Annotated in this window: 114 protein-coding genes and 4 pseudogenes (2 of these 118 cut by a window edge); 42 read left to right on the forward strand and 76 right to left on the reverse strand. The window is 63.0% G+C overall.

Annotated elements, in window-relative coordinates:
- Positions 1-159 carry the start of a histidine phosphatase family protein gene (locus AC0ZT5_RS07655; protein WP_488495925.1) on the reverse strand. It extends 423 nt beyond the left edge of the window, so the window shows 159 of its 582 coding nt (coding positions 1-159); the start codon lies at positions 157-159; its stop codon lies off the left edge, out of view.
- A 206-nt stretch (positions 160-365) separates the two neighbouring features.
- Between AC0ZT5_RS07655 and AC0ZT5_RS07660 the strand changes: the two genes are divergently transcribed.
- Positions 366-815, forward strand: a complete 450-nt coding sequence (locus tag AC0ZT5_RS07660; RefSeq protein WP_488495926.1) for a universal stress protein — start codon at positions 366-368, stop codon at positions 813-815.
- Positions 816-825: 10 nt separating this feature from the next.
- Here AC0ZT5_RS07660 and AC0ZT5_RS07665 read toward each other — a convergent pair whose 3' ends face one another.
- Positions 826-1,575 (reverse strand): sulfite exporter TauE/SafE family protein, encoded by a 750-nt coding sequence (locus AC0ZT5_RS07665; RefSeq protein WP_488495927.1) that lies wholly within the window; start codon positions 1,573-1,575, stop codon positions 826-828.
- Positions 1,576-1,596: 21 nt separating this feature from the next.
- Positions 1,597-1,794: a hypothetical protein gene (locus AC0ZT5_RS07670; RefSeq protein WP_477282984.1), complete on the reverse strand. Its 198-nt coding sequence runs from the start codon at positions 1,792-1,794 to the stop codon at positions 1,597-1,599.
- Between the two features lie 149 nt (positions 1,795-1,943).
- Between AC0ZT5_RS07670 and AC0ZT5_RS07675 the strand changes: the two genes are divergently transcribed.
- The 7 genes from AC0ZT5_RS07675 (at position 1,944) to AC0ZT5_RS07705 (ending at position 7,758) form a co-directional block, all read left to right on the forward strand.
- The gene (locus AC0ZT5_RS07675; RefSeq protein ID WP_488496105.1) at positions 1,944-2,816 is read left to right on the forward strand and encodes a LysR substrate-binding domain-containing protein; all 873 of its coding nucleotides are present in this window, start codon (positions 1,944-1,946) and stop codon (positions 2,814-2,816) included.
- 162 nt (positions 2,817-2,978) lie between these two features.
- Complete coding sequence (locus AC0ZT5_RS07680; protein ID WP_184875465.1) at positions 2,979-3,485, forward strand: Lrp/AsnC family transcriptional regulator; 507 nt, start codon at positions 2,979-2,981, stop codon at positions 3,483-3,485.
- On the forward strand, positions 3,482-4,642 hold the full coding sequence (locus AC0ZT5_RS07685; RefSeq protein ID WP_488495928.1) for a saccharopine dehydrogenase family protein: 1,161 nt from the start codon (positions 3,482-3,484) through the stop codon (positions 4,640-4,642). The genes AC0ZT5_RS07680 and AC0ZT5_RS07685 overlap by 4 nt, the downstream gene beginning before the upstream one ends.
- A 105-nt stretch (positions 4,643-4,747) precedes the next feature.
- Positions 4,748-5,536, forward strand: a complete 789-nt coding sequence (locus tag AC0ZT5_RS07690; protein ID WP_477282980.1) for an ABC transporter substrate-binding protein — start codon at positions 4,748-4,750, stop codon at positions 5,534-5,536.
- Between the two features lie 94 nt (positions 5,537-5,630).
- On the forward strand, positions 5,631-6,302 hold the full coding sequence (locus tag AC0ZT5_RS07695; RefSeq protein WP_488495929.1) for an amino acid ABC transporter permease: 672 nt from the start codon (positions 5,631-5,633) through the stop codon (positions 6,300-6,302).
- On the forward strand, positions 6,299-6,973 hold the full coding sequence (locus AC0ZT5_RS07700) for an amino acid ABC transporter permease (protein WP_488495930.1): 675 nt from the start codon (positions 6,299-6,301) through the stop codon (positions 6,971-6,973). Before AC0ZT5_RS07695 ends, AC0ZT5_RS07700 begins: the two co-directional genes overlap by 4 nt.
- Positions 6,974-7,014: 41 nt before the next feature.
- Positions 7,015-7,758, forward strand: coding sequence for an amino acid ABC transporter ATP-binding protein (locus AC0ZT5_RS07705; protein WP_488495931.1), 744 nt, complete (start codon positions 7,015-7,017; stop codon positions 7,756-7,758).
- Positions 7,759-7,767: 9 nt separating this feature from the next.
- On the opposite strand, the gene arsK is transcribed toward AC0ZT5_RS07705, so the two are convergent.
- From arsK to AC0ZT5_RS07760, 11 genes are all read right to left on the reverse strand, one after another.
- Positions 7,768-9,009: an arsenite efflux MFS transporter ArsK gene (gene arsK, locus AC0ZT5_RS07710; RefSeq protein ID WP_488495932.1), complete on the reverse strand. Its 1,242-nt coding sequence runs from the start codon at positions 9,007-9,009 to the stop codon at positions 7,768-7,770.
- A complete protein-coding gene (locus tag AC0ZT5_RS07715; protein ID WP_488495933.1) occupies positions 9,002-10,426 on the reverse strand; it encodes an NAD(P)-binding domain-containing protein in 1,425 nt (474 codons plus the stop codon). Before AC0ZT5_RS07715 ends, arsK begins: the two co-directional genes overlap by 8 nt.
- A 44-nt stretch (positions 10,427-10,470) precedes the next feature.
- Positions 10,471-10,791, reverse strand: a complete 321-nt coding sequence (locus tag AC0ZT5_RS07720) for an ArsR/SmtB family transcription factor (protein ID WP_095091165.1) — start codon at positions 10,789-10,791, stop codon at positions 10,471-10,473.
- A 63-nt stretch (positions 10,792-10,854) separates the two neighbouring features.
- Positions 10,855-11,277 (reverse strand): arsenate reductase (glutaredoxin), encoded by a 423-nt coding sequence (arsC, locus tag AC0ZT5_RS07725; protein WP_488495934.1) that lies wholly within the window; start codon positions 11,275-11,277, stop codon positions 10,855-10,857.
- Complete coding sequence (locus tag AC0ZT5_RS07730; RefSeq protein WP_488496106.1) at positions 11,274-11,963, reverse strand: aquaporin; 690 nt, start codon at positions 11,961-11,963, stop codon at positions 11,274-11,276. Before AC0ZT5_RS07730 ends, arsC begins: the two co-directional genes overlap by 4 nt.
- Positions 11,964-12,030: 67 nt before the next feature.
- Complete coding sequence (locus AC0ZT5_RS07735) at positions 12,031-12,363, reverse strand: ArsR/SmtB family transcription factor (RefSeq protein WP_488495935.1); 333 nt, start codon at positions 12,361-12,363, stop codon at positions 12,031-12,033.
- A 115-nt stretch (positions 12,364-12,478) separates the two neighbouring features.
- Positions 12,479-13,177, reverse strand: coding sequence for an RES family NAD+ phosphorylase (locus AC0ZT5_RS07740; RefSeq protein ID WP_488495936.1), 699 nt, complete (start codon positions 13,175-13,177; stop codon positions 12,479-12,481).
- Positions 13,171-13,599 carry an antitoxin Xre/MbcA/ParS toxin-binding domain-containing protein gene (locus tag AC0ZT5_RS07745; protein ID WP_488495937.1) on the reverse strand — a complete coding sequence of 143 codons (429 nt, stop codon included), beginning with the start codon at positions 13,597-13,599 and terminating at the stop codon, positions 13,171-13,173. Before AC0ZT5_RS07745 ends, AC0ZT5_RS07740 begins: the two co-directional genes overlap by 7 nt.
- Before the next feature lie 100 nt (positions 13,600-13,699).
- Positions 13,700-15,133 carry an aldehyde dehydrogenase family protein gene (locus AC0ZT5_RS07750; protein WP_488495938.1) on the reverse strand — a complete coding sequence of 478 codons (1,434 nt, stop codon included), beginning with the start codon at positions 15,131-15,133 and terminating at the stop codon, positions 13,700-13,702.
- A gap of 156 nt (positions 15,134-15,289) precedes the next feature.
- Positions 15,290-15,583: a hypothetical protein gene (locus AC0ZT5_RS07755; protein WP_488495939.1), complete on the reverse strand. Its 294-nt coding sequence runs from the start codon at positions 15,581-15,583 to the stop codon at positions 15,290-15,292.
- A 41-nt stretch (positions 15,584-15,624) separates the two neighbouring features.
- Positions 15,625-16,089: a GNAT family N-acetyltransferase gene (locus AC0ZT5_RS07760; protein WP_488495940.1), complete on the reverse strand. Its 465-nt coding sequence runs from the start codon at positions 16,087-16,089 to the stop codon at positions 15,625-15,627.
- A gap of 286 nt (positions 16,090-16,375) precedes the next feature.
- Here AC0ZT5_RS07760 and AC0ZT5_RS07765 point away from each other — a divergent pair, with 286 nt between their 5' ends.
- The gene (locus AC0ZT5_RS07765) at positions 16,376-16,966 is read left to right on the forward strand and encodes a cation efflux transmembrane domain-containing protein (protein ID WP_488495941.1); all 591 of its coding nucleotides are present in this window, start codon (positions 16,376-16,378) and stop codon (positions 16,964-16,966) included.
- Between the two features lie 12 nt (positions 16,967-16,978).
- Here the strand turns inward: AC0ZT5_RS07765 and AC0ZT5_RS07770 are convergent, their stop codons facing one another.
- From AC0ZT5_RS07770 to AC0ZT5_RS07785, 4 genes are all read right to left on the reverse strand, one after another.
- Positions 16,979-17,719 carry an SDR family oxidoreductase gene (locus tag AC0ZT5_RS07770; RefSeq protein WP_488495942.1) on the reverse strand — a complete coding sequence of 247 codons (741 nt, stop codon included), beginning with the start codon at positions 17,717-17,719 and terminating at the stop codon, positions 16,979-16,981.
- A gap of 63 nt (positions 17,720-17,782) precedes the next feature.
- Positions 17,783-18,385 carry a flavodoxin gene (locus AC0ZT5_RS07775; RefSeq protein WP_488495943.1) on the reverse strand — a complete coding sequence of 201 codons (603 nt, stop codon included), beginning with the start codon at positions 18,383-18,385 and terminating at the stop codon, positions 17,783-17,785.
- Between the two features lie 15 nt (positions 18,386-18,400).
- A complete protein-coding gene (locus tag AC0ZT5_RS07780) occupies positions 18,401-19,384 on the reverse strand; it encodes an aldo/keto reductase (protein WP_488495944.1) in 984 nt (327 codons plus the stop codon).
- 16 nt (positions 19,385-19,400) lie between these two features.
- Positions 19,401-19,796, reverse strand: a complete 396-nt coding sequence (locus AC0ZT5_RS07785; protein WP_488495945.1) for a (R)-mandelonitrile lyase — start codon at positions 19,794-19,796, stop codon at positions 19,401-19,403.
- Positions 19,797-19,951: 155 nt separating this feature from the next.
- Here AC0ZT5_RS07785 and AC0ZT5_RS07790 point away from each other — a divergent pair, with 155 nt between their 5' ends.
- The 3 genes and pseudogenes from AC0ZT5_RS07790 to AC0ZT5_RS07800 all read left to right on the forward strand — a co-directional run bounded on the left by AC0ZT5_RS07790 (position 19,952) and on the right by AC0ZT5_RS07800 (position 22,707).
- A complete protein-coding gene (locus tag AC0ZT5_RS07790; protein WP_488495946.1) occupies positions 19,952-20,845 on the forward strand; it encodes a LysR family transcriptional regulator in 894 nt (297 codons plus the stop codon).
- 18 nt (positions 20,846-20,863) lie between these two features.
- Positions 20,864-21,151 (forward strand): annotated as a pseudogene (locus AC0ZT5_RS07795) (IS1 family transposase); the annotation flags it as partial.
- A 563-nt stretch (positions 21,152-21,714) separates the two neighbouring features.
- A complete protein-coding gene (locus tag AC0ZT5_RS07800) occupies positions 21,715-22,707 on the forward strand; it encodes a carbon-nitrogen hydrolase family protein (protein ID WP_488495947.1) in 993 nt (330 codons plus the stop codon).
- 195 nt (positions 22,708-22,902) lie between these two features.
- On the opposite strand, the gene AC0ZT5_RS07805 is transcribed toward AC0ZT5_RS07800, so the two are convergent.
- The 8 genes from AC0ZT5_RS07805 to AC0ZT5_RS07840 form a co-directional block, all read right to left on the reverse strand.
- Complete coding sequence (locus AC0ZT5_RS07805) at positions 22,903-23,658, reverse strand: ATP-dependent DNA ligase (protein ID WP_488495948.1); 756 nt, start codon at positions 23,656-23,658, stop codon at positions 22,903-22,905.
- Positions 23,659-23,779: 121 nt separating this feature from the next.
- A complete protein-coding gene (locus tag AC0ZT5_RS07810; protein WP_457153585.1) occupies positions 23,780-24,118 on the reverse strand; it encodes a slr1659 superfamily regulator in 339 nt (112 codons plus the stop codon).
- A gap of 16 nt (positions 24,119-24,134) precedes the next feature.
- Positions 24,135-24,695: a slr1658 superfamily regulator gene (locus AC0ZT5_RS07815; protein WP_477282943.1), complete on the reverse strand. Its 561-nt coding sequence runs from the start codon at positions 24,693-24,695 to the stop codon at positions 24,135-24,137.
- A 1-nt stretch (position 24,696) separates the two neighbouring features.
- Entirely contained in the window at positions 24,697-27,063 is a 2,367-nt protein-coding gene (locus AC0ZT5_RS07820; RefSeq protein ID WP_488495949.1) for a SpoIIE family protein phosphatase, read from the reverse strand.
- Complete coding sequence (locus tag AC0ZT5_RS07825; protein WP_488495950.1) at positions 27,060-28,238, reverse strand: methyltransferase domain-containing protein; 1,179 nt, start codon at positions 28,236-28,238, stop codon at positions 27,060-27,062. The genes AC0ZT5_RS07820 and AC0ZT5_RS07825 overlap by 4 nt, the downstream gene beginning before the upstream one ends.
- Positions 28,235-28,708, reverse strand: coding sequence for a ubiquinone biosynthesis methyltransferase UbiE (locus tag AC0ZT5_RS07830; protein ID WP_488495951.1), 474 nt, complete (start codon positions 28,706-28,708; stop codon positions 28,235-28,237). Before AC0ZT5_RS07830 ends, AC0ZT5_RS07825 begins: the two co-directional genes overlap by 4 nt.
- Before the next feature lie 209 nt (positions 28,709-28,917).
- The gene (locus AC0ZT5_RS07835; RefSeq protein ID WP_488496107.1) at positions 28,918-30,609 is read right to left on the reverse strand and encodes a putative bifunctional diguanylate cyclase/phosphodiesterase; all 1,692 of its coding nucleotides are present in this window, start codon (positions 30,607-30,609) and stop codon (positions 28,918-28,920) included.
- Positions 30,610-31,004: 395 nt separating this feature from the next.
- The gene (locus AC0ZT5_RS07840; protein ID WP_488495952.1) at positions 31,005-32,144 is read right to left on the reverse strand and encodes a helix-turn-helix domain-containing protein; all 1,140 of its coding nucleotides are present in this window, start codon (positions 32,142-32,144) and stop codon (positions 31,005-31,007) included.
- Positions 32,145-32,377: 233 nt separating this feature from the next.
- On the opposite strand from AC0ZT5_RS07840, the gene AC0ZT5_RS07845 reads away from it, so the two are divergent.
- From AC0ZT5_RS07845 to AC0ZT5_RS07860, 4 genes are all read left to right on the forward strand, one after another.
- Positions 32,378-32,680 carry a hypothetical protein gene (locus tag AC0ZT5_RS07845; RefSeq protein WP_488495953.1) on the forward strand — a complete coding sequence of 101 codons (303 nt, stop codon included), beginning with the start codon at positions 32,378-32,380 and terminating at the stop codon, positions 32,678-32,680.
- Positions 32,681-32,796: 116 nt separating this feature from the next.
- On the forward strand, positions 32,797-33,027 hold the full coding sequence (locus AC0ZT5_RS07850) for a hypothetical protein (RefSeq protein ID WP_488495954.1): 231 nt from the start codon (positions 32,797-32,799) through the stop codon (positions 33,025-33,027).
- Positions 33,028-33,170: 143 nt separating this feature from the next.
- Positions 33,171-33,557, forward strand: coding sequence for an ester cyclase (locus tag AC0ZT5_RS07855; RefSeq protein WP_488495955.1), 387 nt, complete (start codon positions 33,171-33,173; stop codon positions 33,555-33,557).
- A gap of 137 nt (positions 33,558-33,694) precedes the next feature.
- A complete protein-coding gene (locus AC0ZT5_RS07860) occupies positions 33,695-34,756 on the forward strand; it encodes a YeiH family protein (protein WP_488495956.1) in 1,062 nt (353 codons plus the stop codon).
- 60 nt (positions 34,757-34,816) lie between these two features.
- Here AC0ZT5_RS07860 and AC0ZT5_RS07865 read toward each other — a convergent pair whose 3' ends face one another.
- The 5 genes from AC0ZT5_RS07865 to AC0ZT5_RS07885 all read right to left on the reverse strand — a co-directional run bounded on the left by AC0ZT5_RS07865 (position 34,817) and on the right by AC0ZT5_RS07885 (position 38,497).
- A complete protein-coding gene (locus AC0ZT5_RS07865) occupies positions 34,817-35,314 on the reverse strand; it encodes a GAF domain-containing protein (RefSeq protein ID WP_488495957.1) in 498 nt (165 codons plus the stop codon).
- Positions 35,315-35,497: 183 nt separating this feature from the next.
- Positions 35,498-35,812, reverse strand: coding sequence for a GYD domain-containing protein (locus AC0ZT5_RS07870; RefSeq protein ID WP_488495958.1), 315 nt, complete (start codon positions 35,810-35,812; stop codon positions 35,498-35,500).
- A 275-nt stretch (positions 35,813-36,087) separates the two neighbouring features.
- Positions 36,088-36,246 carry a hypothetical protein gene (locus tag AC0ZT5_RS07875; protein ID WP_167458376.1) on the reverse strand — a complete coding sequence of 53 codons (159 nt, stop codon included), beginning with the start codon at positions 36,244-36,246 and terminating at the stop codon, positions 36,088-36,090.
- 203 nt (positions 36,247-36,449) lie between these two features.
- The gene (gene groL, locus AC0ZT5_RS07880; protein WP_488495959.1) at positions 36,450-38,084 is read right to left on the reverse strand and encodes a chaperonin GroEL; all 1,635 of its coding nucleotides are present in this window, start codon (positions 38,082-38,084) and stop codon (positions 36,450-36,452) included.
- Between the two features lie 98 nt (positions 38,085-38,182).
- The gene (locus AC0ZT5_RS07885; protein WP_488495960.1) at positions 38,183-38,497 is read right to left on the reverse strand and encodes a co-chaperone GroES; all 315 of its coding nucleotides are present in this window, start codon (positions 38,495-38,497) and stop codon (positions 38,183-38,185) included.
- Positions 38,498-38,746: 249 nt separating this feature from the next.
- On the opposite strand from AC0ZT5_RS07885, the gene AC0ZT5_RS07890 reads away from it, so the two are divergent.
- Together AC0ZT5_RS07890 and AC0ZT5_RS07895 are read left to right on the forward strand one after the other, a co-directional pair.
- Positions 38,747-39,001 (forward strand): hypothetical protein, encoded by a 255-nt coding sequence (locus AC0ZT5_RS07890; protein WP_184875526.1) that lies wholly within the window; start codon positions 38,747-38,749, stop codon positions 38,999-39,001.
- Entirely contained in the window at positions 38,998-39,264 is a 267-nt protein-coding gene (locus AC0ZT5_RS07895) for a DUF1488 family protein (RefSeq protein ID WP_027059776.1), read from the forward strand. Before AC0ZT5_RS07890 ends, AC0ZT5_RS07895 begins: the two co-directional genes overlap by 4 nt.
- Positions 39,265-39,280: 16 nt before the next feature.
- Here AC0ZT5_RS07895 and AC0ZT5_RS07900 read toward each other — a convergent pair whose 3' ends face one another.
- The 3 genes from AC0ZT5_RS07900 to AC0ZT5_RS07910 form a co-directional block, all read right to left on the reverse strand.
- Positions 39,281-39,472: a hypothetical protein gene (locus AC0ZT5_RS07900; RefSeq protein ID WP_258595293.1), complete on the reverse strand. Its 192-nt coding sequence runs from the start codon at positions 39,470-39,472 to the stop codon at positions 39,281-39,283.
- 5 nt (positions 39,473-39,477) lie between these two features.
- A complete protein-coding gene (locus AC0ZT5_RS07905; protein WP_477282919.1) occupies positions 39,478-39,684 on the reverse strand; it encodes a hypothetical protein in 207 nt (68 codons plus the stop codon).
- A gap of 175 nt (positions 39,685-39,859) precedes the next feature.
- Complete coding sequence (locus tag AC0ZT5_RS07910; RefSeq protein ID WP_488495961.1) at positions 39,860-40,936, reverse strand: diguanylate cyclase domain-containing protein; 1,077 nt, start codon at positions 40,934-40,936, stop codon at positions 39,860-39,862.
- A 267-nt stretch (positions 40,937-41,203) separates the two neighbouring features.
- On the opposite strand from AC0ZT5_RS07910, the gene AC0ZT5_RS07915 reads away from it, so the two are divergent.
- From AC0ZT5_RS07915 to AC0ZT5_RS07935, 5 genes are all read left to right on the forward strand, one after another.
- Positions 41,204-42,241, forward strand: a complete 1,038-nt coding sequence (locus AC0ZT5_RS07915; protein WP_488495962.1) for a LacI family DNA-binding transcriptional regulator — start codon at positions 41,204-41,206, stop codon at positions 42,239-42,241.
- A gap of 64 nt (positions 42,242-42,305) precedes the next feature.
- Entirely contained in the window at positions 42,306-43,553 is a 1,248-nt protein-coding gene (locus tag AC0ZT5_RS07920) for an ABC transporter substrate-binding protein (RefSeq protein ID WP_488495963.1), read from the forward strand.
- 199 nt (positions 43,554-43,752) lie between these two features.
- Positions 43,753-44,682, forward strand: coding sequence for a carbohydrate ABC transporter permease (locus tag AC0ZT5_RS07925; RefSeq protein ID WP_111543229.1), 930 nt, complete (start codon positions 43,753-43,755; stop codon positions 44,680-44,682).
- On the forward strand, positions 44,682-45,539 hold the full coding sequence (locus AC0ZT5_RS07930; RefSeq protein ID WP_488495964.1) for a carbohydrate ABC transporter permease: 858 nt from the start codon (positions 44,682-44,684) through the stop codon (positions 45,537-45,539). Before AC0ZT5_RS07925 ends, AC0ZT5_RS07930 begins: the two co-directional genes overlap by 1 nt.
- A gap of 22 nt (positions 45,540-45,561) precedes the next feature.
- Complete coding sequence (locus AC0ZT5_RS07935) at positions 45,562-47,532, forward strand: glycoside hydrolase family 127 protein (RefSeq protein ID WP_488495965.1); 1,971 nt, start codon at positions 45,562-45,564, stop codon at positions 47,530-47,532.
- 36 nt (positions 47,533-47,568) lie between these two features.
- On the opposite strand, the gene AC0ZT5_RS07940 is transcribed toward AC0ZT5_RS07935, so the two are convergent.
- From AC0ZT5_RS07940 to AC0ZT5_RS07970, 7 genes are all read right to left on the reverse strand, one after another.
- On the reverse strand, positions 47,569-48,144 hold the full coding sequence (locus AC0ZT5_RS07940) for a dihydrofolate reductase family protein (protein ID WP_488495966.1): 576 nt from the start codon (positions 48,142-48,144) through the stop codon (positions 47,569-47,571).
- Between the two features lie 199 nt (positions 48,145-48,343).
- The gene (locus AC0ZT5_RS07945; RefSeq protein WP_488495967.1) at positions 48,344-48,877 is read right to left on the reverse strand and encodes an SRPBCC family protein; all 534 of its coding nucleotides are present in this window, start codon (positions 48,875-48,877) and stop codon (positions 48,344-48,346) included.
- Entirely contained in the window at positions 48,874-49,242 is a 369-nt protein-coding gene (locus tag AC0ZT5_RS07950) for an ArsR/SmtB family transcription factor (RefSeq protein WP_488495968.1), read from the reverse strand. Before AC0ZT5_RS07950 ends, AC0ZT5_RS07945 begins: the two co-directional genes overlap by 4 nt.
- Before the next feature lie 89 nt (positions 49,243-49,331).
- Entirely contained in the window at positions 49,332-50,048 is a 717-nt protein-coding gene (locus AC0ZT5_RS07955; protein WP_488495969.1) for a gamma-glutamylcyclotransferase, read from the reverse strand.
- Between the two features lie 214 nt (positions 50,049-50,262).
- Positions 50,263-51,297 (reverse strand): hypothetical protein, encoded by a 1,035-nt coding sequence (locus AC0ZT5_RS07960; RefSeq protein WP_488495970.1) that lies wholly within the window; start codon positions 51,295-51,297, stop codon positions 50,263-50,265.
- Positions 51,297-52,277, reverse strand: a complete 981-nt coding sequence (locus tag AC0ZT5_RS07965; RefSeq protein WP_488495971.1) for a hypothetical protein — start codon at positions 52,275-52,277, stop codon at positions 51,297-51,299. Before AC0ZT5_RS07965 ends, AC0ZT5_RS07960 begins: the two co-directional genes overlap by 1 nt.
- A gap of 144 nt (positions 52,278-52,421) precedes the next feature.
- A complete protein-coding gene (locus AC0ZT5_RS07970; protein WP_488495972.1) occupies positions 52,422-52,574 on the reverse strand; it encodes a hypothetical protein in 153 nt (50 codons plus the stop codon).
- A gap of 415 nt (positions 52,575-52,989) precedes the next feature.
- On the opposite strand from AC0ZT5_RS07970, the gene AC0ZT5_RS07975 reads away from it, so the two are divergent.
- Positions 52,990-53,682 carry a DUF2270 domain-containing protein gene (locus AC0ZT5_RS07975; RefSeq protein WP_488495973.1) on the forward strand — a complete coding sequence of 231 codons (693 nt, stop codon included), beginning with the start codon at positions 52,990-52,992 and terminating at the stop codon, positions 53,680-53,682.
- 208 nt (positions 53,683-53,890) lie between these two features.
- On the opposite strand, the gene AC0ZT5_RS07980 is transcribed toward AC0ZT5_RS07975, so the two are convergent.
- From AC0ZT5_RS07980 to AC0ZT5_RS08000, 5 genes and pseudogenes are all read right to left on the reverse strand, one after another.
- Positions 53,891-54,034, reverse strand: a complete 144-nt coding sequence (locus AC0ZT5_RS07980) for a hypothetical protein (protein WP_184875556.1) — start codon at positions 54,032-54,034, stop codon at positions 53,891-53,893.
- A gap of 219 nt (positions 54,035-54,253) precedes the next feature.
- Positions 54,254-54,577 (reverse strand): annotated as a pseudogene (locus tag AC0ZT5_RS07985) (alpha/beta fold hydrolase); the annotation flags it as partial.
- Between the two features lie 128 nt (positions 54,578-54,705).
- Positions 54,706-57,789 (reverse strand): ATP-binding protein, encoded by a 3,084-nt coding sequence (locus tag AC0ZT5_RS07990; RefSeq protein ID WP_488495974.1) that lies wholly within the window; start codon positions 57,787-57,789, stop codon positions 54,706-54,708.
- Positions 57,790-57,886: 97 nt separating this feature from the next.
- Positions 57,887-59,851 (reverse strand): hypothetical protein, encoded by a 1,965-nt coding sequence (locus AC0ZT5_RS07995; RefSeq protein WP_488495975.1) that lies wholly within the window; start codon positions 59,849-59,851, stop codon positions 57,887-57,889.
- Positions 59,852-59,899: 48 nt separating this feature from the next.
- A complete protein-coding gene (locus tag AC0ZT5_RS08000) occupies positions 59,900-60,523 on the reverse strand; it encodes a nuclear transport factor 2 family protein (RefSeq protein ID WP_457153842.1) in 624 nt (207 codons plus the stop codon).
- A 275-nt stretch (positions 60,524-60,798) separates the two neighbouring features.
- Here AC0ZT5_RS08000 and AC0ZT5_RS08005 point away from each other — a divergent pair, with 275 nt between their 5' ends.
- Both AC0ZT5_RS08005 and AC0ZT5_RS08010 read left to right on the forward strand, forming a co-directional pair.
- Positions 60,799-61,863 (forward strand): M35 family metallo-endopeptidase, encoded by a 1,065-nt coding sequence (locus AC0ZT5_RS08005; protein ID WP_488495976.1) that lies wholly within the window; start codon positions 60,799-60,801, stop codon positions 61,861-61,863.
- 119 nt (positions 61,864-61,982) lie between these two features.
- Positions 61,983-62,060 (forward strand): annotated as a pseudogene (locus AC0ZT5_RS08010) (IS5/IS1182 family transposase); the annotation flags it as partial.
- Positions 62,061-62,072: 12 nt separating this feature from the next.
- On the opposite strand, the gene AC0ZT5_RS08015 reads toward AC0ZT5_RS08010, so the two are convergent.
- Positions 62,073-62,354 (reverse strand): hypothetical protein, encoded by a 282-nt coding sequence (locus AC0ZT5_RS08015; RefSeq protein ID WP_488495977.1) that lies wholly within the window; start codon positions 62,352-62,354, stop codon positions 62,073-62,075.
- A gap of 545 nt (positions 62,355-62,899) precedes the next feature.
- Between AC0ZT5_RS08015 and AC0ZT5_RS08020 the strand changes: the two genes are divergently transcribed.
- Positions 62,900-63,187 carry a hypothetical protein gene (locus tag AC0ZT5_RS08020; protein ID WP_095091117.1) on the forward strand — a complete coding sequence of 96 codons (288 nt, stop codon included), beginning with the start codon at positions 62,900-62,902 and terminating at the stop codon, positions 63,185-63,187.
- Positions 63,188-63,280: 93 nt separating this feature from the next.
- Here AC0ZT5_RS08020 and AC0ZT5_RS08025 read toward each other — a convergent pair whose 3' ends face one another.
- From AC0ZT5_RS08025 to AC0ZT5_RS08040, 4 genes are read right to left on the reverse strand one after another with little or no spacing between them, the layout of a single operon-like run.
- Complete coding sequence (locus AC0ZT5_RS08025) at positions 63,281-63,526, reverse strand: MoaD/ThiS family protein (protein WP_488495978.1); 246 nt, start codon at positions 63,524-63,526, stop codon at positions 63,281-63,283.
- A complete protein-coding gene (locus AC0ZT5_RS08030) occupies positions 63,514-65,790 on the reverse strand; it encodes a xanthine dehydrogenase family protein molybdopterin-binding subunit (protein ID WP_488496108.1) in 2,277 nt (758 codons plus the stop codon). The genes AC0ZT5_RS08025 and AC0ZT5_RS08030 overlap by 13 nt, the downstream gene beginning before the upstream one ends.
- 2 nt (positions 65,791-65,792) lie before the next feature.
- A complete protein-coding gene (locus tag AC0ZT5_RS08035; protein ID WP_477282878.1) occupies positions 65,793-66,269 on the reverse strand; it encodes a (2Fe-2S)-binding protein in 477 nt (158 codons plus the stop codon).
- Positions 66,269-67,129 (reverse strand): FAD binding domain-containing protein, encoded by an 861-nt coding sequence (locus AC0ZT5_RS08040; RefSeq protein ID WP_488495979.1) that lies wholly within the window; start codon positions 67,127-67,129, stop codon positions 66,269-66,271. The genes AC0ZT5_RS08035 and AC0ZT5_RS08040 overlap by 1 nt, the downstream gene beginning before the upstream one ends.
- Positions 67,130-67,388: 259 nt before the next feature.
- Between AC0ZT5_RS08040 and AC0ZT5_RS08045 the strand changes: the two genes are divergently transcribed.
- A complete protein-coding gene (locus tag AC0ZT5_RS08045; RefSeq protein WP_488495980.1) occupies positions 67,389-67,832 on the forward strand; it encodes an SRPBCC family protein in 444 nt (147 codons plus the stop codon).
- Between the two features lie 204 nt (positions 67,833-68,036).
- On the opposite strand, the gene AC0ZT5_RS08050 is transcribed toward AC0ZT5_RS08045, so the two are convergent.
- Together AC0ZT5_RS08050 and AC0ZT5_RS08055 are read right to left on the reverse strand one after the other, a co-directional pair.
- Positions 68,037-69,038, reverse strand: coding sequence for an NADP-dependent oxidoreductase (locus AC0ZT5_RS08050; RefSeq protein WP_488496109.1), 1,002 nt, complete (start codon positions 69,036-69,038; stop codon positions 68,037-68,039).
- A 67-nt stretch (positions 69,039-69,105) separates the two neighbouring features.
- Positions 69,106-69,921 carry an oxidoreductase gene (locus tag AC0ZT5_RS08055; RefSeq protein ID WP_488495981.1) on the reverse strand — a complete coding sequence of 272 codons (816 nt, stop codon included), beginning with the start codon at positions 69,919-69,921 and terminating at the stop codon, positions 69,106-69,108.
- A 102-nt stretch (positions 69,922-70,023) separates the two neighbouring features.
- Between AC0ZT5_RS08055 and AC0ZT5_RS08060 the strand changes: the two genes are divergently transcribed.
- Positions 70,024-70,590: a TetR/AcrR family transcriptional regulator gene (locus AC0ZT5_RS08060; RefSeq protein ID WP_488495982.1), complete on the forward strand. Its 567-nt coding sequence runs from the start codon at positions 70,024-70,026 to the stop codon at positions 70,588-70,590.
- A gap of 33 nt (positions 70,591-70,623) precedes the next feature.
- Here AC0ZT5_RS08060 and AC0ZT5_RS08065 read toward each other — a convergent pair whose 3' ends face one another.
- The 4 genes from AC0ZT5_RS08065 to AC0ZT5_RS08080 all read right to left on the reverse strand — a co-directional run bounded on the left by AC0ZT5_RS08065 (position 70,624) and on the right by AC0ZT5_RS08080 (position 73,334).
- Positions 70,624-71,568, reverse strand: coding sequence for a sigma-70 family RNA polymerase sigma factor (locus AC0ZT5_RS08065; protein WP_488495983.1), 945 nt, complete (start codon positions 71,566-71,568; stop codon positions 70,624-70,626).
- Positions 71,565-72,323, reverse strand: a complete 759-nt coding sequence (locus AC0ZT5_RS08070; protein WP_488495984.1) for an SDR family NAD(P)-dependent oxidoreductase — start codon at positions 72,321-72,323, stop codon at positions 71,565-71,567. Before AC0ZT5_RS08070 ends, AC0ZT5_RS08065 begins: the two co-directional genes overlap by 4 nt.
- A 256-nt stretch (positions 72,324-72,579) precedes the next feature.
- Positions 72,580-72,777 (reverse strand): hypothetical protein, encoded by a 198-nt coding sequence (locus AC0ZT5_RS08075; RefSeq protein ID WP_488495985.1) that lies wholly within the window; start codon positions 72,775-72,777, stop codon positions 72,580-72,582.
- 281 nt (positions 72,778-73,058) lie between these two features.
- Positions 73,059-73,334, reverse strand: a complete 276-nt coding sequence (locus tag AC0ZT5_RS08080; protein WP_488495986.1) for a hypothetical protein — start codon at positions 73,332-73,334, stop codon at positions 73,059-73,061.
- Between the two features lie 209 nt (positions 73,335-73,543).
- Between AC0ZT5_RS08080 and AC0ZT5_RS08085 the strand changes: the two genes are divergently transcribed.
- Complete coding sequence (locus AC0ZT5_RS08085) at positions 73,544-75,565, forward strand: amidase (RefSeq protein ID WP_488495987.1); 2,022 nt, start codon at positions 73,544-73,546, stop codon at positions 75,563-75,565.
- 175 nt (positions 75,566-75,740) lie between these two features.
- Here AC0ZT5_RS08085 and AC0ZT5_RS08090 read toward each other — a convergent pair.
- From AC0ZT5_RS08090 to AC0ZT5_RS08100, 3 genes and pseudogenes are all read right to left on the reverse strand, one after another.
- A pseudogene (locus tag AC0ZT5_RS08090) lies at positions 75,741-77,218 on the reverse strand (aldehyde dehydrogenase family protein).
- 25 nt (positions 77,219-77,243) lie between these two features.
- Positions 77,244-77,888: a ThuA domain-containing protein gene (locus tag AC0ZT5_RS08095; protein ID WP_488495988.1), complete on the reverse strand. Its 645-nt coding sequence runs from the start codon at positions 77,886-77,888 to the stop codon at positions 77,244-77,246.
- A gap of 41 nt (positions 77,889-77,929) precedes the next feature.
- Positions 77,930-78,952 (reverse strand): LLM class flavin-dependent oxidoreductase, encoded by a 1,023-nt coding sequence (locus tag AC0ZT5_RS08100; RefSeq protein ID WP_488495989.1) that lies wholly within the window; start codon positions 78,950-78,952, stop codon positions 77,930-77,932.
- 213 nt (positions 78,953-79,165) lie between these two features.
- Here AC0ZT5_RS08100 and AC0ZT5_RS08105 point away from each other — a divergent pair, with 213 nt between their 5' ends.
- Positions 79,166-80,371: an ROK family transcriptional regulator gene (locus tag AC0ZT5_RS08105; protein WP_488495990.1), complete on the forward strand. Its 1,206-nt coding sequence runs from the start codon at positions 79,166-79,168 to the stop codon at positions 80,369-80,371.
- A 13-nt stretch (positions 80,372-80,384) separates the two neighbouring features.
- Here AC0ZT5_RS08105 and AC0ZT5_RS08110 read toward each other — a convergent pair whose 3' ends face one another.
- From AC0ZT5_RS08110 to AC0ZT5_RS08165, 12 genes are all read right to left on the reverse strand, one after another.
- Positions 80,385-82,400 (reverse strand): beta-N-acetylhexosaminidase, encoded by a 2,016-nt coding sequence (locus AC0ZT5_RS08110; RefSeq protein ID WP_488495991.1) that lies wholly within the window; start codon positions 82,398-82,400, stop codon positions 80,385-80,387.
- Positions 82,401-82,421: 21 nt separating this feature from the next.
- Positions 82,422-82,898, reverse strand: coding sequence for a GNAT family N-acetyltransferase (locus AC0ZT5_RS08115; protein WP_488495992.1), 477 nt, complete (start codon positions 82,896-82,898; stop codon positions 82,422-82,424).
- 21 nt (positions 82,899-82,919) lie between these two features.
- Complete coding sequence (locus tag AC0ZT5_RS08120; protein WP_488495993.1) at positions 82,920-83,846, reverse strand: ABC transporter ATP-binding protein; 927 nt, start codon at positions 83,844-83,846, stop codon at positions 82,920-82,922.
- An 8-nt stretch (positions 83,847-83,854) separates the two neighbouring features.
- Positions 83,855-84,670, reverse strand: coding sequence for an ABC transporter ATP-binding protein (locus tag AC0ZT5_RS08125; protein WP_488495994.1), 816 nt, complete (start codon positions 84,668-84,670; stop codon positions 83,855-83,857).
- Complete coding sequence (locus AC0ZT5_RS08130) at positions 84,667-85,569, reverse strand: ABC transporter permease (RefSeq protein WP_488495995.1); 903 nt, start codon at positions 85,567-85,569, stop codon at positions 84,667-84,669. Before AC0ZT5_RS08130 ends, AC0ZT5_RS08125 begins: the two co-directional genes overlap by 4 nt.
- Complete coding sequence (locus AC0ZT5_RS08135) at positions 85,566-86,549, reverse strand: ABC transporter permease (protein ID WP_488495996.1); 984 nt, start codon at positions 86,547-86,549, stop codon at positions 85,566-85,568. Before AC0ZT5_RS08135 ends, AC0ZT5_RS08130 begins: the two co-directional genes overlap by 4 nt.
- A gap of 181 nt (positions 86,550-86,730) precedes the next feature.
- Complete coding sequence (locus AC0ZT5_RS08140; protein WP_488495997.1) at positions 86,731-88,461, reverse strand: ABC transporter substrate-binding protein; 1,731 nt, start codon at positions 88,459-88,461, stop codon at positions 86,731-86,733.
- Between the two features lie 298 nt (positions 88,462-88,759).
- Positions 88,760-89,647, reverse strand: a complete 888-nt coding sequence (locus tag AC0ZT5_RS08145) for an ABC transporter permease (RefSeq protein WP_488495998.1) — start codon at positions 89,645-89,647, stop codon at positions 88,760-88,762.
- Positions 89,644-90,603: an ABC transporter permease gene (locus AC0ZT5_RS08150; protein WP_488495999.1), complete on the reverse strand. Its 960-nt coding sequence runs from the start codon at positions 90,601-90,603 to the stop codon at positions 89,644-89,646. Before AC0ZT5_RS08150 ends, AC0ZT5_RS08145 begins: the two co-directional genes overlap by 4 nt.
- A 76-nt stretch (positions 90,604-90,679) precedes the next feature.
- Complete coding sequence (locus AC0ZT5_RS08155) at positions 90,680-92,317, reverse strand: ABC transporter substrate-binding protein (RefSeq protein ID WP_488496000.1); 1,638 nt, start codon at positions 92,315-92,317, stop codon at positions 90,680-90,682.
- 39 nt (positions 92,318-92,356) lie between these two features.
- Positions 92,357-92,941, reverse strand: a complete 585-nt coding sequence (locus AC0ZT5_RS08160) for a DUF427 domain-containing protein (RefSeq protein ID WP_488496001.1) — start codon at positions 92,939-92,941, stop codon at positions 92,357-92,359.
- 206 nt (positions 92,942-93,147) lie between these two features.
- The gene (locus tag AC0ZT5_RS08165) at positions 93,148-94,506 is read right to left on the reverse strand and encodes an LLM class flavin-dependent oxidoreductase (RefSeq protein WP_488496002.1); all 1,359 of its coding nucleotides are present in this window, start codon (positions 94,504-94,506) and stop codon (positions 93,148-93,150) included.
- Positions 94,507-94,662: 156 nt separating this feature from the next.
- Here AC0ZT5_RS08165 and AC0ZT5_RS08170 point away from each other — a divergent pair, with 156 nt between their 5' ends.
- From AC0ZT5_RS08170 to AC0ZT5_RS08220, 11 genes are all read left to right on the forward strand, one after another.
- Positions 94,663-96,582 carry a dipeptide ABC transporter ATP-binding protein gene (locus AC0ZT5_RS08170; RefSeq protein WP_488496003.1) on the forward strand — a complete coding sequence of 640 codons (1,920 nt, stop codon included), beginning with the start codon at positions 94,663-94,665 and terminating at the stop codon, positions 96,580-96,582.
- 94 nt (positions 96,583-96,676) lie between these two features.
- Positions 96,677-98,539 carry an ABC transporter ATP-binding protein gene (locus AC0ZT5_RS08175; protein ID WP_488496004.1) on the forward strand — a complete coding sequence of 621 codons (1,863 nt, stop codon included), beginning with the start codon at positions 96,677-96,679 and terminating at the stop codon, positions 98,537-98,539.
- The gene (locus AC0ZT5_RS08180) at positions 98,539-100,431 is read left to right on the forward strand and encodes an ABC transporter ATP-binding protein (protein WP_488496005.1); all 1,893 of its coding nucleotides are present in this window, start codon (positions 98,539-98,541) and stop codon (positions 100,429-100,431) included. The genes AC0ZT5_RS08175 and AC0ZT5_RS08180 overlap by 1 nt, the downstream gene beginning before the upstream one ends.
- A 111-nt stretch (positions 100,432-100,542) precedes the next feature.
- Positions 100,543-100,803, forward strand: coding sequence for a hypothetical protein (locus tag AC0ZT5_RS08185; RefSeq protein ID WP_488496006.1), 261 nt, complete (start codon positions 100,543-100,545; stop codon positions 100,801-100,803).
- A gap of 95 nt (positions 100,804-100,898) precedes the next feature.
- The gene (locus AC0ZT5_RS08190) at positions 100,899-101,591 is read left to right on the forward strand and encodes a helix-turn-helix domain-containing protein (protein ID WP_488496007.1); all 693 of its coding nucleotides are present in this window, start codon (positions 100,899-100,901) and stop codon (positions 101,589-101,591) included.
- A 4-nt stretch (positions 101,592-101,595) separates the two neighbouring features.
- Positions 101,596-102,678: an extracellular solute-binding protein gene (locus AC0ZT5_RS08195; RefSeq protein WP_488496008.1), complete on the forward strand. Its 1,083-nt coding sequence runs from the start codon at positions 101,596-101,598 to the stop codon at positions 102,676-102,678.
- A 25-nt stretch (positions 102,679-102,703) separates the two neighbouring features.
- Positions 102,704-103,612: an ABC transporter permease gene (locus AC0ZT5_RS08200; protein WP_488496009.1), complete on the forward strand. Its 909-nt coding sequence runs from the start codon at positions 102,704-102,706 to the stop codon at positions 103,610-103,612.
- Positions 103,609-104,397, forward strand: coding sequence for an ABC transporter permease (locus tag AC0ZT5_RS08205; RefSeq protein ID WP_488496010.1), 789 nt, complete (start codon positions 103,609-103,611; stop codon positions 104,395-104,397). Before AC0ZT5_RS08200 ends, AC0ZT5_RS08205 begins: the two co-directional genes overlap by 4 nt.
- 1 nt (position 104,398) lies before the next feature.
- Complete coding sequence (locus AC0ZT5_RS08210) at positions 104,399-105,517, forward strand: ABC transporter ATP-binding protein (protein WP_488496011.1); 1,119 nt, start codon at positions 104,399-104,401, stop codon at positions 105,515-105,517.
- A gap of 30 nt (positions 105,518-105,547) precedes the next feature.
- Positions 105,548-106,933, forward strand: coding sequence for an NAD(P)/FAD-dependent oxidoreductase (locus AC0ZT5_RS08215; protein ID WP_488496012.1), 1,386 nt, complete (start codon positions 105,548-105,550; stop codon positions 106,931-106,933).
- 60 nt (positions 106,934-106,993) lie between these two features.
- Positions 106,994-107,353 carry a cupin domain-containing protein gene (locus tag AC0ZT5_RS08220; protein ID WP_488496013.1) on the forward strand — a complete coding sequence of 120 codons (360 nt, stop codon included), beginning with the start codon at positions 106,994-106,996 and terminating at the stop codon, positions 107,351-107,353.
- Position 107,354: 1 nt separating this feature from the next.
- Here the strand turns inward: AC0ZT5_RS08220 and AC0ZT5_RS08225 are convergent, their stop codons facing one another.
- The 4 genes from AC0ZT5_RS08225 to nirB form a co-directional block, all read right to left on the reverse strand.
- The gene (locus tag AC0ZT5_RS08225) at positions 107,355-107,612 is read right to left on the reverse strand and encodes a BrnA antitoxin family protein (protein WP_488496014.1); all 258 of its coding nucleotides are present in this window, start codon (positions 107,610-107,612) and stop codon (positions 107,355-107,357) included.
- A 164-nt stretch (positions 107,613-107,776) separates the two neighbouring features.
- Entirely contained in the window at positions 107,777-110,647 is a 2,871-nt protein-coding gene (locus AC0ZT5_RS08230) for a nitrate reductase (RefSeq protein WP_488496015.1), read from the reverse strand.
- A 3-nt stretch (positions 110,648-110,650) separates the two neighbouring features.
- A complete protein-coding gene (gene nirD, locus AC0ZT5_RS08235; RefSeq protein WP_488496016.1) occupies positions 110,651-110,980 on the reverse strand; it encodes a nitrite reductase small subunit NirD in 330 nt (109 codons plus the stop codon).
- A 5-nt stretch (positions 110,981-110,985) separates the two neighbouring features.
- A protein-coding gene (nirB, locus tag AC0ZT5_RS08240) for a nitrite reductase large subunit NirB (RefSeq protein ID WP_488496017.1) crosses the window boundary here: on the reverse strand, positions 110,986-111,046 show its end. 2,390 nt of this gene lie beyond the right edge of the window; the window shows 61 of its 2,451 coding nt (coding positions 2,391-2,451); the start codon falls outside the window, past its right edge; the stop codon is at positions 110,986-110,988.

Consider the following 111,046-nt stretch of genomic DNA (forward strand, 5'->3'; position numbering starts at 1 on the left):
TGAAAACGACAGGTCCTTAAGCCGTTCGGCAACGCCGCGTGCGGCAGCCTCGCCGGCCGGCGTCAGCGGCATGTCGGTGCGGCCGGTGTGCTGCCCCGAAAGGCTCCACGCCGTCTCGCCATGCCGGACCAGATGGATCTGTGGGAACGCGCTGCTCATATGGATGCCCCTCAAAGTCGCCGGCACCTTAGAGGAGGACGCGGCAAAGGGGAATCCGGCTGACGCGAAAGTGTGTGGTTGCCTGGCCCTGTTCCGCATCAAGCTGGCCCCTGTGACGAGCCCGGTGGCGCAACTATATCAGGGTAGCCCTACAGGCTCTCACCACCACAAGGGGCATCGGCCCTTGCACGACAGGTCACATCATCATGTACACACATTTGCTGATCGCCACCGACGGATCGGAACTGGCCGACAAGGGCGTTGCCCACGGCCTGGCGCTGGCCAGCCGCCTCGGCGCCACTGTTACCTTTGTCCACGTCACCGAACCATTCCCGATCTTCGCCTGGGGCGGCACCATGGCCGGCTATGCCGCCGGCGATGAATTCGTCGCCTATCAGGAAGGCGGTCGCCGATACGCCAAGGACGTGCTCGACAAATGCAAGGCGTCGGCGGACCTCGCCAATGTGCGCGCTGAGGTGGTGCATATCGAGGACAAGAAGCCCGCCGAGGCGATCCTGGAACTGTCGCGGGCTGAGGGCTGCGACCTGATCGTGATGGCCTCGCATGGCCGCCGGGGACTGGGCAGGCTGCTGTTGGGGAGCCAGACGGCGGAGGTGCTGTCCTTAACCGAAATCCCGGTCCTGGTGGTGCGCTAAGCCTGCGCGGCTACAGCACCACCTCTCCCGCGAGATAGACCCCCAGCGCCAGCAGCCCGACGAAGAACGCCATGTGGAAGGTCTCGACGCTCATCCTCTGGCGCAGCACCTGGCCGACGACCATGCCGGCCAGCGCCGGCACAAGGGCGGCGACCGATCCCACCAGTTGCGCCGTCGGCGATGCGAAAGCGCCCGTTCTGAACAATCCGAGGGCCAGCGCTGCCGTCGAGACGGTGAAGGACAGGCCGAGCGCCTGGATCAGGTGTTCCCTGTCCAGCCGCAGCGATTGCAGATAGGGCACGGCCGGGATGACGAAGACGCCAGTGGCGCCGGTGACCAGCCCGGTCGCCACGCCGACCAGCGGCGACGCCCACGCCTCGTGGCGCGCCGGCGTGGTGAAGCCGGCACTGGCGAGGCCGACAAGCCCATAAAGCACCAGCGCCGCGCCCAGCCCCGCCGAGGCAAATGCCGTGTGCGTGCCGGTCAAAAGACCGGCGCCGGCGACAGTGCCGAGCACGACGCCGGCCATCATCGTCCACAGCCGCTTGCACAGACCGCCGAAGGACGGGCCGGTCAACAACTGCCAAAGGTTGGTGACCAGCGACGGGATCAGCAGTAAGGCGGCGGCCTGCGCCGGCGGCATCGTCACCGCCAGCAGTCCCATCGCCACCGTCGGCAAGCCCATGCCGATGACGCCCTTGACCAGGCCGGCGGCGAGAAAGACCGCACCGATCCAGGCGACGACGCCGGCGCTCAGCACGATCGCACCTTCAGGGTAGGATCAGTCATGCAGCAGCATGTCCGTGGCATCGGCCTCAGGGCTGGACATTGCCGGCGCGGCATCGCGGCTGACGGGGGTCGCGGTGCATCCCCGCAGGCCGGGCTCCGCCCGCACCATCGCAAGGCACGCCACAGCGACGGCCAGCACGATTGCCGTGCTTTCAAGAATGCCGGGCCGGCCCGATATTCGTTCGCTCATCACACATCTCCACCCGAAACTGTTTGACGCAGATGCGGGCCGGTCACAATGTGGAAGTTGCGTTGTCAGCCTTCGGCTAGAACGAAGGCTGACCTATGGAAGAAGCCACTGGCTTTGCCTGGCTGCCGAACCGTTTGCAGGAGCAGAAAATGCGCTTCGATCTGGTCGATCTCCGGCTGTTCCTGCTGGTGGCCGAGCGCGGCAGCATCACCCATGGCGCCGAACTCGCCGGCCTTGCCCTGGCCTCGGCCAGCGCCCGCATCAAGGGCATGGAGGATCGGCTCGGCGCGCCGCTGCTGGAACGTCGCCGCCGTGGTGTGGTGCCGACAGCGGCCGGACAGGCCCTGCTGCATCATGCGCGCGCCGTGCAGAACCAGATCGAGGCGATGGCCGGCGACCTCGGCGCCTACGCCACCGGTCTTCGCGCCCGCGTCCGGCTGCTCGCCAACACCGCCGCCACCGGCGAGCTGCTGCGTGGTGTCCTGCCGGCTTTCCTTGTCACGCATCCCCAGATCGACATCGATCTCGACGAGCGCCCCAGCCATGAGATCGCCGAGGCGGTGGCCAGCGGTGCGGCCGATCTCGGCATCGCCGCGACATGGGCCGGCCTGTCGCATCTCGAGCAGAAACCGTTCTTCATCGACCGCCTGGTGGTGATCGCCGCGCGGAACTGGCCCGGCCTCGAAGGCCGCACCACCATGCTCGCCGACATTCTCGATCAACCCTTCGTCGGGCTCGGCACCGGCCATGCGCTGCAGGAGCACGTCACACGCCAGGCCGCCCGCCTTGGCGGACATCTGCATGTCCGCATCCGCGTGCCCGGCCTCGACAATGTCTGCCGGCTGGTCGCGCAAGGCGCGGGCATCGCCATCGTGCCGGAAAGTGCGGCGCGCCGCTCGGCCCGCACGCTGCGCAGCCTGCGGCTGACCGACGACTGGGCAACGCGCCAGCTCAATCTGTGCGCCCGCCGCTTCGACGAGTTGACGCCGCAAGCGAAATTGCTGGCCGCCGCGCTGGTCTGAACCCGACAGCCCAATGGCGAGCAACCGCGACCGCGCAAGACGGCGCACCATGCCGCTTGGTGCGAAAACTACACCTTGCTTTTCAAAAATTCGTGACATAGCTTGTTTTCATATAGGCAAACAATTTGCCAATCTTTTTTCTTTTTATGAAAGACAGAGCTTTTGCGGGAACATCTCGATCTGACCGATCGGCGGCTGGTCAAACAGCTGTCGCAGGACGCGCAGCCGGGCATCAACCGCCTCGCCGAGATGTTGGCGATTTCGGTGCCGACGGTGCGGACGCGGCTGCGCAACCTGCTCGACCGCAACCTGCTGAAGATCGTCGGGCTCTTGAACCTGACCGAGCGTCCGGAGCTGATCTCGGCCATTGTCGGTATCAATGCGCAAGGACGCGGCCGGGCCCGCGAACTGGCGCAGCGCATTTCCGAACTGCCCTTCGTCAACTCGGCTTCGGTGGTCACCGGGCGCTTCGACATCATCGTCGATGTGACCGTGGCCGGTGACGTCGCCGATCTCTACCGCGTCACAAGCGAACTGATCCCTGGTGCCGGCGAGCCGGGCGAAGTCGTGCGCAGCGAGACCTTTGTCGTCATGGCGTCCTGCAACAAATGGGTCAGCCTGCCGGAAGGCTGCTGGTCGGACGACAGCGTCCGTAAGGAGCCGGCATGAAGATCGCGGTTCTCGGCGGCCTCGGCCTGCAAGGCCGGGCGGCCATCGCCGATCTCGTTGCCAGCGGTGTCGAGGAGGTGGTCTGCATCGACACGGCACCGGACGGTGCGGCTCGCCTTGACGGCCTGACCAACCTTGCCCGCGTGCGCTTCGTGGTACCGCAGGGCGCGATCGGGCCGGCGCTGGCCGGCGTACTGGCGGATGTCGACGCCGTCATCGACCTGCTGCCGCAGCCGCTGATGCGCGAGGCGGTCCAGGCCGCGATCGCAACGCGCACCCCGCTGGTCACCACCAATTACGGCAAGGCCATTGCCGACCTGGCGCCGGCCGCCGAACAGGCCGGCGTCCCCATCGTGACCGAATGCGGGCTCGACCCCGGCATCGACCTGGTGCTCTACGCGCGCGCCGCAAGGCAGTTCGATACCATCGCCGCGATCGATTCCTATTGCGGCGGCATCCCCGAGCCGACGGCGATGGCGAAGCCCCTTTGCTACAAGGTGAGCTGGAACTTCGACATGGTTCTGGTCAGCCAGAACCGTGACAGCGTGATGATCGAGGACGGCGAGCGCGTCGCGGTGCCGGCCGGCCGGCAGCACGACAATCCTTTCATCCACGAGATCGAGGTTGCGGGTCTGGGCACGCTTGAAGCCTTCCCCAATGGCGATGCGCTGCACTATGTCGAGATGCTGGACGCGGCAAAAGGGCTGAGCCGCTCGGGCCGCTATACGCTGCGCTGGCCGGGATGGTCGGCCTTCTGGGCGCCGCTTAAAGAACTCGGCTTCCTTTCCGAAGACAAGGTGCCCGGCACCGGCTCCAGCCCGCGCGAATTCCTAGGCCGGCTGCTCGGGCCGCAACTGCAGTACGGCCCCGGCGAAAAGGACCTTTGCGTGATGCGCAATGTCTTTTCTGGCCTCGAAGGCGGCCGCCGCAAGACGGTGACCTCGGACCTGATCATCGAGCGCGACCTGGCCTCCGGCCTGTTCGGCATGAGCCTCGGCGTCGGCTATCCCGCCAGCATCGTGGCGCAGATGCTGGCGCGGCGCGAGATCACCAAACCAGGCCTGCTCAACCCGCTGCTCGATGTGCCCGATGGTCGCTTCTTCGACGAGTTGGCCAGGCGCGGCATCACTGTGACCGAGACGATGGCCTGGGACTGAGGGTTTTCGAACGGTGGCTGCCGCCGGCAACGGCGCTGCCGCTCAAAAAAGCACCCCGAAGGGTGAAACAACAACGTGGAACAATAAAACAAGGAGGAATGCCAAATGAAGATTGCCAGACTTTTCATCGCTGGACTTGCGCTCGCCGGCCTCACCGCGGCGGCCAGTGCCGGAACGCTCGACGACATCACCAAGCGTGGCGAGTTGCGCGTCGCCGTGCAGACACAGGGACCGCCCTTCTCGCTGGTCGGCGCCAATGGCGAACGCACCGGCAGTTCGGTTGAACTGGCCGAACTGATGGCCAAGGAAATGGGCGTCAAGATCACCTTCCTCGACTTCGACTGGGACGGCCTGATCCCGGCGCTGCTGTCGGGCAAGGCCGACCTTCTGGTCGCCGACATGACGCCGACGCTGGCGCGCGGTATGAAGGTCGCCTTCACCAAACCTTACATGTATACGGGCAGCACCGTGTTCACCAAGGCAGACAGCAAGTTCAAGACCACCGAGGACTGCAAGGCCAAGGGCACCAAGATCGCCGTGCTGCTCGGCGCCACCGGCGAAAAGGAGGCCAAGGCCGTCTTCACCGATGCCGACATCAAGAGCTACAAGGGCGGCGGTCCGCTGCTGCTCGACGCCGTCAACAACGGCCAGGCCGATTGCGGCGTCAACGACGTCTCGGCGGTGACAGGCCAGTCGACCGCCTATCCTGCCGGCACCTTCACCATCATGCCGGAGCTTTTGTCGAAGGAACCCCTTGCCTTCGCCACCCGCTATGACGAGCCGGACCTGCTGGTCTGGATGAACCTGTTCCTCGACCAGGTCAGCATCGACGGCCGCCTGCAGAAGAACCTCGACTACTGGGTCAATTCCGACGCCTGGAAGAAGGACCACTAACCAGCCTTGGAATCCGGGCGGTTTTGCGCGCGTCTTGAGCGCCGCGAAGCCGCCTGGCTTTTTCACTTCGCCCGCTTTGGGGAACCACCCAGCGATGCTCGAGAATTTCAGTTTCCGCACCATCGTCGAGTACCTGCCCCTGTTCGGGCAGGGCCTTGTCACGACCGTGTGGCTGTCGGCGCTGTCCTTTCTCGGCGCGCTCGCTGTCGGCATCGTGCTGTGCGCCATGAATCTGCAGCGCGGCTGGCTGTTTCGTGCCCCGGCCAAGGCCTATATCGACGCCGTACGCGCCACGCCCTTGCTGGCGCAGCTCTATTTCCTCTACTTCGGCCTACCCCGACTCGGCTTCGTCCTGCCCGAATTGGTCGTCGGCATCCTCGCGCTGTCGCTCAACAGCGGCGCCTATGTCGCTGAAATCATTCGTGCCGGTATCCTGTCGATTCCGCATGGCCAGGTCGAAGCCAGCGTCGCCTCTGGCATGACCTATGTCCAGCGCATGCGCCTGGTCATCCTGCCGCAAGCCTTCAAGGTGACGATCCCGCCGCTGCTCGGCCAGGCGATCGTACTGGTCAAGGATTCCGCATTGCTGTCGCTGATCTCGGTTGCCGAGCTGACCCGCGCCGGCCAGTTGCTCGCCTCCGACCGCTTCATGCCGGCGGAAGGTTTCCTCACCATCGCCGCCTTCTACCTGCTGCTCTACTACTGCCTGAAGGGGCTGGCTGCTCTCTCCGGTCGCTGGCTCGGCACAGCGGGGGCGCGGACATGATCTGGCAACAGCTGCAAAGCCTCGCCGGCAGCTATCCGCTGGCGCTGCGCGGCCTCGGCATGACGGTGGTGCTGTCGCTGATCAGCCTGGTGCTCGGCACGCTGCTCGGCTTCGGCCTCGGCATCCTGCGCACCGGCGGCAGCCGGCTGATCGGCAGCCTCATCGGCGCCTGGGTCGACCTGATCCGCGGCACGCCGTTCCTGGTGCAGATCTTCCTGATCTTCTTCATCCTGCCGGAGTTCGGCATCGAGCTCGACGCCTTCACCGCCGGCATCATCGCGCTGACCAACCTTGCCGCCTGCTTCATCTGCGAGATCGTCGCCGCCGGCATTCGTTCGGTGCCGACCGGCCAGGTCGAGGCAGCGCTGGCATCCGGCCTATCGCGCTGGCAGCGCATGCGCCAGGTGGTGCTGCCGCAGGCGATGCGCATCGTGCTGCCGCCGCTGGTCGGGCAATATGTGCTGCTGATCAAAGACTCTTCGGTGGTCTCGGCGATCGGGCTGACCGACCTCACCCGCGTCGGCTGGCTGGTGGTGCAGCGTGTGCCCAACGGCCTGCTGGTCTTCTTCCTCGTCGGCGTCGGTTATTTCATCGTCTGCTATCCCCTGATCATGCTCGCCCGCCGGCTCGAGCGCCGCATGGGCGCGGCGCATGGCGAGGTGCAGCTGTGACATCGAACTCCAAAGGTCCGGCAACTATGAGCAAAACGGGCATGACCAAAACCGGTATGATCGACTTTCGAGGCGTCAACAAATGGTTCGGCGCGCTCAACGTGCTGAAGGACATCACGCTCAGCGTCGAGCCGCGCGAGGTGGTCGTCGTCTGCGGCCCGAGCGGCTCGGGCAAGAGCACGCTGATCCGCTGCGTCAATGGCCTTGAGGGGATCAAGGACGGCGACCTCGTCGTCGACGGCCAGCGCCTCGGCGATCCCGCCACCAACATGACGCAGTTGCGCACCGAGATCGGCTTCGTCTTCCAGTCGTTCAACCTCTATCCGCACAAGACAGCGCTCGAGAACGTGACGCTGGCGCCCATCCATGTCCGCAAGATCCCGCGCACTGAAGCCGAAAAGGCCGGGCGCGAATTGCTGGCCAAGGTCGGCCTCGCCGACAAGGTCAACGCCTATCCGGCGCAGCTCTCCGGCGGCCAGCAGCAACGCGTCGCGATCGCGCGCTGCCTCGGCATGCGGCCCAAGATCATGCTGTTCGACGAGCCGACCTCGGCGCTCGACCCCGAGATGATCTCGGAAGTGCTCGACGTCATGGTGGCGGTCGCCGAGGAAGGCATGACCATGATGGTGGTGACGCATGAGATGGGCTTTGCCCGCAAGGTCGCCCAGCGCGTGGTGTTCATGGATGCCGGCGCCATTGTCGAAAGCGGTACGCCGGACGAGTTCTTCTCGCACCCCAGGACCGACCGCAGCCGCGCCTTCCTGAGCAAGATTTTGCGGCACTAAGTATCCGGGCTAGCTCGCCTCACCCGGGCTGCCGCCAATCGCAAACGCAACCCGGCTTTCGCCCCGTCTCAGCAGCGCGATGGCGGAGAAGGCGATGACGCCGGTCGCGGCGACGATCACCAGCACCCACAGCGAATTGGCGACGGATGTCCGCGCCATCATGAAGGCGAGCGCGAACGGCGCGAAGGCCGAGGTGAACTGGCGGGCGGCACTCGCCCATCCCAGCCGCGCACCATAGCCTTGGCGGCCGAAGAGTTCGAGCGGCAAAGTCCCGCCGACGATGCTGGTGAGACCGGAACCGAGGCCGAACAGCAGCACGAACAGAAAGGCGCCCGGCAGCCATGGCGTGGCCAACAGCAGCGTGCACAGCCCGGCCGTGAGCAGCGACGCGGCAATGACGGCGAGCTGCGTCTGCTGAAGGCGCCCGCCGAACAGCATGTTGATCAGTCGGCTGGCGACCTGCGCCGGCCCGAACAGGGCCGAAACGAAGAGGCCGGCCGTGCCGAGCCCAAGTGCCGCCGTCAGCGGCACCATGTGGATGAGGATCGCCGACAGCACAAAGCCCTCGGAGGCGAAGCCCGCCAGCATCAGCAGGAACACGGCCTGCCCGCGTCGCGGATCGAGTGCCGCGCCCGCTTCATGGGCCGGCCCGCGCTCTGGCGGCGCGGCCGTCGCGTGGCGGCGCGACAGGCGCATCAGCCAGGCGTGGATCGGCAGGCAGAGCCCGAGATTGAGCGCCGCGAACAGCAGATAGACCTCGCGCCATGTCAAATGCGCATGCAGCGCCGAGGTCAGCGGCCAGAACAGCGTCGAGGCGAACCCTGCGATGAGTGTCAGGTGGGTGATGCTGCGTTGCGGCCGGGGAACCCCGATCTGCACGATCGCCACGAAGGCGGCGCTGTAGAGGACGAAACTGGAGGCCAGCTCCATCGCCAGCAAGGCCAGAACAAAGGTCACGCGGCCGGGCGAGACGGCGCACAGCGCCAGCGCGACGGCTGCCGCGACCGAGCCGATGGTCATGATGCGCCCGGCGCCGAAGCGGTCGGCCCAGCGCCCAGCCGTGGGCGCGAACAGGCTGCCGGCAAACAGCGAGGCGGACAGCGCGCCGAACACCCACCCTTCCGTGAGACCGAACTCCCTGGCCATCGCCAGCGCCAGGATCGAAAAGCTGTAATAGAGCGTGCCGTAGCCGATGATCTGCGTCAGCCCGAGCGCCCATATCGCCTTGCGCAGGACAGACCGGTCAGGCATCGACGCCCACGGCTTCCGTCGCCTTGGCGCCAAACGATGGGCCCGTTGCGCAGCCGCAGCCCGACGCGCCCTTTGCCTTGGCGTCCGCGTCCTCGACGCAGCAGGCATCGACACCGGCGGGCGCGGGCCCGCCGCAACAACCGGCACTGTCCGATCCCGTCACGACATCGGCGCTACAGACGCCGGTTTCCGGCAGCACCAGCCGCACCTCGCGGGCCGCGACATGGTCTCCGGCAATGTCGGCGACCACCGAGCGGACCTGCTCGTAGCCGGTCGCCATAAGGAAGGTTGGGGCGCGGCCGTAGGATTTCGAGCCGACGATGGTGAAGCCGGGTTCGGGATGGGCAAGTTCCCGGATGCCATGCGCGGGAACCGTGCCGCACGAGTGGAAATTTGGATCGATCAGCGGCGCCAGCGCCGGCGGCGCTTCGACGGCGGGATCGAGCGCGAGGCGGATTTCGCCGAGGAACGACAGGTCGGGCCTGAAGCCCGTAGTGACGACGATGCGATCGACGGAAAGGCTGAATGGCTTGCCGGCCAGGCTGGCGTCGACGGCAAGCCCCTCGCCTTGCATTTCGATGCGGTTGACGGCGAAGGCCGCCAGCATGTTCAGCCCTCCATCCGCCATCGCCTGCTTGGCGGCGAGGCCAAGCGCGCCACGTTCCGGCAACTGGTCGTTCAGCCCGCCGCCAAGCAGCCGGTCGACGCTGGCGTGACGCAGCGCCCAGAAAATCTCGGTGCCAGGTGCTGCGTCCTGCAGCTCCATGAGCGCCAGGGCGACGTTGATCGCCGAATGACCGCCACCGATGACGAGGACACGCTTGCCCGCATAGCTGTCCCTGGCATTGCCGACCACGTCGGGAATGCCATAGGCAATGCGTCCGCAAGCCGCGCCTTCGCCGGCAACCGGCAACCCGTCGACGCCGATGGGGTTGGGCCGCGACCATGTTCCGGACGCGTCGATCACGGCGCGCGCGAGAACGCGGTGCTCGCCGCCCGCATCGCTGTAGCGGATGACGAAGGGGGCGTCCCTGCGACCGTCGTTGGCGACCTTGTCATGTCCCTGACGGGTGATCGCGGTGACCTCGGCGCCGAGCTTCAAATTGGCTGCGATGCCGGCAAGTGCGGCAAGCGGCGCCAGATAGTCGCGCACGATCTCGCCGCCGGTCGGCAGGCCTCGCATGTCCGGCGCCGTCCAGCCGGAGCGGTCCAGCAGCGCCCGCGCCGCCGCGTCGATATTGTATTGCCATGGCGAGAACACCCGCACATGGCCCCATTCGAGCAGTGCGGCCCCAACGCTTTCGCCGCGTTCGAGGATCAGCGGGCGGATGCCGCGCTCGACCAGATGCGCGGCGGCGGCGAGGCCGACCGGACCTGCGCCGATCACCGCGACGGGAAGGTTTGCCATCATGTCCATATGTTCGATCCTTCCGGTATCTTCGAATCACAAAGCGAAAAAAATCAGGCCAGCGCTTTGCCGACGGCAGGCGCGCAGGCGGCATCCGCGCAGCACTCGTCGGCGAGATAGCCGATCAGCGCGTTCATGCCCGGATAGTTGGCACGGCAGATCAGTGTCGTCGCTTGCCGTTCCTGCGTCACAAGGCCGGTATCGACCAGCCGCTTGAGGTGATGCGACAGCGTCGAGGACGGAATATCGAGCTTACCCTGGACGCTGCCGACGGCAAGCCCATCGTCACCGGCGCGCACGAGAATGCGGTAAAGCTGAAGCCGCGTCGGATTGCCGAGCGCTTCGAGCTGGGCGGCTGCTTTTTCGAGTTTCATGGAAATAAGCTACGCGGCGTCTGTCGAGTCGTCAACCCAATTTCGATAAATATGGAAATAGCATCAGCCGACCCGTTTGCCAGAGGCGTCGATGACCACCTCGCCATCCTCCTTGGTGAACGCGCCGATGTCCCGGTTGGGCAGGATGTCCAGCACCTTTTCCGACGGCCTGGCCAGCACCACGCCGAGCGGGCTCACCACGATCGGCCGGTTGATCAGGATCGGATGCGCCAGCATGAAATCGAGGATCTCGCCGTCGGACCATTTCGGGTCGGCAAGGCCGAGTTCGGCGTAGGGCGTCCCCTTCTCGCGCAGCAGCTCGCGCGGTGTCATGCCCATGGCAGCGATCAACTCGACCAGCCTTTGCCGTGACGGCGGCGTCTTAAGATACTCGACCACCTCCGGTTCCTCGCCCGACTGCCGGACAATCGCCAGCGTGTTACGCGAGGTGCCGCAATCGGGATTGTGATAGATGGTGATGGTCATTTCGCGGCCTGCATCTGTCTGGTTGGTTTCGGTTCGGCAAGCAGCCAGCCCGCCAGGGCCATGGCCAGCAGCGCGCCCAGCAATTCGGCTGAGATGAAACCCGGCAGGTCGACCGGGCGGATGCCGGAAAACGTGTCCGACAACGCACGGGCGATGGCGACGGCCGGATTGGCGAACGAGGTCGAGGCCGTGAACCAGTAGGCGGCCGTTATGTAAAGCCCGACCAGCCAGGGGATCGCGTCGGAACGGAAGCGCAGGCCTGCCAGGATGGTGAAGACGAGGCCGAAGGCGGCGACTGTCTCCGCGAGCCATTGCCCGGCTCCGGTCCGCACCGTCACCGAGGCCTGCAGGATAGGCAGTTCGAACATGGCGTGCGCCAGGAATGTCCCGGCGATGCCGCCGACGATTTGCGCGACGACATAGGCGATCGCCGCCCTCGTGTCGATTTCGCGGCGGAGCGCGAACACCAGCGTGACCGCCGGATTGAAATGCGCGCCTGAAACCGGCCCGAGTATCGTGATCAGCACGACAAGGATCGCTCCCGTCGGCAACGTGTTGCCGAGCAGCGAAATGGCAATGTCGTGCGTCAGCCGGGATGCCATGATGCCGGAGCCGACCACGGCCGCGACCAGCAGCGCGGTTCCCAGCGCTTCGGCAACGCAGCGGCGTGGCAGGTCGCTCGCCACGGCGCTTAGCCGGCCTTCGGCAGGGTGCGGGCGATCTCGTCCAGCCACGTCGCTCATTGGCGTGCTCCTAGCAGTCACAGGTCACCGCATTGATGACGGGACGGCAGAGTTCCGGCGCGCCGTTGCAGCAATCTTCCATCAGATAGGCCAGCAGGTCCCGAAACCCGGTCATGTCGGCGACGTAGCGCACGATCCGGCCATCGCGTTCAGGGCGGATCAGCCCGGCATGGGCGAGCACCTTCAGATGCGCCGACATGGTGTTCTGGACCGTATCCAGCCTTGTGGCGATCTCGCCCGCCGGAATGCCTTCCGGACCGGCGCGGACAAGCAGCCGGAAAACATCCAGCCGCGTCTCCTGGCCAAGGGCCGCCAGCGCGTTCAACGTGCCTTTTTTATCCATATATCCGAATCCTTGGATTTATGGATATCGACTCTCCCGCGACCTGTAAAGCGGGATTCGGACGGCTGCAACCAAGCGGGTCTTCACCTCGGATGCAATCCGCCCTCGCCAGCCATCAGGTGACGGCCAGAACCTTGCCCGTATCGTGCTCGCGCACGAAATCCACGCGGGCGCCGTCCCAGTGATAGCTGTAATGCCGGCCCTGCACCGGAATGGTGATGGCGTCCGGCCAGAAGATGCCGATGCAGCCGCCGCCCGGCATGCGCACGCTGTTCCACACCAGCCCGTCGCTGCCGGTTTCCCGCAGCGCCCGCCCCTCCGCCTGCGAGGCGATGTAGTCGTCGGGATCGAGCACGCCGGGCACCGCGTTCACGTCGTCGAGGTCGCGGTCGACGCTGCCGACCAGCACGCGGAAATCCGCCGTCCAGCCCGGATCCTCGTTGGTGGCGCGCATGAATTTCTGATGGTGGTGGATGGTCTCCGCGAGCGCCACCTCCTCGCTGTCGCCGGCATAATAGATCCCGTAGCTGCCATCCGAGAACCGACCGGGCCGCAGGGTCGAACAATGCACGAAGGGCGCCATCACGAAGCTGGCGCCAGGGCCGGAGACCCGCCTTGGGGCCGCCACCTTGCCAAGGTCGCCGATCTCGAGCCTGATGCGCGGATTGGTCTTCTCCTCGACCGCGGCCAGCGCCTCCCAGTCACGCGGATCGGCAATGTCCTCGAAGAGGTCGATCGGGGGATGGATGGAGCGGATGATGCGGAAGGTCTGGTGCCAGTGGACGCGGCGACGGACCGCGAGCCCACTCACCATGCACCACGCTCCGCATCAAGCCATTCGCGCATTGCGGCAAGGTCGGAGATTTCGCCGCGCAGCATCAGGTCGAGCGCCGACTGGCCGCCGAAAGCGGCATTGGGCTTGCGGATCCAGGCATAGCCGCGCGCCGGCTCCGTAAAGAGATAGCGCAGCCCTTTGTGGATGCCCATCAGGTGCGCCATGCGGGTGCGCAGGTCGCGGTCGATCCTGCCGACGCCGCCCTCCTTCCAGCGTGCCCCAGTCTTCCAACGTGCCCAGGTGCGCGCCGACATGCCGCCGAGCAGGATGCAGGCCTCCAGGTCGGTGAGGCCCCAGGCCTTGAACAGGTTGACGGTGGTGCGCGCCAGCGCACCCGCCTCTTCATCCGAAATGGGGCTTCCAACCGTGGCCGGCGTGGTGACTATGGGCTGAAGCTGCATTTGCGTCCTCGCTATTGGCAGATATATAGCACGTATCTGCCAATTGGCAAGGATGGGCAGAACGGGCCGGCATTGCCGCCGGCCCGGAACTGCGTAGTGCCTACTCCGCCGCCTCGTAGCCGGCGATGCCCTTGATCTCGAGGAAATCCTCAAGACCGTATTCGGCATATTCGCGGCCGTTGCCCGACTGCTTGTAGCCGCCGAACGGCAGGCCGGCGTCCCAGGTCGGATAGTTGATGTATACATTGCCGGTTCGCATGCGCGCCGCCACTTCGCGCGCCTTCTGCATATCCTTGGCCTGGATGTAGGAGGCAAGGCCGTAGACCGTGTCGTTGGCGGTTTCGATCACCTCCTCGACGCTGTCATAGGGCATGATCGCCAGCACCGGTCCGAAGACCTCCTCGCGCGCGATGCGCATGTCGTGGGTGACGTCGGCGAACACGGTCGGCCTGACATAATAGCCGCGGTTGAGTTCGGCCGGACGACCCGGGCCGCCGGCGACCAGCGTCGCACCTTCTTCGATGCCGCTCTGGATCAGCTCCTGGATCTTGTCGAACTGGACCTGGCTGACGACCGGCCCAAGCTTGGTGCCGGCAGCATCTGCCGGACCGACAGTGAACTTTTCAGCCGCAGCCTTGGCATAGCCGGCGGCCTCGTCATGGCGGTCTCGCGGCACGAACATGCGCGTCGGCGCATTGCAGGACTGGCCGCTGTTGCCGAAGCAGCCGGCGACACCCTTGGTGACGGCCTTCGCGAGGTCGACATCGCCAAACAGGATGTTGGCCGACTTGCCACCGAGTTCCTGATGCACGCGCTTGACTGTGTCGGCGGCTGCCTTGGCCACCAGGATGCCGGCGCGGGTCGAACCGGTGAACGACATCATGTCGATGTCGGGGTGGCTGGACAGCGCCTGGCCAACGCCCGGTCCTTCGCCATTGACGAGGTTGAAGACGCCCTTCGGCACGCCGGCCTCGTCCAGGATTTCGGCGAAGATGATGCCGTCGAGCGGCGCGATCTCGGACGGCTTCAGCACCATGGTGCAGCCGGCGGCAAGGGCGGGACCGACCTTGCAGGTGATCTGGTTCAGCGGCCAGTTCCACGGCGTGATCAGGCCGACGACGCCGATCGGCTCCTTGACCACCAGCGAGCTGCCCTTGACATGGCGGAACTCGAAGCTCTTCAGCACGTCGGCCATCTTCTGCAGATGCGCGAGGCCGACGCCGACCTGGCTGTCGAGCGCAAACTGCCGCGGCGCGCCCATCTCGCGCGACACGGCAAGCGCCAGATCGGCGCTGCGTTTCTTGTAGACCTCGATGATGCGGTTCAAGAGTTCGAGCCGCTCGCCGACCCCGGTGAAGCCAAAGGTGTTGAAGGCGCGCTTGGCGGCGGCCACCGCCTTGTCGACATCGGCCTTGGAGCCGAGCGAGATCTGCGCGAAGGCATCCTCGTTCGAGGGGTCGATGACGTCGAATGTATTGGGCACAACAGGATCGACCCACGCGCCATCGATATAGAACTGCAGATTGTGTGACATGGTTTTCTCCTTGGGGTGCGCCGCATGGCTTTGCCGGCCGTCATATGTGGCTGGAGATAACGATGCACAAACGGCGCTGTCAAACGCAACCCCCGAAGTCGTTGAGCCAGAGTGGCAGTCATTGATCCAGAGCGATTGGGCCAGTGGGCAATGTGATCAGTTGGGTTTTGAACCGAGATCCCGTGGGGCCTCAACACCCCCATTGGCAAGCCTTTGGCGCAAGCTGATAACCCATTCATTTTCCTTGTCGCGAAGCATGTCCCAGAGAGGCCAATCAGGAGCCGCTTCGATCATGTGCAAGATGGACCAATTGAGCCCGTACGCAGTGTCGCCTGCGACGGGCAACATCGATATCAGGGCGCTGATGTCATCCCCAGACAATGGAGGGACCAGGGCCTCAAGACACGTTTGCGCAGCAGCAATTTGCTCGGCAGTGAGATCGTCCGTCAACTTGGGAGCAATCCTGCAAAGGTCACGGACAGCGTCCTGCATTACGCAAGCCTCTTGCTCATATGGACCGTCCTCCCGTTCATGAACGGCTCTTCCCGATCGATCGTGTAGCCGTGCCTCTTATAGAGCGACACATTGGCCTCGAAGGCGCCATTGGTCAGCAGGCGAAGCTCGCGGCGGCCTGCCTCAAGCGCCTGGTGTTCGGCCCGCTCCAGCAACAGCCGGCCGATGCCCCTGCCCTGCGCCCGCGGTGCGACGCAGACATTCTCGATCCAGAGGTGATCGTCGGCCAGCATGGTTTCGATCATGCCGACAATGCCGCCGTTCGCGATGGCGAGATCGAACTGATGCTCGGCAACGGCCTTGTCGTAATCGGCGCGCATTGGCAGCGGCTCGCGGCCGATCACTGGCACCCATTTGGCATAGGCGGCGCGAACGATATCCCTGATCGCGGCGGCGTCCGCCGGCGCGGCCGGCCGAAGCCGGATGGAAGGAGTGATGGTCATGAAATTGCTCCAGGCATGAAAACCCCGCCGGCGGATGTCGCGGGCGGGGCTGGAAACGAACGAACCGGGTCTATCGTGCCGGTCTTTGTCGTCGCGCAATCAGCTTGCCGCTCCGCACTGTGCAGGGGCGGCGTCGCTTGGTGTCGGGGGGCGCAAAGACGATCATGGGGATCAAGCTGGAGCAGGGAGCGCGCCGCTGTCAAGCCGGCCGCTCAATCGGCCATGTCTCACGTCATGGAATCCCTATATGCCTTGCGGCAATAACAATTTGGCCGATGGACACGATATGACCGGGACGCTGAGAAATGCGGTGCGGATGGTCGCCATCCTGAACCTTGGCTATTTCGGCATCGAGTTTGCCGTGGCCGTTTGGATCAGATCGGTATCGCTGTTCGCGGACAGCATCGATTTTCTGGAGGACGCATCCGTCAACCTCCTGATCATGGTCGCGCTAGGCTGGACCATCCGCAATCGAGCGCGGCTCGGGATGGCGCTGGCGGGCGTCCTTCTGATCCCGGCTTTGGCGACCCTTTGGACCGCCTGGGAGAAATTCAACGTTCCAATCCCGCCAGCGCCCGTTCCGCTGACGCTTACCGCGGCCGGCGCGATCCTCGTCAACCTGACATGCGCGCTCTTGCTCGCTCGCTATCGCCATCACAGCGGCAGTCTTACCCATGCGGCCTTCCTGTCGGCCCGCAACGATGTCCTGGCGAATGTCTCGATCATTGCCGCCGGCCTGGTCACGGCCTTCGTGTGGAACTCAGCCTGGCCAGATATCATCGTTGGCCTTGCAATCGTCGTCATGAATGCGGATGCCGCCCGCGAGGTCTTCACGGCCGCAAGACGCGAGTTCGCGCAAAGCCATATTTCAAGCTGAGGCACTGCGCCTTCAATACTCCTGCGCCGTTGGCCGAAACAGGATCTCGTTGATGTCGACCTCGTCCGGCTGGCTCATGGCAAACACCACTGTCCTGGCGAAGGAATCGGCAGCGATGGCCACCCGGTCGTAGAGCGCGCGCACGCCTTCGGCGACATCGGGCTCGGTGACGCTGTCGGGCAATTCGGTCGCCACGGCGCCGGGCGAGATGATGGTGGTGCGGATGTTGTAGGGTTTTACCTCCTGGCGCAGGCCCTCCGAGATGACGCGCACCGCGTGCTTGGTCGCGGCATAGACGGCGCCGCCCGGCCCCACCTTGTGGCCGGCGACCGACGAGACGTTGATGATATGGCCGCTCTTCTGCGTCTTCATGTGCGGCAGTACGGCGGCAATGCCGTAGAGCACCCCCTTGATGTTGACGTCGATCATCCGGTCCCAGTCCTCGACCTTGCCGCGTTCCAGCGGCGAGTGCGGCATCAGCCCGGCATTGTTGATGATGACGTTGACGCGGCCATGTATCTCGACGGCATGATCGACCAGACGCCGGACCTGGCCGACATCGGTCACGTCGGTTGCAAGGATGGCGTCCTGGCCGAGCGATAGCTCATCGGCGAGTGCCTGCAGCCGGTCGAGGCGGCGCGCGCCCAGCACCAGCTTCGCGCCCTCTTTCGCCAGGAGCCGCGCGGCCGCCTCACCCAACCCGCTGCTTGCGCCGGTGATGACGACCACCTTGTCCTTGATGTTCTCGGTCATGATCTCTTCCTTCTGATTTTTGGCGTTGCTGTCCCCGGCAGCTTGCGCGTTCGAATTCGCGGCTCAGCCGGGCACGTCGACCCTGCCGAGCCAGCCTATGACCTGCTCGAGCGTCTCGCGTTCCTGGTCGCACTGCTTGGAAAATCCTTCGATGAGCCGCGCCCCTGGCGCGTGGTCGCCGAGGACTTTCAGGCTCTGCCCGAGGCCGTAGCCTCCATGGGTGATGAACGGCACCAAGGTCTTGCCGGACAGGTCGTGCCGCGACAGGAAGGAGCGGATCACCGAAGGCGCGGTCATGCCCCAGATCGGAAATCCCAGGAAGACTGTCTCATAGGATGCGATGCCCGGCACGGTGGCGGCGAGCGGCGGTTCAAAGCCTGAGTCTCGCTGCTGTTGCGCGACAGTGACCTGTTGCTCGTAGTCTTCCGGGTAGGGATCGACGGTCTGGATCTCGAAAATGTCAGCTCCGAGAGCGCGACCGATCTGGCGGGCGATGACACGCGTATTGCCAGTACGGGTGTAGTAGGCCACAAGAATCTTGGCGCCGCCCGCCGGCCGCGCGTTCGACGCGCTGGCCGGCTGGCTCAATCCGGCACTCAATCCAGTGCCCAGTGGCAATGCAAGCGCGGTCATGAGCGCACCTCGTCTTGAGACCGACTGGCTCATCCCGCTCTCCTTGCGCTAACGCCCAACGCGTGCCTGTAGATGCGCCGGATAGCGGTCGCCCTGCACGTTGATGGCGGACACTGCGTTCTCGATGTCGCTGAGGTCGTCGGCGGTCAGTACGACACTGGCCGTGCCGATGTTTTCCTGGAGCCGGCTGAGCTTGGTGGTGCCGGGGATCGGCACGATCCACGGCTTCTGCGCCAAGAGCCAGGCCAGCGCAATCTGGGCCGGCGTCGCCTGCTTGGCCGTTGCAATGGTGCCGAGCACATTGACCAGCGCCTGGTTGGCCTTGCGCGCCTCGGGCGAAAAACGCGGCACGATGTTGCGGAAGTCGTCGCTGGCGAAGGTGGTGGTCTCGCTGATCGCGCCGGTCAGAAACCCCTTGCCGAGCGGGCTGAACGGCACGAAGCCGATGCCGAGTTCTTCAAGCGTCGGAATGATCTCCTTCTCGGGCTCGCGCCACCACAGCGAATACTCGCTCTGCAAAGCGGCCACTGGCTGCACGGCATGCGCGCGGCGGATGGTCTGCGCGCCCGCTTCCGACATGCCGAAATGCCCGACCTTGCCTTCGGCGATGAGTTCCTTCACCGCTCCGGCGACATCCTCGATCGGCACGTTGGGGTCGACGCGATGCTGGTAGAAGAGTTCGATGTGGTCGGTCCTCAGCCGCTTCAGCGCCGCCTCGGCGACCTCGCGGATATTTTCCGGCCGGCTGTCCATGCCGCGCGACACCTCGCCGCCGGCAAAGCCGAACTTGGTCGCGATGACCACTTTGTCGCGGACCGGCGCCAGCGCCTCGCCCAGCAGTTCCTCATTGACGAACGGGCCATAGGCCTCCGCCGTATCGAACAAGGTGACGCCGTTGTCGACGGCCGAGCGGATGAGCTCGATAGCCTGCCCCTTGTCCGTCGCCGGGCCGTACCCATAGCTCAGCCCCATGCAGCCCAGCCCGATGGCCGAGACTTCGAGACCGTTTGTTCCAAGTGTGCGCTTTTGCATTGTTTTGCTCCTTTGTTCAGGCCTGGTATTGCGCGTCGGTGACCTGCTCCATCCAGTCGACGGCCTTGCCGTCGAGCGCTTCCTGGATGGCGATGTGCGTCATGGCGGTGGTCGGTGCGGCGCCATGCCAGTGCTTCTCGCCGGGCTCGAAGCGAACCACGTCGCCGGGCCGGATTTCTTCGACCGGGCCGCCCTCGCGCTGCACGCGGCCACAACCGGCGGTGACGATCAGCGTCTGGCCGAGCGGATGGGTGTGCCAGGCGGTGCGCGCGCCGGGCTCGAAGGTGACCGCGTTGCCGGCCGCGCGCGCCGGCGCTATGGCTTGGAACAGCGGATCGATGCGCACAGTGCCGGTGAACCAGTCGCCCGGACCCTTGCCGGAAGGCTGCGAACCGCTTCGCTTGATATCCATGGTTTCATCCCTTCTCGAAGCGGGGGCCAGACGCGGCCGCCGGCCTCGGAGCCGCCGCCTTTGGGCCGCCCGATTGCGATGATGCTTATTTAGGGCCTGCGATTGATCGCGATTAGCTGCTATATGCGGCATGTACTTATGAGAAGGGCTCATGAATGCCGCGAGACAATCTGAACGAACTGACCGCCTTCCTCGCCGTCGCGCGTGAGCAGAGCTTCACCAGGGCGGCAGCCAGGCTGGGCGTCTCGCAATCGGCGCTCAGCCACACATTGCGGGCGCTGGAGGAGCGGCTGGGCGTGCGGCTTCTGACCCGCACCACACGCAGCGTCTCGCCGACCGAGGCGGGCGAGCGCCTGGCTCGCAGCATTGGGCCGAGGCTCGACGAGATCGAGATGGAACTCGCCGCCTTGAGCGCATTGCGCGAAAAACCCTCCGGCACCATCCGCATCACCGCCGGCGAACACGCCGCCGATGCGATCCTGTGGCCGGCGATCGCCGGGCTGCTGCCCGATTATCCCGACATCAGGATCGAGGTCATCGTCGATTACGGCCTGACCGACATCGTCGCCGAGCGCTACGACGCCGGCGTGCGGCTGGGCGAACAGGTAGCGCGCGACATGATCGCGGTGCGCATCGGCCCGGACATGCGCATGGCGATCGTCGGCGCTCCGGCCTACTTCGCCACCCGGCCAAAGCCGCGCGTGCCGCAGGACCTGACCACCCACAATTGCATCAATCTGCGGCTACCGACCTATGGCGGGCTCTATGCCTGGGAATTCGAGAAGGCGGATCGCGAACTAAAGGTGCGGGTCGAGGGTCAGCTGGTGTTCAACACTGCCGCGCTGCGGTTGAATGCCGTGCTTGCCGGCTTGGGTCTTGCCTACCTACCCGAGGACCAGGTGACGACCTATCTGGCCGACGGCCGGCTGGTGCGGGTGCTGGCCGATTGGTGCCCGCCCTTCCCCGGCTACCACCTCTACTACCCCAGCCGGCGACAGGCGACGCCGGCCTTCTCGCTGCTGGTCGATGCCTTGCGCTACCGCGGCTAGGTAGTGGGTCAGTTTGAAACGTCGTTTGCAGAGCGCCAGAACCTTACCATGCGGATGCACATGCGCCGCTTCACCCGCCTGAGCAATGGCTTCTCAAAGAAGGTGGAAGCCCACGCCAACGCCGTAGCCCTGCACTTCATGTACTATAATTTTGTGCGCATTCATAAGACGCTGCGCGTCACGCCTGCCATGGCGGCTGGCGTGACTGACAAGCTTTGGGAAATCGCGGACATCATTGCGTTAATCGAGGCAAAGGAAGCCGAAAAGCCGGTAGTGCGCGGCCCCTACAAGAAACGCATTGGCTAGAGCGGTCATTTCCGCGATGTGGATGGCCCATGGGTAGGAAAGCGAAGTGGGGTTGCCGGATCAAGCCCAACCTCGGAAACCCGAAGCGGTACAACTGTATCGTGCGGATGAGCGCGACCAACCCAATTTCCCCATACCACTTCAGCCATAAACCTGCGGCCGCGACATTCGACCTCAATCAAGTCACCGACCACCGGAGCCGTTCCAGCAAATACGTTTTCGTCTGCGCGAAGCTCACGTTCCGTGACTACTTCGCCATCCTTCAGTGCAATACGCCTTACCCAATAGGCCATAGCGACGGTATAATTCCTGCGTCTGTCAGGGTCCAGTCGGTTTTTCAAATTTCAAACTGACCCACTACCCGCGGCTAGATGGAGTTGACGAAGCAGGACCGCATCGGCATCATCTGCGCGGCGTGGCCTGCGCCGAACCTCCAAGGGCTGTCCCCAGCACGGTCTTGAACGGAGGCAAAGGGACTTCGAGTCTCAGGCCGCTGTCTTTGGTCCGATCGTTTCGAATGTGGTTGCTGGGGAACTCCGTCCGGAACGTGAAAGGCCATGACAATGACCCAAAACGCAAATTTCAAACGTCGCGTGCGGGCTCGCGCTGCCAAGACAGGCGAGTCCTACACGGCCGCTCTCAGGCATTTTCACCGCGACGCGCCGGATGATCCCGCGCCCGAAGCCAGGTCGCTGCGATTGGCCGTGGCGCAAACCACTGTCCATGATGACCCTCTCAACATCGCCAAGCTGCGCGACAGCGGGATGGAGATGCGACGCCTGATGCGAGAGGCGCGGCAGGCGGGAGCGAGGCTGCTGCACTTTCCCGAAGGCGCGACCTGCTCCCCCAACAAGCGCATCATGTCGGCCAATGGTCCCGCAACAATCGGGCCGGCCGATTGGGACCGCTTCGAATGGACCGTCCTGCGCGAGGAACTGGAGGCGACGCGCGCACTTGCGCGCGAGCTAGGGTTGTGGGCGGTCTTCGGTTCGGTGCATCAACTCAGCCAACCGCACCGGCCCCACAACAGCCTGTACGTCGTCTCCGATCGTGGCGAGCTGGTAACGCGCTACGACGAGCGCATGCTTTCGAACACCAAGATCTCGTTCATGTACACGCCAGGTTCGATCCCGGTGACGTTCGAGTTCGATGGGCTCCGCTTCGGTTGCACGCTCGGCATGGAATCGCACTTTCCCGAGATTTTCGTCGAGTATGAGAGGCTCGATGTCGACTGTGTCCTGTTCTCGACAATCTCTCCCACCGATGGCCCGGCTTTCGCCATCGAGATGCAGGGACACGCGGCAAGCAACAACTATTGGGCCAGCTTCTCGGTCGCTGCGCAACACGGACTGATCGCCCCTTCGGGCATCGTTGCTCCAGGCGGCCGGTGGGCGGTGCAATGCCCAGCCGATGGAACGCCCTCGATCGCCGTCGTCGATATCGACAACAATCCGGGAGACCCGGCCAGGCCGTGGCGGCGAACGGCACGAGCCGGAATTTATCAGCCGCATCTGGTGGAAGACGACCGGCGGAGCAACGACCGCGGCATGTTCTAATGCATGTCGGCCAAAAGTGCGCCGCGGTTTTGGGTGACATGCGTGGAAGCAAAAACTTAAAGCGCGTCGCATGGATCCGTTTCGACTCGACGCACTTTAGGGTCAAAGCTCAATCAGCAGGTTGCCGCAGAGGGCCCGTCAGGAATTGACTGGATCAAGGCGATGACAGTGCCGCCGGCATACCGTCTTTCGCCCTCATGCGTGGCCATCAGGGCCGAAATACTTGGCCTTCAGCCATGTGTTCGACGGTCCGCTTCTGTAGCGGCTGTCGGCGCGCTTTGAGATGATGATCTCGAGCTTCTCGATAGTGCGGAAGATCGCCAGCGCACGGCCCTCGAAATGCTCGCTGTACTGGATCTTGCCGAGGCCGTGCTCAACCAGTTGCCACAGCGCCTGCTTGCGCCGCAGCAGGGGCAAGGGGGTTAGATTGCGACCGTCGAGATGGAGGATGTCGAACGCGACGAACACCAGCCGGCTCGGTTCGTTCCAGATCGCGGCTTCCAGCGCAGGGCAATCGGGAGCGCCCTGCTCGCCCGGCACAATGACTTCGCCGTCGATAATGGCCGACCGGCATGGCAGTTCGACAGCCAGCGCGATGGGCCAATATTTCGTGGTCCAGTCTCGGCCGTTCTTGCTATAGAGACGCACGCCGCCTTTATCGATGATGATCTGCGTTCGGTACCCGTCAAGCTTGACCTCGTGAACCCATCCCTCACCTTCGGGCGGCCGCTCGACCAGAGTCGGGATCTGCGGCGGAATAAATTCCAGCCGGCCGCCGATGACCTTGGCACGCTTACTCAATGACGCCACCTTTGACCGAGCAGCGGCGGCTGATCGGCACAGGCAGCCCGACATCCTCCCAACCTGGACGCCTGCCGCCTGTGCCGAGCCCCCGCCGAGCATTGCCAGCATCTGCGCACGGGGCCGGATTGTCGTTAGCTTCGCATCCAAAAATTTATCCTGGCGTACATATCGCACTCGGTGCGGCGCTCTTGCACCATCACCGACTGGCCTGTCCTATCCAGGAATGCCGCCGGCCCACGCAGTCCCTGTCAAATTTCGGGCGACCTGGTTAGTCCATCAAAAGCACCAGGGCGGGATGCAGCTTCTTCAGGTTCGGCAATGATTTCGATTGCCAGGGTATGTCGGGCGTTCCACGCACGACGAGCCGAACTTCGGGATGCTTGCGCACCTCGATGGTAAATTTCGCCAGCAGGTTGATGCCGGAAGAGTTGAGAAAGTGGAGGTCCTTCAAGTTGAGCGTAATGGAAGGGGGATTTGCGGCAAGAACACTGGTCGCCAAGGCCGTGACAGGGGCACCGGCTTCGGAACTTGCAAGCCGCATGGCGCCGTCGAAGAAAATTTCACTTCCTTCGATCCACACACGATAGTCGTCTGTCTTGATTTCCATGGCCTTGCTTCGTGACCTAGTTGTGAGTTTGCGAGATCGGAATGGAGGCATATGTCTCCAGGCAAATCCGATCGGTTTCGTCGGCGGGGCTGAATATCCAGGCCAGGCGTGCGCCATAGTCGCTCATCAACGTCAGCAATCCGAGTCCGGAGCCTGTCACGTCGGGGTTGGCAGCATTCGCTTCAATTCGCTGTATCAGCAAGTCTCTGGGGTCCCCAACAGTGATGTCCGCCAGGAGACTTTGGAACTCGGACGCGTCTTCACCATCGAGGTCATTCGACACCTTGAGCTTGAAGCACTCCGAATCCATCGACGCCTCGATCACGATTTCACCCGGTGCGCGAAACTTGACAGCATTTTCGATGAGCTCGTTGGCCAGGTATCCGATGCTGTGCCGCACTTCCCTGTAGTCATTGCGGGACGACTGAAAGCGCAATGCGAAAAGATCGGCGATGAAGTCCGAAGTCGTCGCGCAATGACGCCAACTCAAGTCGAGAGGTCCGTCGAACAGCCGCACCCGGCTGACGCTTTCCATCATTCCGATTGCAAGGTCAGGGGTACCGAACAGCGTGGTCATCCTATGTGTGCCTTATGATCACGAGGGTGATGTCGTCGTGGATCTTCTGGATTCCGATATGGGCCATCAGATCCTCGATGATCCCGGTTTTGATTTCCTCGGCGCTGCTGCCATGACGTTTTCGGGCGCTCTGGGAGAGGCGCTCGAACCCGAAAAGTTTTCTGTCATGGTCTTCCGCCTCGGTCACACCGTCGGTGTGCAGCACGATCACATCGCCACTCCCGAACAGAATGTCACGCGTGGCAATGAACTTCGAGATGTCTTTCTCCAGACCAACCGGCAGACCCAGATCAAGCGTATCGATGCGTTCGACTTCGCCACCCGCACGGACAACGAGAACATCCTCATGCTGGCCTGATAGCGTTACGCGCTCATCCTCGAAATCAAGAAAGGCCAGCGAGAGATGCTTGTCGGTGTTCGTCCGCTCGATGTTCTTATAGATCGCTCTGTTCAGCCGATCCAGAAACTGGTGTGGATCGGCTTCGTTGGTCTCCTGCAGCGCGCGTGCAACGGATTGGACCATCAGCATCAGCACGCCGCTCTCGAGACCATGACCGGTCACGTCGCCGATGCCGATCTTGACCCGTGATCCGTTCTGCAGGACGTCGTAGTAGTCACCCCCGACCTCGTCGGCCGGTCGCATGTAGGCCGCGATCTCCAGCCCTGGAATCGCTCGGAGTTCGAATGGTTTCGGCAGCACCATCATCTGGATATGCCTGGCGACCGCGAGCTCGGCACCGAGGCGGACGTTCTCGTCCCGCAACTTTTCGTTGAGTGCGGATATTTCCTGATTTGCGTCCCCGAGCTCCCTGGTTCGTTCGTCGACGAGTTGCTCGAGGTTTTCCGTGTGAAAGCTGATCTGCTCGGCCATCCGGTTGAAAGCGATTCCTGCCGCGCCAACCTCGTCGCGCGTCGGAATGCTCACACGGACTGAATAATCCTTGGACTGGAGCCGCTGGGCGGCGCTGGCAAGCGCCCGGAGGCCCGCGGTGATGCGCTTCGAAATTCCGAGTACGGCCGCGAAAACAATCAGAAGCGAAACGATGATCGCACCGACCTGAAACAGCAGGATACGATTGGTTGCCCGCGAAATACTCTCTTGCGCGGCGAACAGGGACGCATAGATCTCCCGTTCGGGAACGACGATCCCGACCGACATCGTTTCGGACTTGATCGGCCCCGAACTCCACAGATTGGTCGGCTTCAACCTCTTGAGGACGACGATGTAGGGTACGCGCTCGCCCTTGCTGTCGAGCATGATGTGCTGAATGACGCCGTCATTGTTCTGGTCGAGAGGCAGCGACGCGATTGCCGGCTGCAGACTTCCCCGCAGGGACCTCTCCAGGCCGGTGACGCCTTGCGTGCCCGCATCGCTCGATGAAGTCAGGCCGATAATCGCCTGGCCCGACGGATTGATCGCCACCACGTTGCCAGTCGACATCGTGAGGAAGCCGAACCCTGTTTCAGCGATCTTCACACGTTCGACGACTTGCGCGAGCTGGTCGAGAGTGATGTCTGCCCCCGCCGTACCGGCGATGCCTTTGCGATCGCGCGTCCACAGCGGGTGGAAAAAGCTGACGATCAGCTTTCCCGTGATTGCATCGGTGTACGGCGCTGTCTGGGTAATGTCGTCAGGGACGGGACGAGAGGCCGGATTCCCGGCCCATTGCTGCCATGAACCATAGATACCCGGAAAGAAGAACTCCCAGAACTCCGCCTTGTTGTGGCCCGGATAGAGCTTGTCGAAGGTCTGTGCCTGGTCCGTATACGGAACCGTCCTGAAAATCGGCCGTTCTTTAGGGCCAATATAGTACATCTGCAATTTGGACGACCCGCTGGCCATGAGAGTCGGCGCGACGAGATCGATCACGGTACTGTCGTCTATTTCCTTCTGAACGCCCGGCAGCGGGGTGTGGTCGGCACCCAGCAGGTAGCCCCAAACGCTCACCACCGAAGGCGCTCCCGGCAGATTCTGCGCCCAATCGCCCTGCGCGTCATAGACGACCTTCACGGAGCCGGGCGCCTCACGCGAAAGCGTCGCGCCGACCTGTTGCTGCCTGCCTGGATCGTCGATCTGGGCCTGCAGCACGCCGGCCAGCGCCTTGACGTCGCCATGAACTCGGTCGAGCAGCAGGTCGACGCTCAATGCGGTCGATTGGGCATAGGAACGAATGTATTCCTGGTTTGCGGTCGTCAGGCCCTCACCGACTTCCGATGTGGCATCGCGCGACAGCTTTTGAACGTTCCAGAGCGCCAGACCACCGCTCAGCAGCAGGTCGAACAGCACGGCGCCACCAACGACCAATACGAATTTCGCTCGAAAGGAGCGCAGGCCGAAGCGCGGTGTGGGCTCATCGTGGGCGTTCATTGCGGCCGTCGCCCCGATGCGACCCAAATCGGCCACGCCGCATAACCCTTGGGGTGGAGCGCAGCGAAAATGTGGTCCTGGAAGCCCTGCCGGAACCGTGCAATGAACTCCGGTCCGTCGCCGCGTCTGGTCGCCATCTCGCCCGCATAGACATCCGCCCAGGCTACAATGACATCGGCGAAGTCCTGCGGATCACCGTCCAGGTTAGTGACCATGAAGGTCTCGACACGTATATCTTCGAACCCGGCCTCGATCAGGTATCGCCGACTCTTGGGCCCAAGCTCGACATCCATCTCGAAATGCCCGAACAGCTTCGCCACCTCGTTGTAGGTCCAACGAATGCTCTCGGCGCGCGGCTCGCCGAGGCAATGCGAATTCTTCTCGTTGGTGATATAGACCCGACCGCCTGGCTTGCATATGCGGTACAGCTCCTTGAGGATGAGTTCAGGTCGATTGAAGATTTGAAGGGAATGCCGGCAGGTGACCAAGTCAAACTGGGCTTCGTCAAGCAGCATCTCCGACGCATCGCCATAGGTATATTCCACGCCCCGGATATCGAACTCCCGCATCACGCGTCGGGCATAGCTGAGGCTTGACATGGAGTGGTCGAGGGCGACGATCCGCGATGGCTGGAATTCCTTCTGCACGAGCAAGGCGAAATCACCGATCCCGCAACAGATGTCGGCCATGACGATCCCGGGCCTCATGCCGTGTCGCGGCAAGATTGCACGCTCGTGGCGCCAGGTCATCTTTGTTTGTGTGCGCAGGATCGGAACGAACCCGCCTTCCTCGAGGAAGCCCTGCCCCGGATAGAATTTGCTGTCATACTCCTCGACCGAGATGTTGGGCTCGATCCCGCTCAGGCGACCGAATTTTCGCGAGGTCCATCCGACGACGCTTGATGTGATGACGACGAATTTGAGATCCGGTCGAGCCCGACAGGCGTCAAGGAGGATCCTCGAAAAGGCGTGAAACGCAGCGTTGTTCATCTGCGTCAGGCGTCTGACATTGACGTAGAGAACGCCGCGCACACGACTGATCGCATCGCGAAGCAACGCTATGCTGGGCCCAAGCTCATCGATCGCCTGAGGCCGGACCACCCCCGATATGGAGAACTCCTGATTGTTCGCGTCGTATTGCGCCTTGAAGCGTGGGGGAAGGTCGTAAGGGCTCAATTTTGCAGGCCTTCGAGCGGAAGATCCACGACGAGCCTGATTGCATCACCATCGGCTTCCTCGACCCTGAGTGTGGCGTTGTAGTCGACAGCCAGTTCCAGAAGTACGACCTCCCGGCTTGCAGCAATATCCCCAGACACCGAGTTGAGGTATCGCTCCCTGGCCTCGAATCCCGCGACTTGCGACATGGCTTCTTCGTAGAACTGGCGCTCCCCTGGCACGCATGGGAATGTCAGTTCGATCCTGTCCGTGGCGCCATGGCGAGACACCCTGCATGCCAACTCGCCGTCGGCATGGCGCTTCCGAAAGGCAATTTCCAGCAGTTCGTTGAAGGCTGAGGAAAAGAGATTTGAATGCCGGACCGAGTCTGATCTATTTTGACTGATCATCCGGGCCATGTATGTCGAGACATAATCGCAGTGTCTCCAAGCGGAGACAAAGGCTTTGATCTCCATGTCGATCTGGATCATGGGCTCAAAAGTCGGCTCGCCAGCCAGGTCATGTTGAACAGGTCCCATCGGCATCCTCACTTACAGTATTTGAGCCCTGGTGGGGCGATGGCTCCCGAGGCGGAAGTTTGACCGTCTCGTAATCAGTCAGTCCCGCTTGGACCAGAAGAATTGCGTGGCATCTGCGTCGATCGTTTCCACAACTGCCCACTTACGAAGGGTGCAAGGCGCTAGAGCGCCCGATTTGATTTCTCCATCTCTCGTACCATCTTCGGCGGGGACCGCCTGATGAAATCGCTGGTTGCCTCGGCTCCGAGCGGGCGCCCCAGGAGATTACCTTGCAGGCAATCACAATTTTCCTTGATCAGCCACCGTGCCTGTGCCGACGTCTCGACCCCCTCGGCGGTGACACTTATTCCCAGGCCGTGCGCCAGATTTATGATCGATCGCACGATCGTTTGGCTTTTGAGATCGGTCTCCAGGTCTGCAATGAAGTACTGATCTATCTTCAAGGTGTCGAAGGGAAAGTTCTTGAGGTAGCTCAACGAAGAATAGTACGTTCCAAAGTCGTCGAGCGAAATTCGTATTCCCAAGACGTTCAGAGTATTCAACGTGTCGATATTGTCGATCGTCCTCTCAAGAAGGACTGTCTCGGTTATCTCTAATTCAAGTCTGTCGGCCCGAATTCCCACTGCGTCGATGATCTGGGCGACCGTGTCCGTCAGCGTACCGCTAAGGAACTGAGCCGGCGAGAGGTTCACCGCGACTGTCAGCGAAGAGGGCCACTTCAATGCCTGGCGACAGGCTTGCTCGAGCACCCATCGTCCAATCTCATCCATCAGACCGTCGGCTTCGGCGATCGGTATGAACACGCTGGGTGGAATGATTCCGACGTCGGGATGCCGCCACCGCAGCAGCGCTTCGAAACCGATGGTCGACGAGGGAGGCCGAATGAGCGGCTGATACTCGAGATAGAGCTCGCCCCGCTCCAGCGCGGTTCGAAGGCTGCGCCTCAGATTTTCGCGTTGCTCGAGCAAGAGCAGCATCGAACGGTTGAAGGTTCGAGCGCAGCCGCGTCCATCTGTCTTGGCAGCGTAAAGAGCAATGTCAGCGGCTTTCATCAGCTGCTCGCCATCGGTCCCGTGCTCCGGCCCGAAAGCAATTCCGATGCTCGAGCCGACGAAGACGGGAATGCCGTTGATGACGAACGGTTCCTTGAACGCGTCGACCAGCGATCCGGCGAGGCGCTCAGCCTCTGCTGGCTGCTCCTTTCCCAATTGGATGACAGCGAACTCATCGCCGGCATATCGGTACGCGGATTCGCCGTCCTGCAGCGCGTCGCGGATACGACCCGCCGCGAGCTGAAGAAGTGTGTCGCCTGCCGCATGACCGAGCGTGTCGTTGACCGCTTTGAAATCGTCAAGGTCGATTTGCAGCAGGGCGGCTTTCGGCTTTGGTCCGCCGAGGGCCGCCATTGCTTGCTGCAGCCGCTCGCCGAATCGCCGCCGATTCTGCAGTCCGGTCAGCGCGTCGTGCGTTGCCTGATGGAGGAGAATTACATGCTCTTGCTCCTCCGCTACGCTCCGCCCGCCGCGGTCCCTTGATTCGATGATTCCGGCACCATCTGCAGTGCTGAAGACAAAAACCGACCGGGGCGCTCCGCCCGATGATCGCGGCAGGTCGAGGCTTGCCGGAGAGCCACCCTGGAACACACGAAGAAATTCGTCGCGATACTTCGCATCGAGAAAGCTCGGGTAGATCTCCCAGATGGCGGCGCCCAGCGCCACCGCGGCTCCGTACACGCCTTTGAGCCTGGTTGCGTAGTGCGTCAGACGGAAGTCGCGGTCATAGAATGACAAAAGTTCGGCCGTGTTCGCCAAAAGGTCGAAGAGAACCCCTTCGCCGGCACGTGGAAGATCGATCGAGGTAGGCCCCTCACTCTCCGTGCCGACGCCTGATGCCTCTGGGCGCAAGAGCCACCTCCATGGGCGGCGCAGATTCGCGCCAACCAGTTTAAAAATAGCATAAATGCCATGCTTGGCAAACTTTCAACTCGCAGTCTTAACAAGCGCCGCATTCGGCATAGTCGCAATACCTGCTCCGCTGTGATTGGCGGCAAATTGTCGATAACGTTCAACAGTCACAGTTCGTTAACAGATCGTGAATTGACGGGAATCAGCTATGCGATTTGACGGCGCGGCGGACGCGACACGAAGTTATTGTGGTCGACAATATCGTGGTCCATGAGGCAGCGTAGCCTTGCCCGTCCCGGCAAGCCTCTTTGATCCCGCCCCATCAGCATCGCCGATCCCAATATTCAGTTTCCGAGCGCCTTGAGCCAACCTTCGAAGGAAGGGGCCTTCTCGTGTCCAGCAAGCGAAACAGAGTGGGCGGGGCGCGGCAACACCATAGTGCTGCGGCCTTCGCGGGGACTGTAGCCGAATTCCTTGCTGAATGCCCGGCTGAAATTAGCCGCTGAACTAAACCCGAAGGCTTCAGCAATTTCGACAATGCGCCGCCTGTCCGCCGCATCGCTAAGCGCAACATGGGCTGCCAGAAGGCGGCGACTTTGTATGTAATGGAGAACACCACCGCTCGGTTCGAACAACTGATAGAGACGGGAGCGCGAGACGGCGAGCGCGCGGCACATTGAATCCGGTGTCAGATGAGCCGCATCCAGATTGTTCTGGACGTATCGGCGCGCTCGCTCCATAAGCGCGACACTCGCCAATTGTTCGGCGGCCGCGGCATGTTCCGCCGGAGGCGCGAGGCAGGCAATGATCATGCTGCGTGTTGCGTGCACGATGCGGGGAAGGTCATCAACCGTGAGACTGCGCAGGCTTGCTTCGATGCTGTTGACGTAGTCGACCAGAAGGTTGGCAAAGTTGCCCGACAGAATTGAATTGTTCCTTGCGTCGAGGTTTGCCGCGGCGTCGGAGAACAAATCACGCGGCAGATAGAGAACGAGACTGTCGGAGTCTGTTGTCCTCCCGCGAAACGGATAACCAAGCGATCTGATCTCCAATTTACCCGGCTGGCCTTCTGCAATGCGGCGATCGACCTCCGTCCACGACTGGCCGGTATGTGGCAAGGCGATATACCAGTGATCGATCGCGCTGGACCGAAGCTTCGCGGCAGAACGCATGTAGCTATGTGCCGGTGCATGCTGTTGAACGATCAGCATGCCACCGAGATTCCAAGCCGTGTGGTTGGCGGGAAAGCCATCGTCCAGCGACTTGTCATCCGGCAACCTGACCTCGACAAGCGGTGCCATATGCGCTTGCCAAGCGGCGAATTGATCCTGCGGCGCCAGTTCGAGCGTTGAAAAGGACAGCGGTTCGAGCGCTGGCGCGAGTGAGGGAGCAGCCTCACTGTGGGGTTGAGCCTCGCGCGGCCAACGACGTCGATCGCGCTCCGGCGTCTGCCCGGGGGCCTCGTCTTGCCTTTTAGTGTCCATCGTATGGTGCCATATCCGATTCCGGTATGCCCATGCCCCTCTCAATCATGTGGTGTACCGCAGGCATCTAGCAAGACTGGCGGGAACTCGAGTCCACAGAAACCACGATCACGCTGGATTACAGTAAGAAATGCATGCCGAGATAAGTTTCTGGATGCGAAGCTAACGACACTCTTCAACCCCGTGCGTATAGATTCGGGCACCATGAAATCGTAGTTGAGGAGGCCATCGAAATGAACACAAAGCTCGACAGCGAAGCTCGTCGCAAGATCATTCTTGATGGATACGGTAACAACGAACCGTTGAAGGATATTGCGGCAAAAATAGGGTGTTCACTGGCCAGTTTGAAAGTCACCGCCAGCAAAATCGGTTGCACTCGAACTCCGAAAGAGGCGGCCGACTTTCGACGTGGCTTTCATATCCCTGAGGACAAACGGCAGGACTACCATCAACTCATGACTGTTGGACAGTATAAAGCTCGCGAGTGCGCGCTGATTTTGGGACTCTTGACACGGCAATCATCCAGCGGCGAGTAAACTGATTCCAATACACTATCGACGATAGTATCACTCGAACAGTCCATCGCCTCGGCGGTTCATCAGCAAAAGACCCGCCCCAAGCACGGGCGGCGGGCTCTGAAAGGTTCGCGCAGATGCTGCGCCGGCGCTCCAATCGCACCTGCTTGAGCCATCACGATCTGGCGATTTGCGAACGTGTGTTCAACCAGGTATGCGCGGATGAGGATCTCGATCCCTTGGATCCGAAAGCGGAAATCTTGGCGATGATGGTTGTTGCCCTTTTTCGAAAAGCGCACACCAGCGAGCGCGAACTGCTTGAGGCGGTCAGGTCGCGTCGGCAAAAGGTCGCGAGAAACAGGCACTAGTGCATGCCGTTCAAAGCATGCTGCGCTGTTGGTGCATCGACAGAAACCCAAGGCGCATGATTCCGTTCAGTCGCGACGCGCTTTAGCCAAGGCACCGGAGTTGATAGACGTCGGCATGGCATAAATCCATCGGAGCAATCGCCGTGACCGACACCAAGCTTGCCGACACCTATCGCGGCTATATCGCTTGCCTCAACAATCAGGACTGGAGCACCTTGCACCGGTTCGTCCATGACGAGGTGCACTACAATGGCGACCGGATCGGGCTGTCCGGCTATCGCAAGATGCTGGAGCAGGATTTTTCGGAGATCCCTGACCTCTATTTCGACATCCAGCTGCTGATCTCCGACGCGCCCTTCATAGCGAGCCGGCTTCAATTCAACTGCACGCCAAAGGGAAATTTCCTTGGCCTGCCCGTCAACGGCAGGAAGGTCTCCTTCAGCGAGAACGTCTTTTATGAATTTCTCGACGGCAGGATCAGGCACGTCTGGTCGGTCATCGACAAGGCGGCAATCGAAGCCCAGCTATAGCGGATGAGAGCCGGCGGCGGCTTCCGCGATGTGACCAGAGATCGTTCGCTATAAGCGATCATTCTAACGCAAATAATTCGTTGGAAAGATCGGTTCAGGAATGGCATTGCTCCGACATACCCGCCTGGAGCATTGCATTGTCTTCCCTTACCCACATCGCGAACGATATTCCGAAAAGCCTGATTTCCGCCGAACTCGCCCAAGGGGGAAAGTCCCTCAATTCGGTGTGGAACGGCGTTGTGCCCGGCATCGTGCTGGTCGCTATGATCACAGGCGTCGCCTTCTCGGCCCGCAATGTGTCCGGCTTCGCTCTGTTCAGCCCGATGATCCTCGCCGTCGTCGCCGGCATGATCTATTCCAACGTGCTCGGCACCCCTGCCCACGCCAAGGCCGGCATTGCGTTTTCGCAGCGCCGGCTGCTGCGTTTCGCCATCGTGCTGCTCGGCTTCCAGCTGACGCTTGGCCAGGTGGTGTCGATCGGCGCCGGCGGTGTCGGCATCGTGGCGCTGACGCTTGGCTCCACCTTCCTCTTCACCATCACGCTCGGCCGGCTGATCGGCGTCGACGCCAAGCTGGCGCAGCTGATCGCCGCGGGCACCTCGATCTGCGGTGCCTCGGCCATCGTCGCCACCAACATCGTCACCGATGCGCGCGACGAGGACGTCACCTACGCCGTCGCCTCGATCACTTTGTTCGGCACCGTCGCCATGCTCGGTTTCCCGCTGCTGGCGCCCGTCCTCGGCCTCGACCAGCACGCCTTCGGCCTGTGGGCCGGTGCCTCGATCCATGAGGTCGCGCAAGTCATCGGCGCCGGCTTCCAGAACGGCACCCAGTCCGGCGAGATCGCCACCGTCGCCAAGCTGACCCGCGTCGCCATGCTGGCGCCGATGGTCATCGCGCTCGGCCTGATGGCGCGTCGCAAGAGCAGCAGTCAGTCGGCAGCTCGGCCGCCCATGCCATGGTTTGTCGCCGCCTTCGTCGCCGTCGTGGCGCTGAACAGCCTGGTCACCGTACCGCCCGAGGTGAAGTCAGCGATGGCGCTCGCCACCACCATCATGCTGACCATGGGGCTGGCCGCCATGGGCCTGCAGGCCGACATCTCGCAGCTGCGCTCGCGCGGCCTGCGCCCGCTGGCGCTGGCCTTCTCGGCCTTCCTATTCATCGGCTGCTTCAGCCTGATGCTGGTGAAGCTCGCCTAGACCAGCCCAGGGCATGTTGAGATTCAGGTCAGGCCGGCCTCACCTGAATCTCAATATGCCCTAGTCCTCGAACGAGCTAGCGCTGGCATAGATCGCCGCCAGCGTCTCGATGCCGGCCTGGTCGGCCTTGTCGAAGCGGCCGGGCAACGGGCTGTCGAGATCGAGCACGCCGAAGACGCCGTCATCGTCCTCGAGCAGCACGACCAGTTCCGAGCGCGAGTCGGCATCGCAGGCGATGTGGCCGGGAAAATCATGCACGTCCTCGATCAGCATCGAGGTGCCCAGTTCGACCGCCGTTCCGCAGACGCCCTTGCCGACCGCGATGCGCACACAGGCTGGTTTGCCCTGGAACGGACCGAGCACCATCTCCTCGTCGGATTGCAGGAAGTAGAAGCCGGCCCAGTTGAGGTCGGGCACCATCTGGAAAATCAGCGCCGCCGTATTGGCGGCGTTGGCAATCGAATCGCGTTCGCCCTCGAGCAGCGCCTTCAGTTGCGTGGCGAGGTCGCGGTAGAACGCGGCCTTGTCCGAGGTGTCGATGGCCTTGGCCGCAAACATCACTTGTCTCCGTATCGAGGATCGCGGTTTCGTTTCCGCAAGCTCTCTGCACCAAACGACCACCGGACGATACTAGCGTGAATTCCGGTCGCCGCGAAAGCCGCGAGAAGGATGCCCGGTCCGATACTCGGCAGCACGGCACGTCCATCGCACCGTGCTGCCTTGATCAAGAAGGCAAGTCCATCAGCCGGCGGGTTTGTACGCGCCCGCAGCCTTGTTGGCAGCCGCGAGCACTGCCTTCATGTCGAGTTCTTCCAGTACAACCATCTCGGTCAGCGAGCCGCTCGCTCGCACCGCAAGGGATATGCCCATTCCTGCGACCTGGTCCGGCACCTCTCCATTGACGACGACGTCATAAATGCCGCGCGTGAACATCACGCTGGTCATCTTGCCGCCAACGCTTTCAAAAAGCGCCTTGACCGCAGCTTGCCTGTCTGACCCCTGCATCAATCCTTTGGCGGCGTGAGGCGCATAGCTTGCCAATATGGTCACTTTCATGACTATTCCTCCCAATGTCATTGTCTCGTGACTGCTCAACAATTCGAGCCGGCACGGCGTGATTTTTTCGCTAGCAATTGCAGGCGCCCTTGGACGCCTTGACGGCCAAGGGCCCACTGCCCGCCAAATATGCGCTGAAGCTAATATAATGACAATACCGGACACGCCGGCACCGCCTACAGGAACTGGGCGCGCTCAGCCGGGGCGACGGGCCGCGCCGCTGACGCGCCATGTGATGCTGGCGTTGCGCGGAAGCAGCGACGGCGCCGCAGCGCTCACATCGGGCGTTTGGGCTCGCTTTTTGAAGGCGCTGCCGTGTCGGAATCGGATTTTTTGTGCTTGTCGGCGGCAATCCTGCGGATGCGGTCGAAGCGGCTTTCCTCGGTGATTTCGGTCGTAACGACCGTCTCTGGCTTCTGCACGAACGTGATCATGGATCCGTCTCCCTGGGCTAGAGGCCTGCGCGCCGGGGGAGACTGCCCCCGGCGGTAATATCCGGCTCCTGGAGCCGGCGTAGATTCAGGTCAGGCCGAGTCGAAAACGGTGGTTTCCGAGAACCGGAGCGGAGCGTACTTTTCGTACGCGAGCACCGGAAGCGCAGGTATCAGCCGTTTGCAGGCCGGCATCGCCTGAATCTTCAGTAGCCGCCCATGCCACCGCCGCCGCCACCACCCGCGGGTGCGGCATCCTTGGCCGGGATATCGGTGATCATCGCTTCAGCCGTGATCAGAAGGGCCGCGATCGAGCCGGCGTCCTGCAATGCGGTGCGCACCACTTTCGCCGGGTCGACGATGCCTGCCTTGATCATGTCGACATAGACCTCGTTCTGGGCGTCGAAGCCCTGATTGTGGTCCTTGCTGTCGGTGAGCTTGCCGACCACGATCGAGCCTTCGACGCCGGAATTCTCGGCGATCTGGCGGATTGGCGCTTCGAGTGCCCGCAGCACGATCGAGATGCCTGCCGTGACATCGTCATTGGCGCCGGTCAGGCCGGCAAGTGCCGACCTTGCGCGCAGCAGAGCCACGCCGCCGCCGGGTACGATGCCTTCTTCAACCGCCGCGCGCGTCGCATTGAGCGCGTCGTCGATGCGGTCCTTCTTTTCCTTGACTTCCGACTCGGTGGCGCCGCCGACGCGGATGACGGCAACACCGCCGGAGAGCTTGGCCAGCCGCTCCTGCAGCTTTTCCTTGTCGTAGTCGGAGGTCGTCTCCTCGATCTGGCCCTTGATCTGGGCGATGCGCGCCTGGATGGTGGCCTTGGTGCCGGCGCCGTCGATGATCGTGGTGGTGTCCTTCTCGATCAGCACGCGCTTGGCGCGGCCGAGCATCTCGATGGTGACGTTCTCGAGCTTGATGCCGAGATCCTCGGAGATCATCTGGCCCGATGTGAGCACCGCGATGTCTTCCAGCATCGCCTTGCGGCGATCGCCGAAGCCCGGCGCCTTGACGGCCGCGACCTTGAGGCCGCCGCGCAGCTTGTTGACGACCAGCGTGGCGAGCGCCTCGCCCTCGACGTCCTCGGAGATGATCAGCAGCGGCCTGCCGCTTTGCACCACCGCTTCGAGGATCGGCAGCATCGCCTGCAGATTGCCGAGCTTCTTCTCGTGGATGAGCACGTAGGGCTCTTCCAGCTCGACGCGCATCTTGTCGGCGTTGGTGACGAAATAAGGTGAGAGATAGCCGCGATCGAACTGCATGCCCTCGACGACATCGAGCTCGGTGTCGGCGGTCTTGGCTTCCTCGACGGTGATGACGCCGTCATTGCCGACCTTGTCCATCGCCTTGGCGATCATCTCGCCGACGCTGGCATCGCCATTGGCGGCGATGGTGCCGACCTGCGCGATCTCAGCCGACGATTTGACCTTCTTGGCGCGCGCCTTGATTTCCCCAACGACGGCGGTGACCGCCTGGTCGATGCCGCGCTTCAGGTCCATCGGGTTCATACCGGCGGCGACCAGCTTGGCGCCTTCGCGCAGGATCGAGGCGGCCAGCACCGTGGCGGTGGTGGTGCCGTCACCGGCGAGGTCGTTGGTCTTCGAGGCCACTTCGCGCACCATCTGCGCGCCCATGTTCTCGAACTTGTCGGCGAGCTCGATTTCCTTGGCGACCGTGACACCATCCTTGGTGATGCGCGGCGCGCCATAGGCCTTGTCGATGATGACGTTGCGGCCCTTGGGGCCGAGCGTGACCTTCACCGCATTGGTGAGGATCTCGACGCCGCGCAGCATGCGGTCACGCGCATCGGTGGAGAATTTGATTTCCTTGGCAGACATGATTTTTATCCAGTTCGGTTGAGGAAGGCAGAGCCCTGCCCTCCATGATCAAAGCTCGGAGCAATCTTTGCGCATCCCGTGGACACGCATCGCTCCAATCAGGCGGCCTTCTTGGCTTCGGCGGCCTTTTCGATAACGCCCATGATGTCGGCTTCCTTCATGATCAACAGGTCCTCGCCGTCGATCTTGACCTCCGTGCCCGACCATTTGCCGAACAGGATGAAGTCGCCGGCCTTGACGTCGAGTGGAACAAGCGCGCCGTTTTCGTCGCGTGCACCCGGGCCGACAGCGATGACTTCGCCTTCCTGCGGCTTTTCCTTGGCATTGTCGGGGATGATGATGCCGCCCTTGGATTTGGTATCGCCTTCAGCGCGACGAATGACGACGCGGTCGTGGAGTGGCCGAAATTTCATGGGAACTTCTTTCTGGGGCCGGCACAGGCGGCCACGCCCGTCCTATATAGACGCGTTGGCACTCGATAGATAGGAGTGCCAAAAATTATTCGCCGCCGGAATTAAATATTCAAAAGTATTATTTCGGTACCCGGTTTCGTGATATCGCGGGTTGGTCAAATAATTCAAAAAATTGAATTTTGCCGATTGAGTGCCTATTTATCGGACAAGTTCGTTTTCACGATTTCAGGCACAAGGGAGATTTCTTCGATGGCCGAAGGCAATCAGACGATCATGGAAAAAGCTGAAGCCCGCTTTGTCGACAAGCAGAAGAAAACGGCGGAGCGCAACAAAGCGACCGCCGAATACATCTCCGAGGCGCGGGCCAGGGAGATCAAGACGGCAAGGCTGAGGGAACTGCGGCTGGCCAAGGAAGAGGCAGACCGCGTCGCGGAAGCCCTGAACCCGACGCCGAAGAAGAAGCGGGTGGTCAAGAAGGCCGCCGCCACGGAGGTAAAAACATGAGCCTGACCTTCCCCAACCGCAGCCGCAGCTATGACGAAGCCGGCAAGCGCATCCGTTTCGTCGGCCATGACGGAATGTTCCAGATCTCCTTCTCCGTCGCCGCCGATGCGATGACCAGGATGCAGCCGGCGACCGCGGCCAATGAAGCCGGCTACCTCGCCACGTTCGACACGCAGAGCAGCGCCATACGCGACGTGGCGTCGAAGGCCTATGACCGCACCCGAAAGAGCATGTACGTGCTGACGGCGGCCGATTTCGGCTGATCGGCGGTGACCGTGGTCAGGACTTGCGCTCTGCCCTCTCCCGGCGCTTGACGTCACGGACGTTCATCTGGACGACCATGTCCTCGGCCTCGCGCGGGCCCATCCCGACCATCACCTTTTGCCGGATCACGGCAGGCTGGCCGGTGAAGACATCGATGATGGTCCAGCTCTGGGGCAGCTCCATGCGCAGCGTGTAGCGATTGGCCATACCGGTCAGCCCTGTATCATGAAAAACACCGCGGCCAGGATCAGCACCGTCCAGGCGATGACCGACAGCTTCAGCACCATACCGCCATGCGCGGCCAGAAGCTCCCGCAGCCGCAACGCGACACCTGCCGACCGGGCCGGCGCCGTGACAGTGGCGACAGGCGACTTGGCGCCAAGTTTTCCAAACACAGGCAGCAGCGACGGTTCACGCACGAAAACAACCTCAGATGTCAGGAAGGAGCCGGAGCAAGGATGCTCGCTTGCCTTTCATAGCACTCTTTTCGCGAACGCCCTGCATGCCAAATACAAAATAGGCGCCACGGATTGCACTGGTGAAAGATGCGCGGGCCCTGTCGGCGAGGCCGTACAACAAGCCGCAGCTTGGCCCTCAGGCCGCGGCGCTGCGGTCTTTCGCGGCGGCGTCGGGCTTGAAGATACGGAACGTGTTGCGCCCTGCCGCCTTGGCGGCATAGAGCGCGGTGTCGGCCTGCATGAACAGGTCGCACGGCGCGCCCGCCTGGACGAAGGCGATGCCGACCGAGGCGCCAAGGTTGAGCGACTGGCCGCAGGCCGCGACCGGCTTGCCCATCGCCTCGATGATGCCGCGCGCCAGGCCGGAGACCGCGCCGCGGTCGAGATGCGGGCCGAGCAGGACCGCGAACTCGTCGCCGCCGACGCGCGCCACGAGATCCGCCTCGCCGCAGCTGCCGGCAAGGCGCTCAGCCGCCGCCTTCAGGCATTCGTCGCCGACGACATGGCCGAACGTGTCGTTGACGGCCTTGAAGCCGTCGAGGTCGATCAGCAGCAACGCGCCGAGCGGGCGGCCCTCGTCCGTATGCGCAAGCCGCGCCTGGAACCGGCCGCGATTGGCCAGCCCCGTCATGACGTCATATTCGGCCAGATAGCGCATCCGGTCCGACAGGATCTTCTCCTCGGTGATGTCCTGCTTCATGCCGAAGATGCGCACCGCAGCGCCGTCCTCGCACTCGACCGTCGCAGTGATGCGGATCCAGCGGCTGCGGCCGGCAAAGGTGGTGATCTCGGCATCGAGGGTGAAGCCGTTGCGCTCGGCAATCGCCCGGCCGCGCAGGCTGTCCAGCGCCTTTCGCGACTCCGCCGGATAGCACTTGATGATCTCCGAGCGATCGAGCACTGAGCCGCGTGGCAGGTCAAACAGGTCATAAACCACATCGGTCCAGGTAAGCCGCTCGTCAGGCAGGCTGCATTCCCAGACGCCAAGGCGCGCTGCTGCCGAGGCGCGGTCGAAGATCTTGCGGCTGTGAGCCAGCGAACGCTCTTGCCTGGCAATCAGTTCGGCCTGCGCCGCGAGTTCCGCCTTGAGCCGGGCAATGGCCGCGGCTTTGCGGCGTCGCTCGTCGGAGCGGCTGTCGCGCCCTGCCCCCCTGCCGGGCTGCGAGACATCGGTCCGCGCCGGGCCTTTCGGGGTGTAGGGCGTATCGGGCATGGCGGGGCTCTGCTGTCCTGGCGGGCGACCACCATGGCGCGCAAGCGATTAACACTTCGCTGACGGGAAGCCCGGCTTTGCCGGAATTTGCCGCGAAAATTCCACCCGAGGGCGCCTGCAATTTTTCCCTTGAACAAGCTCCGGATCTCGCCTAGTTTCGACTTGAGAAAAGGTTTTTCCAACAGTTTTGACTGGGTTAGCCGCAAGGCTGGCCCATTCTCCGGACTATAAGGGAAAACCTTTTCCCAACTAAGGATTTTTGGCGCGATGGCATCGGAGCCTGTCCCGGTCTTTTCCAAGCCAGTCACCCTGCGTGACGTGGCGGCGCAAGCCGGCGTCAGCGTCGCAACCGCCTCCAAGGCACTCAACGACCAGGGGCGCATGACCGCAGAGACGCGCGAGCGCATTCGCGAGACGGCCCGGCGTCTCGGCTTCCGCCCCAACAGCCTGGCGCAGAGCCTGCTCAGGCGGCGCAGCTTCACTGTCGGCCTGCTCACCAACGATACCTATGGCCGCTTCTCGCTGCCGTTGATGTCGGGCATTTCGGACGCGCTGGTCGACAATGGCGTCTCGGTGTTCCTGTGCAATGTCGAGGAGGATCCGCGCCTCGGCCAGATGCATGTCGACGCCATGCTCGACAAGCGCGTCGACGGCATCATCGCAACCGGCAAGCGCATCGACCGCCATCTGCCGGTCGACCTCAGCAATCTGCGCGTTCCGGTGATCTATGCTTTCACGCAGCCCGATCCCGACGCCATCGCCTTCGTCTCGGACGATGCCGGCGGCGCGCGGCTGGCGGTCGAGCATCTGTGCCGGCTCGGCCGCGAACGCATCGCCCATGTCACCGGGCCGGCGAGCTTTGCCGTGGTGCATGCACGGGCGCAGGCCTATCGCGACGTGCTGGCCGAAAACGGCTTGCCGGTCACCGAGCCGCTGCTCGGCTCCTGGTCGGAAGCCTGGGGTCACGAGGCGGTGGCGCAGCTGTTCGACAGCAGGAATGAAAGGCCGGACGCCGTCTTTTGCGGCAACGATCAGATCGCGCGCGGCGTCATCGATGCCTTGCGCGAGCGCGGCCTAAGCGTTCCCAACGATGTCGGCGTCATCGGCTTCGACAATTGGGAGATTGTGGCCGAGGCGACGCGCCCGCCGCTGACCTCGGTCGACATGAACCTGGTCGCCCTCGGGCGCGAGGCAGGGCTGACCCTGCTGTCGCTGGTCGGCGGCCAGCCCGCCGCGCCGGGCATTCGAAAACTGCCGTGCCGGCTGGTGGTGCGGCAGTCATGCGGCCATCCGATGGATGGCTGAAAACCACGCGCCGCGCGATCGGCGCCAAGCCGCGGACCGCGGCGAACCCTGGAGGAGGACGAAGATGAGGAACCTGATTGCCAAACTGGCCCTGGCCGCTGCCGTTCTGGTTGGCGGCATCAGTGCCGCGGCCGCCGAGACGGCCAACATCTGGGTGCGCGCCGACGGCTCGAATTTCATGCCAAGGATCGTCGATGCCTACAACAAGGCGCACACCAACCAGATCAAGCTGGACATCATCCCAAATGCCGAGATCATTCCGAAATATGGTGCGGCGGCCGCCGGCGGCACGGCGCCCGACGCGCTGTCGCTCGACCTGATCTACACGCCGTCCTTCGCCGCCGCCGGCCAGCTCGAGGACATCACCGACTGGGCGAAATCGCTGCCCTATTTCTCCAGCCTGTCGCCGGCGCATGTGAAGACCGGCACCTACAAGGACCACATCTACGGCCTGCCGTTCTCGGCCGACGCCTCGGTGCTGATCTGGAACAAGAAGCTGTTCAAGCAGGCCGGCCTCGACCCCGAGAAAGGCCCCACCAACTGGGCCGAGATCGCCGCCGATGCCGAGAAGGTCAACGGGCTCGGCGGCAACATCAAGGGCTTCTACTTCTCCGGCAATTGCGGCGGCTGCAACATCTTCACCTTCACGCCGCTGATCTGGGCGTCGGGCGGTGACATCCTCAGCGAGGATGGCTCGAAGGCGACGCTGGACAGCCCGCAACTGCGCGGCGCCATCGATCTCTACCGCTCGATGGTCAAGAAGGACCTGGTGCCGGCGGGAGCGCAGACCGACACCGGCGCCAACTTCTTTGCCGCCTTCGCTGCCGGCAATATCGGCATCTCACCGTCCGGCGCCTTCGCCATCGGCGCGCTCAACACCCAGTATCCGGATGTCGATTACGGCGTCACCTTCTTGCCGGGCAAGGACAGCGGCTGGTCGTCCTTTGCCGGCGGCGACAATTTCGTCGTCACCAAGGGCACCACGAAACTCGCCGTGGTGAAGGAGTTCCTCGATTTCGCCTATTCGCTCGAGGGCCAGACCATCCTGGCCAAGTACGGCAGCCTGCCGGTGCGCGGCGACATCGCCAAGGACGCGCTGAAGGATCTCGATCCTCGTTATCAGATCGCCGCCGAGGCCATGGCCAAGGGCCGTACACCCTATTCCGTGGTGTTCAACGATTTGATCAACTCCGCCAACGGCCCGTGGACGCAGATGATCAACGAGGTCTTCTTCGGCGACGATGTCGACGGCGCCATCGCCAATGCGCAGGAGACGATGCAGTCGATCATCGACCAGGCGCCGCAGAAGTAGCGGACGCCTGCCGGCCGCCCGCTTGTCTCCCTGGGCGGGTGGCCGCCCTATCTCCCTTGAAGGGAGGTCGGACAGCAGGTCCGGGTTGGGTCGCCTCTGACGTGCTCGACGTTTTTTGTCGGTGCACTACAGAGAGGACGTCACCCGACCGTCGACCGGACCCCTCCAGCGGGAACGCAGCGCCAACGGAAGAACAGCCATGACCTCCATCGCAGCAGCAACCCCTGCCCCGCCACGCGCCCGAAAGCTGGTCGGCGCCGGCCGCCGGCAGTGGATTGGTCTGCTCTATGTCGCGCCGGCCGTTGCGCTGGTCGTCGTCTTCTTCCTCATCCCGCTCGGCATGACGGCATGGATGTCGTTGCACAACTGGCCGCTGATGGGCGAGCATAGCTTTATCGGCTTAGGCAACTATGCCGCCATCCTGCGCGACACCAGGTTCTGGAACGCGCTCAAATTCACCGGTTACTACACCGTGATTGTCACCATCGCGATCTTCGTGGTAGCGTTTCCGCTGGCGCTGTTCGTCGAACGGCCGCGTCCGCTGACCAATCTTTATCGCACCATGTTCTTCATGCCGGCGGTGGTCGGCTTTGCTTCGGCGAGCCTGCTCTGGTCATGGCTCTTGAACGTCGATTCCGGACTGTTCAGCCCGGCCGCCTACGATCTCGGCCTGATCGACAGGAAGTTCAACCTGCTGGCCACTTTCCAGCCGGCCTTCTGGTCGATCATCGCCATGGTCGTCTGGAAGGTCGCCGGCTTCACCATGATCATCCTGATGGCCGGCCTACAATCAATCCCGCAGGACCTGCAGGAGGCGGCGGTCATCGACGGCGCCGGGCCGTTCGCCCGGTTCAGGGCAATCACGCTGCCGCTGATGCGCCGCACGCTGGCGCTGGCGCTGATCCTGTCGGTCGCCGGATCGATCCTCGCCTTCGACCAGTTCTACATCATCCTGCGCGGCGGCCCGCGCAACCAGACGCTGACCGCAGTCTACTGGATCTTCAACCAGTCCTTCGTGTCGTTCAAGCTCGGCTATGGCGCGGCACTCTCCATGGTGCTGCTGGTGATCCTGGTGGCGCTCAGCCTCGTCCAGCTATGGCTGCTGCGCAAGCCGGAGGGTCTCGACTGATGGCGCAGGCCACCTCCCGCAACCGCCGGCTCGCCGCCCGCATCGCCGAGCATTCGACCGGCATCATCGCCTCGGTGCTGTTTGCGGCGCCGATTGTGTGGGCGGTGCTGTCGGCCTTCAAGCCGGCACAGGAAGCACGCCTGCCGCCGCTGCCGCCCTGGCCGACCACCGGCTTCTCGCTGGAAAACTATGTCACGCTCAACAGCTTCGGCGACGGGCTCTGGGTCTCGGCGCAGAACAGCATCTACGTTTCGGCTATGACCGTCGTGTTGTCGGTCGCGGTCAGCGTGCTGGCCGGCTACGGCTTTTCGCGGTTCCGGTTTCCTTTCAAGGACCTGTTCTTCGTCCTTATCCTGTCGACGATCATGATCCCGTTCCAGTCGATCCTCACGCCGATCTTCCTGGTGCTGACCAAGCTTGGCCTGCACAACACGCTGACCGGCCTGGTCGGCGTCTATGTGACCCTGCAACTGCCGTTCTCGATCTTCATGATGCGCAACGCCTTCGACGCGGTGCCGCGCGAGATCGAGGAAGCCGCCCGCATGGACGGCGCCGGCAATCTCACCATGCTTGTGAAGGTGATGCTGCCGCTGGTCTGGCCGGGCGTTGTCACCATCGCGCTGTTTGCCTTTCTCGGCGCCTGGAACGAGTTCCTCGCCGCGCTGGTGCTGATGACCGACCAGTCCAAATTCACGCTGCCGGTGATGATGACAGCACTTCAGTCGGGCCGCTTCGGCGCCATCGACTGGGGCGCGGTGCAGGCGGGCGTCACCGTGATGATGGTGCCGTGCCTCATCCTGTTCCTGGTTCTGCAGCGCTTCTACATCCGCGGCCTGATGGCCGGAGCCGTCAAGTAATTCGACCGAATGGAGTAAGTTCATGACCGCATCGCCATCCACCCAAACCGCAGGAGCGGGCAAGACGGGCAAGCCCAAACTCGCCTTCCGCCCGCTGCCGGTGCCGCAGGTCGACGTGCGCGGCTTCTGGGGCGATCGCGCCGACGCGGTCGCCGGCGCCACCGCCCGCATCCTCTACGACCGTTGCGTCGAGGCCCGCATGCTGGAGCAGATCGACCCGGACCGGCCCTCGCCCGGTGTCGTCATCCCCTTCCATGTCAGCGACGGCTTCACCGCCAGCACGGTGACGACGCAGATGTTTTGGGATTCCGACTGGGGCAAGACCATCGAGACCGCAGCCTATTCGCTCTACCGGCGCAAGAACCCCGAACTGGAGAAGAAGATCGATGCCGTCATCGACATGTATGAGAAGCTGCAGCAGCCGGACGGCTACCTCTCGAGCTGGTATCAGCGCATTCAGCCCGGCCTGCGCTGGACCAATTTGCGTGACTGCCACGAGCTCTATTGCGCCGGGCACCTGATCGAAGGCGCGGTCGCCTACTACCAGGCCACCGGAAAACGCAAACTGCTCGATGTGATGTGTCGCTTCGCCGACCATATCGCCACGGTGCTGGGACCGCAGCCCGGCCAGAAACATGGCTATTGCGGCCACGAGGAGATCGAGCTGGCGCTGGTCAAGCTGGCGCGGGCGACCGGCGAGCAGAGATACATGGAGCTGGCGAAATACTTCATCGACCAGCGCGGCCAGCAGCCGCACTACTTCGACGAGGAGGCCCGCGCCCGCGGTGCGGATCCGAAGGATTTCCACTTCAAGACCTATGAGTACAACCAGTCGCACATTCCGGTGCGCGAGCAGGACAAGGTCGTCGGCCATGCGGTCAGGGCAATGTACCTCTATTCGGGCATGGCCGACATCGCCACCGAATATGGCGACGACACGCTGCGGACGGCACTCGACCGGCTGTGGGACGATCTCACCACCAAGAGCCTCTACATTACCGGCGGGCTCGGCCCATCGGCGGACAATGAGGGCTTCACCAGCGATTACGATCTGCCCAACGAGAGCGCCTATGCCGAGACCTGCGCCGCCGTCGGGCTGGTGTTCTGGGCCAGCCGCATGCTCGGCATGGGGCCGAACGCCCGCTACGCCGACATGATGGAACGTGCCCTGTACAATGGCTCGATCTCGGGCCTGTCGCTCGACGGCTCGCTGTTCTTCTACGAGAACCCGCTCGAAAGCCGTGGCGCCCACAACCGCTGGAAATGGCACCGCTGCCCATGCTGCCCGCCCAATATCGGGCGCATGGTCGCCTCGATCGGCAGCTATTTCTACAGCCTGGCCGACGATGCTTTGGCCGTGCACCTCTATGGCGACTCGACCGCCCGCTTCGACATATCAGGCATCCCGGTGAGCCTGACGCAGGCGAGCCGCTATCCCTGGGACGGCGCCGTCGAGATCACGCTGGAGCCGCAGGCGCCGGTAGAGTTCACCCTCCATCTGCGCATCCCGGCCTGGAGCACCGGCGCCGAGCTGACGGTGAACGGCGAGCCGATCGGCCTGGTGGATGTCACCAGCGACGGCTACGCCGCGATCCAGCGGACATGGAAAAAGGGCGATAGCGTCCTGCTCGATCTCGAAATGCCGATCGAGCGGCTCTATGCCAACCCGCAGGTGCGGCAGGATGCCGGCCGAGTCGCGCTGTCGCGCGGTCCGCTGATCTACTGCGTCGAGGCGACCGACAATGACAGCCAGCTGCATCGCCTGACGCTGCCGAGGACGGCTAGCGTTGAGGCGCAGCAGCGGCCGGAGCTTCTCGGCGGCGTGGTGACGCTGTCGACTACCGCGCAAGCCGATGACGGCGACGGCTGGCAAAGCGGGCTCTACCGGCCCGCGCCGCCGGCCACCACCAAGACGCGCCTGACCGCCATTCCCTATTTCGCCTGGGACAACCGCGAGCCCGGTGAAATGCTGGTGTGGCTCAGGGACGGGTGAGACAGCCTGTGGAGTTTCCAAACAGGCTCTGAGCGCTCAGCCGATCTTGTAGATCAGGCTCAGCCGCCCGCCTGGCAATTGTTCGACCTTGGTGAGTTCCAGGTCGCGCCGCTGAGCCGCCGTCGAAAACAGCACCTTGCCCTCGCCGGCGATCAGCGGATAGACGACGAGGCGCAACTCGTCGACCAGCCCCGCCTCGGTAAGGCTGTCGACGATGGTCGAGCCGCCCATCAAATAAATGTCCTTGCCGGGCTGGCGCTTCAGTGCCGCGACATCGTCGTTGGACCTGAGAAAACGCGTCATCGGCCAGTTGGCTGAATTCAGCGTGTTCGACAGCACATAGTGCGGTGTCTTGGCGGCAAAACGTGCCCAGGGCAGCTCTTCCCGCGCGGCAGGCTTGCCGGTCATCGGCAGCGGCTCGTCGGGTGCGTTCTGGATCGCGGTCCAGTACTGCTCGTAGCCGGGATACATGCGGCCGCCGAGCACGCAGGCATCCACCTGTTCCATCAGCCCATAGTCCTCCGACCAGGCATGCACCCAGTCTGCGATGCCGGTCGGCCCCTCTGCCTTGCCGTCGACGGAAATCTTCATGGCGGCGATCAATTTACGCATGGCATTCTCCTTTGCGCACAAAGGCGCGGTTGTGCGGCCCGCGGGCCGGCGGTTCAAAATGTCGGGAAATGTTCGGAAATGCCGCTGCAAGGCAGCGGTCGTCATGCGGGCGATCGCCCGCTTGTCAGTCAACGGTCATGCAAGTCTCGAAGTGTCCGGCGCTATCGTCTCCTTTCCACGGGTTTCGCGTCTCTCCTGCTCAGGCCGGCAGGCGCCGGTCGTAGTCCTTTCTCAGTCTCGACCAGCCGTCCCAGAACGGCTCCGGCTGTTCTCCGCGCAGCCTCGCGGCCAAAATGTCGAGATGCATGTGCCAGCCGGGGGCGATGTTGAGCATCAGCGACCGGTCACCCAGGCGGCGATGGACAATGGTGAGCAGCACATCCTTGCCTAGCGAAGTGAGTTCGAACGTAACGCCGCCGGTGCTGCCCCAGGTGATGCCGAGCCGGTGCGGCGGATCGATCTCGGTGATCTCACCCGGCATGGTGTGCACGGCCGGAAATCCTGGCGGGCGCTCGCCGGCCGGCTCGGTCAGTTCGTCGTTGCGCCAGGTGAGTTCGAAGTGCGAGCCGGCCTCGCTTCCCATGGGGCCGGCGGCCAGCCATTGGCGGCGCAGTTCTGGGTCGGTGATGTAGCCCCAGATGCGCTCAGCCGGGCCGGGCAGCAGCCGTTCGATCGTCAAGGTGGCCGGCTCGGTCAGCACGCCATAGCCATTCTCGGCATGTCGATCGGTCATGTCTGGTCTCCCTTCTTCCCAGTCGACGATTTGCGCGCGTCGTCTTCGCGCAGCAATCGTTCCAATATGTCGAGCCGCCCCGTCCAGAAGCGCGAATAGGCTCCAAGCCATTCATGCGCGCTGGCCAGCGGACCAGCCTCGAGGTGGCAGATATGCGTGCGGCCGAGCACTTCGCGACGGATCAGCCCGGCATTTTCCAGCACCTTGATGTGTTTGGAAGCAGCAGCCAGCGACATCGCGAACGGTTCGGCCAGCTGGCTCACCGTGCGCCCGCCACCGGCGAGTTCGCGCAGCATCTGCCGGCGGGTCGCATCGCCAAGGGCGTGAAAGACCTGATCCATCTCGTATGTGAGTAATTCAACCATGTGGTTGAATATGCATATGCAGCTTTTGATTGTCAACCGTTTGGTTGAATATTATTTTGCGGCACTGAAAATGAGTGGCATTTGCGGCTTCAGCCGGCGTGGGCGCGGCTGATCTCCTCGGCCACCAGTTCCTGCAATTGCCACAGATTGCGGTCGCGAATGCCGCAAGCTTCGAGATGGCGGATCGTCTCGAAGAGGTACTCCGCACCCGAGCCCCAATGGCCGACGGCCGTGGCCAGCGTCGCCGCGATCGCCCGCTTGTCGAGCTTGCCGGCATAGCGCGGATTGGCGGGATCGACGACGAAGCCAAGCGCGCGCGAGACGCCGTCGGCAGTCTTCACCTGCAGCCAGCGCGGCACGTTGACCGAAGGCAGGATGGTCATCTCGCGGCGCAGCAGCGCTTCGAGATTGGCGGCAATCGGCTCTGCAATCTCGAACACCATGCCCTGGCACTGGCCGCCGCGATCGAGCGCCATCATCAGGCCGGGCTGTTCGACCGTGCCGCGAAAACGCTTCACGGTGAAGCAGAACGAACGGTGCCAGCCGGTCGCCACTGCCCGCTCGCCACCCCTCACCTCGCCGGCCGGCTTCCACAGCAGCGAGCCGTAGGCGAACAGTTTTAAGGGCCCGACCGGCGCGCCGACCAGCACTTCGTCGCGGATGCGCGCATAATCGGCATCGGTCATGTAGACCATGCCCGGCGTCGGCCCGGCATCCTCAACCGCGCGCATCGTGCGGGCAACGAGCGCCTCGGTCAGCGTCATCGTCGCCTTGCGCGGCGATGCGGCAGAAATCGGCTTGTTCATTCTCGCGTCTCAGGCATGGCCGCCATGTTGCCCAAGGGCGAGGAGATTCTCAAGGCGCGGACTCAAAATCTGAACCGGCGCGCACAACCGCTTGAAAGGATTCGCCAGTATCGACTGCCCTAACGCGCCGGATGCGACGGCCCTGCCTGTATGCGTGCATGCACAAGCTCGCGACCGCACCCAGAAGCCCCTCGGCGTCGTCGCCTGCAACGACCTAGTGCGGAGGATGATCCGGCCGGTCGTTGCAGCCGTCGACATAGGGATGGACCGACCATTTGGAGCCGGGCCGCGCCTGCTCACTTTTGGTGAGCGGATCCTGGGATTGCGCGTAGCCATCCTGGTAGCCGCGAATGATCCCGTCGATATCGGGGGGCCAGTCACCATCCCACGGCCCTCCCAGGATCTGGGCCTGCTGGACCGGATGCAGTTCGTTGTGGCCTTCATGAAAGCTGTCGTGGATATGTCCGGCGTCATAGACCCATCGGCCGGTCACGCCCAGGATTGTCGCTCCGGTTCCATCGCCCTTGTTGACCTCGATGCTGGGCAGTCCGGCATCGCTCGGGCTGGCCGTGTCCGAACTGCTGAAAGCCGCGCCAAGCAGCGCGGCAAGCAAGGCAAGAAGCGCCAGGATGTAGGCAACGACCACGCCGACGCCCGACATGCAGAGTGCCAGCGCCGTCAGGGCTGCGATCAGCGCGATGATGTTGACGGTCTGCAGGTCGTGGATCGACGCGCCCTCGAACTCCACATGCAGTGCCTCTGATTTTACCCCGGTCGCCTTGTCCTCCGCCGGATTCCCGGTGAACAGCAAGCCGTGCGAGGAGGTGGTGGCAGTTTCAGCCATCAGATAGCCGAACGGAACGCTGGCGCCGGCAACGGCCTGGCTGACGCCGACGGGGTTGTTCGGCAGCAGCAGGTTAAGGCTGTAGTCGGAGTCCAGGCTTCCGGGCCATGTCTTCTCCGACGGCGGCTCGATGCTGATGACCATGCCGACGACGCTGACCGGGCTCTTGTCGCCGAGACAAACCAGCCGGTTGTTGAGCCACCAGTCGCAATAGGCGAGAATCCAGACAATCCCGGTCACCACAAGCGCAATCGGCAAGCACCACGGTTCGCCCATCGCGATCAGCACCACAGCCATGACGGCCGCGAATATGCCGCTGGTGATCGCCGCGCTGATGTACTGGTTGACCGAGATCACCTTGTCCGCGGTCGTGCACGTGGTCCAGGATTTGTCGTCGGTGGCCATCACGGCTCCAGGCTGTTGAGGACGGTCAAGGTGACGCCGCCACTGGCGTGCTCACCCTCGTCGAATGCATTCAAATTGAGGGCTTGCCGTCCGGTCCAGCCGTTCGGCGGGGTGGCGACCGCCGTGATCGTCACCTGTTCGCCCGGCGCCAGCGACGGCTGGTCAGGCGAAATCTCGACCTTCCAGCCAGGCGGCAGCGGATGAACCGCCGGCAAATGTGCCGCCAGCCGGCGCTTTTGCTCGGCCTTGACGGACTCCTCTGTCGGCTGCCGGTCGTCACGACAGGGGTTGAGCGGCGGAATGGTGTAGGCGTCGACGGTGAAGCGATACCGGTGCGGCCGACGGGTGGCGTTGCGCAGTTCGAATTGAAATGTCGCCGGCGACTGCGCCAGCCCGATGTCGGTGTTTTTCTGTCCGAGATTGTTGGCGAAGTTGGCATCGTCGGCCGGGTCGAGCAAGGCCTGCAGGCAATAGTGACCTGCTTCCCGGGGCGTATGCCAGTCGAAGGAGACGAACCCGGGCTGGCCGGCGGATCCGATCACCCCCACCGAGACCGGCCGGGTGTCTATCGGGTTCGACACGGTTCCGATACCGAACGACAGATAGGACAGATGAACCGGCATCTTGACGACGACGGCATCCTTGGAGGCGTTCCAGACGCGGACGCGCACCTCGTAGTCGGTGTCAGCCTGCAACTTGCCGGCAGGAACGGGCACCCCACCCTGGCGCACCTCGATATCGGGATTGTCCCAGGTCACCGCAAGGCCAAGGCCGATCAGATAGTACTGATCGTAGATCAGCGGATCGGGCCGGCAGAATGCAGGATGGTCGATCGGCACGCAATGTGCCCTGGACCCCTTCTGGTCGACCCGGCGGTCACCCCCAAGCCGCCACCGGCGACAGAAGCGGTGAGCCATCTCGATCAGCGCCGGAATCCAGGCTGAGAACAGTGCTCGCAGGATTGCCGCTATTCCACGCATCGACTCCCTTTCTGAAGCTAACGCAGGGCAACGCCTGATTAACGACGGGATTCGCGCGGCAACAGCGCTCTGGACTGGTTAGACGACTGGTGCCGCTTGTAACTCTGGTCAGACGAATAAAGCGGAACTTGAATGGTAGGCTGGCTATTTCCGCACGAAGAAACCGCGCGCGAACTGCACGATGCGCTTGTGGAAGACAAGCGCCAATATTGCGACAACGGCAAGTATGTACAGAGCTTCGGTCGATCCGTCGCCGCCGTCAGGCGAAATACCTAACCACCTCTCGATGAAATCCATGTACAGATTCCCCCGCGCAAACTTTCAAGCGAAATCTAGCATAGCTCTTCAGCTTGGCCCAGTGTCAAGCCATGAATCGTTTCCATCCCAGATGAATCCAACAAGGAACCATTCGACCGCCTGACCTGCAGTACGCGGCCGCCTCAACGACATTGCCTAAAGATTGCCTAAAAATTGTGCCGGCTTATTGCCGTACGCCTGAAGGAAATCTTTGCATCTCAATCATTTCAGGGTCGTTTTCCAAAATTGTGTTCAACCCGCACTACCTCAAGCCCTTCGATCAGCGCGTCGCGAAACAGCGCGCGATGGGTCAGCCGGGCTCGTGGTCCTTCTGGTCGACTGGATCGGCGGGCCAAAATGAGCGCCTGGGAACAATGTTGCCGGCAAAGTGTTCTAGTCCTTGCCGGAGGATGTCATGAACGATGCGTCGGCAAAACCCACGGGCCTCGTCCTTTCATCGACAGAGCGCGTGAATACGCTGTCGCATTTTCATCGAGCCGAGATCGCCCGCATGGCGGGATGGCGCGACCGGCTAGACCGGACGACGAACTGGGCGATCACGGTGGTGGCGGCGCTGCTTTCGGTATCGCTGTCCACGGCCAGTGCGCATCACGGCGTGCTCCTGTTCGCCATGCTGCTGATCCTGCTTTTGCTGTGGATCGAGGCGCGCCGCTATCGGTTCTTCGACTTCTACCGGGCTCGCGTGCGGCAGTTCGAGCGTCACTATTTCGCGCAGATCTTTTCCCCGCAGCCCGACTTTGCCTCTGACTGGCTGCTCATCGTCGGCGAACGCCTGCGTGCGCCGAAGTTCCTGCTGTCGCAGCGCGCTGCGCTGGCGCGCCGCCTGCGGCGAAACTACATCTACCTGTTCCTGATCCTGCTGCTGGCCTGGGTGGTCAAGATATCGACCCCCAGCCTTCAGACCGCGGGCCTCAGGACCGGGTTTGTCGGCTCGCTTCGCGAGGCCGTCGAAAGCGCCGCCCTTGGCCCCATTCCCGGTGCGGTGATCGTGGTCGTCGTGGCGGCATTCTATGCTTGGCTGCTGGCTATCGTCTTTTTCGCGGCCCGCGACGACGGCGAACTTTCCTTCGGCGACGTCCACGTCTGACGTCTGGCGACAGACAGCTGCAACACATGGCGGCCCGCGCGTTGTTGTGGTCAGTCCGCTGAGGCGTTTGAGGGAATCCATGGCCTGTCGATTGGCAATGACGTGACGCGGCAGGTCGTGCTTCTGGCCAGCCGCACCCGAGGTCTGGGCAGAGATGGCGGGCGAGATCGAGGCCCAGTTTGCGCCAAGTCGGGTAGCGGCAAGCCCGCTACATACCGAAGAACTGCCTGCCGATCATGTAGCCCAGCGCCGCCGCGACCAGCGGAAACAGCGTCGGCGCGACCTTGCCAAGAAGGGAAACCTGCTGGGCCTTCGCCGGCGTGTGGCGTGCATTGCCGAGATTCTTGGTCATTGCTTGCCTTAGCTTTGAATGATTCATTAGCAAATGCTGATTAACAGCATGGCCGCATTAACGGCTTGCAAAGAAATTAGATCAAATAGCCGACCATTCCTGCCGCCGATCCTGCCGGCGGCGGACACATCGGCGCCGCCGAGACGGCGGTTGCGTCACCGGTGCGTTTGCCTGCGGATTTAGTTCAAGCGCGCATTTTCTCGACGAACAGAGCTCAAATCAGCTTCGGATAAATTCGAGAAGATCCCGGTTGATCATATCGGCATGTGTGGTCGGCATTCCGTGGGGAAGGCCGGGATAAGAAATCAGCCTTCCTTGCTTCAGCAACTTGACCGAGCGCGCGCCAGTAGTCGGAAACGGGCAGATCTGGTCGTCTTCGCCATGCATAACCAGCACGGGCACGTCGATCGCCGCGAGGTCGTCGAAGAATTCGGTTTCGGATAACACTCGGACGCACTCCCACTGCGCGATGGCCGCGCCCATCATACCCTGGCGCCACCAATTCTGGCGGATGCCTTCCGACACGACGGCGTCGGGTCGATTGACGTCTGCTTCCCTCGCCAATATCCGAGACCTGCCGGTCCGCTATCGCCCCTGTCCAGACGTTCAAGACCGTGATGTCGCCGAAGCCGCTCGTCGAGATTGCCGGCAGAGACGTGATGCACTGCTGATTACGCCACGTCTTCTGCGGTGAACCAATCGTTGACCTCCCGCAATTCCGCACGGGCCTCTTCGAACCGACCCTGTGACCGCAACAGCTTCGCCAGACTGTTGGTCGCCTGCAACTCCCAACTCCTGGCGTTCTGCTGCCTGGCAAAGGCAATCGCCTCGCGGAAAGAAGCCTCCGCCGCTCTGTCTCCTGCTCCATTTGCAAGTTCGATCTCACCGCGAATGCGAAGCAAGGCGGCTGTAAAGTAATGCTCGCCAATCTTTTCGGCTTCGCGCAGACCTTTCTCAACGGTCACTGCCGCTATACTGACTTGCCCGGAGTTCATGAAAGCTTTGGCCAGCAAGCCTAAATAACACGATTTGTCGACCTCCTCATCTTCAAGATCACTCTCGGTCAATGCCATCATATGGCTACCCACCAGACTGTCATCGAGGCTCGATGCAGCCAGGCCGCCAAAAAAGCGCGCCACCCTTGCCCAGAGATTGAAACCGTTTTCCTGCGCCAGCGGCAGGAGTTCATCCGCCAGTCGAGCGATCGAACTGCTTTCCTCGCGGAAGGCGAACAACACGCACCCATTTCCCAGGCAGGCGGCCAGACGATAGGCGGACTGCTGCCGAACGGTCGCCTCCGCCTCGAGGTAGAGTTTCAGCGCTTGGCTGCGATATCCCAGAATATGCAAGGTCCAGGAAAGGTAGATCATGGCCATGCTCGGAAAGTCGCTGCCGACCTTGTGTGCGCTGTCCTTGTGGCTGAGAGCGCGCTCAAGATATTGTCGGGCCGCCACCAACTCGCCCTGAGAGAACAGACTCATCCCCTTGAACTGCAGACCTATGACGAGCGCGTTTAGGTAACCGCCCTCCTCGCCGACCCGAATTAACTCATCACTGGCCGCGAGGGCCTTACCGAACTGACCTGAGTTGAAATGGGTGCCGAAAAGCCCGTCGAGCGCCCTGATCGTCGATTCCGGCTCGCCAAGCTTCCCGCTCAGTTCTATGGCCCGCTGATATGCGGCACTGCCCTCGCCCGTCACGTAGCCTAGCGCAGCGTAGAGCACGTCGCCCAGCTCCAGTTCGAAGCGAAGCAGCCTGCGGCTACGATCGTCGGATTCGGGCAAGAGTTTCGCGGCTTCAAGCCCCTTCCTGAAGGTACGCACCGCGTCGACTTTTGCCCAAGTCTTGGCCGCCTTCAGCCCTGCCAGCAGCCAGTAGTCAGCGGCGCGGTCGAACAGACCTGCGTCTGCGAAATGCTCAGCGAGCACTTCGGGATAGGCAAAAGCCGCGTTGTGGTCGCGCAGTTCGATACATTCGGCAATCAATCGGTGAATCTGCTGCGCGCGCTCGTGCAGCATCGTGCCTCTGGCGGCCTGCTGCAGGAGCACGTGGGTGAACGAAAAGCCCGCGCCGGCGGTCCCCCGCTCGGCGACGATCAGCCCCGTGCGCACCAGGTCGCCAACTGCGGCGCGCAACTCCGCTTCGGGCCAATCGCAGATATCGCGCAATATGTCGAAATCGAATTCGCGGCCGATCGCCGCTGCGATCTGCGCAATTTCCTTGGCGGGCCCCAGCCTGTCGAGGCGGGCAAGCAGCGAGAACTGCAGGGAGTTCGGAATGTTGGTCGTAGGTGACAGACGCTTCGGCTGCGATACGTCCAGCCGCAATCCTGTTTCGACCACGCTCCGCGTAAGCTCTTCGATATAGAGAGGGACGCCCTCGCTGCGATCGAGCACCACTGACACATCTGCGGCGAGCGCATTCGGACTGATGTCATGGACAATCGCTTCGGCATCCTCGCGGCCGAGCGCTTCAAGCCTGATGTGATGCACGTCCGGCCCGTCGACCCATGGAACGCTTGCGTTGTTCCTGCTCGACACAAGCAACAGGGCAGGAGTCGATGCCAGGCTGGCAACGATCTTGTCGAGAAGGTCGCGCGAGGTCGCGTCGGCCCATTGTTCATCTTCGAACAAGATCAGGATCGGGGTAGCACGCGCCAGATAACAGACCAAATCGATGAACGCTTGCTCGGCGATGTGGCGCTGTCGTTCGGCGCTTATCCCTTCGAGCCTGTCCGGCATAGTCGTCGGTATGCCGAGCAGGCTTGAGAAGATCGCCAGCGCGACGTCGCTGGACACCGAACCTATCGACAATCCGTTGCTGAGCTTTCGCAGCTTTTCTTCCGTCGAGTCACCATCCTCGATCGTTGCGATCCTCTGCAACTCCGCGAGGAATGGATAAAGGGTGCTGTTCTCAAAGGTCGGAGAACATTGCATGGTCAGCTGCGGAAAGCTGCGCAGGCGCTGCTGGATCTCGTTGAGCAACCGGGATTTACCGATTCCCGACTCCCCCGAGACCAACACCGCATTGCCGCGCCTGTCGCGCACGACGGTCTCCCAGCGCTCCATCAGAAGTCGCAATTCGGCATTGCGGCCGCACAGCTTGGTCATGCGCGCACGCTTTGCAAAGCGGGTCGGCACCATGCGCGCCCGCTGCACCTGCCAAACCTGGACTGGCTCGGCGAATCCCTTCAGCTCATGTTTGCCGAACGTGGTGAAATCAATCGCGCCGCTCGCGGCCTCGAAGGTCGCCGCGTCGACAAGGATCGTGTTCGGCTTGGTCAGGACCTGCAGCCGTGCCGCTAGATGCGCGACGTGGCCGAAGGCGACGGTGGACACGCCGCTCGGCGCACCGACGAACTCACCCACCACGACCTGGCCGCTCGCGATACCCACCCTCACTTGCAACGGATATCCCAGACTTGCCGAGATGGTGCCAACCGCATCGACGATCTCGAGTGCCGCCAGCACGGCGAACTCGCTGTCGTCCTCGCCAGCTATTGGATAACCGAAATAGGCCTGGACGGCGTCGCCGATATAGCTGGCCGTCACACCCTTGCGGCGGCGGATGACGCTGCTGCAGGTCTGCAGAAAGCTCTCGATCAGGCGTTGGAAGTCCTCGGGATCCAGGCGGTCGGCATATTCGGTTGACCCCACCATGTCGCAAAACAGAATGGTGAGATAACGCCGCTCTGCAACAGACTTCCCGGGGCTGCCGGGCAAAATCGGGCTAGCCAATGGAACCGGTGTGGTCACGGCTCTCGGACCCTCCTTGGTGCGGCGACCATGTAGCACCAGTCATGTTATCGCAAATCCCGGCGCTCATCAGCCGCTTTCGATCACGTCAAGTGGATCATCGCAGCTCGTCACACTGAACGTCGGCGTAGATCAAATGGTCTGCCGCGCTAAATGCCGCTTCGCTCTGGTCGAAGCAGAACCGTTTGGGCACCAAACGTATCAAGGTGCGTCGGTTGCACTCACCAGGCAGATCGACTTGGAAAGTGCGGGGCGACATCGACGGCGTCGGATCGCTCCATTTCGTGTGACCGGCAAACGAAACGTTCTCAACCAACAAGCTGGAACCGGCTGCGCTGACCGAACCGGAGATGGCCTCGGCGTTGGTACCCTTTGCCTGTTCGATGCTCGGATAGTCGCCACTTTGTGGCGGTTCCCCATTTGCCGGAATCGCGTCCGTCCTGACTGCCACATTGATCCTGATATCGTCGCGCTCCGGAACACCACCGTAGCTGTTGCGAAAGGTCCAGCTTGCACGAAGGACACGCGTCTTCGCCTCATCTCCGGGCGGCCGAGGCAACACCTGAAGCGTGGCATCGGCGAGCGAAGAGCCTTCATCCTCCGCCTCTGGCGCCGGGCAGCTAGTGTAGAGTGGGCGGTAGCCACATTCGGAGCCACCGGCTCCCCATAGACAGTCGCTCAGCTTCCGCCAGTCCTCTGAGCTCAGGCTCGACGCGCGGGAGGACAGGTCATTGCCGGACCCCGGCAACATCCAGGGATGGATGCCACCGCTGCCGGCCGCCCAGTCCGTCCGGTGTGCGGCGATCCTGGCGTAGATGATCTCTTCCTCGCGCAGCTCGAGCAATTGGACCCAGGTTGGCGACGTGACCGTCGGCTCATGCCCCACTGCGTCCGCGGCAAAACGGCGGCCCGTGATTTGTGTGGTAAGCGTGTGGCAGCTTGTGCAGTTGCCCGTTGGATCGTCGACCGTCCTGGCATGGCGAAGTTCATTGGGGTAGGTGCTGGTGTAGCCGGAGCCGACCACGCGGAACGGCGCGCCCGGCAACCGCGGCCGATGCGGTAGAAAATCTCCCAGGCTGAAGGCGGTCGATTTGGGATCGTCGGCTGAACGGAACCCTACCCTGCTCTGTGCAATGTGCGGATCGATCACATAGGGGCTTTTGTTGTCATGGCATGCATGGCACGAGATCTTGAACGTCGAATCATAGATTTTCTCCGCCGCAGCCCTTCCGACTTTATCGGAATAGTTGCGCCCGCCCGGCGGAACGAAGGGCTTTGACCAGTCGAACACGCTCTGGTCCTTGCGGCCGTCGAAGAAGATAATTTCTCCGGATTTCCGATTGAACCCGATGGTGCCGAAGACAGAAAACCTCGGATCCGACCGCGTCCAGTAGGGATCGGTGCTGACCTCCTGGCTGATATTGGATTTTCTGCAGAGGAACAGCCATTCAACGTTGCCGCGCACGACCCTTACGACACGTGAGTTCAGCCCACAGTAGGTCGTGCTGCCAGTCAGCGAAGGCTTGTCGCATTTGGGCAATGTCGCCGTCCATTTCACCACCTCTCCGTTTTCGTTCCTATGCTCGAACTCCAGCGGAGAACCTGGTTTTGTCGGATTGGGCTTGAGGTCGACGACATTGCCATCAACTTCCAGTGGGATGACTTTCATTTGTGGGCTGTCGCAATCGCCGTCGGGAATAGGACCGAACACCGCCCGCGCTTCATCGCCAGATCTGGTTATGACGTCGGTGCTCTTTGAGGCTGGCGCCCAAAAGATGTCAGGGTTCCATCGCGTAACGGCTTCGGCAAACGACTTCCCATCGAGTTCAGCCGGAGCGAAATCGACGCCGCGAGGTCGCAGCAGCTTGACAGCGGAACCGCGCGGCAATTGTGACACCGCGCAGCCGCTCGCCTTGCTGCAAACCACGTCGGCCTGATCGGAGCCTTGCCTCTCGCCATCTCGCGGCGCCGATACAAAAGCTGCATGTCGAAGCCCGATCGTCCCGGACAGCAGGAGAAGCGCAATGCCGAGGACAGCAGCGATCAGCGCAACGGCACGCATTTCAGCCCACTGGAGCGTGCCAGTGAACCCATAGCCGATCTTTGGGCGTCATCGCTTCTTGGCTGCGACAGAGCCAGCAGCATAGTCGGCGTGGACAGTAAGCGATTGAAATCGCCAGATGTCGTCGTCGCCCTTTACAAAAGAGGCCCGGGCATCCGCCGAATAGTCAAGAACCGGTGCCGGAGAGTGGGAGTCCTGCAGAGTGACCAGGACTATCGATTTGGTATTCACTGTCTTACCATCAACCACATCGAACAAGGTGTTGGTCACGAGATGGCGGGTCTGGAGCTTATCGGTTTCCAGTTTCTTAACTATTATCTTCATCTGTTCAAGAAGATCGTCTGGCGACTCCGGACCAAGGTCGAGCGTCAACTTGAGGATACTGCTGCTTGTACTGCAAATCTCATAGTAAGACGATTGCGGTTTCGCAAAGAGGGCGGTGAACGCGGCTGCATTTCTTTCGTCGATCGTCCAAGCATAGCGGGACAAAAGATCTTGAATTGCTTGACGATCTTCGGCCGGAGGATTCTCGAGATTCCAACCGGGAGTAGCCTCTGTTCCGCAGGAATCAGCTGAAGCAGTGCCGCTGAAAGCAAAACAGAACCCGAAAACCAGGGCAAAAAACCTCAAAATCGCGCAGCTGGTTATTATGCCTTTCCGACGCTCGCTCATGATGGCCCCCTCTTATGGAGCTTGATGGAAAAGTACCCATTCATCTTATACCACCCCAAAGAAGGTGTCAGCCGAAATCGATGGCATACGAGGCCACGGACATGATTTCGTGTTCCTGTTTTTTTGAATTTGCGGTAAGTTGCAATGCCGGCCTGCAGCAATTTCATTCCTAACTTGCAAGGTAGGCCGTGGGCGTTTCTGGTATGTTATCGCAAACTAAAAACTCACTTAGACGAAGCAATAGAGTCTAATCGTGGTTATATAGGAGCATTAAAATGCCGAATATTGTTCGAAGTATTGTATTGGTACTTTCATTTTTTTTTAGCGTTGTGCCTTTGGCGTTTGCGCAGCAGAATCAGGAAATTGAGATAGTTCTGCAATCGCGCCTACCTTCTTATGGAAACGATACCCCTCTAATTATTGACTTTACTCTCACGAACCGATCAGGCAGCCCGATCAGGGTGCTCAGGTGGACCACGCCAATCAACGGCGTCTCCGGCGAAATATTTTCAGTGACGAGAGGGTCCCAGCCAATTCAGTATATCGGCCGTTTGGTGAAGCGAGGAGAACCGACTGAGGCTGATTTTATCAATATTGAACCCGGACAATCGATTTCGGTGCCCGTCGATCTGTCATTGTACTACGCCATCTATGAAGCAGGGAACTATGCGGTTACCTATGATACAGAGGGAGTGGGTCTGCTGATTGGCCGTCCAGGTGCCCTGAGACGGGCAGCAGTTTTGAGCAACGCCGCCACGTTCAGGCTTCTGTCAGGTCGGATTCCTCCGGAACGGATACCGCTCTCGGCGCCCAAATTCGACCAGTGTGACAGCCCTCAACAGGATGATATTGGCGCTGCGCTGGCGGAAGCAAATAACATAGCCTCGGCTGCCCTGCAGGTTTTGCAGGCCACGCCCTCGGCCCAGCAACCGAATTCCCAACGATATCTGACATGGTTTGGGGCGCATACCGTAGGACTGTACGCAAAGGCCACTGGAAATTTCTCGAAGATTGCGGATGCTCTTGCAAACAAAGCAATATCGTTTGGATGCCACGGCAGCGACTGCGAATCGGGAGACTATGCATATGTGTACCGTAATCAACCTTACAGTATCTTTGTTTGTCCCAAATTCTGGCTAGCCGCTCTGAAAGGAACTGATTCAAGGTCTGGAACGATTATACATGAAATAAGTCACTTTTTCATCGTCGCATCAACAAACGACTATGTCTATGGTCAGGATGCCGCCAAGGTACTCGCGGCCGAAAACCCGCCTAGAGCCACATCAAACGCTGACAATCACGAATACTTTGCTGAGAATAGCCCGGAGCTTCCGATGTGAGGAATACCACAAGCAACTGATCTAGGCCGTGAACCCATAAACCGGGAAATGGTCGAGAGATTGGTGGATTGTGGAATGTCGGCTATCGGCCCGCGGGTTGGACGAAAGCGATTTCGCCGCCACGCGTTGATGATCGGCGCGTGCTGAATGGAACTTACTGGGTTCTGCGCTCCGGCGCGCCGCGGCGCGACCTACCGCTCTGGTCTTGATCAATGCGCCACGCCGTCGGATGCGTGCAGGAGTCTCCAGGCCAAGCCGATGCGGCCGTCGAACTGGGATGCAAAATGTTCAGCGGCGATGTCTTCCAGGCCGTCATCGACAAGAGCTTCGATGCTTCGTCGCAGCAGCGCGCGTTGCATCTCGCGGGCGTGTGCAAGGTCTGCCTCTCTCATGATTTCCGTGACGTGGTAGGCGACAACGGGCTGGCCGAGGCAAGACGTGAGCGCGCTCGCTTCCGACGTCACTGCCGTAACTGCATCTTCGATCTTCATTCTGGCGCTCCTCATCAAACATGATGCTGGCGCCTCCCTATGAGACGACGGTGTTCCGTCGTTCCTTTTCAATTTCGACTGTCGCGAGTGGCAGGTGTGCGCGAAAAGGAGAATTAGCTCTTGTTCCAGTCTCCTTGAGTAGCCTCGCTACCCAAATCAGTATGCTGCAAAATTGAATTAAAGGCGACCGGATAGTTAATCGATGGTTAATGGCGGCGCTCGCATCTCAGGCGTTCGCGCATGAAACATCGGGCAGGTCCGCCTTACTCCTCTTTCGGACATTGAGACCCGCGTCGCCGTGCGCTCAGAAACGGACCTCGCGATCCAGAACCGCAGCTGGATGGACCAGCAAGCGCGCCGACGAGCAGCCGAGCCGAGCAGCAGACGCGCTCGGCGGAAGAGTCTAACACCTGGGTCCCAAGCCAATTTCCGCCTGCTGCGCTCCACGTTATTGCAAGACGTTCAAATTTGAGCTTTCGCACTCATGCTTTGTCGAGAGTATCTCCTGTAGTCATTCAAACCTTCCACGCCGTAAGGAGAACGCAATGACTCGCAATCACGTTGAACGTCTTGGAGAGTTCAGGGAAATCCTGGTCGCGACTCGACGCGAAGGAGTCCGTAACGTGCACCATACCCGCGACGCAATGCGGGCAAGTGGCTTTCAGATCGGGGACAGCGACGGCTCCAGCTACGGAGCCGAGTTGAAGGCGCTCCAAGAGGAAATTGAGGCAGTCGACCGCGCCATCGAAGACGAGAAGCGGTTGGCCTTGGCCCTCGAGAGCGCGGCTCAATCCCGCCGACCGACTAAACCGAGAATCGTGAAGGCAACATAGAGTCGGGTACGGCCCTCGGCGCCCGTCGCGTCGATCGCCTGCGGCATGGTGTCGGGCTCGTCGCTAAGCGACAGCAGCGAGACGCTTGTCCAACTATCCCCCTGCCAGCCTCGGCAGCAGGAAAATCTCCGAGCCCTTTGGCAATTCCTTCGACCAGGTGTCGCGATAGATCGTGCCGTCGATGGCGACGGCGATGCCGCGGTCGATCAAGGGCTCGATGCCGGGATACTGTTCAGCCAGTTTCCTGAACAGTTCCCTTATGTCCTTGGCCTCGATCTCGACCTTGCTCTTGCCTCCGGCGGCCGCGCTAAGCGATCCCCAGAGCGTCACTTCGACCATCGGCCTGCCCGTTCCGCCTCGATCGCCGCCAGGATGCGCGGCGGCGACATCGGAATATGTGCCATCCGCACGCCGGCGGCGTTCGACACCGCATTGGCGATCGCCGCCAGCGGCGGCACGATCGACGTCTCGCCGACGCCGCGCACCCCGTAGGGGTGGTTGGGGTTGGGGATCTCGAGGATCTGCGTGTCAATCATCGGCAGGTCCGAGCAGACCGGGATGCGATAGTCGAGGAAGCCGGGATTCTGCAGCCGCCCGTCCTTGCCGTAGATATACTCCTCATTGAGCGCCCACCCGATGCCTTGCGCGGCACCGCCCTGGTACTGGCCCTCGACGTAGGTCGGGTGCACCGCCTTGCCGGCATCTTGCACCACCGTGTAGCGCAACACCCTCGTGGCGCCGGTCTCGGGGTCGACCTCGATATCGCAGATATGGGTGGCGAAAGAGACGCCGGCGCCGTCGGCGACGAGTTCGCTGTGGCCGGCGATCGGTCCGCCGGTCGTGCCCGATGCGGCGGCAATCTCCTTCAGCGACAGCTTGCCGAGATTGCCGTGCTTCTCGCCCTTGGCAACGGCGTGGCCCTGTTCCCAGACCACGTCGTCGACGGAAATATCCCACATCTGCGCGGCGCGTTCGCGCAGGATCTTGATCGCGTTGCGGGCGGCCGAGATGGTCGCCATGGAGGACGAGAAGGTGCCCCGGCTGCCGTCAGTCATGTCGTTGTAGCCGAGGCTGGAGGTGTCGGCGACGATCGCCTTGACCTGCTCGTAGGCGATGCCGAGTTCCTCGGCCGCCACCAGCGACAGCGAGGCGCGGGAACCGCCCACGTCCACGGTGCCGACGGCAAGCGAGACCGAACCGTCCATTCCGATGTTGAGGTCGGTGCAGGTCTGGCCGCCGAAGTTGAACCAGAAGCCGCAGGCCATGCCCCTGCCCTGGTTCTTTCCGAGCGGCGCCTTCATGTGGGGGTGGTTCTTCACCGCCTCCAGCGTCGGGCCGATGCCGATCGGGCCATAGACCGGGCCGTAGGACGACCTGGTGCCTTCCTGCGCGGCGTTCCTGATGCGGAAGTCGACCGGGTCCATGCCGATCTCCTTGGCCAGTTCGTCGACTGCGCTTTCCACCGCGAACGCCGCCATGGGTGCGGAGGGTGCGCGATAGGCCGCCGTCTTCGGCCGGTTGACCAGCACTTCGTAGCCGACCGTCTTGACGTTCTCGAGCCTGTAGCAGGCGAACGCCGTCATGGCGCCGATCTCGGCCCAGGAGCCCGGATACGGGCCACAGGAATAGCGCAGCGTCGCTTCGGCGGCGGTGATGGTGCCATCCTTGCGGGCGCCGATCTTCACGTCGATCGAGGTGGCGCTGGTCGGGCCCGAGGCGCGGAACACCTCGTCGCGGGTCATCACCAGCTTGACCGGGCGCCCCGCCTTGCGCGACAGCGCCAGCGCCACCGGCTCGGCCCAGACATGGGTCTTGCCGCCGAAGCCGCCGCCGATCTCCGAGGAGGTGACGCGCAGCTTCGAGGCTTCCATGCCAAGCAGTTGGGCGCAGTGCTGGCGATAGACGAAATGCCCCTGCGTGCAGACCCAGAGGTCGGCGGTGCCGTCGGAGCTGACGCTCGCCACGCAGGCATGCGGCTCGATATAGCCCTGGTGCGTCTGCTCGGTCTTGAACGACCGCTCGACGATGAAATCGGCATGCCCGAAACCCTGGTGGACATCGCCATGGCCAAACTGGCTGCGCTTGGTGACGTTGGACGGTTTTACCGGCTTTTCCTCGAGGCCCTCGGTGAAGATGGCATCGTTGATCAGGGGCGCTGAGTGCTTCATCGCCTCGTCGACATCGGTGACATGCGGCAAAAGCTCGTAGTCGACCTCGATCAGCTTCAGCGCCTGCCTCGCCGTGCGGGCGTCGACGGCTGCCACCGCGGCCACCGCATGGCCGTCATAGAGCGCCTTGGTGCGCGCCATGCAATTGTCGAGGATGTCGTACATGGCGGCATCACCATCGGTGAGGTCTGGCAGGTCGGCCGCGGTGATCACCGCCTTCACGCCGGGGAGCTTCTCCGCCTTCGAGGTGTCGATCTTCCTGATCGTGGCGTGGGCGTGGGGGCTTCTGAGGACGCGCCCGACCAACTGGCCGGCCATGTTGAAATCCGCGCCGTAGCGCGCGCGGCCCGTCACCTTGTCGACGCCGTCGGGGCGGATAGGACGTGTGCCGACGGAGGCGAAGTTGCGAGTGGAGTAACGCGGATCGAAATTCATCGTCATGCTCCCTTCATCACGTTTGCCGCGTCCTGAACGGCACGCACGATCTTGTCGTAGCCGGTACAGCGGCAGAGGTTCCCGGCGAGGCCGAAGCGGATTTCCTCCTCGGTCGGATCGGGGTTCTTGGCCAGCAGGTCCTTGGCCGCGATCAGGAAGCCAGGCGTGCAGATGCCGCATTGCAGTGCTGCGTGCTCGAGGAATTTTTGCTGCAGCGGATGCAGCCTGTCGCCATGCGCCATGCCCTCGACGGTCTCGACACGGCGGCCCTCGGCTTCCGCGCCGAGCACCAGGCAGGAGCACACCAGCCGGTCGTCGAGGATGATGCTGCAGGCGCCGCAGTCGCCGGTGCCGCAGCCTTCCTTGACGCCCGTCAGCCCCAGGCGATCGCGCAAGACGTCGAGCAGCGTCTCGTCCGGCTGGCAAAGGTACTCGACGCTGTCGCCGTTGATTGTGGTTGAGACTGCTACACCAGCCATCACTTGCCTCCTGCACGTGCATAGGCGGTCGTGGCGGCCCGCTTGGCCAGCACACCCGCAACTTTCCTTCTGAATTCGATGGTGCCCCGCTTGTCGTCGATGGGGCGGCAGGCGCCAAAGCAGACCTTGGCGAGCCTTTCAAGCGCGGCTTCGTCCAGCTTCCTGCCGATAAGGGCCTCGGCTGCCTCTTCCACCAGCAGCACCGTGGGTGCCGCGGCTCCCAGCGCCACGCGGGCCGCTGTGACGACGCCGTGTTCGTCGAGCGTCAGGTTCACGCCGGCGCTGACCACCGCGATATCCATTTCCGTACGGGGAATGAAGCGCAGGTAGGCATCGCCCGAGCGCGGCGCGCGCTTGTCGAGCAGGATCGCCTCGATGATTTCGCCTTTGGCCAACGACGTCTTCCCCGGCCCGGTCGGCACGCTTCCTACGGGAATCGTATGCCTGCCCCCCGGGCCGACGACCGATGCCCTGGCGCCGGCCGCCACCAGCGCCGGCACGCTGTCGGCAGCCGGCGAGGCGTTGCAGAGATTGCCAACGATCGTGCAGCGCCCCTGCACCTGCTTCGAGCCGATCAGCTTGGCCGCTTCGACGACGCCGGGCCATGCCTTCTTCAGGGCAGAGCTCTCGCCGAGGACGGCGCAGGGGACAGCGGCACCGATGCTGAAGCCGTCGGCCGTTTCCCTGATTTCACTCAAAGCCTCGATCGCCTTGATGTCGACGATCAGGTCGGGTTCGACAAAGCCGCCCTTCATCCTCACCAGCAGGTCGCTGCCCCCGGCAAGAATGGCGGCCGTACCTGTCGCCGCGGCCAGCTGGCCAACGGCATCTTCGATTGAAAGCGGACGTATGTAGCGCATCGTCTCCCCTTGGTCCTTGCGATCTCAGCGACCGTTATAAACAGTCTCCTCACAATGGCTATCCGGTTCCGCATTTGCGTCGATTAGGCCAGGCGCCGCAAAATCGAGTCCCACATCAACCTCAACCGGCGTACGCCAAGCCGTGCGCAGCCGGACAGGCTTGCGGCCAGGCCTTCAAAAATCCGAGAGCGTGTGTCGGACTGGCCAAGCCTCGTTCGTCCTAGGGGCATCGAATAGACATCGTGAAAGGATAAAGGATATGCCCGGCACCGTACATTTGCATCGCGTTATGACGACCAGCCCGGAGAAGATCTATCGCGCCTTCGTTGAAGCGGACGCGCTGGCGAAGTGGCTTCCGCCGAACGGCTTTACCTGCACGGTCCATCACCTCGAGGCAAAGGTCGGCGGCACGTTCAAGATGTCCTTCCGCAACTTCACGACCGGCAACAGCCATTCCTTCTGCGGCGAGTATCTCGAACTCGTTCCGGCCGAACGCCTGCGCTACACTGACAGGTTCGACGATCCCAACCTGCCCGGCGAGATCCAGGTGACCGTAATCTTGAAAAAAGTGTCGGTCGGCACCGAAATTGACATCACCCAGGCAGGCATTCCGGACGTCATTCCGGTCGAGGCCTGCTATCTCGGCTGGCAGGAGTCGCTCAGGAACCTGGCAAGGCTCGTCGAACCCGAGATCAATCAATGATAGCAATTCCAGGAAAACTGCACAGCGCAATTGCGTAAAAACAAATAGCTGCGGCGGTGGATGCGGCGGCCGGAAACCGGCCGTCGATCAACGTCAACGCCAGCTCTCCGCTCGTTCTTGTCCTCCGCGCAAATCCGCTCGAATGTTGCGCACGCCGTGTCCCAGGCGTTGGCCGAGCACCGGCATCGCGGGAACGATGTAGCGCTATCTCACCTTGATGACGACCTTGCCCTTCGCACGCCCGCTTTCGACGTAAGCCAGAGCCTCATTGATCGCTTCGAATGGAAAGACCCGATCGACAACCGGGCGAATGGCTCCGGATTCGATGAGAGAGGTGATCTTGCCCAGCTGATCGCCCTGCGCCCACATGAAAAGGAACGAAAACATCACCCCACGGCGCCTGGCCCTGGTCCGAATACCGCGACTCAACAGGCGCAGTATCAATCTCAGCATCAGGTTCAGGCCCTTTTCCCTGGCAAATTCGGGATCCGGTGGGCCGGAAATGGAGATGAGCTTCCCACCCGGTTTCAGCACATTCAGGGATTTTTCAAGCGTTTTGGGGTCCTGGCTGTTCAAGACGACGTCGTAGCCCGACAGGGCTTTCTCAAAATCGTCTTTCCTGTAATCGACGACGACATCGGCGCCGAGACCCCTGACCAGATCGGCACTCGCCGCACCAGCGGTTGTGGCAATCGTCGCGCCGAGATGCTTCGCCAGCTGTATGGCGAATGTCCCCACGCCGCCGGAGCCAGCCTGAATGAAGACCTTTTGCCCCTTTTTCAAACCTGCCCTTTCGACAAGCACCTGCCAGGCGGTCAGACCAACCAGGGGGATCGAGGCAGCCTCTTCCATGCTGAGATTCTCGGGCTTCAAGGCCACGTCGGCTTCGTTGATGGCGATGAACTCGGCGAATGTCCCGATCCGGCCATCGCGCGGCCGCGCATAGATCTCGTCGCCGGATCTGAACTTGCGGACCTTTGATCCCACGCGGATCACCTTCCCGGCCACGTCGTGGCCCAGGATGAACGGAGGGCGATACGGCAGGATGGGCTTGAACTCCCCGGTTTTGATCTTGGCATCCAGGAGGTTCACCCCTGCGGCATGGATTTCGACCAGGACATCGTTGTCCCCGAGCTCCGGCTCGGGCATCTCGGCCAGCCGCAGAATGCCCTTCTTGTTATATTTGTCGACGACGAATGCCTTCATGGCAGTGACTTTCTGAAAGGGATTTTGGTGTGTCTCATGGGCGTGAAATCTCTTGCCCCGCTGATGTTCAGACCGGGAGGCGGAACTGCTTGCGTAAGCTCTTGTCGAATATCGCCGCGGGCGCAAAACGGCGCAGGATGCTGACCTGCCGTGCGGCCCTGCCGGCGGTGTAGCGGCGTCGCGGGCAAGCATCGGTCGCGGCCCTGACGACGACCTCCGCCACCACTTCCGGCCGATCGGCCTTGGGCATCACATCGCGAAGCAGAGCGTCGACCCCGGCCCGGGCCAGGTCGTATTCTTTCAACAAGGAATCCGGCTCAATCCCGTTCTGGTCGAAGACGGTGCGCACGAATGCCGGCTCGATGACCGAGACGCGAATATTGAAGGCACGAACTTCGTGATCGAGCGATTCCGAATAGCCTTCGAGCGCGTGCTTGGCTGCCGAATAGTGCGCGGCATACGGTGCCGGTACGAGGCCCAGCACCGAGCCGATGTTGATGATGCGCCCTTCGCCGCGTCCCCGCATCGACGGCAACACGGCATTGGTCGCGCGCATGACGCCGAACAGATTGACGTCGAACATCGACTGCACCTGTGCGACCGAGGATTCCTCCGCGCCGCCAAGCAGGCCGACACCGGCATTGTTGACCAGGAGATCGATCCGGCCGGTCTGTGAGAGCACAGTCGAAACAAGCGCGGCGACGGCCTCACCGTCGGTCACGTCGCAAACCAGCATGGTCACCCCGTCCGGGCCGTTGCTGGCTTTGCGGCGGCTCGTGCCGAAGACGGTAAACCCTGCCCGCGCCAAGGCCTCGGCGGTGGCGCGGCCAATGCCCGAGGAGGCTCCCGTCACGACAGCGGCTTTTCCGGAATTCATTTTCATTTCGTGCTCCAAACCATGAGGGCTAGCTTTATCGCGTGAGTTAAATTACACTCATAATATCAAATTATGATCATAATGCAATAGCAGAAAGGAATCGCGGCCATGCGCTACGAAAAGGGCCGAAAGGACGCGTCACGGGGCCGGATCATGGAGGTTGCCGCCGATCGTTTTCGCGGTGACGGCATAGCCGCGTCCGGACTGGCAACCATCATGAGCGACGCCGGACTGACGAACGGCGCCTTCTATCCGCACTTTCAATCAAAGGCGGAGCTTGTCCGCGAAAGCGTCGCGGCAGCTATGGAGATTCAGTCGCAGCAACTGGCGGAAGCGCTGGCCTCCGGTGGCCCGGAGATGGGCATAGAGGCATATCTGTCCGCCGAGCACCGGGACAATCCGGGAAAGGGCTGCGCCTCCGCCGCGCTGCTGCCGGAGCTCGCGCGTCAGCCACCTGAAACGCGCGAAGTCTATACCGACCACTTGCTGACCTTGGTGCGCCAGTTGGCTGCAGCAATTCCGCGGGACAAGGACCCGGAAGGCACCGCACTGGGTGTCTTCGCAACGCTCATCGGTGCGCTGCAACTGGCCCGCGCGGTGGAAGGAACCGAATTGTCGGATCGTATTCTTGCGGCGGGCAAAGATGTGGCGCGGACGCTGATCCAGCAGCGCTAGGACGGCGGGGCGGGCACAGCGATGCGCGCCAAGTCATCCCTTATCAGTGCCGGTGCTGCGACCGGAAGAGCCAGCGTCCCCGGCCAGAACCAGTTCCGCATTGTCGGCGACATAGCGGACATAGCGATAGTCGCGGATGAAACGTATCCGCCCTTCCCGCCACTCCAGCCACATAAAATAGTCGGGCTTCGGGGCGGTCCGGTGTTCGAACACCGCAATCACCTCGCGGCCTTCGAGCCAGGCGGGCGTGACCCAAACGTCATCGCCCTTGGCATAGATCGTGAAGAACATGCCGACATCGGCGGCACCCGAGCGCGGCGGGTGCAGGGACTGATGGAGCTTCACGTCGTCGGCAAGCAGCGCGCGCAAACTGTCCCAGTCGCGTTGGTTAAACAGGGCGGCATAGCGAACCACTGCCGCGGACGCGATGCGCGCATCGGGCAACGGGTTGGCGTTTGCGTTGATCTCCCGAAGCCGGGCGCGACCACGCGCCAGATGCCCCTTCACGGCATCGACCGTGATATCCAGCAGGCTGGCGATCTCGACCAGCGGCTCGTCGAGCACATCCTTCAGGATGATGACGCTGCGCTGGAGGACCGGCAGTTCCGCAAAGCGCGACACCGCGGTTTGGACGGCCTGCCTGCGCATCAGCATCTCCACCGGGTCGGCTTTGGCGTCGTCGACAATTTCGAGGGCCGCCTCGATGGGCTCCGCGATACGGATCGCGCGACTGCGCAGCAGGTCCAGCGCTCGATTGTGGGCGATCCGGAACAGCCAGGGTCGCAGTTGCGGCACGTCGCACAGCTCGTCCAGGGCAATGAAGGCTCGGGCAAAGGTGTCCTGCACGACATCCTCGCCGTCGATGACCGATCCCATCAGGCGCGAGCAATAGCGGTGCAGCTCCGGCCGCAACGCGACAGCAAGGGCAAGGAGCCCCTCCTGGCGGTCGCGGTCCACGGCAGGCCCTCTATAGCTCAAGGCGTCGCGCCCTCCATGACGGTCACTCCGGCATCGCCGTTGAGGCCGAAGACGACGCCCTCGGCATATTGCGGATCTTCCAGCACGGAAACCACCCTATCGCCGAACGCCCGGGGGGGCATCGCCGCACCGAAGCGGGCGACGAACTGTTCCGATGTGATGCCCATGGAACCCGCATAGGCGTTGGCCGCTGCATCCCCGATTCCAGTGCCGGGGATTATCTGCCGCGGCACGATCGCCTGGAAGCGGATTCCGAGGTTCTTCTCCTGCGAGACGCCATTGGCGTATTTGGCCATGAACCAAAGCATGCGTTTGGAGCCACCATAACCGCCAGACATCTGCGATCCGGCAACAGCCGCGCCACTCGACCCCACCAGCACGCGGCTGCCCGGTTTGAGCGGCAGGTTGGGCGCTGCCTGCAACCAATAAAGCCCGGCTTTGACGTCGGTTTCCCAAGCTATGGAGAAATCCTCCCACTTCAACTGATCCAGCCGGCCCATCCGCGGTGTCGCACCAGCGTTCAGCACCAGTATATCCGGGCGGACCTCACCAAGGATGCGGTAAGCAGAGTCTTCGTCCGTGACGTCGGCGGCGATGGTGGCGACCCCGAGCCGCGCACTGACCGCTTCCAGCGCCTCGGCACCGCGGGCGACGACCGTCACCCTGGCGCCATGTTCGATCAGGGCCTCGACAAATCCGAGGCCAAGTCCGCGGCTGCCACCGGTGACCACGACAGTTTTATCCCTGAGGCTCATTGATCCTGCTCCATTGCTTGACTGTAGCTAAGACGTTTGAGGTTCGGGAAAAGAGTCAGCCTGTCGTGCGGCTCGCACGTCAGCGGATGGCGAGTGCGGTGCCGACCATTAGCTGAGCCCGACAAGATAGTGCGGCAGCAATGTAGCGAACGTGCTGGCAGGCCCGACGACGCCGAAGGCACCGCCGGTGAAATCGTCGCCGTGAACATCACCTTGACGATCTCTCTAAAGCCGAAGCCCTGCGCCTTGGATTGCTCTAAACATCGAGAGTGACGATCGTGCCGCGGACTTCGGCCATTTCCAGGAGCAGGTCCTGCAGGTTTTCGTCCAGCGTGGCACCGGTCAGCGCCAAAAGCTCGGCAATGCACTCCCTCATCGATATGACGGCGGCGCCGGTTTTCTCGGAAAGCAGCCGCCCGATGGCCGTGCGGATCAGGTCGTCCCGATCAGACATCGTGTCATCTCCCAATGCAGCCTCCTTCATGCTCCCCATGCCTCACCCAGGCTTTCGACGACAGGGCGTGGTTTCCCTTACGGTATGATTTTTTGACGCCACATCCGCGGCGGTGCTCAAGCGGACGGCAGCGACGGCTCGTTACCGGGCTGGATGGCTTCGATGGCCGTAGCGCACCGGGTGGGTTTGTATGCCGCAAGCCCAGGAATGCGCTGTTGGGAAGCGCAGAAACGCTTCAGATGGCCGCCAGAATAGAGTTTCCAAACAGGCGCTGAGCGGGCTTATTTGCCGCAATGATGATCGTTGATCTTGTTGAGCGCATTCGCGTCGGGCCCAACGCGATTGTAGGAGCACGGTCCGGCCGCCGTGGTGACCAACTGCTGGTCATAATAACGCGGGCCGCCGAAAAGGAAGTTGATGAGGTCGTCATCGGCGGGGACGTAGCGTTCGAATTGGGCCTGGTGGTGGGAATGCCGGTCGCCGGCGAACGCCGAACCGCAAAGATTTGAGCCTATCGCAAAAGCGAGAGCCAAGATCGCAAAGCATTTCGTGGTCATCGGCAACACCCTCCTGGCTATTCTGAATCACACCATACATCCAAAACCGCCAGCCGGACAAAAGTTCCCATACGGCGCGGTTCCGTAAGCTCAGCGGGACACGCTGCCGCAGGAATACCAAATGCCATCGAAGACCATCGCGATTGGCTCTTGCCGAAGCCGGCGGCCTCGCTCATCCATGGGATTGCAACGACAGCTTGGAAGCCGTGATGACCGATGCCAGCCTTTATCTAGTCGAAGCGACGATCGAGCAATTGCGCCGCGCGCTCGATGGCGGCGCTGTCACCAGCGTCGAACTGGTCGGGGCATATCTCAGGCGCATCGCGCATTTCGACCGCCACGGCATTACCCTCAACGCGGTCCCGGTACTCAACCCAGCGATGTTCGAGGAGGCCGCCGCTTCCGACCGGCGCCGCCGCAACGGTGCCACGCTCGGACCGCTCGACGGCATCCCCTACACCGCCAAGGACAGCTACAAGGTCGCCGGCCTGACGGTGGCCGCCGGCTCGCCGGCCTTCGAGCATCTCGTCGCCAACGAGGACGCCTTCACCATCGCCCGGCTGCGCGCCGGCGGCGCGGTGCTGATCGGCCTCACCAACATGCCGCCGATGGCCAATGGCGGCATGCAGCGCGGCGTCTATGGCCGCGCCGAAAGCCCCTACAATGCCGACTTCCTGACCGCCGCCTTCGCGTCGGGCTCGTCCAACGGCTCCGGCACGGCGACCTCAGCCAGCTTCTGCGCATTCGGGCTGGGCGAGGAAACCTGGTCGTCAGGCCGGGCGCCGGCCACCAACAACGCGCTGGTCGCCTACACGCCGTCGCGCGGCATTATTTCGGTGCGCGGCAACTGGCCGCTGGTGCCGACCATGGATGTCGTGGTGCCGCATACCCGCAGCGTGCCCGACCTACTTGAACTGCTCGAAGTGATCGTTGCCGACGACCCTGAGACACGAGGCGATTTCTGGCGCGCGCAGCCCTGGGTCGAGCTGCCGAAAAGCTCCGACGTGCGACCGCCGCGCTACACCGATCTCAAGCTTGCCGGCTCGCTCAAGGGCGCGCGCCTGGGCGTCCCCAAAATGTATATCGGCCGCGACAACGGGGCCGATCAGCCGATCGAAATCCGCGCCTCGGTGCTTGTCCTGTGGGAACAGGCGGCGGCCGATCTCACGCGGCTAGGCGCCGAGGTGGTCGAGGTCGATTTTCCCGTTGTCTCCAACTACGAGCGCGACCGTCCCGGCGCGCGCACCATGGTCGAGCGCGGGCTGGTGCCCCAGGACTTCGCCAACCGTGAAATCTGGGATCTCTGCATCTGGGGTTGGGACGATTTCCTGCGGGCCAATGCCGACCCGGCGCTGCCCGATCTCGTCTCGGTCGACGGCCCAAAGATCTTTCCGCAACCGCCGGGCACGCTGCCTGACCGCTATGAAGGCGGCTTCGACCTTTCGGAATATGTCGAGCGGGCTAGATCGGGTATCACGCCCGTCGCAGATATTCCAACGCTCGCGGACGGCCTGAAGGGACTGGAGGCGACACGGCGGATCGATTTCGAGGACTGGCTCGACGCACAGGGCATCAATGCCGTGGTGCTGCCCGCCGCCGCCGATGTCGGGCCTGCCGATGCCGACGTCAACGAGGCCTCGGCCGCGCTTGCCTGGCGCAACGGTACCTGGGTCGCCAACGGCAATCTGGTCTGGCGCCATTTCGGCATTCCGACCGTCACAGTGCCGATGGGAACCATGGCCGACATCGGCATGCCGGTCGGCCTCACCTTCGCTGGCAAGGCCTATGACGACGAAAGGCTGCTGCGCATGGCCGGCGATTTCGAGCGCTCCACTCAGCGCCGCACCCGTCCTCCGCGCACGCCCGAATTGGCCGACGATGTCTTTCCAAGCCGTCCCGGCCAAGCCTCGAAAAGCAAGGCGCCACCGCTCGCCATCACGCTTGCCGCCGAGACGCGGGCTTCGGGTAATCAGGACGAGATTATCATCGCGCTCGACCTGCCAGGCGAGGTAACCGAAGCGGCGAGCGTCAAGCTGCACGTCAACGGAGAGGCCGTCACGCTGCAGCGAAGCGGCGCGCGCTTCAGCGGGAGTGCGCTTGTCCCGACTGCCGAGCATCACCGCTTCCACAGCGTCTGGCGCGGCTCGTATGGCTCGATCGTGACAGCGGTCGTGCGGCTGGAGGATGGCCGCACCGCCGGCGCTTATGCGGTCACGGGTGGTATCGAGTGAATATGGCCTTGCGGATCGCGCGGCGTCCAGAGGTTGTTTCGAAACTCATTCCTGCGAGTCATATGGTGGTGTTTTCGAGAACCGGAGCGGAGCCTACATTTGAATAATACGTGAGCACCGTTTGGAAACTCTACTCCTGGGGCTATCTGGCGGCGCTTTCTGCGCTTCCGGTCTCTCAGTCCGTCCTGATCCAGACTCCCTTGGTATTGAGATATTCGTCGAGATGCTCGGCGCCACCTTCGCGTCCGTAGCCGCTCATCTTGTAGCCGCCAAAGGGGACCGCGGGGTCGATGGCGTGATAGGTGTTGACCCAGACGGAGCCGGCGCGCAGGCGGTTTGCCAGCTGATGCGCCTTGCCGACGTCGCGGGTAAACACGCCGGCACCCAGCCCATAGTGCGTGTCGTTGCCGCGCCGCACCACCTCGTCCAGCGTGTCGAAGGGCAGCGCCGAAATCACTGGGCCGAAGATCTCTTCGCGGGCAATGCGCATGTCATCGGTAACGCCTGAGAACACACTGGGCGCCATGAAGTTGCCCGCACCGAGCCCACCTTCGGTGATGCGGTTGCCGCCGGTGACCAGCCTGGCACCTTGCCTGGTGCCGTCCTCGATGTAGCCGGTGACGCGTTCGAGCTGCTTGGGCGAAATCAGCGGCCCGATCTCGGTTTCAGGGTCGGCGCCGTCGCCGATCCTGAGTTTTGCCGCATAGGCCGAGACCCGCTCGACGAATTCCTCATAGATCGGCCGTTCGATGAACAGCCGCGACCCGGCGATGCAGATCTGGCCGGAATTGGCGAACACCGACATTGCCGCTACCGGCACGGCGCGCTCGAGATCCGCGTCGGCGCAGACGATGACCGGCGACTTGCCGCCAAGCTCCAGCGAGACACGCTTCATGTTGCCGGCCGAGGCGCGCAGGATGCTCTGGCCGGTCACTGTGGAGCCAGTGAAGACGATCTTGTCGACGTCCATATGGGCGGCGAGCGACGCGCCGGCTTCCGCGCCGGTGCCAGTGACGACGTTGACGACGCCCCCGGGCACGCCGGCCTCCATCATCAGCGCGCCGATCAACAGCGGCGTCAGCGGCGCTTCCTCGGAAGGCTTCAGCACGATGGTGCAGCCGGCCGCCAGCGCCGGGCCGATCTTCCAGATCGACGCGGCTGTCGGCGCGTTCCAGGGAATGATCGCGCCGACCACGCCGACAGGCTCCTTGCGGGTGTAGGAGACGATCTCGCCCGGCAGCGAATTGCCGATCGTGTGGCCATGGATCGACGTCGCCATGCCGGCGTAGAAGCGCAGCATGCCGAGCACGCGGTTCTTGTTGGCGAGCGTGCGCACGATGGGCATGCCCATGTCCGTCGTGTCGGAAAGCGCGATCTCCTCCCAATGCCGCTCCATCAGATCGGCAGCTGGCGCTCATAGGGCTTGAACCGGCTCCACGGTCCATCGAAGGCGCGCCGCGCCGCCGCCACCGCAAGGTCGATATCGCTTGAGTCGGAGAGCGGCACAGTGCCGATCACGGCGCCGGTGGCGGGATTGCGCGTCTCGAAAGTGCGGCCACTCAGCGCATCGCACCAGGCGCCATCGATCAGCATCTTGCGGTGCCGGCCATCGATGGGCGTGTGCAGCGGCAGGTCTTTCACCGACACCGTCATGGTCCTGTCCCTAGTTAGCACCAGCCTAGCGGGCTGCCCAGACAAGGCCGCGCTCGACAATCAAGGCCATTTCTGGGACCGCGAACTCCTCGGCATTGTGTCCCAGCGCGCTGTAAAAAACCTTTCCAGCCCCATAGCGACGCTTCCATACCACCGGCATGACAACGCCGCCGATCCCCGGGAAATGCGCGTCGGTGAAGGTGGTCGTGGCCAGCACCTCGTTGCCCGGATCGACATGCATATAGTACTGCTCCGATCGGTAGGCGAAATCACTGACGCCGCTTGTGATCGGATCGTCTGGCATGGTGACGGCGACCGTGTAGTCGATGATGTCGCCGGGATGCGCGACCCACTGGCCGCCCGTCATGAACTGATAATCGGTTTCGCTGCGGAAACTGTCGCACATCGTGCCGTGAAATCCGCCAAGGCCACTGCCCTGGCGAACCGCGAGAACCAGGTTCTGAAGTTCGGCCTTTTCGATCGTCGACATCGTGATCACGGGCACGATGAGATCGAATGCGCTGAGCTTCGGATCGGCGAACATCGCCGTGCCCTCGCCGAGCGTGACGTCGAAGCCGTTCCGTTCGAGCAGACCGCGCACGACCTTCGCACTCTGCTCCGGCGTATGGCCCGGCCAGCCGCCCCAGGCGATCAAGGCTTTCTTCGGCATGTTGTCCTCCCTGCAGCTATTTCGCCTCGATCGATCCGGGCTCAGCGCCAGCCCAGCGCCGGAGCGACATGGGTCAGGATCGCCTCGATGACATGGGCATTGTAGTCGACGCCGAGCTGGTTGGGCACGGTGAGCAGCAGCGTGTCGGCCTCGGCGATCGCCTCGTCCTGTGCCAATTCCTTGATGAGCACATCCGGTTCGGCGGCGTAGCTGCGCCCGAAGATCGCCTTGGTGTTCGCCTCGATGAAGCCTATCTGGTCGCTGCTCTGGTTGCCGTGCCCGAAATATGCGCGGTCGCGATCGTCGACCAGCGCGAAGATGCTGCGGCTGACCGAGACGCGCGGCTCGCGTTGATGGCCGGCCGCCTTCCAGGCCTCGCGGTAGACCCGGATCTGCTCGGCCTGCTGGATGTGGAACGGCTTGCCGCTCTCGTCGAATTTGAGCGTCGAACTCTGCAGGTTCATGCCCAGTTTCGCCGCCCATTCCGAGGTGGCGTTGGTGGCCGCACCCCACCAGATCCGCTCGCGCAAGCCCTCCGAATGCGGCTCGAGTCGCAGCAGGCCGGGCGGGTTGAGGAACATCGGCCGTGGATTGGGCTGTGCGAACCCCTCGCCCCGCAGCGTATCGAGGAAGACTTCGGCGTGATGCCGCGCCATGTCGGCGTCGCTCTGTCCTTCCGCCGGGGCGTAGCCGAAGTAGCGCCAGCCGTCGATCACCTGCTCCGGCGAGCCGCGGCTGATGCCAAGCTGCAGGCGGCCGCCGGCGATGATGTCGGCAGCACCGGCGTCCTCGGCCATGTAGAGCGGATTTTCGTAGCGCATGTCGATGACCGCGGTGCCGATTTCGATCCGGCTGGTCTTCGCGCCAACGGCCGCCAGCAGCGGGAACGGCGAAGCGAGCTGACGAGCGAAATGATGAACGCGGAAATAGGCGCCGTCCGCGCCAAGTTGCTCTGCGGCGACGGCGAGGTCGATGGACTGCAGCAGTGCGTCCGATGCTGACCGCGTCTGTGATTGCGATGAGGGCGTCCAGTGCCCGAATGACAGGAAACCGATTTTTTTCATGCCTTGCGATATATGGAAGTGGCGGATGGAATGCAAAGCCGTTGCTCGCCGATCTTGGCGTCTTCAGGCTGCGCTGATGGCATCAAATAATGCTGATCCGCGCGTGGCACGATGGCGCTGCCATTGCGAAACCCGCTAGAAGTGGTAGCTACCATTGCGTATAATTAAATCAACTTGATTTGTTTTCTGCGGAAGGTTCGTTGGTAAGCGCACATGCCCCCTAGAAAAGCCATCGCTGGTACCAATCTCGAACAGGCCAAGTCACACAATCGCCGCGTCGTGATCGAAGCGATCAGGACCAACGGGGCATTGTCGCGGGCAGCGATCGCGCGCCTGACGGCGCTGAGCACGCAGACCATCTCCAACATCGTCGAGGAACTCGAGCGGGAACAGCTGCTTCGGGCGCAAGCCACGCTGAAGGGCGCACGCGGCCAGCCGGCGGTCCCCTACTCTATCAATCCCGACGGCGGCTATTCGATCGGTCTGCAGCTCGACCACCAGTTGGCGGTCGGCGTCATCACCGATCTGTCCGGCACGGTTCGCGCCCGCATCGAGCGCCCGGTCGACCGGCCGACGCCGGCGCAGGCTATGCCCTTGCTGGCCGCGATAGCCGGCGACCTGATGCGCAAGTTTCGTTTCGACCGCGGCCGCCTGCTTGGCATCGGCATGGCGATGCCGGGCCCGTTCGACGTCGAGGGCATGACCTCGGTCGGGCCAACAGCGCTGCCCGGCTGGCAGGATTTTCCCGTCGCTGAAGAATTGCAGCGGCTGACCGGCATTCCGGTCACAGTTGAGAACGATGCCACCGCTGCCGCCATCGGCGAACGGCTCTATGGCGTTGCCCGCAACCTCGGCAGCTTCGTTTATTTGTTCATCGGCACCGGCCTTGGCGCCGGCCTGTTCCTTGACGGCCATCTCTACAAGGGCAGCCGCCACAATGCCGGCGAGATCGGCCACATGATCGTCAAGCCCGGCGGCCTCGAATGCGGCTGTGGCAAGCGCGGCTGTCTCGAACGCTATGTCTCGTTGCGCGCCGCCTATGAGTGCCTGGAAATCCCCGACCCCGATCATGCCTCGCCGGAATTGCTCCAGGCACTGCTGGCCAAAGGCGACAGTCTGGAAGCATGGGTAGCCCAGGCAATCGATCCGCTGCGCCAGGCGATCAACATGCTCGAACTCGCGCTCGATCCCGAAACCGTCGTCCTAGGCGGTTTCATGCCGGTCGGCGTCATCGAGCTCCTGGCCAGCCGGCTCGACCCCTTGTACCTCTCGGTCAGTTCGACCAGTGCCCGCACCGTGCCGCGGGTTCTCGTCGGCGCCGCCGGCAAGGACACTTCGGTTCTCGGTGCCGCCGCACTGCCGATCTTCTCCGAAACCAACCCGCAGTTCGACGTTCTGCAGAAGCCGCATTCCGCCTAGGCATACGAGGCTCTTACTTCGCTCCGTAGAGCACCGGCATCAGCCCGGCCAGCGCCTTGAACCGCTCCCAGGATTTTTGCTCCGGCTGCGTCCAGCCGGTTTCCGCCAGCGCCGAGATGCGGGGAAACACCAGCCGGTCGAAGACGGCTCGGTCGGTCATCGGCTCCGACCAGATGCAGGCCTGCACGCCGAGCAGTTTCGTCTTCTGTGCGTCCGTCCAGCCCTCGACAGGATCGAAGCCATACAGCTTTTCCGGATCGGACCAGCCGGCCCAGGCCGCACCCGGTTCCGACCAGGCCGGACTGTTGGCCATGTCGAGGTAATAGACCTGGCCGGGGCACACCACCATCGCGTAGCCCTCGCCGGCAAGTGCGGCCGAGGCTTCGACCGTTCGCCAGCCGCAGAGGTAGCTTTTCTGCTTGTCGATGACGTTGCCGTGCGCCGCCTCTTGCCAGCCGCCGGTGACGCAGCCGCGCGACGCAAGGAACGATTGTATGCGCTTGAGAAACTCGGCCTGCAGCACCGCCGCGCCCGACCCGTCGATCTCATCGGCGCCGTGCGTGTTGGTGACCACGTTGAGGCGCTTGGCATGCGCGGCCGCCAGCCCCTCGCCGCCAACCTCGGTGAGCCGCGCCAGCGCCTGCGGCGAACCGGACCAGGCGCCCAGCGGCACCTCGTCGGCGCCGACATGGATGGTCTTGAACGGAAACAGCTCGATCAGTTCGTCGAGGATTTTTTCCAGCACAATGTAGGTCTCCGGTCGTGCCGGATTGATGCAATTGTTGGGAAACCCCTGCACCGAGAAATACTCGCCGCTCTCGCCGGGATCGCGCAGCTCCCGCATCGCCTGCAGCATCGCATAACAATGCCCCGGTACGTCGATCTCCGGCACCACCTCGATACCGAGTTGGCCGGCCAGTTGAACGACCTCGCGCACGGCAGCCTTGGTGTAGTAGCCGCCGCTCGGCTCGGGACCCGAACCCAGCAAAGGCGGCACCGGCAACCCATGGCCGCGCCACGCGCCGACCTTCGTCAACTCCGGATAGGCTGATATCTCGACCCGCCACGCCTCGTCGTCGGACAGATGCCAGTGGAACCGGTTGAGCTTGTTCCAGGCAAGGATGCGCAGGAAAGTCTTGACCTCGGCCGTTGCGTAGAACTGCCGGGCGACGTCGAGATGCGTGCCGCGCCAGCCCAGCGCCGGCTCATCGCGGATTTCGCCTTCGGCCGGGAACAGAAACGTCTCGGGGTGCGATCGCGCCCCGCGCAGGATCTGGCCGAGCGTGACCAACCCGTAGAACAATCCGGTTTTCGTGCTCGCCGAAACCGCGACGCCATCGGCTGAAAAGCGGATCCCATAGGCCTCCGGGCCAAATCCGTCCGCGATGCCGAGATCGACCGGTAACCCGCCTTCGGCCTCGTTGCGCACAATGCCTTCGACGGCGAACAGGCTGTCGACGAGGTCACCGAACGCGCCGGCGGCATCGGTTGCTGCCGTCCCCTTCGGGCGAAGTGCCAGACCTTGCGGAACAGCGCGTCGGCCGGAGACCGCAACGGTGCGCGGCCACGGTATGACCGAAACCGGCACAGGCGCCTGCGCGGGCACCGGATAGATTTCGGCACCGCGCTTCAGCACCGCATTGTCGCCGATCGCCTTGGTCGGACCCAACGCAACAGGAGCTACGGTGCCATCGGCAAGCACGAGGTAGGCAGCGGTGGCGCCGTCGGTCCAGTGCCGCAGCGGATAGCTCAGCCCATGCGCGGTGACGGTCCATGACTCACGCGGCTGCAGCACGAAACCGTCTGGCGGCGCGAATTCGGAATGGTTGGACAGCCGTTCCGAAAGCCTGCCGCCTTCGACGGTGACGGCCGGATCGATGCGGGCCGGGCCGCTGACGCACAGCCGAAAACCTTCGATGGCCTTCGACGACAAATTGGTGAGCGTCAGCGAATAGGCGAGCTTGTCGGTGGCGGTGGCCGGTGCCCAGGTCGTTTCCAGACGGAATGCGGATTTGGATTGAAGCGTCATGACAAGCTTTCGAACGAGAGATCAGGGATGGGTGTTGAGCAGGCCAGCATAGACCCCGGGTTCGGAGTCCGGGATCCGCGTCGCGCCGACGGTGCGCTCGTAGAATTCGGACGGACCGACATCGCCGATGATGGCGTAGCCGTAGCCCATGACGCGCATGTCGAGCAGCGTTGCCAGCAGCAGCGCGTGGCCGATGCCGGCGCCGCGCGCGGCCTCGTCGACGCCGGTGGGACCGAAGAAGCCACGCGCGATAGAATCATAGACGGCAAAGCCGACCAGCCCGCCGTCGCGCGTCGCCATGAAGCACGAGGTCGGCTGGCGCGAAAATGCCACCGTCGTCTCGCTCGACCAGCCGGCGTTGAAGGTTTGCCGCACCCAGCCAGTCACCAGTTCGAGTTCCGGCGCCAACGCCCGGCGAATGGTGACGGCGGCACGGCGGACACGCGCATCGAGTTCGGGATCGGGCGAAAGCAGCGAAAGATTGACCAGATAATCCATGGAGACCCTATGGCGTTGATTTCAGGACACCGCGCCAAGCGCGCGCACGAAATGGTTGGGACCGACCTTGTTGACCACAGTCGCGGATGGCCGGCTCAGGCGTCGCACCTCCTCGGCGTGACCGAGAAAGCGGGCGCTGTCACCAGCCACGAACGGCCGATCGGGATCCGGCACCGCCGAAAGCAGCAGCTGCGTGTAGGGATGGCGGGCATCGCCGATCACCGAGAGTGTATCACCCCACTCGACCATCTGGCCGGCGAACATCACGATCACCTCTTCGGCGACATGGGCGGCGGTGGCGATGTCATGTGTGATGTAGAGTAGCGCCAGTTGCCGTTCCTGTTTGATCCGCGCCAGGAGTTCGAGGATGCCGAGGCGGATCGAGACATCGAGCATCGAGGTCGGCTCGTCGGCGACCAGCACGTCGGGCTGCACGGCGAGCGCTCGCGCGATGTTGACGCGCTGGCGCTGGCCTCCCGACAGTTCATGCGGAAACTTGTGCGCGGTCAGCGCCGGCTCGAGGCCGACCCAACTGAGGAGATCGGCGACTCCCTGCACCTGCTCCGCTTTGCTCCTGGCGTGGCCGTGCAGCGCCAGCGGTCGCGCCAGATGATGCTGTACCGAAAACACCGGGTTGAGCGAGGCGAACGGATCCTGGAACACCATCTGCACGGCGCGGCGGTAGGCCTTTTCCTCGGCGGCCGTGCCGGTCCGCGTGATGTTGCGGCCGCGGTAGAGCATCTCGCCGCCGGTCGGCGTGTCCATGCGCGCGATGATGCGGGCGCAGGTGGTCTTGCCACAGCCGGATTCTCCAACCAGCGCCAGCGCACGGCCGCCCTTCAGCGACAGCGAGACACCGCGCAACGCCTGCACCAGGCCGAAGCTGCGCTCGATGCCGTCCAGCCTGACGATCGGCTCGGCCGCGATGGCTGCTGGGGGAACAGTCATCACGGCATTCATGTGATCGCGTCCTTCACCGGGGGATGGCCGGGCAGTTGCGGGATCGCGCCCCAGAGCTTTCGCGTGTAGTCGTGCGCCGGCGCTCGGCTGACCTGCCTGACATCGCCGACCTCGACCAGTTCGCCCTTCAGCATCACCCCGATGCGGTGGCAGAGCTGCGCCATCAAATGCAGGTCATGGGTGATGAACAGCACCGAGAAACCATAGCCGCGCTGCAGGTCGATGACCTGCTCGAGGATTTCGCGCTGCACGACCACGTCGAGCGCGGTCGTCGGTTCGTCCATGATGATCAGCTCCGGCTTCAGCGCCAGGCAGATGGCGATGACGATGCGCTGGCGCATGCCACCTGAGAACTGGTGCGGATAGTCGGTCAGCCGGCTGGCCGGAATGCCGACCAGCTTGAACATCTCTTCGGCGCGCGCCCGCGATCTTTCGCGAGACGAGCCGGTATGCCGGCGCAGCACGTCGTGGAACTGCGCCTCGACCCGCATCAGCGGATTGAGCGAATTCATCGCGCTCTGGAACACCATGCCGATCCGCCGCCAGCGCACCTCCTGCAGCCGACTTTCCGGCAGCTTCAAAAGATCTTGGCCGTCGAGCAGGATCTCGCCGCCCGCCACCCAGGCCGGCGCCTTGGCCAGCCGGGTGATGGCGTAGGCGATCGTGCTCTTGCCGCAGCCGGATTCACCGGCGAGCCCGAACAGTTCGCCACGGCCGATGTCGAAGGACACGTTCTTGACCGCGCGGAAGGCGCCCTTGTCTAGGAGATAGTCGACGCTGAGATCGCGGATTTGCAGCAGCGCTTCGTTCACCGTGCCGCCTCCAGTTCGCGCTTGCGCAGCCGGCTGAGGCGCAGCCAGCGGCTGAGCGCCGGACCGGAGCGCAGCTGTGGATTGGCAATCTCGTCGAAGGTGAAGTTCAACAGCGCCAGGCCCAACCCGACCAGCGCGATGCCGACGGCAGGCGCGCCGATGTCCCACCAGGCACCCACGATGATGGCGGAGGAATTCTGCGCATTGTAGAGCATCGTCCCCCAGGTGACGTTGAGCGGATCGCCGAAGCCGAGATATTCGAGCGTCGTCTGCGCGACGATGGCGTAGATGATCGAGCCGACGATGTTGATGCCGATCAGCGGCACCAGATTGGGCAGGATCTCGACGAAGATGATGCGCCAGGATGGCTCGCCGACCATGCGCGCCGCGGTCACGAACTCGCGGTTCCTGAGCGCCATCGCCTGCGACCGCGTCATGCGCGCCCCCCACGGCCACGAGGTCAGAGCGATGATCATCATGATGGCGACCGGACCGACCGTGCCGGCGAAGGAGGCAAGCAGGATCAAGAGCGGGATGTTGGGAATGACCAGCACCGCATTGGTGATCAGGTCCAGCGTCGCATCGGTGCGGCCGCCGAAATAACCGGCGACCAGCCCGATGATGGTGCCAAGTGCGGTGATGAACAGCCCGGTGGCAAAACCGACCGCCAGCGACGGGCGCGCACCCCAGACGAATTGCGCATAGACGTCGCGGCCCATCTTGGTGGTGCCGAAATAATGCTCGACGGTCGGCGGCTGGTGCGAGCGGCCGACCCGCTCGCCCGGATCGGTCGGCGCCAGGATGGGTGCGAAGAGCGCCATCAGACAGAGCGCGGCGACGATGATCAGGCCGGCGACGGCCTTCTTCTGCCGCCACAGGAGTTGCCAACCGAAATTCATGTCCGTTCCTCCCGGATGCGCGGATCGACGACACCGTAGAGGATGTCGACCAGCAGGTTGGCGCCGAGCGTCGCCATCGTCATCAGCAGCAGCTGGCCCTGGATCACCGGATAGTCGCGCGCGACACTGGCGGTGAACAGCGTCAGCCCCAGGCCCGGGTAGTTGAAGACGATCTCGGTGACGATCGAGCCGCCGAACACGGCGCCCAGCATCAGAGCCAGATTGGTCAGCACCGGCAGCATGGCGTTCCGCGCAGCATAGGAGAACATCACCGCGGTCTCGCCGAGCCCCTTGGCGCGGCCCATGGTGACATAATCCTCGCCGAGCACCGAGATCATCGAGGAGCGCATCGTCGTCTGGAATTCACCGATCAGATAGGGCGACAGCGTCAGCACCGGCATCACCGCGTGCCAGAATACGCTGCCGAAAAAGGTGAAGTTCAGGCCCGGATCGAGGTCGGGATTGTAGGCATAGCCGACCGGGAACCAGCGCAGCGTCACGCCAAAGGTGAACAAGGTCGCCAGTCCGATGATGACCGGCGGGATTGCGATCAGCACGACAGAAAACGGCGAGACGAACGCATCGAAGCGTCCGCCTCGCCGCCAGGCTGCCACTGCGCCGAGGGAGACTCCAACGCAGAGGGAAAAGATGATCGCCGTGGTGACCAGGAAGGCAGTCCAGCCGGCCGAACGGGCGAGAACCTGGGTGACGGTCTGCGGGTAGTATTTGACCGACACGCCGAGATCGAACCGGGCGAGGCCGGTGATGTAGTCGACGAACTGCCCCAGGATCGGCTGTTCGACGGCGCCGAAACGGGCCTTGATCGCCTCGATCGCCGCCGGTGTCGCGCGCGGCCCAAGCTGCGCGATCATGCCGTCGACCGGACTTCCCGGCATCAGCCGGGGAACGGTGAAATTCATCACGATGGCAAACAGGAAGGCGACGAAATAGACCCCAAGCCGTCGAAGAGGAATCCGCATCGGCTATTCCTTGTGCTCGGTTGCCTTCTCCGTTCGGCGGAGAAGCTGTCGCCAAAGGCGACGGACGAAGAAGCGGCTGCGGGCGTCTTGCCATGTCCGGCATCCGGCCTCGCGGCGACCGCCGCCGAGCCAGAGACACGGACCCTTCTCCCCTCACGGGAAGAAGGGCGTTACGTCAGACTTATTGTACCGGCTTCAGGCGCAGCAAATGCATCAACCGCATGCGGTTGTTGTCATGGTTCTCAGGGTTCATCACCGGTTCGTCCTTGGTCACCCAGCCGGTGAAGCGCTTGCTCGAATACTGGTACCAGGTCGGCCCGTTGAACACCGGCACGACCGGGAAATTGTCGGCGATGATCACCTGCACCTGGTCGAACAGCTTCTTGCGGTCTTCGTCGGTGGTCGCCTTGCGGTAGGCGTCGAACACCTTGTCCAGCTCCGGATTGGAGTAGCGCGACGGCGCGCTGGTGATGCGCCCGGCAAAGGCCGTCGACAGCGACTGGTAGTAGCCGCGGAACGGGGTCGGTCCGTCGGCGCGGGAATTCATGACCGCATCGAACGAACCGTCGAGAATCTGCTTTTGCCACTGTTCGTATTCCGGTGTCGCGACCGAGGCGTTGATGCCGGCCTTGCGCAGGCCTTCGGTGGCGATCTGCACGGCGTCGATCCAGTCGGTCCAGCCATTGGGAACGATGATCGAGAAGGCGATCGGCTGGCCCTTCGGCGTGGTGCGCATGCCGTCGGCGCCCTTCTTGTAGCCGGCGTCGTCAAGCACCTTGTTGGCCTTGTCGACGTCGTAGGTCATCCACACATCCTTGTCGCCTTCGGCCGCCTTGTTGCGCCAGGCGTCGAAGCGCGGCGGCAGGCCGCTGGCGTGGAGATTGACCACCGGATAGCCAAAGCCGGCAATGTCCACCATCGCCGTGCGGTCCATGACCAGGCTGAAAGCGTGGCGGAAATTGATGTCGTTGAAGGCCTCGGCCAGCGCCGGGTTGGCGGTCTTGAAGTTCACCTGGAAGGCGATGGTTTCCGCCGGCGGCTGCCAGTAGCCATTGTGGTCCTTGTCGAGCGCGACATAGGTCTTGTCGATCTCGGGCAGGAACGAGCCGATCCAGTCCATCGAGCCTTCCGGCAGCAATGCCAGCATCTGGTCGTTGCCGGAGATCTGCGGCAGCTTCAGGCAGTCGACATGCAGCGAGGCGGCATCCCAGTAATTCGGGTTGCGGCATTGCTCATAGACCTGCGGCGTGAAGCGGCGGATCTCGGTCATCGGGCCTGAGCCGATCGGCTTCTCGTTCTTGAAGGCGAGCGGATCGGCGACATCCTTCCAGATGTGCTCGGGCACGACAGGGAAATCGGCCATCGATTCCGGGAAGTGGGTGTCGACGTCCTTCAGCGTGATCTTCACTTCGGTCGGCGAAGGCGCTTCGACCGAGGCGACGCTGCCGCCGACGCCGACAATGTCTACCGCCGGGTTCTTCAGCATCAGTTCGAGCGTGAATTTCATGTCGGCTGAGGTCAGCGGCTGGCCATCGGACCATTTGACGCCGTCGCGCAGCGTGTAGGTGATCGATTTCAGATCGTCGGAGAATTTGTAGCCCGTCGCCAGCCGGAAGATCGGCTTGCCGCTGTCATAGTCGTTGAAGATGACCAGCGGCTCGTAGACGAAATCCATCGTGCTCTGGCGGCGCCCGCCGAGGTCGAAGGGGTTGAAGTTCTGCACCCAGCTCGTCTGCTCCTCGATGTGCATGGCGAGCACCGATTCGGCGGACGCCGGTCGCGCGCCGAAGGAGAAAGTCGTTGCGATGGTCGCGGCGACGAAAGCTGTGCCAATCAACAACCGCCGGCGTGAAACAGCCGTCGACGGGTCTTGCAGGGAACGCATATGCGGGTCTGGCAGCCTGTCAGTCATACTTCATCTCCCATTGTTGATCGGCATTTCCGTCTCTTCGGGCGAGTAACGTAAATCAATTTGATTTAATCCTAGGAGGTAAAGGGGGCCAGCGTCAACGGCTCTGTTCGGCCGTCCCCATGATGCCTGTCGAAACGTGTGGCTACGATGGATGCGTTTTGTCGGCGGAAGGACCTGGATCGCGATGCGGAGGGATCGCGTCGAGCCCTATTCCAGGTGTTCAATGCACCGGTGTCGCGGGGCGATCACTGTGACAGGATGGTTTCCCTCTCCGCCGCCCGCGGAGAAGCATCAAAGCTCACACATCGCTATTTTCAAAGGCGCCTATGCCTTGTGCGATGAGGTTGGTCGCCATGACCAGCGAGACGATTGCCGCGGAATTGAAGACGACGACCCACCATTTGCCGCCGGTCAGGAAGCCGTAGCCGTCGGCGACGGCCAGTCCCCAATCGGAGGAAGGCGGTTGGATGCCGAGGCCGAGAAAGCTCAGCGTGGCAATCGAGAAGAATGCGTATCCCAGCCGGGTGACGAGTTCGATGAGGATCGTTTCCCGGACATTGGGCAATATCTCCAGGAACATGATGGCGAGCGCACCCTCCCCGCCGAGCCGGGCGGCGCTGACATAATCGCGCTGCTTCTGCTCGCGCACGGCCGCCCGAACGGTCCGCGCCACCAGCGGCGCGTAGGCGATGGCAATCACCAGAACAACGGTCAGGTTCGATGGGCCGATCGCGACAAGCGTCATGGTGACGAGAACGATGAACGGAAACGCCATCAGCGTGTCGAGCAGCCGGGCCCCGATGGCATCGACAAGACCGTCGAAATAGCCGAGCACCAGCCCGATGATGCTGCCGGCGGTGACGCCGGCAAGCGTGGCCAGCGGCGCAACCAGCAGGATATCGCGCGATCCGACGACGATGCGGGACAGCACGTCACGGCCGAGCTGGTCGGTGCCGAACCAGTGCACGGCATCGGGCGGCGTCAGCATCGCCAGAAAATCCTCGGCATAGGGATCGCAGTGAACGAAAAGATTGCCGAACAGCGCGCACGCGATCCAGAACAGCAGCACCAGCGAACCGGCCACAACGGACGGAGGCAGTCCGGCAAAAGCGCTGCCGATCCTGCGCGTCGCCCCCAAGCCGACCACCGCGCGCCGCGGTGCGGGAAACTCCGCCAGGTCTGTCATGATGATACTCGGCGGCGTTGTCGCGGATCGAGCAGGGCCAGCACGAGGTCGCCTGCCGCCGCCGACAGCACGAATATTGCCGCCATCACCAGCACGCCGGCTTCAAACATCGGGAAGTCGCGCGACTTGGCCGCGTTCAGAACCAGATTGCCAAGGCCCTGGATACCGAACAGCGCTTCGATCACCACCAACCCGCCAAGCATGTAGCCGGTCTGGGTCGCAAGCACAGCGATGGTCGGCGTCAGCGCATTGCGCAGCACATGTCGAAAAATGATCTCGCGCCTCTCGAGCCCTTTCAGGACGGCGGTGCGTGTATAGTCGGCGGCCATAGCCTCGATCACGCCGGCCCGCGTCATCCGGGCGATATAGCCGGCAAGGTTCAGCACCAACGGCAGCGCCGGCAGGATCAAATAGTAGCCATTCGTCCAGAAGCCCGCGCCATCGGGCGCGACACCCGAGATCGGGAACCAGTTCAGCCACAGGCCGAAAACGATAAGCAGCATCAGGCCGGACACAAAGTCCGGGACAATGCCGAAGGAAACGCCCACCATCACGATCAGCCGATCGATGAAGCGGCCCGCATTGAGACCGGCAACGACGCCAGCGCCGACCCCCAACGGAACCAGGAAAACCAGGATGATGCCGGCAAGCGCCGCGGAGCGCTTGAGGCTCTCCAGCACGAACGGCGCCACAGGTCCGCCCATCGACAGCGAGCTGCCGAAATCGCCGTTGAGCGCGTTGCTGAACCAACGCCAGTACTGGACGAGCACGGGCTGGTCGGCACCGAGCCGCTTGTTCAGTTCCGCCACCGCTTGCGCATCGGCAAAGGGCCCGAGCATGACGCGGCCGACATCGCCGGGCAGAACCTGCCCGGCAAAGAAAACCAGTATGCTGACCAGCCATAGCGTGAGTAAAAGTGTGCCCACGCGCGCCGACACAGTGCGGCCACTCACCATCGCGTCCTGCAGCCTCGCCTTGAACCAGCCCCATCCCGATGCAATCGGAATGGGACGCTATCTCCCCGCTCGAGCATCATGCCTGGACGAAGGTAACGCGGTCGAGCAGCAGGTGCGAGATCGCCGTGAAGCGGACGCCCTCGACCTTGGTGCTGGTGATCCTGCTGTACTGCGAGAAATAGCTGATGATCGCCGGCGTCTCGTCAAGCAGGAGGGTCTGGATCTTGCCGGCGGCAAGGCGCTGGGCGTTGAGGTTGCGTGCCTTTGAGTAGTCGAGCAGCAGAGCATCATAGGCCGGGTTGTTGAAATGCGCCGCGTTCCAGGCCCCCGAACTCTTCAGGGTCGCGTTGAGGAAGATGTCGGGCGTGCCGCGATGGCCGTAATCGGTGATGCCGAGGACCGAATCCAGCCAGGGCGAGCTGCCGAAGGTCGCCGAGCCGTAGTAGGCGTCCTGCGGCAGGACATTGAGCTTGACGTCGATGCCGGCCTTCTTGGCGAAGTTCTGGATGATCACCGCATAGTCGGGAATGTCATAGGCGCGCTCGGTGGTCAGCGTCACCTCGAAGCCGTTCGGGACACCCGCCTCGCCCAGCAACCGCTTGGCCTCGGCGATGTCCTGTTTGCGCTGCGGCACGGACGAGTCGGCGGAGGGGAAGATCGGCGCGAACGGGGTGTCGTTGCCGACGATGGCGCGGCCTTTCAGCAGCCCCCTCACGATTGCCTCGCGGTCGAGCGTAAGCGCCAGCGCGCGACGGATGCGCTTGTCGGTGAACGGCGCCTGGTCGGCCCGCAGGTGCACCTGGTCATGCGAGCTTGCCTGCACGCTCAGCAGCTTGAAGTTGGGATTGCCCTCGATCGCCAGTTCCAGCCGCGTCGTGCTCGGGATGACGTCGAGTTGGCCGGCCTGCAGCGCCAGCACCTGGGCCTGCTCATCGTCGAAGAACTTGATCTCGACCCGGTCGGGCAGAGCCTTGTCTCCCCAGTAATCCGGATTGCGCACGAAGCTCGCGCCCTGCTTGGGACGGAAGGATTCGAGCTTGAACGGGCCGGTGCCGTTGAAGTTCTTCTCGAAATCGCCGGCATAATCGGCCGGCAGGATGACGGCGTTGTAGACGTCGGAGGAGACATAGAAGGGGAAGTTGCTGTTCGGACCGTCGAGGTCGAAGGCGACGGTTTCGTCGTCGACCAGCTTGGCGCCGCCCTTGGACAGGATGCCCTTGTATGCCGACAGTGCCGACGAGCCGCTGGCCGGATCGACAAGCCGCTCGAAGCTCGCCACCACGTCCTTGGCGGTGACCGCACGGCCATCGTGGAATTTCACCCCCGGCCGCAATTTGAAGGTCCAGCGGCTGGCGGTCTCGTCGGCCTCCCAGGACAGAGCGAGCTTTGGCTGCAGCCCGTCCTTGGGATCGTCGAGGATCAAATATTCACCGACCTGGCTGATCACTCCGATGCTGGCCGGATCGGTGACCGATACGGGATCTATCGCCTTGGTCGGCTGGCCGAGCCCGACGCGGACAATGCCGCCGGCAGCGGCTGATGCGCGCGCGCCTCCAAGTCCCTGCGAGGCGGCAAAACCGGTGAGGCCGAGCAGTGCGGCGTATTTCAGCAGATCGCGGCGCTTGAGAAAGCCGCCCTGATATTCGTCGACGGCGACATTCCAGATGTCCCCCGACAGATTGCGAAGTAGGTCGATATCTCTGTGTTTGGTCATGTTGAAACCCAAGTTTGAAATCACAGTTGAAAAGATGCTCTATGCGACGGGTTCGCCGTCGAGATGGATGCGATCCACGGCCTGCGGGTAGAAGGCAACGAGGCCCTTGATCTTAGGCATCTCGGCGATCGGGTCGCGGTAGATCCAGGCGATGTCCGGGCGCACCGAACCGTCGCTCAAGAGCCCGGACCAGTGGGAAGCGTTGCCCTTGTAGGGACATCGCGTCGTTGTGGCGGACGCCGTCAGCCGCTCCAGATTGATGTCATCGGGATGCAGGTAGAAGCGAGTCGGCAGATGCGTCTCGAACAGCAGCACCGGGCGGTGGCTGTCGGCGATCGGCTCGCCGTCGAACCAGACCTGCACATGGCTGGAGCTTTGCAGCACATCGATGCGCGCATAGGGATCGCGGGCATGGACGAAGACCTCCTCGTCCTCCTCGAACCACTGGTCGACGAGCTTCCAGGTGAAGGCGATGCGACCGGCGAGCGGCGACAGGTTTTCACCCGGCGGCGACACGAACGACCAGGCCGCGTTGGCGCTTCGCCTGTCGCGGGTGTCGATATCCCAGTAGGCCGTCTCGCCACCGACCGCGTGCGGCTCGCGATGCAGCGAGGGCTTGAGCACCGACGCGTCGACCGACGCCACCGGGAGAAATAGATTGGCAGGAAGTGGTTGGAGCGCAGCACCAGCACGTTGCGGCTGTCGGCGATGGTACGACCGCCGAATTTGACGCGCACGCGCTTGGGGCTGTGCAGGACATTGACGAGATGCGGTGCGGTTGCTTCGCGCGGCTGCAGTCCTGGGGCGGCGGTCATGGTCGTTCTCCAGGGTCAGGACACGGCGCGCGCATTGTCGCGCTGCTCGGCGAAGCGGTTGGCTGGCCGCGCCAGGCCGAAGCGGTCGCGCAGCGTTCCCGGTGCGTATTCGGTCGGGAACACGCCGCGGCGTTGCAGCTCCGGCACCACCTGCTCGGCGAAATTCACCCAGTCCTCGGGCAGCAACGGGAACATCAGGTTGAAGCCGTCGGCGGCACCCGCGACGAACCAGTCCTGTAACTGGTCGGCGATCTGCTTGGGCGTGCCGGCGACGGTCGGCACCGAACCGCTGTTGGCGAGCTTGCGGGCAATCTCGCGCAGGCTGAGATTCTGCTTCGACCACTGCTTGACCCGGTTGAGCGATGTGCGTCCGCCATTGAAGGTGCTCTCGTCCGGCAGCTGCGGCAGCGGCCCGTCCGGCGGATAGACGGAGAGATCGATGCCGCTCCAGCTGGACAGAAGGTCGATGCCGACCTGGTCGGGAAGCAAGGTCTGCAGATACTCCTGCTTTTCCCGGCCTTCCGCCTCGGAGGCAGCGACGATCGGCAGGATGCCAGGCAGGATCTTGAAGCTCTCCGGCCGCCTCCCATGTCGGGCAAGGCGCTCGTTGATGTCCTGGCGATACTTGATGCCGTCTTCCCTGGTGCTGAAGATGGCGAAATGCACATCGGCCTGGGCGGTGGCGAAGTTCTTGCCGTCCTCGGACGATCCGGCCTGGACGATCAGCGGATGGCCCTGTGGCGGCCGCGAGACGTTGAGCGGTCCGCGCACCTTGAAGTGCTTTCCCTTGTGATCGATCGGGTGGACCTTGTCGGGGTCGGCGAAGTAGCCCGACGCCTTGTCGATCAGCAGCGCCTCATCTTCCCAGCTGTCCCACAGCGCCTTGACGATATCGAGGAATTCGGCCGCGCGCTCATAGCGGAACGCATGTTCGATATTGCCGTCGCGGCCGAAATTGCGCGCCTCCTCGTCCATGGCCGAGGTGACGACGTTCCACGACGCCCTGCCCTTGCTGATATGGTCGAGCGAGGCGAACATGCGCGCCGCATTGTAGGGCTCGCTGTAGGAGCTCGACGCCGTGGTGATCAGGCCTATATGCCTGGTCACGCCGGCCAGCGCCGACAGCAGCGTCAGCGGCTCAAGCCGGGCATTGGCATAGTGGGCGACACCGCTCTTGACCGAATCCCAGATCGACACGTGATCGGCGACGAAGATGGTGTCGATCTTTGCACGTTCGGCCGCCTGCACGAGATCGCGGTAGAACTCGAAGTCCAGCACCTCCCCGCCCGGCGCCCGCGGATGGCGCCACGACATCCGATGATCGCCCTGCGGGTTGAAGAAAAATGCGCTGAGGATCATGTAATCTCGAGCCATGCCGGCCTCCTTCCAAATCTGCTCCGGAGACCGTCGCGCCGTTCTCTACAGGCTGCGACAATCTCTCCTGAGCGATGAAAGGTAGATTGCGCTCCGGCTTAATTCGAGTAATTTTATAGAGATTATGTATTGCCAAAGTGGAAGCGATTGCCCTCGATGGCCGCGCTGGAAGAAAGTGGTTTCAAGCTCCCAATGTCCTCCTCGGTTCTCAACGTTGATCAGCTTTCCATCGCCTATGAAGGGCGCAACGGATCGCATCCCGCCGTCAGCGGCGTGTCGCTGCACATAGGCGAAGGCGAATCGCTTGGCCTGGTGGGCGAGTCCGGATCGGGAAAAAGCTCGGTGGCGCTCGCCATTTTGCGCTATCTGCCGAAGAACGCCCGCATCGCGGCGTCGGCGTTGGAATTCCAGGGCCGCGAAATCCGCGACCTCTCCGCCGAGCAGCTGCGCCAGCTGCGGGGCAACCATATCGCGGCCGTCTACCAGCATCCGGGTGCGGCGCTCAACCCGAGCATGACGATCGGCCGGCAGATCACCGAGACCATCATGCGGCATCGCCCGGTTCGCCACGAAGAGGCCCGCGCGCGCGCCGCCGAACTGCTCGGGCGCGTTCGCGTGAGCCGTCCGGACCGGGTCCTGGATCTCTATCCGCACGAGCTTTCCGGCGGCATGCAGCAGCGCGCCAACATCGCGATTGCGATTGCGCTCGACCCGTCGCTGCTGGTGCTGGACGAGCCGACGACGGCGCTCGACGCCAGCGTGCAGTCCGAGATCATCGCCATCCTGCACGACCTGCGCAAGGATCACAAAACCAGCGTGCTTCTGATCAGCCACGACATCAACATGATCCGCCGCTCCTGCGACCGTGTGGCGGTGATGCAGTCGGGAACGGTGGTCGAAAGCGGGGTCGCCACCGATGTCTTCGACAACCCTCGCCACGCCTACACAAAGGCGCTCATCGCCTCGATCCCGGCCCTCAACTACACCAAGCGGGACGGCAGGCTGGCGGAGACCGACGGACCAGCTCTGGCTGCGCACCCGGCAGCCAACGCTGAAAACGCCGGCGCGCGAAAAGAACGCCAGATCGCGATCGCCTGCAAAGGCATCAGCCATGCCTTCGGCAGCCAGCCAGTGCTCAGCGATATCGATCTCGACATAGGCCAGGGCGAGACCTTCGGGCTGATCGGCGAGTCCGGTTCCGGCAAGTCGACCTTGGCAAGGATCGTCACCGGCCTGCAGACACCAGACGCCGGATCGGTCGAACTGTTCGGCAGGACGGTCGCGCCGCGCGTCGAGAAGAGAAACCTTGCCGAACGACGCGACGTGCAGATGGTCTTCCAATCGCCGGATCGCACGCTCAACCCGCGCCACCGGATCGGCAGGATCCTCGGCCGTCCGCTGCGCCGGATCGCCGGCCTGCGCCGCAGCGAGGTGAGAGCCCGCGTCGGCGACCTTTTGCAGTCGGTTCGCCTCGCCGGCGCAACGGCCGAGCAGAAGTCGCGATCGCTGTCCGGCGGCCAGCGGCAACGGGCGGCCATCGCGCGGGCCTTCGCCGGCGCGCCGAAGGTCGTCGTGCTCGACGAACCCACCTCGGCGCTCGACGTTTCCGTCCAGGCGACCGTTCTCAACCTGCTCAACGACCTGCAGCGCGACAAGGACACGACCTATCTGTTCATCAGCCACGACCTCAGGGTCGTGCGCTACATGGCCGACAGGATCGGCGTGCTCTATCGCGGCCGTCTGGTCGAAACCGGTTCATCCGACCAAATCTTCCAGGGCCCCAATCACCCCTACACGCAACTGCTCCTGGCCGCGTCCTCCGATGAGGCCGCACCGAAACCATCCGCTCCGGTGAAGATCGAGGCAGGCGGTACGCAGACCAAGGGATGTTCCTTCGCCGACCGCTGCCCCCTGGCCCTGCCAGACTGCAGAAAGGCCGAACCGCCCGCCAGGCAGGTCGCACCCGGCCACCTGATCGCCTGCTGGCGAGGGTTCGTGAATGGATTACCGGCATTCCAAACACGCGCAACAGCCTGTTGCCTTCAGGCACAGTGTGATGCCGGCATTGGCTCTTGAACGGCCAAGCCGGACCCGCGTAACATCACGCCATCTGAACTGAGTCTGCTCTATTCGTCCGGGCTAATGCCCGGATTGGGTTGGATATTTTCCTTTGAATACGCTAGCAATCGGCAGCGCGCCGGAGCGCGGCAAATCGTTTGCCCATGTGGCCGAAGCCTCCTGGGGCAAGGGCCTCAGCACGTTGCTTCGTATCGTGCGCATGACGCTGCGCCATCCCTGGCAAGTCGCGATCACACTCGTCTCGACCTTCATCGCCGCGACGCTGCAGCTCTTCATTCCACGCTTGCTGGGACGCGCCATCGACCAGGCGCAGGGCGTCATGACCGCCGGAGCCGGTACCGCGGCCGAGCACGCGCTGTGGAACACCGCTTTGACGCTGCTCGTCGTCAGCATCCTGCGCGGTCTCTTCACCATGGCGCAGAACTATTACGGCGAGGCCGTCGGCCATCGGACCGGCTACGAGCTGCGCCTGGCTTTTTACGAGAAGATCCAGCGCCTGAGCTTCTCCTACCACGACCGGGTCCACACCGGCGATCTGATCACGCTCGGCCTGCTCGATCTCGACGGCGTGCGCATGTTCTTTTCCACGGGTATCCTTCGCGTCGTCCTGCTCGGGGTGCTGATCGGCGTCGGCGCCTATCTATTGATCAGCACCGATCTGGTGCTCGGGCTGTTGAGCCTGAGCTTCGTGCCGTTCGTCGCCTGGCGATCCTCGGTCACCCAGTTGGCGCTGCGCACCACCTGGCTGACTTTGCAGCAGCGCCTGTCGGTGCTGAGCCGGGTGATGGATGAGAATCTCGGCGGCATCCGTGTCGTGCGAGCTTTTGCGGCGCAGCGGCATGAGCTCGAAAAATTCGACCGCGCCAAGCAGGATGCGCTGGACCTCGCCAACAAGCGCGTCGACATCCGGGTCGGCAACACCGGCGCCATGAACTTCTCGTTCCTGGCCGCCATGGGCCTGGTGCTCTGGTTCGGCGGCCAGAAGGTGATCGCGGGTCAAATCAGCGTCGGCACGCTGGCCCAGTTCCTCACCTTCATGACCATCCTGCAGATGCCGGTGCGCCAGCTCGGCCTGATGGTCAATTCCTTCGCGCGCGCCTCGACCTGCGGCACCCGGCTGTTCGAACTGCTCGACGCCGAACTCGACATCAAGGACGCGCCCGGCGCCAGGGACCTCGTCGTCACCGAGGGCGTGATGTGCTTCGACAATGTCGGTTTCCGCTATGCGGGCGCGGGCGACCGGCCGACGCTGTCCGGCATTTCCTTCGAGGCAAGATCCGGCGAGACCATCGGCATCGTCGGCCCGCCCGGCAGCGGCAAGTCGACCATCGCGCATCTGATCCCGCGCTTCTACGACGTCACCTCGGGCAGCATCACCATCGATGGCCAGGACATCAGCAAGGTCACGCTGCAATCGCTGCGCAAGGCCGTCGGCGTCGTGCAGCAGGACGCGTTCCTGTTCACCACCTCGATCGAGAACAACATCGCCTATGGCAATCCCTGGGCACGCGAGACCCGCATCGGGCAGGCGGCCGAGTTCGCCCAGTTGCACAACTACATCATCGGCCTTCCCGCCGGCTATACCACGGTCGTCGGCGAACGCGGCGCCTCGCTGTCCGGCGGCCAGCGGCAGCGCCTGACCATCGCGCGTAGCTTGATGCTGCGGCCGTCGGTACTGGTCTTCGACGATTCCACCGCGGCCATCGACGCCGGCACCGAGCAGCGGATCCGGGCGGCGATGAAGCGGTTCGCCAAGGACCGCGTGACGCTGATCATCTCGCACCGGCTGAGCTCGCTGATGCATGCCGACCAGATCCTGTTCGTGGAGAACGGCCGGATCGTCGAGCGTGGCACGCATGAGGAGTTGCTGGCGCTCGGCGGTCGCTATCGCGCGCTCTACGACCTGCAGCTGCGGCCTGACGACGATCGGCCCGCGGCCATGGGTGCCGCTTGATGTCGAAACTGGGCGACGACGAGAAGGAAGACACCAGCGGGCGGCCGACAAAGGCTGTCGTCGGCTCGCACCGCGACGAGGAAGAGGTTTTCGGTAAGGCCTATGATCCGCGCATCGTGCGGCGTATCTGGAGCTTCGTGAAGCCGTATCAGAGCCGGATTTTCATCTCGGTCGCCGCAGTGCTGGTGTTCACGCTGACGCAATTGGCGATCCCGCTGGTCATCCGCTACGCCATCGACCACGGCATGGCGGCAGGCAGGCTCGACCAGTCGGTGATGATCTCCGCGATCAGTATTTTCACGCTGATCATCCTCATCAACTATGCCGCCAGCCATGTGCAGGAAAGCGTCGTCGGAAAGGTCGCAGAGAACGTGCTGTCGGACCTGCGCCGCGCCATGTTCAGCCACCTGCAGCGGGTCTCGCTGAGCTTCATGGACAAGACCGAGGTCGGCCGCCTGATGTCGCGCCTGCAGGGCGACGTCAATTCGATGCAGGAATTCCTCGAGACGTCGGTGATGTCGGTGGGCGACATCGTGCTTTTGTTCGGCATCGTCAGCGTCCTGTTGTGGCTGGATTTCCGGCTCGGGCTGCTGACGCTGTCCACCATGCCGGTGCTGTTCATCGTGCGCCTGTTCTGGCTGCCGCGCGCCAAGGTCGCCTTCATGGCCGCGCACGAGACCAACTCGATCGCGAACGGCGCGCTGGCCGAAGGCATCCATGGCGTGCGCACAGTGCAGAGCCTCGAACGCCAGCACGTCAATTTCGACCTCTATGACGAGAAGGTTCTGGCCAATCTCAATGCCCATCTGACGTCGGCGAAATATGCGCAGGTGATGGTGCCGATCGTTGACACGCTGACCGGCATCGCCATGGCGACGGTCATCGTCGTCGGCGGTTCGATGGTGCTGTCGCACAGCCTCGACGTCGGCGTCATGGTGGCGTTCCTGTTTTACATCCAGCGCTTCTTCGACCCGATCCGCTCGCTCACCATGCAGTACAGCGTCATGCAGCGTGCCATGGCTTCGGGCCAGCGCATCTCCGAAGTGCTCGACGTGCCGGTGGACGTCAGCGACAAGAATGGTGCCGTGGCGCTGTCGCGCGACATGGATGGCTCGGTCGAGTTCAGGAACGTCACCTTCGGTTACCGGCCTAACCTGCCGGTGCTGAAGGACATCTCCTTCCGCGTCAATCCGGGCGAGACCGTTGCGCTGGTCGGCCCGACCGGGTCGGGCAAGTCGAGCTCCATGGCGCTGGTGCACCGCTTCTACGATGTCTGGTCAGGTCAGGTCCTGGTTGGCGGCCATGACGTGCGCGACCTGACCCAGGATTCGCTCGGCGATCAGGTGGCCATGGTGCTGCAGGAACCGTTCCTGTTCTCCGGCTCGGTTTTGGAGAACATCCGCTATCACAAGACCGGCGCCACCCGCGAAGAGGTGGTCCGCGCCGCACAGGCCGTCGGCGCGCACGACTTCATCGAGAACTTGCCCGATGGCTACGACACCGAGCTCGAACAGCGCGGCGGCAATCTCTCGCTCGGCCAGCGCCAGTTGATCAGCTTCGCGCGGGCGCTGGTGGCCGACGCCAAGATCCTGGTCCTCGACGAGGCCACGGCCAGCATCGATTCCTACACCGAGATGCTGATCCAGAAAGCGCTGATAAAGCTGCTGGAAGGCCGCACCGGGCTGGTCATCGCACACCGGCTGGCCACCATTCGCGGCGCCGACCGCATCATCGTCCTGCAGAACGGCGAGATCGTCGAAAGCGGCAACCACGAACAGTTGATGGCACGAAAAGGGCTCTACGCCCGCCTCTACAACATGAACTATGCCTCCTTCGACGACATTTCGGAAGGCGAGCTGGAATTGGACGCGGCGGTCGGCAAGGCGACATGACCAGGTTGGTCGAATGACGACAGCCGATTTTTTTGGCTTCGGGCCTTAACTTTCGCGGTGTGGTTTTTACATCTTAGGGGGCTGGAGACGATCGAGCTTGAGGAGGCTCCCGTGCAGCAACCAGAAGACATCGCCGCCCGCCGATTGGGCATTCTCATCGAGCAATATGTGGAAGCGCGCAAGAAGCGCTACGACTATGTGTCGACCGAGCAGGCCTATCTGGCCATCCGGCAGATCCTCAAGCCCGCCATTTCCGATCGCGAACTGGACGACATGGTCGCCTCGCTTGCCGTCAAGAACGGGCTGGCCGTCGTTTTCGATCGCCAAACCAAAGCGCCTTTCGACGACATTCCTCCACCGGCAAGCAGATAGTTAGGCTGGCCCATCTGTGATTTTCAGGTGGCCAAGCGAATCCGCTTGCCACGAAGCCTCACTTAATAGCATGTTAAGTGAACCCTGAGATCACCATGAAAACCGCTGCGGATCACGCACTCAACGACAACGCCGCAACCGGCGCGGAAGCCCGCCGCTCCACGGTGTTGGGTGATCGCATCAAGGCCTATCGCACCGCGCGACGCCTGACGCTGCGTCAGCTCGGCGACTTGATCGGCACCACCGCCAGTTTCCTGAGCCAACTCGAGCGCGGTCTTTCGGGAGCCAACACCAGCACGCTGATGCTGATCGCCAATGCACTCGGCATCGGCCTCGCCGATCTTTTCGACGAAAGCGAAGTCTCGGCGCACGCGGTGCTGACACGCGCCGAACGACCCGCGCTGCCGACCAGCGAAGGCTACCGCAAGACGCTGCTGTCGCGCCGGCCAATCCGCGAGATGGAAGTCTATTGCGGCGAATTCGCCGTCGGCGGCTCGACCGGCGACCTGCCCTACACGCATGGCAACGCGCACGAAATGTTCCTCGTGCTGCGTGGCCGGCTGCAGCTGACGCTGGGCGACGAGAGCTTCATCCTCGAAGAGGGCGACAGCATCGAATATTCGACCTCGACGCCGCACAGGACCATCAATGTCGGCGACACTGTGGCCGAAGTGCTGTGGATCATCGCGCCGTCGACAAGCGGCGCCGTCGATCTCGACCAATATGTGGCCCGGAAATCACTCGCACCCGGACTGCCAAAATCAAACAGCGAGTCATCGGAGGGTTAAGAAAATGGGAAACAGATCAATAGTGTCCGGGCTTGTCGGCGCCGCCGCACTGGCCTTGATTGCAGCCGCCGCGGCTCATGCGCAGAGCGCGCCGCCGGCCGGCACCGTGGTGGACGGTTCGCTGAAAGGCAAGACGCTGACCTTCGTCTCCTATGGCGGCATCTACCAGGACGGCCAGGTCGCCGCCCTCAAGGAATTCGTCGACAAGAGCGGCGTCAAGCTGCTGAACGATGGCCCGACCGAAATCGCCAAGCTTCAGGCACAGGTCGAGTCTGGCAATGTGACCTGGGATGTCGTCGATACCGACGATTTTCCGCCATTCGTGCATTGCGGCAAGCTGTTCCAGAAGCTCGACCTGACCAAGCTCGACGTTTCGCACATCCCGGCCGGACAGGTCGGCGAGTGCAGCGTGCCGGCGATGAACTACGGCACCGTGCTGATGTACAAGAACGCGACCTACAAGGACAACCCGCCGAAGGATTGGAAAGATTTCTTCGACACCAAGAAATTCCCGGGCACCCGCGCCATCGACGGCAGCGGCAGCCCGATCGGCGGTCTGATCGAACAGGGCATCCTGGCCGACGGTGGCTCGGTCGACAACATGACGCCCGCCGACATCGACAAGGGCATCGCCAAGATCAAGGCCATCGGTCCGGACACGATCTTCTGGAAAACCGGCGCCGAGTCCCAGCAGCTGGCAGAATCCGGCGAAGCCGACATGATCATCATGTGGACGGGCCGCGCCATGACGGCGGTCAAGAACGGCGCTGCCTATACGCCGGTGTGGAAGGACTGGCTGGTCGTCATGGATCAGCTGACCATCCCGGTCGGGGCTAAGGACACCGACGCCTCCTATGCGCTGATCAACGCCTATCTCGGCAAGAAGTCGCAGGAGGTCCTGACCGAGCAGACATCATACTCACCGATCAACACCGAGGCGCAGCCCAAGGTGGATGCTTCGGTCGCCGCCTTCCTGACCAACACGCCGGAACACGCCAAGCAGGGCTACCAGCAGAACATCAAGTTCTGGGTCGCCAATTTCGCCACCGCGTCCGACAAGTGGACGGCGCTGATGGCCGGCAACTGAGCCGGCCGAACGCCAAGGTGAAAGTGTGAGCCAGACATCACATACTCTGGCGGCCGGGGGCGACAATCCCCGGCCGGAAGGTGGCGTGCAGGGGCCGCAACGGCGCCTGCGCCTCGCCGCCTATCCTTCGCTGCTCGCGATGCCTGCCTTGCTCCTGCTCATCGCGGCGATGGGCTATCCGCTGCTGACCGTCACGCTGCGCAGTTTCTCGGACCCCGCCTGGGGAATGCAGAACTATGTCTGGTTCTTTTCCACGCCGGTGAACGTCACGGTTCTGTGGCGCACCTTTTCCATTGCCGCCTGGGTCACCATCGTCTGCGTCATCGCCGCCTACCCCTATGCCTACCTGATGACAGCGGTCGGGCCGCGCATGCGGCTTGTCCTCATCCTGTGCGTGCTGGTGCCGTTCTGGGTCAGCGGCGTGGTGCGCACATTGGCCTGGGTCATCCTGCTGCAGGATTCCGGCATCATCAATTCCGTCGTCAGGCTGCTCGGCTTCGACACCGTGAAGTTGATCCGCACACAGACCGGTGTGGTGATCGGTATGGCGCAGGTGCTGCTGCCCTTCATGATCCTGCCGCTCTATTCGGTCATGCGCGGCATCGATTTGCGGCTCGTGCAGGCGGCGCGCAGCCTCGGGGCGCGGCCCTCGCTTGCCTTCCTGCAGATCTATCTGCCGCTGTCGCTGCCTGGTGTGTTCGCCGGCGCCATCATCGTCTTCATCCTGTCGCTCGGATTCTACATCACCCCGGCCCTGCTCGGCGGACCCCGCAGCACCATGCTGTCGACACTGGTGCAGAGCCAGGTGCTCAGCCTGCTCAACTGGGGCCGTGGCGGCGCCATGGGTGTCGTGCTCCTGGTCGCGACCTTCGTGCTTCTGGCGCTCGCCGCACCGCTGATGCGCCAGCGCCACAAGCAGGCGTCCAGATCATGAGACTGGCGCCGTTCCGCATTCTGCTCGGCCTGTTCTGCCTGCTGGTTGCCGTGTGGCTGGTGATGCCGACGCTGGTCATCATCCCGATGTCGTTCAACGAGAAGAAGTCGCTTGCCTTCCCGCCATCCGGCTTCTCCTGGCAGTGGTACGAGAATTTCTTCACCAACCCCGACTGGCTGACCAGCTTCTTCAACTCGCTCAGGGTCGCGGGCCTCGTTGCCATCGCCGCCACGTTGATCGGCACGCTGGCGGCACTCGGCCTCAGCCGCATGAAACATTCCGGCGCCGGCCTGCTGCGCGCCGTCCTGATCACACCGATGATCGTGCCCGGCGTGGTGTTGGCGATCGGCATCTATGCCGTCTATCTCGACTACCAGCTCGTCGGCACCACCACCGGCTTCGTCATCGCGCACACGATGCTGGCGATCCCCTTCGTCATCATCGCCGTGTCGGCAAGCCTCGAAGTCTTCGACGTACGGCTGGAGACGGCGGCGGCAAGCCTTGGCGCCGACCGCTTCACCGCATTCCGCACCGTGACCTTGCCGTTGATCGCGCCCGGCATCCTTTCGGGGCTGCTGTTTGCCTTCGTCACCTCATTCGATGAAATCATCGTCGCGCTGTTCATCACCAGCCCCTATTTGAAGACCTTGCCCGTGCAGATCTTCACCAGCATCACCCGCGACGCCGACCCGACGGTGACGGCCGTCGGAACGATCATCTTCATTGCCACGACGCTGGTGATCAGCGCCGGGCTGATCATCAGCTCGAAATCGACCAGGAGTTGAGATGGCTGCGTCCGACAGCAAAGAACGTGGCGCGGCCATCGACATCAAGGCCGCAACCAAGCGTTACGGCAATTTCACCGCGCTCGACGACGTCAGCCTTCACATCGAGCCGGGCGAATTCATGACGCTGCTCGGCCCCAGCGGCTCGGGCAAGACCACCACGCTCAACGTCGTGGCCGGTTTTACCGACCTGACCTCAGGCGACCTCGCCGTCGGCGGCAAAAGCATCGTCGCGCTGCCGGCGCACAAGCGCAACATCGGCGTCGTCTTCCAGCACTACGCACTGTTTCCGCACATGACCGTCGGCAAGAACGTCGCCTATCCGCTTGCCCTGCGCGGCTTGGACAAGCAGGCGCGCGATCGTCACGTCGCGCGCGCGCTGGACATGGTCAAGATGGCCGACTTCGCGCATCGTTACCCAGCCGAGCTTTCCGGCGGCCAGCAGCAGCGCGTGGCGCTGGCGCGCGCCATCGTCTTCGATCCGCCGCTGCTTTTGATGGATGAGCCGCTCGGCGCGCTCGACAAAAAATTGCGCGAATGGCTGCAGCTGGAAATCAAGCGTTTCCACCGCGAGCTTGGCACCACCTTCGTCTATGTGACGCATGATCAGGAAGAGGCGCTGGTTCTGTCCGACCGCATCGCCGTGTTCAACCAGGGACGCATCGAACAGGTGGGAACCGGGCGTCAACTCTACGACGAACCGGCGACATTGTTCGTGGCGAAGTTCATCGGCGAATCGACCAGTTTGCGTGGTGATGCCCAGACGTCGGGCGGCGAGACCAGCCTGACCATCGCCGGCCAGAAGGTCGTTGCCGGCGGCAAGCTCGCCAGCGGCCAGAAGCCGGTGGTGCTGCTGCGGCCGGAAAAGCTTTCGCTTGCCAGCACGAACACGCCTCCAGCCGCCGGACAGAACAGCCTCACCGGCCAGGTCAGCGAAGCAATCTATCTGGGCTCGGGTTCGAAATACCAGGTGACGCTCGGCGATGGCTCGGTCGCCATCGTGCGCGCGACGCTGGAGGCCACGCCTTTCTCGATTGGCGACACGGTCGATCTGCGCTGGTCGGTCGTCGATGCAAAACTTCTTGCCGACGACGACCGCGCCGACATGACGATGACCTGATCGCTCATTTCCCTCGCAGGATTTTTAAACATGGACGCCAAAGTCAACGGCAACGTCTCGTTCTGGTATGCCGACATTGGCGGCCTGCCAGCCTATCGCGCGCCGCTTCCGGGCGACCTCGAAGCCGATGTCTGCATTGTCGGCGCGGGCTATACCGGCCTGTGGACGGCCTACTATCTGAAGAAGGCCGATCCTTCGATCCGCATCGCCATCGTCGAAAGGGAATTCGCCGGCTTCGGCGCGTCCGGCCGCAATGGCGGCTGGCTGTCCGGCGGCTTCAGTTGGTCACGCGAGAAATATCTGCAGACATCGACCCGTGGCGCCGTCATCGACATGGAAACCGCCATGCACGGCACGGTCGACGAAGTGATCGCGGTGACCGAGGCCGAAGGCATCGATGCCGACATTCGCCGCGTCGACAATCTGACGGTTGCCACCAACCCGCCGCAGCTGGAGCGGATCAAGGCCGCCTATGCGGATGCAATCGGCTGGAGCGTCCCGCGGGAGCGCGTCAGCCTGATCGGCCAGGCAGAGGCCAAGGCCCGCATCAACATCAGGAATGTGCTTGGCGGTTATGTCCACCACGGCACCGCGCGCGTCCAGCCGGCCAAGCTGGTGCGCGGCCTGTCCGAAGCCGTCGAGCGCCTTGGCGTGCCGATCTACGAACAGACGACCGTGACGAGTATTGAGAAGGGCAAGGTCACCACCGATCGCGGCACGGTGCGCGCGCCCATCATCATCCGCGCCACGGAGGGGTTCACGGCCGGCTTATCAGGCAATGAGCGCCTCTGGCTGCCGCTCAACAGTGCGCAGATCATCACCGAGCCGCTGCCGCAATCGCTGTGGGACGAGATCGGCTGGGACGGCCACGAGCTCCTGGGCGACGCAGCACACGCCTATTGCTATGCCCAGCGCACCCGCGAAGGCCGCATCACCATGGGCGGGCGCGGCGTGCCCTACCGCTATGGGTCGCAGACGGATGTGCGCGGACAAACACAGCAGGCGACCATAGAAAGCCTGCACGCGATCCTCACCCGCCTTCTGCCGCAGACCAGCAAACTTCGCATCGACCACGCCTGGTGCGGCGTGCTTGGTGTGCCGCGCGACTGGTGCACGACCGCCGGCCTCGACCTTGAGACCGGCATCGGCTGGGCCGGCGGCTATGTCGGCCTCGGCGTGTCGAGCTCCAACCTTTCGGGCCGGACGCTGCGCGACCTCATCCTGCGCCGCGACACCGAACTGACCCGCCTGCCCTGGGTCAACCGCCAGGTCAGCAAATGGGAGCCCGAGCCGATGCGCTGGCTCGGCGTCCACTCGATGTATCAGCTCTACCGCGTCGCCGACGAGCGTGAGGAAGCGGGCCTCCAGCACACGTCGAAACTGGCAGCCATCGCCGACCGCATCACCGGGCATTGAGCCCTATCGCGCCACACGTCTGATCGAAAAGCCACTTTCAGTGCCTGCCCGGAGACCGCCATGACCGACTTCCAGACCTTCGCCCATCTCGCTGCGATCGATCTCGGCGAGCCCGAGCCCAAGCCGACCTCGATCAACGGTAATCAACTCGAAGCGTCGAAGACGCTGTGGACCTCGCCGGACGGGACGCTCGAAGTCGGTGTCTGGGCATGCACGCCCGGCCGGTTCACCGCCTCGCGCGACAGCAATTCCGAAACCTGCCACATCGTGTCGGGCCGGGTCTCGCTGCATGGTCCCGATGGCCGCAGCAAGGAGGTTCATGCCGGCGAAATGCTGGTGCTGCCGAAAGGCTGGAAGGGCGAATGGACGATCCACGAACCGACGCGCAAGCTCTACATCCTGCACTTCGAGGCGGCGTGAGCTAGTCGTCGTCCGAACCGCTGGCGACCGGCTTGCCCTCGATCGCCTGCCGCAATGCGTCGTTGATCCTGTCCTGCCAGCCGGGGCCATCGGCCTGAAAATGGTCCAGCACTGATCGATCGATCCTGATCGAAACAAGCTCCCTGACACCTGGAGCGGCCGAGGGCTCGCGAGGCGGAGCAACCGGCTTCTTGACTGGCTTGAAGGCGGCTTCGGCCGCCGTCATCGGATCTGTCGGCCGGCGCGGGGGATTTGCCATTGGGTGACCCTGACTGGAAGACGACTCATGCTCGCCGATGAGGCTACACGTTTGCGCCACCTTAGCCCAACTGGCGCCAATGCGCAGGCCCATTTGGCCAGGACCCTGTCTTCGATCCTTACCCCCAACCGGCCAGCGACTTTCGCGGCACACGCTGGCGCCGGTCACTCGGCGGCTTGAAGAATTTGTGCGTCGACGATGATCCTGATCTCGGCACGGCAAGAGCCGCAATTCGTGCCGGCATGCAACGCCGCCCCGATCGCCTCGACGCTGGCGCAGCCGCCTCGCACCGCTTGCGCGATCTGGTTGGCGCCGACGCCGAAGCAGGAGCAGACGATGGCCCCGCGATCGACGTCAACCCCGCCCGGCCGCCCGGCCACGATCGCCAACCTGGCGCGCCGATCGACATGATCGGCGTTCAATTGATCCGCCGCCCAGCCGCGCGACACCGCGACCGGACCGGGCGCCACGAACAAGGCGCCCGACAAGTGATCGCCGTCGAAAGCCGCAATGCGATGCTGGCCGGCATCGCGGTCATGATAGGCGAGGATTTCGGCGCCAGGCGGCGTGCCGAACAAGGACCCCGCGAAGCCGACCCAGTCGATGCCGTCATCGGCAAAGGCGAGTTCGACCCGCCAGCCGCCCTTGCATTTGGCCGCGGCCCAGTAGGTCGCGGTATCCGGCGCCGGCCTCTGCCGCATCACCGCGAAGCCGAAGGCTTTTGCCGCGAATTTCTCGATCCGGGCGGCGACATGTTTCAGTGCCGGCTGGCTGGAGATCGGATCAGTGAGCGGCGCGGTCAGCGCGTCGAGCCGGCCTTTTGCGGCGAATTGATCCGTCCAGTGCATCGGTGCAAACAGGCTGCCCTGGCGCTGGCGTGCCGTCACCAGCGCGCGTACCAGCACGTCTCCGCGCGGGCTGGAAACGCGCGCGATGTCGGCGTCGCCGATACCGAAGCGCTGCGCATCTGCCGGATGGATTTCGACGAAGGGCTCGGCAATGTGCTGGGACAGACGCGGGCTTTTGCCGGTCCGCGTCATGGTGTGCCAGTGATCGCGAATGCGGCCGGTGTTGAGAATCAGCGGATAGTCCGGGCTGGTGCGGGTCTCGACGTCGGGACGGATGGCGATGAAGCGCGCCTTCCGGTCTGGTGTGTAGAAATTGCCGTCGGCGAAGAAGCGGGTGCTGGAAGAGCCACTTGCGGCCTGGGCGCGCTCCTCTGGCTGATGTCCAGCTTGAGCACCCCCCTCTGGCCTGCCGGCCATCTCCCCCGCAAGGGGGGAGATTGGCAGTTTCGGCGTCCCTGCTCTTTCTCCAAAGTTGGCGATTGACGAAAGCCGGTGCGACATCCGATCTCCCCCCTTTCGGGGGAGATGGCCGGCAGGCCAGAGAGGAGTGGCTGGGCTCGGCGCTGGCCACTGGAACGGGGCCAATTCCTCATACCCGTCCGCATCAATCCCGGCATAACCGCCAATATCGAAATCCCGCGCGCCGTTGTTCTCGAACCCCGAAAGCGCCGCATGTTCGGCAAACACCTCCGATGGCGACGCATAGGAAAATGCCTTGCCAAAACCCATCCGCTTGCCGACTTCGGCGACGATCTGCCAGTCGGGCCTCGCCTCGCCGGGCAGGTCCAGGAACGCGCGTTGGCGTGAGATGCGGCGTTCCGAATTGGTGACGGTGCCGCCCTTCTCACCCCAGGCGGCTGCGGGCAACCGGACATGGGCGTGGCGGACGGTGTCGGTCCTGGCCAGCACATCCGAAACCACGACGAACGGGCAAGCCTTGATCGCCGCTTCGACGGCATCGGCATCCGGCATCGAATCGACAGGATTGGTGGCCATGATCCACAGCGCCTTGATGCGCCCGTCGGCCACCGCCTGAAACATCTCGACAGCCTTCAAGCCGGGCCTTTCGGCAATGGCCGGCGCAGTCCAGAAGCGCTGCACGCGGTCACGATGTTCGGGATTCTCGATCTCCATATGGGCGGCCAGCATGTTGGCCATGCCGCCGACCTCGCGGCCGCCCATGGCGTTGGGCTGGCCGGTCACCGAAAACGGCCCAGCGCCAGGTCTACCGATGCGGCCGGTGGCGAGATGGCAGTTGATGATGGCGTTGACCTTGTCGGTTCCCCACGACGACTGGTTCACCCCCTGGCTGTAGACCGTCACGGTTTTCGCGGTCGCGGCGAACAGGCTGTAGAAACGGCCAAGCTCGTCTTCGCTCAGCCCCGTGGCGGCGGCAACGCCGGCAAGATCGAGCGCCGATGCGGCGAAAAGCGCTTGCCCGAAGCCGGTCGTGTGATCGGTGATGTAGGCGCGGTCCAGCGCGTTGTGCTGGCCAAGATAGGCGAGCAGCCCGGTGAACAGGGCGACATCGCCATCGGGCGCGATCGCCAGATGCATGTCGGCGATGTCTCCGGTCATGGTGCGGCGCGGATCGACCAGCACGATCTTCATCTCCGGCCGCTTTTCCCGGGCCGCGGCGATGCGCTGGTAGAGCACGGGATGGCACCAGGCCAGATTGGAGCCGACGAGCACGATGAGGTCGGCAAGCTCCAGATCCTCATAATTCCCCGGCACGGTGTCGGAGCCAAAGGCGCGGCGGTGGCCGGCGACCGAGGAGGCCATGCACAGGCGCGAATTGGTGTCGATGTTGGCCGAGCCGACAAAACCCTTCATCAGCTTGTTGGCGACGTAATAATCCTCGGTCAGCAACTGGCCAGAGACATAGAAGGCGACGGCATCGCGACCGTGCTCGGCGATGGTTTGCGAGAAGGTCGAGGCGACGAGGTCGAGCGCCTCGTTCCAGCCGGCGCGGCGGCCGTAGATTTCCGGATGAAGCAGCCTGCCATCGAGGTCGATGGTCTCGGCAAGTGCCGAGCCCTTTGAGCAGAGCCGGCCGAAATTCGCCGGATTGTCGGGGTCGCCGCGGACGGACACTTGCCCGCCCGCGGCGACCTTCGCCAGCACGCCGCAGCCCACCCCGCAATAGGGGCAGGTGGTCCTCACCTCGCGCGCTACGTCAATCTCCATGTGTCAGGCCGCGCGGCTGGCCAGCGCTTCCAGCGCAATGAACAGACGCTCGCCTTCGACCCGCACCGGGATAGTGCGCACCGCGCCCTCGTCGGCGCCGAGCGCCCTACCCGTCTCCAGCGAGATCACCCAATTGTGCAAGGGACAGGTCACCGCCGTGCCGTGCACGATGCCTTGGCTCAGCGGCCCGCCCTTGTGCGGGCAATGGTCGTCAATGGCGTAGACCTGATCGTCCGCCGTGCGGAAGACAGCGATCTTGCCTTCCGGCGTGTCGACGCAACGCGCGCCACGGCGGGGGATGTCTGAGAGCGTGCCAATTGCGATCCAGTTCATCTTGATCACTCCGCCGCCTGCGCAAACCCGACCGAAGCCATCGGCCGGAATTCGTGCTTGTCCTTG

It is taken from the genome of Mesorhizobium sp. CNPSo 4670, from assembly GCF_057784235.1.

Excerpts from the sequence above, each read along its gene's own strand:
- AC0ZT5_RS07660 (WP_488495926.1), top strand. The coding sequence starts at position 366 with ATGTACACACATTTGCTGATCGCCACCGACGGATCGGAACTGGCCGAC.
- AC0ZT5_RS07670 (WP_477282984.1), bottom strand. The coding sequence starts at position 1,794 with ATGAGCGAACGAATATCGGGCCGGCCCGGCATTCTTGAAAGCACGGCA.
- AC0ZT5_RS07675 (WP_488496105.1), top strand. The coding sequence starts at position 1,944 with ATGCGCTTCGATCTGGTCGATCTCCGGCTGTTCCTGCTGGTGGCCGAG.
- AC0ZT5_RS07685 (WP_488495928.1), top strand. The coding sequence starts at position 3,482 with ATGAAGATCGCGGTTCTCGGCGGCCTCGGCCTGCAAGGCCGGGCGGCC.
- AC0ZT5_RS07690 (WP_477282980.1), top strand. The coding sequence starts at position 4,748 with ATGAAGATTGCCAGACTTTTCATCGCTGGACTTGCGCTCGCCGGCCTC.
- AC0ZT5_RS07695 (WP_488495929.1), top strand. The coding sequence starts at position 5,631 with ATGCTCGAGAATTTCAGTTTCCGCACCATCGTCGAGTACCTGCCCCTG.
- AC0ZT5_RS07700 (WP_488495930.1), top strand. The coding sequence starts at position 6,299 with ATGATCTGGCAACAGCTGCAAAGCCTCGCCGGCAGCTATCCGCTGGCG.
- AC0ZT5_RS07705 (WP_488495931.1), top strand. The coding sequence starts at position 7,015 with ATGACCAAAACCGGTATGATCGACTTTCGAGGCGTCAACAAATGGTTC.
- arsK (WP_488495932.1), bottom strand. The coding sequence starts at position 9,009 with ATGCCTGACCGGTCTGTCCTGCGCAAGGCGATATGGGCGCTCGGGCTG.
- AC0ZT5_RS07715 (WP_488495933.1), bottom strand. The coding sequence starts at position 10,426 with ATGGACATGATGGCAAACCTTCCCGTCGCGGTGATCGGCGCAGGTCCG.
- AC0ZT5_RS07720 (WP_095091165.1), bottom strand. The coding sequence starts at position 10,791 with ATGAAACTCGAAAAAGCAGCCGCCCAGCTCGAAGCGCTCGGCAATCCG.
- arsC (WP_488495934.1), bottom strand. The coding sequence starts at position 11,277 with ATGACCATCACCATCTATCACAATCCCGATTGCGGCACCTCGCGTAAC.
- AC0ZT5_RS07735 (WP_488495935.1), bottom strand. The coding sequence starts at position 12,363 with ATGGATAAAAAAGGCACGTTGAACGCGCTGGCGGCCCTTGGCCAGGAG.
- AC0ZT5_RS07740 (WP_488495936.1), bottom strand. The coding sequence starts at position 13,177 with ATGGTGAGTGGGCTCGCGGTCCGTCGCCGCGTCCACTGGCACCAGACC.
- AC0ZT5_RS07745 (WP_488495937.1), bottom strand. The coding sequence starts at position 13,599 with ATGCAGCTTCAGCCCATAGTCACCACGCCGGCCACGGTTGGAAGCCCC.
- AC0ZT5_RS07750 (WP_488495938.1), bottom strand. The coding sequence starts at position 15,133 with ATGTCACACAATCTGCAGTTCTATATCGATGGCGCGTGGGTCGATCCT.
- AC0ZT5_RS07760 (WP_488495940.1), bottom strand. The coding sequence starts at position 16,089 with ATGACCATCACTCCTTCCATCCGGCTTCGGCCGGCCGCGCCGGCGGAC.
- AC0ZT5_RS07765 (WP_488495941.1), top strand. The coding sequence starts at position 16,376 with ATGACCGGGACGCTGAGAAATGCGGTGCGGATGGTCGCCATCCTGAAC.
- AC0ZT5_RS07770 (WP_488495942.1), bottom strand. The coding sequence starts at position 17,719 with ATGACCGAGAACATCAAGGACAAGGTGGTCGTCATCACCGGCGCAAGC.
- AC0ZT5_RS07775 (WP_488495943.1), bottom strand. The coding sequence starts at position 18,385 with ATGAGCCAGTCGGTCTCAAGACGAGGTGCGCTCATGACCGCGCTTGCA.
- AC0ZT5_RS07780 (WP_488495944.1), bottom strand. The coding sequence starts at position 19,384 with ATGCAAAAGCGCACACTTGGAACAAACGGTCTCGAAGTCTCGGCCATC.
- AC0ZT5_RS07785 (WP_488495945.1), bottom strand. The coding sequence starts at position 19,796 with ATGGATATCAAGCGAAGCGGTTCGCAGCCTTCCGGCAAGGGTCCGGGC.
- AC0ZT5_RS07790 (WP_488495946.1), top strand. The coding sequence starts at position 19,952 with ATGCCGCGAGACAATCTGAACGAACTGACCGCCTTCCTCGCCGTCGCG.
- AC0ZT5_RS07800 (WP_488495947.1), top strand. The coding sequence starts at position 21,715 with ATGACCCAAAACGCAAATTTCAAACGTCGCGTGCGGGCTCGCGCTGCC.
- AC0ZT5_RS07810 (WP_457153585.1), bottom strand. The coding sequence starts at position 24,118 with ATGGAAATCAAGACAGACGACTATCGTGTGTGGATCGAAGGAAGTGAA.
- AC0ZT5_RS07815 (WP_477282943.1), bottom strand. The coding sequence starts at position 24,695 with ATGACCACGCTGTTCGGTACCCCTGACCTTGCAATCGGAATGATGGAA.
- AC0ZT5_RS07820 (WP_488495949.1), bottom strand. The coding sequence starts at position 27,063 with ATGAACGCCCACGATGAGCCCACACCGCGCTTCGGCCTGCGCTCCTTT.
- AC0ZT5_RS07830 (WP_488495951.1), bottom strand. The coding sequence starts at position 28,708 with ATGATCCAGATCGACATGGAGATCAAAGCCTTTGTCTCCGCTTGGAGA.
- AC0ZT5_RS07840 (WP_488495952.1), bottom strand. The coding sequence starts at position 32,144 with ATGGACACTAAAAGGCAAGACGAGGCCCCCGGGCAGACGCCGGAGCGC.
- AC0ZT5_RS07845 (WP_488495953.1), top strand. The coding sequence starts at position 32,378 with ATGAACACAAAGCTCGACAGCGAAGCTCGTCGCAAGATCATTCTTGAT.
- AC0ZT5_RS07850 (WP_488495954.1), top strand. The coding sequence starts at position 32,797 with ATGCTGCGCCGGCGCTCCAATCGCACCTGCTTGAGCCATCACGATCTG.
- AC0ZT5_RS07865 (WP_488495957.1), bottom strand. The coding sequence starts at position 35,314 with ATGTTTGCGGCCAAGGCCATCGACACCTCGGACAAGGCCGCGTTCTAC.
- AC0ZT5_RS07870 (WP_488495958.1), bottom strand. The coding sequence starts at position 35,812 with ATGAAAGTGACCATATTGGCAAGCTATGCGCCTCACGCCGCCAAAGGA.
- AC0ZT5_RS07875 (WP_167458376.1), bottom strand. The coding sequence starts at position 36,246 with ATGATCACGTTCGTGCAGAAGCCAGAGACGGTCGTTACGACCGAAATC.
- groL (WP_488495959.1), bottom strand. The coding sequence starts at position 38,084 with ATGTCTGCCAAGGAAATCAAATTCTCCACCGATGCGCGTGACCGCATG.
- AC0ZT5_RS07885 (WP_488495960.1), bottom strand. The coding sequence starts at position 38,497 with ATGAAATTTCGGCCACTCCACGACCGCGTCGTCATTCGTCGCGCTGAA.
- AC0ZT5_RS07890 (WP_184875526.1), top strand. The coding sequence starts at position 38,747 with ATGGCCGAAGGCAATCAGACGATCATGGAAAAAGCTGAAGCCCGCTTT.
- AC0ZT5_RS07895 (WP_027059776.1), top strand. The coding sequence starts at position 38,998 with ATGAGCCTGACCTTCCCCAACCGCAGCCGCAGCTATGACGAAGCCGGC.
- AC0ZT5_RS07900 (WP_258595293.1), bottom strand. The coding sequence starts at position 39,472 with ATGGCCAATCGCTACACGCTGCGCATGGAGCTGCCCCAGAGCTGGACC.
- AC0ZT5_RS07910 (WP_488495961.1), bottom strand. The coding sequence starts at position 40,936 with ATGCCCGATACGCCCTACACCCCGAAAGGCCCGGCGCGGACCGATGTC.
- AC0ZT5_RS07915 (WP_488495962.1), top strand. The coding sequence starts at position 41,204 with ATGGCATCGGAGCCTGTCCCGGTCTTTTCCAAGCCAGTCACCCTGCGT.
- AC0ZT5_RS07920 (WP_488495963.1), top strand. The coding sequence starts at position 42,306 with ATGAGGAACCTGATTGCCAAACTGGCCCTGGCCGCTGCCGTTCTGGTT.
- AC0ZT5_RS07925 (WP_111543229.1), top strand. The coding sequence starts at position 43,753 with ATGACCTCCATCGCAGCAGCAACCCCTGCCCCGCCACGCGCCCGAAAG.
- AC0ZT5_RS07930 (WP_488495964.1), top strand. The coding sequence starts at position 44,682 with ATGGCGCAGGCCACCTCCCGCAACCGCCGGCTCGCCGCCCGCATCGCC.
- AC0ZT5_RS07935 (WP_488495965.1), top strand. The coding sequence starts at position 45,562 with ATGACCGCATCGCCATCCACCCAAACCGCAGGAGCGGGCAAGACGGGC.
- AC0ZT5_RS07940 (WP_488495966.1), bottom strand. The coding sequence starts at position 48,144 with ATGCGTAAATTGATCGCCGCCATGAAGATTTCCGTCGACGGCAAGGCA.
- AC0ZT5_RS07945 (WP_488495967.1), bottom strand. The coding sequence starts at position 48,877 with ATGACCGATCGACATGCCGAGAATGGCTATGGCGTGCTGACCGAGCCG.
- AC0ZT5_RS07950 (WP_488495968.1), bottom strand. The coding sequence starts at position 49,242 with ATGGTTGAATTACTCACATACGAGATGGATCAGGTCTTTCACGCCCTT.
- AC0ZT5_RS07955 (WP_488495969.1), bottom strand. The coding sequence starts at position 50,048 with ATGAACAAGCCGATTTCTGCCGCATCGCCGCGCAAGGCGACGATGACG.
- AC0ZT5_RS07960 (WP_488495970.1), bottom strand. The coding sequence starts at position 51,297 with ATGGCCACCGACGACAAATCCTGGACCACGTGCACGACCGCGGACAAG.
- AC0ZT5_RS07965 (WP_488495971.1), bottom strand. The coding sequence starts at position 52,277 with ATGCGTGGAATAGCGGCAATCCTGCGAGCACTGTTCTCAGCCTGGATT.
- AC0ZT5_RS07970 (WP_488495972.1), bottom strand. The coding sequence starts at position 52,574 with ATGGATTTCATCGAGAGGTGGTTAGGTATTTCGCCTGACGGCGGCGAC.
- AC0ZT5_RS07975 (WP_488495973.1), top strand. The coding sequence starts at position 52,990 with ATGAACGATGCGTCGGCAAAACCCACGGGCCTCGTCCTTTCATCGACA.
- AC0ZT5_RS07980 (WP_184875556.1), bottom strand. The coding sequence starts at position 54,034 with ATGACCAAGAATCTCGGCAATGCACGCCACACGCCGGCGAAGGCCCAG.
- AC0ZT5_RS07995 (WP_488495975.1), bottom strand. The coding sequence starts at position 59,851 with ATGCGTGCCGTTGCGCTGATCGCTGCTGTCCTCGGCATTGCGCTTCTC.
- AC0ZT5_RS08000 (WP_457153842.1), bottom strand. The coding sequence starts at position 60,523 with ATGAGCGAGCGTCGGAAAGGCATAATAACCAGCTGCGCGATTTTGAGG.
- AC0ZT5_RS08005 (WP_488495976.1), top strand. The coding sequence starts at position 60,799 with ATGCCGAATATTGTTCGAAGTATTGTATTGGTACTTTCATTTTTTTTT.
- AC0ZT5_RS08015 (WP_488495977.1), bottom strand. The coding sequence starts at position 62,354 with ATGAAGATCGAAGATGCAGTTACGGCAGTGACGTCGGAAGCGAGCGCG.
- AC0ZT5_RS08020 (WP_095091117.1), top strand. The coding sequence starts at position 62,900 with ATGACTCGCAATCACGTTGAACGTCTTGGAGAGTTCAGGGAAATCCTG.
- AC0ZT5_RS08025 (WP_488495978.1), bottom strand. The coding sequence starts at position 63,526 with ATGGTCGAAGTGACGCTCTGGGGATCGCTTAGCGCGGCCGCCGGAGGC.
- AC0ZT5_RS08030 (WP_488496108.1), bottom strand. The coding sequence starts at position 65,790 with ATGAATTTCGATCCGCGTTACTCCACTCGCAACTTCGCCTCCGTCGGC.
- AC0ZT5_RS08035 (WP_477282878.1), bottom strand. The coding sequence starts at position 66,269 with ATGGCTGGTGTAGCAGTCTCAACCACAATCAACGGCGACAGCGTCGAG.
- AC0ZT5_RS08040 (WP_488495979.1), bottom strand. The coding sequence starts at position 67,129 with ATGCGCTACATACGTCCGCTTTCAATCGAAGATGCCGTTGGCCAGCTG.
- AC0ZT5_RS08045 (WP_488495980.1), top strand. The coding sequence starts at position 67,389 with ATGCCCGGCACCGTACATTTGCATCGCGTTATGACGACCAGCCCGGAG.
- AC0ZT5_RS08050 (WP_488496109.1), bottom strand. The coding sequence starts at position 69,038 with ATGAAGGCATTCGTCGTCGACAAATATAACAAGAAGGGCATTCTGCGG.
- AC0ZT5_RS08055 (WP_488495981.1), bottom strand. The coding sequence starts at position 69,921 with ATGAAAATGAATTCCGGAAAAGCCGCTGTCGTGACGGGAGCCTCCTCG.
- AC0ZT5_RS08060 (WP_488495982.1), top strand. The coding sequence starts at position 70,024 with ATGCGCTACGAAAAGGGCCGAAAGGACGCGTCACGGGGCCGGATCATG.
- AC0ZT5_RS08070 (WP_488495984.1), bottom strand. The coding sequence starts at position 72,323 with ATGAGCCTCAGGGATAAAACTGTCGTGGTCACCGGTGGCAGCCGCGGA.
- AC0ZT5_RS08075 (WP_488495985.1), bottom strand. The coding sequence starts at position 72,777 with ATGTCTGATCGGGACGACCTGATCCGCACGGCCATCGGGCGGCTGCTT.
- AC0ZT5_RS08080 (WP_488495986.1), bottom strand. The coding sequence starts at position 73,334 with ATGACCACGAAATGCTTTGCGATCTTGGCTCTCGCTTTTGCGATAGGC.
- AC0ZT5_RS08085 (WP_488495987.1), top strand. The coding sequence starts at position 73,544 with ATGACCGATGCCAGCCTTTATCTAGTCGAAGCGACGATCGAGCAATTG.
- AC0ZT5_RS08095 (WP_488495988.1), bottom strand. The coding sequence starts at position 77,888 with ATGCCGAAGAAAGCCTTGATCGCCTGGGGCGGCTGGCCGGGCCATACG.
- AC0ZT5_RS08100 (WP_488495989.1), bottom strand. The coding sequence starts at position 78,952 with ATGAAAAAAATCGGTTTCCTGTCATTCGGGCACTGGACGCCCTCATCG.
- AC0ZT5_RS08105 (WP_488495990.1), top strand. The coding sequence starts at position 79,166 with ATGCCCCCTAGAAAAGCCATCGCTGGTACCAATCTCGAACAGGCCAAG.
- AC0ZT5_RS08110 (WP_488495991.1), bottom strand. The coding sequence starts at position 82,400 with ATGACGCTTCAATCCAAATCCGCATTCCGTCTGGAAACGACCTGGGCA.
- AC0ZT5_RS08115 (WP_488495992.1), bottom strand. The coding sequence starts at position 82,898 with ATGGATTATCTGGTCAATCTTTCGCTGCTTTCGCCCGATCCCGAACTC.
- AC0ZT5_RS08120 (WP_488495993.1), bottom strand. The coding sequence starts at position 83,846 with ATGACTGTTCCCCCAGCAGCCATCGCGGCCGAGCCGATCGTCAGGCTG.
- AC0ZT5_RS08130 (WP_488495995.1), bottom strand. The coding sequence starts at position 85,569 with ATGAATTTCGGTTGGCAACTCCTGTGGCGGCAGAAGAAGGCCGTCGCC.
- AC0ZT5_RS08135 (WP_488495996.1), bottom strand. The coding sequence starts at position 86,549 with ATGCGGATTCCTCTTCGACGGCTTGGGGTCTATTTCGTCGCCTTCCTG.
- AC0ZT5_RS08140 (WP_488495997.1), bottom strand. The coding sequence starts at position 88,461 with ATGACTGACAGGCTGCCAGACCCGCATATGCGTTCCCTGCAAGACCCG.
- AC0ZT5_RS08145 (WP_488495998.1), bottom strand. The coding sequence starts at position 89,647 with ATGACAGACCTGGCGGAGTTTCCCGCACCGCGGCGCGCGGTGGTCGGC.
- AC0ZT5_RS08150 (WP_488495999.1), bottom strand. The coding sequence starts at position 90,603 with ATGGTGAGTGGCCGCACTGTGTCGGCGCGCGTGGGCACACTTTTACTC.
- AC0ZT5_RS08155 (WP_488496000.1), bottom strand. The coding sequence starts at position 92,317 with ATGACCAAACACAGAGATATCGACCTACTTCGCAATCTGTCGGGGGAC.
- AC0ZT5_RS08165 (WP_488496002.1), bottom strand. The coding sequence starts at position 94,506 with ATGGCTCGAGATTACATGATCCTCAGCGCATTTTTCTTCAACCCGCAG.
- AC0ZT5_RS08170 (WP_488496003.1), top strand. The coding sequence starts at position 94,663 with ATGGCCGCGCTGGAAGAAAGTGGTTTCAAGCTCCCAATGTCCTCCTCG.
- AC0ZT5_RS08180 (WP_488496005.1), top strand. The coding sequence starts at position 98,539 with ATGTCGAAACTGGGCGACGACGAGAAGGAAGACACCAGCGGGCGGCCG.
- AC0ZT5_RS08190 (WP_488496007.1), top strand. The coding sequence starts at position 100,899 with ATGAAAACCGCTGCGGATCACGCACTCAACGACAACGCCGCAACCGGC.
- AC0ZT5_RS08195 (WP_488496008.1), top strand. The coding sequence starts at position 101,596 with ATGGGAAACAGATCAATAGTGTCCGGGCTTGTCGGCGCCGCCGCACTG.
- AC0ZT5_RS08205 (WP_488496010.1), top strand. The coding sequence starts at position 103,609 with ATGAGACTGGCGCCGTTCCGCATTCTGCTCGGCCTGTTCTGCCTGCTG.
- AC0ZT5_RS08210 (WP_488496011.1), top strand. The coding sequence starts at position 104,399 with ATGGCTGCGTCCGACAGCAAAGAACGTGGCGCGGCCATCGACATCAAG.
- AC0ZT5_RS08215 (WP_488496012.1), top strand. The coding sequence starts at position 105,548 with ATGGACGCCAAAGTCAACGGCAACGTCTCGTTCTGGTATGCCGACATT.
- AC0ZT5_RS08220 (WP_488496013.1), top strand. The coding sequence starts at position 106,994 with ATGACCGACTTCCAGACCTTCGCCCATCTCGCTGCGATCGATCTCGGC.
- AC0ZT5_RS08225 (WP_488496014.1), bottom strand. The coding sequence starts at position 107,612 with ATGGCAAATCCCCCGCGCCGGCCGACAGATCCGATGACGGCGGCCGAA.
- AC0ZT5_RS08230 (WP_488496015.1), bottom strand. The coding sequence starts at position 110,647 with ATGGAGATTGACGTAGCGCGCGAGGTGAGGACCACCTGCCCCTATTGC.
- nirD (WP_488496016.1), bottom strand. The coding sequence starts at position 110,980 with ATGAACTGGATCGCAATTGGCACGCTCTCAGACATCCCCCGCCGTGGC.